At 58.2% G+C, this 115,343-nt stretch carries 92 protein-coding genes, 2 tRNA genes, 1 pseudogene and 2 riboswitches (2 of these 97 cut by a window edge); of the genes and pseudogenes, 36 read left to right on the forward strand and 59 right to left on the reverse strand.

Annotated elements, in window-relative coordinates; translation table 11 throughout:
- The 9 genes from thiC to EU556_RS16040 form a co-directional block, all read right to left on the reverse strand.
- Nucleotides 1-708: the 5' portion of a phosphomethylpyrimidine synthase ThiC gene (gene thiC, locus EU556_RS16000; protein WP_135435148.1), read on the reverse strand. It extends 1,164 nt beyond the left edge of the window; 708 of the gene's 1,872 nt are visible here — the first part of the coding sequence; its start codon is at nucleotides 706-708; the stop codon falls past the left edge of the window.
- A gap of 117 nt (nucleotides 709-825) precedes the next feature.
- Nucleotides 826-1,029 (reverse strand): sulfur carrier protein ThiS, encoded by a 204-nt coding sequence (gene thiS / locus EU556_RS16005; protein ID WP_135435149.1) that lies wholly within the window; start codon nucleotides 1,027-1,029, stop codon nucleotides 826-828.
- A 77-nt stretch (nucleotides 1,030-1,106) separates the two neighbouring features.
- Nucleotides 1,107-1,203, reverse strand: a riboswitch (TPP riboswitch).
- Between the two features lie 356 nt (nucleotides 1,204-1,559).
- Complete coding sequence (gene asnA, locus EU556_RS16010) at nucleotides 1,560-2,567, reverse strand: aspartate--ammonia ligase (RefSeq protein WP_135435150.1); 1,008 nt, start codon at nucleotides 2,565-2,567, stop codon at nucleotides 1,560-1,562.
- Between the two features lie 498 nt (nucleotides 2,568-3,065).
- Nucleotides 3,066-3,794, reverse strand: coding sequence for a PD-(D/E)XK nuclease-like domain-containing protein (locus tag EU556_RS16015; protein WP_135435151.1), 729 nt, complete (start codon nucleotides 3,792-3,794; stop codon nucleotides 3,066-3,068).
- A gap of 365 nt (nucleotides 3,795-4,159) precedes the next feature.
- Nucleotides 4,160-7,360, reverse strand: a complete 3,201-nt coding sequence (locus EU556_RS16020; RefSeq protein ID WP_135435152.1) for a T9SS type A sorting domain-containing protein — start codon at nucleotides 7,358-7,360, stop codon at nucleotides 4,160-4,162.
- A 1,253-nt stretch (nucleotides 7,361-8,613) separates the two neighbouring features.
- Nucleotides 8,614-9,432 (reverse strand): SDR family oxidoreductase, encoded by an 819-nt coding sequence (locus EU556_RS16025; protein ID WP_135435153.1) that lies wholly within the window; start codon nucleotides 9,430-9,432, stop codon nucleotides 8,614-8,616.
- Between the two features lie 206 nt (nucleotides 9,433-9,638).
- Nucleotides 9,639-9,711: transfer RNA gene (locus EU556_RS16030), tRNA-Lys, on the reverse strand.
- 276 nt (nucleotides 9,712-9,987) lie between these two features.
- Nucleotides 9,988-10,401, reverse strand: coding sequence for a hypothetical protein (locus tag EU556_RS16035; protein WP_135435154.1), 414 nt, complete (start codon nucleotides 10,399-10,401; stop codon nucleotides 9,988-9,990).
- A gap of 273 nt (nucleotides 10,402-10,674) precedes the next feature.
- Nucleotides 10,675-10,747, reverse strand: a tRNA-Lys gene (locus EU556_RS16040).
- Between the two features lie 110 nt (nucleotides 10,748-10,857).
- Between EU556_RS16040 and EU556_RS16045 the strand changes: the two genes are divergently transcribed.
- Nucleotides 10,858-11,553: an SH3 domain-containing protein gene (locus EU556_RS16045; protein WP_135435155.1), complete on the forward strand. Its 696-nt coding sequence runs from the start codon at nucleotides 10,858-10,860 to the stop codon at nucleotides 11,551-11,553.
- Between the two features lie 96 nt (nucleotides 11,554-11,649).
- Here the strand turns inward: EU556_RS16045 and EU556_RS16050 are convergent, their stop codons facing one another.
- The gene (locus EU556_RS16050) at nucleotides 11,650-12,456 is read right to left on the reverse strand and encodes an SDR family oxidoreductase (protein WP_135435156.1); all 807 of its coding nucleotides are present in this window, start codon (nucleotides 12,454-12,456) and stop codon (nucleotides 11,650-11,652) included.
- A 376-nt stretch (nucleotides 12,457-12,832) separates the two neighbouring features.
- On the opposite strand from EU556_RS16050, the gene EU556_RS26765 reads away from it, so the two are divergent.
- From EU556_RS26765 to EU556_RS16080, 6 genes are all read left to right on the forward strand, one after another.
- Entirely contained in the window at nucleotides 12,833-14,905 is a 2,073-nt protein-coding gene (locus EU556_RS26765) for a GEVED domain-containing protein (RefSeq protein WP_167855603.1), read from the forward strand.
- A 192-nt stretch (nucleotides 14,906-15,097) separates the two neighbouring features.
- Nucleotides 15,098-19,126 carry a T9SS type B sorting domain-containing protein gene (locus EU556_RS16060; RefSeq protein WP_167855604.1) on the forward strand — a complete coding sequence of 1,343 codons (4,029 nt, stop codon included), beginning with the start codon at nucleotides 15,098-15,100 and terminating at the stop codon, nucleotides 19,124-19,126.
- 80 nt (nucleotides 19,127-19,206) lie between these two features.
- Entirely contained in the window at nucleotides 19,207-21,546 is a 2,340-nt protein-coding gene (locus tag EU556_RS16065; RefSeq protein ID WP_135435159.1) for an erythromycin esterase family protein, read from the forward strand.
- 92 nt (nucleotides 21,547-21,638) lie between these two features.
- A complete protein-coding gene (gene rlmD, locus EU556_RS16070; RefSeq protein ID WP_245327715.1) occupies nucleotides 21,639-23,048 on the forward strand; it encodes a 23S rRNA (uracil(1939)-C(5))-methyltransferase RlmD in 1,410 nt (469 codons plus the stop codon).
- A gap of 392 nt (nucleotides 23,049-23,440) precedes the next feature.
- A complete protein-coding gene (locus EU556_RS16075) occupies nucleotides 23,441-24,550 on the forward strand; it encodes an acyltransferase family protein (protein WP_135435160.1) in 1,110 nt (369 codons plus the stop codon).
- 12 nt (nucleotides 24,551-24,562) lie between these two features.
- A complete protein-coding gene (locus EU556_RS16080) occupies nucleotides 24,563-24,937 on the forward strand; it encodes a hypothetical protein (RefSeq protein WP_135435161.1) in 375 nt (124 codons plus the stop codon).
- 141 nt (nucleotides 24,938-25,078) lie between these two features.
- Here the strand turns inward: EU556_RS16080 and thiL are convergent, their stop codons facing one another.
- The gene (thiL, locus tag EU556_RS16085; RefSeq protein WP_135435162.1) at nucleotides 25,079-26,107 is read right to left on the reverse strand and encodes a thiamine-phosphate kinase; all 1,029 of its coding nucleotides are present in this window, start codon (nucleotides 26,105-26,107) and stop codon (nucleotides 25,079-25,081) included.
- Nucleotides 26,108-26,398: 291 nt separating this feature from the next.
- Here thiL and EU556_RS16090 point away from each other — a divergent pair, with 291 nt between their 5' ends.
- Nucleotides 26,399-26,980, forward strand: a complete 582-nt coding sequence (locus EU556_RS16090) for a hypothetical protein (RefSeq protein ID WP_135435163.1) — start codon at nucleotides 26,399-26,401, stop codon at nucleotides 26,978-26,980.
- Nucleotides 26,981-27,248: 268 nt separating this feature from the next.
- On the opposite strand, the gene EU556_RS16095 is transcribed toward EU556_RS16090, so the two are convergent.
- On the reverse strand, nucleotides 27,249-28,994 hold the full coding sequence (locus EU556_RS16095; protein WP_135435164.1) for a M3 family oligoendopeptidase: 1,746 nt from the start codon (nucleotides 28,992-28,994) through the stop codon (nucleotides 27,249-27,251).
- Between the two features lie 69 nt (nucleotides 28,995-29,063).
- Complete coding sequence (locus EU556_RS16100) at nucleotides 29,064-30,173, reverse strand: ferredoxin--NADP reductase (protein ID WP_135435165.1); 1,110 nt, start codon at nucleotides 30,171-30,173, stop codon at nucleotides 29,064-29,066.
- A 215-nt stretch (nucleotides 30,174-30,388) separates the two neighbouring features.
- On the opposite strand from EU556_RS16100, the gene EU556_RS16105 reads away from it, so the two are divergent.
- Nucleotides 30,389-31,078, forward strand: a complete 690-nt coding sequence (locus EU556_RS16105; protein ID WP_135435166.1) for a peptidoglycan DD-metalloendopeptidase family protein — start codon at nucleotides 30,389-30,391, stop codon at nucleotides 31,076-31,078.
- A 125-nt stretch (nucleotides 31,079-31,203) separates the two neighbouring features.
- Here EU556_RS16105 and EU556_RS16110 read toward each other — a convergent pair whose 3' ends face one another.
- Nucleotides 31,204-34,257, reverse strand: coding sequence for a T9SS-dependent choice-of-anchor J family protein (locus EU556_RS16110; protein WP_135435167.1), 3,054 nt, complete (start codon nucleotides 34,255-34,257; stop codon nucleotides 31,204-31,206).
- A 183-nt stretch (nucleotides 34,258-34,440) separates the two neighbouring features.
- The gene (locus EU556_RS16115; protein ID WP_135435168.1) at nucleotides 34,441-35,652 is read right to left on the reverse strand and encodes an ABC transporter permease; all 1,212 of its coding nucleotides are present in this window, start codon (nucleotides 35,650-35,652) and stop codon (nucleotides 34,441-34,443) included.
- A 51-nt stretch (nucleotides 35,653-35,703) separates the two neighbouring features.
- Between EU556_RS16115 and EU556_RS16120 the strand changes: the two genes are divergently transcribed.
- The 3 genes from EU556_RS16120 to EU556_RS16130 all read left to right on the forward strand — a co-directional run bounded on the left by EU556_RS16120 (nucleotide 35,704) and on the right by EU556_RS16130 (nucleotide 38,579).
- The gene (locus EU556_RS16120) at nucleotides 35,704-36,948 is read left to right on the forward strand and encodes an exo-beta-N-acetylmuramidase NamZ family protein (RefSeq protein ID WP_135435169.1); all 1,245 of its coding nucleotides are present in this window, start codon (nucleotides 35,704-35,706) and stop codon (nucleotides 36,946-36,948) included.
- A 128-nt stretch (nucleotides 36,949-37,076) separates the two neighbouring features.
- Nucleotides 37,077-38,051 carry a methionyl-tRNA formyltransferase gene (gene fmt / locus EU556_RS16125; protein WP_135435170.1) on the forward strand — a complete coding sequence of 325 codons (975 nt, stop codon included), beginning with the start codon at nucleotides 37,077-37,079 and terminating at the stop codon, nucleotides 38,049-38,051.
- A 42-nt stretch (nucleotides 38,052-38,093) separates the two neighbouring features.
- Nucleotides 38,094-38,579: a dihydrofolate reductase gene (locus EU556_RS16130; RefSeq protein ID WP_135435171.1), complete on the forward strand. Its 486-nt coding sequence runs from the start codon at nucleotides 38,094-38,096 to the stop codon at nucleotides 38,577-38,579.
- A gap of 124 nt (nucleotides 38,580-38,703) precedes the next feature.
- Here the strand turns inward: EU556_RS16130 and porU2 are convergent, their stop codons facing one another.
- Both porU2 and EU556_RS16140 read right to left on the reverse strand, forming a co-directional pair.
- Nucleotides 38,704-43,266 (reverse strand): putative type IX secretion system sortase PorU2, encoded by a 4,563-nt coding sequence (gene porU2, locus EU556_RS16135; protein ID WP_135435172.1) that lies wholly within the window; start codon nucleotides 43,264-43,266, stop codon nucleotides 38,704-38,706.
- 69 nt (nucleotides 43,267-43,335) lie between these two features.
- On the reverse strand, nucleotides 43,336-44,433 hold the full coding sequence (locus EU556_RS16140; protein WP_135435173.1) for a putative type IX sorting system protein PorV2: 1,098 nt from the start codon (nucleotides 44,431-44,433) through the stop codon (nucleotides 43,336-43,338).
- Nucleotides 44,434-44,848: 415 nt separating this feature from the next.
- Here EU556_RS16140 and EU556_RS16145 point away from each other — a divergent pair, with 415 nt between their 5' ends.
- Together EU556_RS16145 and EU556_RS16150 are read left to right on the forward strand one after the other, a co-directional pair.
- On the forward strand, nucleotides 44,849-45,214 hold the full coding sequence (locus EU556_RS16145; RefSeq protein ID WP_135435174.1) for a PadR family transcriptional regulator: 366 nt from the start codon (nucleotides 44,849-44,851) through the stop codon (nucleotides 45,212-45,214).
- A gap of 49 nt (nucleotides 45,215-45,263) precedes the next feature.
- On the forward strand, nucleotides 45,264-47,912 hold the full coding sequence (locus EU556_RS16150) for a PspC domain-containing protein (RefSeq protein WP_135435175.1): 2,649 nt from the start codon (nucleotides 45,264-45,266) through the stop codon (nucleotides 47,910-47,912).
- Nucleotides 47,913-48,593: 681 nt separating this feature from the next.
- Here the strand turns inward: EU556_RS16150 and EU556_RS16155 are convergent.
- The 4 genes from EU556_RS16155 to mce form a co-directional block, all read right to left on the reverse strand.
- On the reverse strand, nucleotides 48,594-50,963 hold the full coding sequence (locus EU556_RS16155; protein ID WP_135435176.1) for a glycoside hydrolase family 127 protein: 2,370 nt from the start codon (nucleotides 50,961-50,963) through the stop codon (nucleotides 48,594-48,596).
- A gap of 389 nt (nucleotides 50,964-51,352) precedes the next feature.
- Nucleotides 51,353-52,771, reverse strand: coding sequence for a CCA tRNA nucleotidyltransferase (locus EU556_RS16160; RefSeq protein WP_135435177.1), 1,419 nt, complete (start codon nucleotides 52,769-52,771; stop codon nucleotides 51,353-51,355).
- A 155-nt stretch (nucleotides 52,772-52,926) separates the two neighbouring features.
- Complete coding sequence (locus EU556_RS16165) at nucleotides 52,927-53,508, reverse strand: L-threonylcarbamoyladenylate synthase (protein ID WP_135435178.1); 582 nt, start codon at nucleotides 53,506-53,508, stop codon at nucleotides 52,927-52,929.
- Nucleotides 53,509-53,635: 127 nt separating this feature from the next.
- The gene (gene mce / locus EU556_RS16170) at nucleotides 53,636-54,055 is read right to left on the reverse strand and encodes a methylmalonyl-CoA epimerase (protein ID WP_135435179.1); all 420 of its coding nucleotides are present in this window, start codon (nucleotides 54,053-54,055) and stop codon (nucleotides 53,636-53,638) included.
- A gap of 140 nt (nucleotides 54,056-54,195) precedes the next feature.
- Between mce and EU556_RS16175 the strand changes: the two genes are divergently transcribed.
- The 4 genes from EU556_RS16175 (at nucleotide 54,196) to EU556_RS16190 (ending at nucleotide 56,832) form a co-directional block, all read left to right on the forward strand.
- A complete protein-coding gene (locus EU556_RS16175; protein WP_135435180.1) occupies nucleotides 54,196-55,410 on the forward strand; it encodes an IscS subfamily cysteine desulfurase in 1,215 nt (404 codons plus the stop codon).
- A gap of 88 nt (nucleotides 55,411-55,498) precedes the next feature.
- On the forward strand, nucleotides 55,499-55,915 hold the full coding sequence (gene iscU / locus EU556_RS16180; RefSeq protein WP_135435181.1) for a Fe-S cluster assembly scaffold IscU: 417 nt from the start codon (nucleotides 55,499-55,501) through the stop codon (nucleotides 55,913-55,915).
- A gap of 96 nt (nucleotides 55,916-56,011) precedes the next feature.
- A complete protein-coding gene (locus EU556_RS16185; RefSeq protein WP_135435182.1) occupies nucleotides 56,012-56,422 on the forward strand; it encodes a hypothetical protein in 411 nt (136 codons plus the stop codon).
- Between the two features lie 83 nt (nucleotides 56,423-56,505).
- A complete protein-coding gene (locus EU556_RS16190; RefSeq protein WP_135435183.1) occupies nucleotides 56,506-56,832 on the forward strand; it encodes a HesB/IscA family protein in 327 nt (108 codons plus the stop codon).
- Between the two features lie 147 nt (nucleotides 56,833-56,979).
- Here EU556_RS16190 and EU556_RS16195 read toward each other — a convergent pair whose 3' ends face one another.
- The 5 genes from EU556_RS16195 to murI form a co-directional block, all read right to left on the reverse strand.
- The gene (locus tag EU556_RS16195; protein WP_135435184.1) at nucleotides 56,980-57,246 is read right to left on the reverse strand and encodes a hypothetical protein; all 267 of its coding nucleotides are present in this window, start codon (nucleotides 57,244-57,246) and stop codon (nucleotides 56,980-56,982) included.
- A 186-nt stretch (nucleotides 57,247-57,432) separates the two neighbouring features.
- Nucleotides 57,433-60,561, reverse strand: a complete 3,129-nt coding sequence (locus EU556_RS16200; RefSeq protein ID WP_135435185.1) for a T9SS type A sorting domain-containing protein — start codon at nucleotides 60,559-60,561, stop codon at nucleotides 57,433-57,435.
- Nucleotides 60,562-61,129: 568 nt separating this feature from the next.
- Entirely contained in the window at nucleotides 61,130-62,320 is a 1,191-nt protein-coding gene (locus EU556_RS16205) for a glutathionylspermidine synthase family protein (RefSeq protein ID WP_245327716.1), read from the reverse strand.
- A gap of 30 nt (nucleotides 62,321-62,350) precedes the next feature.
- Nucleotides 62,351-63,040 (reverse strand): hypothetical protein, encoded by a 690-nt coding sequence (locus EU556_RS16210; RefSeq protein ID WP_135435186.1) that lies wholly within the window; start codon nucleotides 63,038-63,040, stop codon nucleotides 62,351-62,353.
- Between the two features lie 115 nt (nucleotides 63,041-63,155).
- Complete coding sequence (gene murI / locus EU556_RS16215; protein WP_135435187.1) at nucleotides 63,156-63,986, reverse strand: glutamate racemase; 831 nt, start codon at nucleotides 63,984-63,986, stop codon at nucleotides 63,156-63,158.
- A 107-nt stretch (nucleotides 63,987-64,093) separates the two neighbouring features.
- On the opposite strand from murI, the gene EU556_RS16220 reads away from it, so the two are divergent.
- The 3 genes from EU556_RS16220 to EU556_RS16230 all read left to right on the forward strand — a co-directional run bounded on the left by EU556_RS16220 (nucleotide 64,094) and on the right by EU556_RS16230 (nucleotide 67,869).
- Nucleotides 64,094-64,327 (forward strand): hypothetical protein, encoded by a 234-nt coding sequence (locus EU556_RS16220; RefSeq protein WP_135435188.1) that lies wholly within the window; start codon nucleotides 64,094-64,096, stop codon nucleotides 64,325-64,327.
- 7 nt (nucleotides 64,328-64,334) lie between these two features.
- Nucleotides 64,335-65,870 (forward strand): hypothetical protein, encoded by a 1,536-nt coding sequence (locus EU556_RS16225; protein ID WP_167855605.1) that lies wholly within the window; start codon nucleotides 64,335-64,337, stop codon nucleotides 65,868-65,870.
- 103 nt (nucleotides 65,871-65,973) lie between these two features.
- The gene (locus EU556_RS16230; protein WP_135435190.1) at nucleotides 65,974-67,869 is read left to right on the forward strand and encodes an ABC-F family ATP-binding cassette domain-containing protein; all 1,896 of its coding nucleotides are present in this window, start codon (nucleotides 65,974-65,976) and stop codon (nucleotides 67,867-67,869) included.
- Nucleotides 67,870-67,936: 67 nt separating this feature from the next.
- On the opposite strand, the gene EU556_RS16235 is transcribed toward EU556_RS16230, so the two are convergent.
- On the reverse strand, nucleotides 67,937-68,293 hold the full coding sequence (locus EU556_RS16235) for a DUF952 domain-containing protein (RefSeq protein WP_167855606.1): 357 nt from the start codon (nucleotides 68,291-68,293) through the stop codon (nucleotides 67,937-67,939).
- A 146-nt stretch (nucleotides 68,294-68,439) separates the two neighbouring features.
- Nucleotides 68,440-68,856: a hypothetical protein gene (locus EU556_RS16240; protein ID WP_317128718.1), complete on the reverse strand. Its 417-nt coding sequence runs from the start codon at nucleotides 68,854-68,856 to the stop codon at nucleotides 68,440-68,442.
- A 133-nt stretch (nucleotides 68,857-68,989) separates the two neighbouring features.
- Between EU556_RS16240 and hppD the strand changes: the two genes are divergently transcribed.
- Nucleotides 68,990-70,123: a 4-hydroxyphenylpyruvate dioxygenase gene (gene hppD / locus EU556_RS16245; RefSeq protein ID WP_210116309.1), complete on the forward strand. Its 1,134-nt coding sequence runs from the start codon at nucleotides 68,990-68,992 to the stop codon at nucleotides 70,121-70,123.
- Between the two features lie 83 nt (nucleotides 70,124-70,206).
- Here the strand turns inward: hppD and EU556_RS16250 are convergent.
- Nucleotides 70,207-70,952: pseudogene (locus EU556_RS16250) on the reverse strand (IS5 family transposase).
- A 109-nt stretch (nucleotides 70,953-71,061) separates the two neighbouring features.
- On the opposite strand from EU556_RS16250, the gene EU556_RS16255 reads away from it, so the two are divergent.
- Nucleotides 71,062-73,128: a PIN domain-containing protein gene (locus EU556_RS16255; protein ID WP_135435193.1), complete on the forward strand. Its 2,067-nt coding sequence runs from the start codon at nucleotides 71,062-71,064 to the stop codon at nucleotides 73,126-73,128.
- 77 nt (nucleotides 73,129-73,205) lie between these two features.
- Here EU556_RS16255 and EU556_RS16260 read toward each other — a convergent pair whose 3' ends face one another.
- Nucleotides 73,206-74,213 carry a site-specific integrase gene (locus EU556_RS16260; protein WP_135435194.1) on the reverse strand — a complete coding sequence of 336 codons (1,008 nt, stop codon included), beginning with the start codon at nucleotides 74,211-74,213 and terminating at the stop codon, nucleotides 73,206-73,208.
- 496 nt (nucleotides 74,214-74,709) lie between these two features.
- Between EU556_RS16260 and EU556_RS16265 the strand changes: the two genes are divergently transcribed.
- Nucleotides 74,710-76,179 (forward strand): Fic family protein, encoded by a 1,470-nt coding sequence (locus EU556_RS16265; RefSeq protein ID WP_135435195.1) that lies wholly within the window; start codon nucleotides 74,710-74,712, stop codon nucleotides 76,177-76,179.
- 144 nt (nucleotides 76,180-76,323) lie between these two features.
- A complete protein-coding gene (locus EU556_RS16270) occupies nucleotides 76,324-77,403 on the forward strand; it encodes a ComEC/Rec2 family competence protein (protein ID WP_135435196.1) in 1,080 nt (359 codons plus the stop codon).
- Nucleotides 77,404-77,497: 94 nt separating this feature from the next.
- Here the strand turns inward: EU556_RS16270 and EU556_RS16275 are convergent, their stop codons facing one another.
- The 14 genes from EU556_RS16275 to EU556_RS16340 form a co-directional block, all read right to left on the reverse strand.
- The gene (locus EU556_RS16275) at nucleotides 77,498-77,680 is read right to left on the reverse strand and encodes a hypothetical protein (protein ID WP_135435197.1); all 183 of its coding nucleotides are present in this window, start codon (nucleotides 77,678-77,680) and stop codon (nucleotides 77,498-77,500) included.
- Nucleotides 77,665-78,414: a type IV toxin-antitoxin system AbiEi family antitoxin domain-containing protein gene (locus tag EU556_RS16280; protein WP_135435198.1), complete on the reverse strand. Its 750-nt coding sequence runs from the start codon at nucleotides 78,412-78,414 to the stop codon at nucleotides 77,665-77,667. The genes EU556_RS16275 and EU556_RS16280 overlap by 16 nt, the downstream gene beginning before the upstream one ends.
- A 185-nt stretch (nucleotides 78,415-78,599) precedes the next feature.
- On the reverse strand, nucleotides 78,600-78,788 hold the full coding sequence (locus tag EU556_RS16285) for a hypothetical protein (protein ID WP_125433076.1): 189 nt from the start codon (nucleotides 78,786-78,788) through the stop codon (nucleotides 78,600-78,602).
- Between the two features lie 127 nt (nucleotides 78,789-78,915).
- Nucleotides 78,916-80,073: a conjugative transposon protein TraN gene (gene traN, locus EU556_RS16290; protein WP_135435199.1), complete on the reverse strand. Its 1,158-nt coding sequence runs from the start codon at nucleotides 80,071-80,073 to the stop codon at nucleotides 78,916-78,918.
- Nucleotides 80,074-80,082: 9 nt separating this feature from the next.
- Nucleotides 80,083-81,282, reverse strand: coding sequence for a conjugative transposon protein TraM (traM, locus tag EU556_RS16295; protein ID WP_135435200.1), 1,200 nt, complete (start codon nucleotides 81,280-81,282; stop codon nucleotides 80,083-80,085).
- 10 nt (nucleotides 81,283-81,292) lie between these two features.
- Entirely contained in the window at nucleotides 81,293-81,907 is a 615-nt protein-coding gene (traK, locus tag EU556_RS16300) for a conjugative transposon protein TraK (protein ID WP_125433079.1), read from the reverse strand.
- A 38-nt stretch (nucleotides 81,908-81,945) separates the two neighbouring features.
- A complete protein-coding gene (locus tag EU556_RS26110; RefSeq protein WP_167855608.1) occupies nucleotides 81,946-83,049 on the reverse strand; it encodes a hypothetical protein in 1,104 nt (367 codons plus the stop codon).
- 44 nt (nucleotides 83,050-83,093) lie between these two features.
- Entirely contained in the window at nucleotides 83,094-83,750 is a 657-nt protein-coding gene (locus EU556_RS16310) for a hypothetical protein (RefSeq protein ID WP_135435201.1), read from the reverse strand.
- A 15-nt stretch (nucleotides 83,751-83,765) separates the two neighbouring features.
- The gene (locus tag EU556_RS16315) at nucleotides 83,766-84,419 is read right to left on the reverse strand and encodes a hypothetical protein (RefSeq protein ID WP_135435202.1); all 654 of its coding nucleotides are present in this window, start codon (nucleotides 84,417-84,419) and stop codon (nucleotides 83,766-83,768) included.
- Between the two features lie 27 nt (nucleotides 84,420-84,446).
- On the reverse strand, nucleotides 84,447-85,007 hold the full coding sequence (locus EU556_RS16320; protein ID WP_135435203.1) for a hypothetical protein: 561 nt from the start codon (nucleotides 85,005-85,007) through the stop codon (nucleotides 84,447-84,449).
- Between the two features lie 35 nt (nucleotides 85,008-85,042).
- Nucleotides 85,043-87,529: a TraG family conjugative transposon ATPase gene (locus EU556_RS16325; RefSeq protein WP_135435204.1), complete on the reverse strand. Its 2,487-nt coding sequence runs from the start codon at nucleotides 87,527-87,529 to the stop codon at nucleotides 85,043-85,045.
- Nucleotides 87,530-87,556: 27 nt separating this feature from the next.
- Nucleotides 87,557-87,889 (reverse strand): DUF4133 domain-containing protein, encoded by a 333-nt coding sequence (locus tag EU556_RS16330; RefSeq protein ID WP_125423216.1) that lies wholly within the window; start codon nucleotides 87,887-87,889, stop codon nucleotides 87,557-87,559.
- 10 nt (nucleotides 87,890-87,899) lie between these two features.
- Nucleotides 87,900-88,217, reverse strand: coding sequence for a DUF4134 domain-containing protein (locus EU556_RS16335; protein ID WP_135435205.1), 318 nt, complete (start codon nucleotides 88,215-88,217; stop codon nucleotides 87,900-87,902).
- 43 nt (nucleotides 88,218-88,260) lie between these two features.
- Entirely contained in the window at nucleotides 88,261-89,070 is an 810-nt protein-coding gene (locus tag EU556_RS16340; RefSeq protein ID WP_135435206.1) for a hypothetical protein, read from the reverse strand.
- A gap of 475 nt (nucleotides 89,071-89,545) precedes the next feature.
- On the opposite strand from EU556_RS16340, the gene EU556_RS16345 reads away from it, so the two are divergent.
- Complete coding sequence (locus EU556_RS16345; RefSeq protein ID WP_210116310.1) at nucleotides 89,546-90,247, forward strand: phosphatase PAP2 family protein; 702 nt, start codon at nucleotides 89,546-89,548, stop codon at nucleotides 90,245-90,247.
- A 63-nt stretch (nucleotides 90,248-90,310) separates the two neighbouring features.
- Nucleotides 90,311-91,057: a COG4705 family protein gene (locus EU556_RS16350; RefSeq protein ID WP_135435207.1), complete on the forward strand. Its 747-nt coding sequence runs from the start codon at nucleotides 90,311-90,313 to the stop codon at nucleotides 91,055-91,057.
- Nucleotides 91,058-91,555: 498 nt separating this feature from the next.
- Here EU556_RS16350 and EU556_RS16355 read toward each other — a convergent pair whose 3' ends face one another.
- The 10 genes from EU556_RS16355 to EU556_RS16400 all read right to left on the reverse strand — a co-directional run bounded on the left by EU556_RS16355 (nucleotide 91,556) and on the right by EU556_RS16400 (nucleotide 99,326).
- Nucleotides 91,556-91,831, reverse strand: a complete 276-nt coding sequence (locus EU556_RS16355; RefSeq protein ID WP_135435208.1) for a DUF202 domain-containing protein — start codon at nucleotides 91,829-91,831, stop codon at nucleotides 91,556-91,558.
- 24 nt (nucleotides 91,832-91,855) lie between these two features.
- Nucleotides 91,856-92,515: an MBL fold metallo-hydrolase gene (locus tag EU556_RS16360; protein WP_135435209.1), complete on the reverse strand. Its 660-nt coding sequence runs from the start codon at nucleotides 92,513-92,515 to the stop codon at nucleotides 91,856-91,858.
- A 62-nt stretch (nucleotides 92,516-92,577) separates the two neighbouring features.
- The gene (locus tag EU556_RS16365) at nucleotides 92,578-93,216 is read right to left on the reverse strand and encodes a TMEM175 family protein (protein WP_135435210.1); all 639 of its coding nucleotides are present in this window, start codon (nucleotides 93,214-93,216) and stop codon (nucleotides 92,578-92,580) included.
- Nucleotides 93,217-93,240: 24 nt separating this feature from the next.
- Nucleotides 93,241-94,005, reverse strand: a complete 765-nt coding sequence (locus EU556_RS16370; protein ID WP_135435211.1) for a substrate-binding domain-containing protein — start codon at nucleotides 94,003-94,005, stop codon at nucleotides 93,241-93,243.
- A 13-nt stretch (nucleotides 94,006-94,018) separates the two neighbouring features.
- Nucleotides 94,019-94,975: a molybdate ABC transporter substrate-binding protein gene (locus tag EU556_RS16375; protein WP_135435212.1), complete on the reverse strand. Its 957-nt coding sequence runs from the start codon at nucleotides 94,973-94,975 to the stop codon at nucleotides 94,019-94,021.
- Nucleotides 94,976-95,008: 33 nt separating this feature from the next.
- Entirely contained in the window at nucleotides 95,009-95,488 is a 480-nt protein-coding gene (locus EU556_RS16380) for a DsrE family protein (RefSeq protein ID WP_135435213.1), read from the reverse strand.
- A gap of 35 nt (nucleotides 95,489-95,523) precedes the next feature.
- Entirely contained in the window at nucleotides 95,524-96,618 is a 1,095-nt protein-coding gene (locus EU556_RS16385; RefSeq protein ID WP_135435214.1) for a c-type cytochrome, read from the reverse strand.
- A gap of 129 nt (nucleotides 96,619-96,747) precedes the next feature.
- A complete protein-coding gene (locus EU556_RS16390; protein WP_135435215.1) occupies nucleotides 96,748-97,803 on the reverse strand; it encodes a YeiH family protein in 1,056 nt (351 codons plus the stop codon).
- Between the two features lie 125 nt (nucleotides 97,804-97,928).
- Entirely contained in the window at nucleotides 97,929-98,324 is a 396-nt protein-coding gene (locus EU556_RS16395; protein ID WP_135435216.1) for a hypothetical protein, read from the reverse strand.
- A 90-nt stretch (nucleotides 98,325-98,414) separates the two neighbouring features.
- Complete coding sequence (locus tag EU556_RS16400) at nucleotides 98,415-99,326, reverse strand: LysR substrate-binding domain-containing protein (protein ID WP_135435486.1); 912 nt, start codon at nucleotides 99,324-99,326, stop codon at nucleotides 98,415-98,417.
- Between the two features lie 240 nt (nucleotides 99,327-99,566).
- Between EU556_RS16400 and EU556_RS16405 the strand changes: the two genes are divergently transcribed.
- The 9 genes from EU556_RS16405 to EU556_RS16445 all read left to right on the forward strand — a co-directional run bounded on the left by EU556_RS16405 (nucleotide 99,567) and on the right by EU556_RS16445 (nucleotide 109,227).
- Nucleotides 99,567-100,376 carry a phosphatase PAP2 family protein gene (locus tag EU556_RS16405; RefSeq protein ID WP_135435217.1) on the forward strand — a complete coding sequence of 270 codons (810 nt, stop codon included), beginning with the start codon at nucleotides 99,567-99,569 and terminating at the stop codon, nucleotides 100,374-100,376.
- 115 nt (nucleotides 100,377-100,491) lie between these two features.
- On the forward strand, nucleotides 100,492-100,932 hold the full coding sequence (locus EU556_RS16410; RefSeq protein WP_135435218.1) for a PepSY-like domain-containing protein: 441 nt from the start codon (nucleotides 100,492-100,494) through the stop codon (nucleotides 100,930-100,932).
- 138 nt (nucleotides 100,933-101,070) lie between these two features.
- On the forward strand, nucleotides 101,071-101,400 hold the full coding sequence (locus EU556_RS16415; protein WP_135435219.1) for a YnfA family protein: 330 nt from the start codon (nucleotides 101,071-101,073) through the stop codon (nucleotides 101,398-101,400).
- Nucleotides 101,401-101,494: 94 nt separating this feature from the next.
- Nucleotides 101,495-102,178 carry a response regulator transcription factor gene (locus EU556_RS16420; RefSeq protein WP_135435220.1) on the forward strand — a complete coding sequence of 228 codons (684 nt, stop codon included), beginning with the start codon at nucleotides 101,495-101,497 and terminating at the stop codon, nucleotides 102,176-102,178.
- Complete coding sequence (locus EU556_RS16425; protein ID WP_135435221.1) at nucleotides 102,175-103,470, forward strand: sensor histidine kinase; 1,296 nt, start codon at nucleotides 102,175-102,177, stop codon at nucleotides 103,468-103,470. The genes EU556_RS16420 and EU556_RS16425 overlap by 4 nt, the downstream gene beginning before the upstream one ends.
- Nucleotides 103,471-103,549: 79 nt before the next feature.
- A complete protein-coding gene (locus EU556_RS16430; RefSeq protein WP_135435222.1) occupies nucleotides 103,550-103,771 on the forward strand; it encodes a hypothetical protein in 222 nt (73 codons plus the stop codon).
- A gap of 10 nt (nucleotides 103,772-103,781) precedes the next feature.
- Complete coding sequence (locus EU556_RS16435) at nucleotides 103,782-105,113, forward strand: TolC family protein (RefSeq protein ID WP_135435223.1); 1,332 nt, start codon at nucleotides 103,782-103,784, stop codon at nucleotides 105,111-105,113.
- A gap of 14 nt (nucleotides 105,114-105,127) precedes the next feature.
- The gene (locus tag EU556_RS16440) at nucleotides 105,128-106,051 is read left to right on the forward strand and encodes an efflux RND transporter periplasmic adaptor subunit (protein WP_135435224.1); all 924 of its coding nucleotides are present in this window, start codon (nucleotides 105,128-105,130) and stop codon (nucleotides 106,049-106,051) included.
- Nucleotides 106,048-109,227 carry an efflux RND transporter permease subunit gene (locus EU556_RS16445; protein ID WP_135435225.1) on the forward strand — a complete coding sequence of 1,060 codons (3,180 nt, stop codon included), beginning with the start codon at nucleotides 106,048-106,050 and terminating at the stop codon, nucleotides 109,225-109,227. The genes EU556_RS16440 and EU556_RS16445 overlap by 4 nt, the downstream gene beginning before the upstream one ends.
- An 80-nt stretch (nucleotides 109,228-109,307) precedes the next feature.
- Here the strand turns inward: EU556_RS16445 and EU556_RS16450 are convergent, their stop codons facing one another.
- The 5 genes from EU556_RS16450 to EU556_RS16470 all read right to left on the reverse strand — a co-directional run.
- Nucleotides 109,308-110,366: a PD-(D/E)XK nuclease family protein gene (locus EU556_RS16450; protein WP_135435226.1), complete on the reverse strand. Its 1,059-nt coding sequence runs from the start codon at nucleotides 110,364-110,366 to the stop codon at nucleotides 109,308-109,310.
- A gap of 353 nt (nucleotides 110,367-110,719) precedes the next feature.
- Nucleotides 110,720-111,319: a phosphatase PAP2 family protein gene (locus EU556_RS16455; protein WP_210116311.1), complete on the reverse strand. Its 600-nt coding sequence runs from the start codon at nucleotides 111,317-111,319 to the stop codon at nucleotides 110,720-110,722.
- Nucleotides 111,320-111,368: 49 nt separating this feature from the next.
- Entirely contained in the window at nucleotides 111,369-112,679 is a 1,311-nt protein-coding gene (locus EU556_RS16460) for a chloride channel protein (protein WP_135435227.1), read from the reverse strand.
- Between the two features lie 49 nt (nucleotides 112,680-112,728).
- Nucleotides 112,729-112,802: riboswitch (Fluoride riboswitch) on the reverse strand.
- 35 nt (nucleotides 112,803-112,837) lie between these two features.
- The gene (locus EU556_RS16465; RefSeq protein WP_135435228.1) at nucleotides 112,838-113,599 is read right to left on the reverse strand and encodes a LytR/AlgR family response regulator transcription factor; all 762 of its coding nucleotides are present in this window, start codon (nucleotides 113,597-113,599) and stop codon (nucleotides 112,838-112,840) included.
- A gap of 34 nt (nucleotides 113,600-113,633) precedes the next feature.
- A protein-coding gene (locus EU556_RS16470) for a sensor histidine kinase (RefSeq protein WP_135435229.1) crosses the window boundary here: on the reverse strand, nucleotides 113,634-115,343 show its 3' portion. It continues 141 nt past the right edge of the window; only the last 1,710 of its 1,851 coding nucleotides appear in the window; the start codon falls outside the window, past its right edge; its stop codon occupies nucleotides 113,634-113,636.

Consider the following 115,343-nt stretch of genomic DNA (forward strand, 5'->3'; position numbering starts at 1 on the left):
CACAGCCGAGTTACCAATGTTGGTGTTGATCTTCACCAGGAAGTTCCGCCCAATAATCATGGGCTCACTTTCCGGGTGGTTGATGTTGGAAGGAATAACAGCCCTGCCGGCTGCTACTTCCTCCCGCACAAACTCCGGTGTGATGTGGCCCTGTGGCGTATTGGCCCCGAAGCTGTGCCCCTGGTGCTGCACTTTCAGCGCATCATCGGCCGCCAGAGCATCAATCCGCTGGTTTTCCCGGATGGCAATGTATTCCATTTCCGGCGTGATAATGCCCTGCTTGGCGTAGTGCAGCTGACTAACGTTTCGGCCTTCTTTGGCCCGGTAAGGCCGCCGGATGTGCTCAAAGCGCAGGTGATCCAACGAGGCATCGGCGGCCCGCTGCCGTCCATATTCTGACGTGGTGCCAGGCAATTCTTCCACGTCGCCGCGCTCCAGAATCCAGGGCTCCCGCAGGCGGGGTAAGCCTTTCTTCAGGTCAATTTGAATGTTGGGGTCGGTGTAGGGGCCGCTGGTGTCGTAGACCGTTACGGGTGGGTTTCGCTCAGTGGGGTTCGTGAAATCGAACTTGCGCTGGGTGTCGCTGAGGGTGATTTCGCGCATGGCCACCTGAATATTGTGCAGCTGGCCGGGCACATAAATCTTGCGTGAGCCGGTTAGGGGCGCACGTTCCACCAACGTTTGCTGGGGGGCATGGTCTTTTTTCATCAGAAAAAATGTGGGATGAGTGTGACAGCGGCCACTTGGCCTGTCGTTTGGGCGTAGCAAGCCATCTGGCTTGGCTCTAGTCTTCAGTAACCGTCCTGCCGACTTTCTAGAGGACTGTTATCCGCCTTGCGTAGCTCGGATAATCGTGACGCGGTCGTTGGATTGCAGGGCATAGCTGGCCCATTCGGGCTGGGCCACCACCGTATCGTTCACGGCCACGGCTAGGCCACGCTTGCCGGCCAGTTGCAGGTCGGTCATTACCTCCGCCACGGTGCGCACTTCCGCGGCCTCCTGCGGCATATTGTTGACATAGTAGATCATTCAACTATCCGTTAGTTGACAGAAAATCAGACTATAAACAATAGGCAGCGAGGCCCACGACCACACCTGTGGCCGCAATGCACTCTGGTACTTTTCCCTTCGCAGGTATCAGCCTGATCAGGTTCAAAGGGTATCATCTCAGTCCTGGCTAGCAGGACACCCCTAAAGTTTACGGCGCTAACATAGGCGGTCATTCGACAACCGCCAAATAAATAATTCCGGCTTGCGAGAGACTAACTTATCCAACCACCCCGAAAAACAACCTAGCACAATCTGTCTGCGAAGCTTCTAGGCCACTATTTAACCGCATAACTCAAACATTAAAAGCCCCGCCTTCATGTAAGGTGGGGCTTTTTTTGCCTGTTGTTCTACTGGCCTAGCGCCAACAGCTTGTGCGGTAACTTCCTGTTTGGCATCCATCTTAGGCTTAGGAACCTGAGCTCTCAGCCTAGGCCACAAAAAAGGGCGGGGAAGCTACGGCCGCCAAACCTGCTCCCCCACCCATGCTGCTCTAGGCAGCTATTTTCGGCTTACAACAGGCCTACGCCGGTGCCAGCCAATTTTTCGCGCACTGCTTCGGGCCAGATGCTTACTTGCACTTCGCCAATGTGCCCCTTGCGCAACATGAACATGCACACCCGGCTCTGCCCGATACCGCCACCGATGCTCTGAGGCAGCTCATCCTTCAGCAGGCGCGAGTGGAACGACAGCTCCTGCCGATCCTCGCAGCCACGTAAAGCCAGCTGGCGCACTAAGGCGTGCTTATCAACCCGAATACCCATCGAGGAAACCTCAAATGAGGTTTGCAGCACTGGGTGCCAGAGCAGGATGTCGCCGTTCAGACCGCGGTAGCCAGCCGCCGTTTCGGTGCTCCAGTCGTCGTAGTCGGGGGCACGACCATCATGGGGCTCGCCGTGGCTCAGCTCTCCTCCAATGCCCATCAGGAATACAGCGCCGTACTGTTTCACTGCCTCGTGCTCCCGCTCCTTAGGCGTGAGCGTGGGGTACTGCTTGAGTAGGTCCTCAGCGTGCAGGAACGTGATGCGCTCCGGCAACACGGGTGTAATCTCTGGATACTCGGCAGCAATGCGAGCCTCCGTGGTGCGTAGGGCCTGGTAAATGCGCTCCACTGTGGCTTGCAGAAACTCTACGGTGCGCTGCTCCGGCTGTATGTGCTTTTCCCAGTCCCACTGATCTACGTAGATAGAATGAATGGGCGAGTAATCTTCATCGGGGCGCAGGGCGCGCATATCGGTCAGTAAGCCGCGGCCGGCTTCAATACCCAGTTCTTGCAGGCGTACCCGCTTCCACTTTGCCAGAGAATGTACCACCACTGCGCGGCGCTCACCCAGGGCCTTGATCGGGAAGCCAACCGGGCGCTCAATACCGTTCAGGTCGTCGTTGATGCCGGTACCGTCAAGCACGGCAATCGGCGACGACACTTTGCTGAGTTGCAATTGCGAAGACAATTCCTTAGCGAATGTCTCTTTCACAAAGCTGATGGCTTCCTCGGTTTTCAATAATTCCTGCGCAGTCATGGCAATTATTTTTTATGGTTTTTTGCAAAAAATGTTTTTCAAAAAGGCACACGAATTCCACTCTCCCCGATGGGAGCTTTTTAGAAATTCGATACGTATTTGTGCGCGGCAAAACTTATGTTGTTCTGGCAACGCATGAGGTTATCCAGAGCAGTAGGCACAAAAAAAGCCTTCCATGGGTGGAAGGCTTAAAAAGAAAATCAATTACTGATTTTTCATTTCTCCAAAGGAGCAATAGCCTTCCAGTCTCGAATAAAATTATTATTCGAGTTATTATTCTGAAGATTATTGCGGAAATGACGCATTCGTGAAGTGTTATTTTCGTCGGATGTATGCAAGTATAAACGGAGCTGATTATTTATCCTAATTTATTTTCAAAATATTTTTTATTGACACAACATGCTTTACGTATAAATCAGCCTCTAGGCCACCAGGAGGCTACAGTTTTCGCTCTCAGCCTTATTTAGCAGCTTGCACCTGCAAGCATCAAGGCTCCTGCTACTCTTCTGCTGGTTCACCTCCGGTCAGGGAGTCCCGCACCTCCCGCACGGCCCCAGCCACGGCGGTGGGCACCACTACATCAGGCTGCAACAAGCGCAGCAACCGTTGGTATTTGGCCCGGCCTTCCGCCAACATGTGCGGGGGCACTTCAAACACAAACAACTCGAAGGGCTCTACCTTTTGCACGCCCACTAGCAGGAAGCGGTCGGCGTGCAGTGCATCAGAGTAAAAAGCAGCCTGCCGGTCGTAGTCATAGCCGCTGCACTGGGCCACAAAGTGACTGTAGTCGCGGGCCAAGGTAGTCTTGAAGTCGATGATGGTATACGGTTCGCCCGGCCGGTCGATAACTAGGTCGGCCCGGAGTTTACAGAGCGTACCCGTTACTGGCTCGGTGAAGATGCAGCTTGGCTCCGGAGTCCCTACTTCCAGCAAGTGATTTACTTCTGCATTCAGCTTTACCCCATCTACCATCCACCAGATCAGGGTGTCGTTGATGCCAGGCAAGCCGGGCTCGTACAGCTCGGGCTCAAGAAGCGCCGTATGGAAGGCTGTACCCAGGCCTAGCGCCCCCGAGGTAGATGTAACCGGACGGGGTGGCCGCCCATATAAGGCATCCCGCAGTCGGGAAAGATCTGAGTTGGCAATAGCGGGCAAGGCCCGGTAATCGTCGTATGGAATGCGCAGCAGATCAGGCCGCGGCGTGGCAGTAGCAGGAGAATCAATCACGAAACTAGAACAGCAGAGCCCACAAAAAGGCTCCGAAAAACAAGAAAGGCAGGCTTTGAATTAGGAGTATACGGATTTTCTGGGGAAGCACCGCACAAGGCATCCATACTGCTTCTCTACCCGTCGCAAGAACTGGCCTAACAAGCTCCGTTAACTGCAGCTACCCATTCTTTCTACTGCCAGCTGCCACCACAGTGCTACACTACGTTGCTACTGCGGTATCACTACTGGTGCTATTGTCTAGGCCACTTGCCTTGCCCAAGTAACTGCCTTGGTTTTTACCACGCAAAAGCCCCCACTCTGTCCTCCTATGTATCGGAGTCCGGAGTGGGGGCTCTTGTTGGAGCGCTGAAGCGCGAGCAGGATTACTTAGCTACCACAATGCGCTGGTTAAGCACTTCGTTTTCAGTGGTCAGACGCAAAATATAGGTTCCCGTTGGCAGGCTTGAAGCCTTAAGGAGTGCCTGGCGGCTTGCGCCAGCTGCCATTGCCCCAGCGTACACCTGCTGCAAGCGACGACCCTGCATGTCGAAGATTTCAACGGTAGCATTGCCTGCTTTCGCCAGGGTGAACTCGATGACACTCTCATTGGTCACTGGCATCGGATACGCTACCAGCTCGGTTTTAGCGGCACCCATGCTTACCTTCTGCTCGGGGCTGCTGGTTACAGTAGCGTTGGCTGCACTTGTGGTTGAAAGCGCCGCACCCGGATCGAAAGGCGACAGGTAGCGACCGGGAATTGGGCCTTCCATTGCACCGCTGGGCAGCTGCCATGCTACCGATACATAGTCGTCGCCAACCTGCTCTTTGTGCAGGGCTTCCACATAATACCGGCGGCCCGCTACTAACGCTATCGGAGCCGACTGCTGCGAGGCATACTTATTCCATACTCGCCAGCCTGTGCTGCTGCCTGAGCTAGCAATGCGCTTCTTGTTGGCTGGGTTGTCATCCGAGCTAACATATAGTTCGGTAGCCTCATCACCCGCAATCCAGAAGATGTAGTTTCCAGTCTGCGGAGCGCAGATGTAGCCACGAATACGGGCGCCGTAGTTGTTACCGATGTTGCGGCCACTCTCGAAGATGGTGAGCTGGCTGGTGCTCGACGGCGCGTTCTGCACTGGGATGTTGCTGATATTTTTGCCGTTCACGTTATTCCACTGCTCCCGCTGAATCGTACCCGTAGCAGAGCAAATGGAGGGTACCGGTGTAGGCTCAGGCGTCGGAGTCGGGGTTGGCGTGGGAGTAGGCGTTGGAGTCGGGGCCGGCGCGGTGGTGCCGGCAGCAACTACAAACATCGGCGTTTCGGTTACCTGCAACGTCAGCTGGCCATTTTGCAGGGTCACACGCTGGGGCGTCATCGACTGGGCACCGCTGGTTGGGCGGTATACATCGGCATAGGTAGCTGTTCCCAAGTTGAGGGTATACTGCGCCGTCCGGCCTTTCTCATCGGGCACTACTAAGGCGTAGGCAGAGTTGCCATTGAGCTCATAGCGGTCCACAATCGGATCGGCATTCAGGGTTTGCTTGAACACGTACTCCCCCAGAAGCTGGTTGGTCTGGCTGAGGTACTGCGTAGCCAAGCGAGGAGTACGGTCAGCGTTAGTCAAACCCATCGTCGCAAATTGCTGGGAGCTGCCGGGGTTATCGTCGTAGAGCTGATAGAAGAAGTTGCGCTCAATACCCAATCGAGCATACATCAGGGAAGTACGTAGGGTCCAGTCGGCCTGAGTTTCTACAACAGAGCGGTTACCGATGGCAATGGCTTTCAGTGGGCTGCCTTGGTTGGTATCGAAGCCCGTTTCGGTTACCCACACGGGCATGCTGCCAGCATAGTCACGGGCCATTTGCATGAAGCTCTGGCCAATTATGGCAGCGCCCGAAATTTCGGGAGCCTGACCACGAGTTGAGGTGCCCGTCTGCGAGCAATTATCGTTGTTGGAGTACACATGGTAGTTAATCACGTCCCAGCAAAGGTTCACGCTACCATCGGCCTTATAGCCACGGTTCTGCTTGCACCACTCAATCATGCCCTTCACGTAGTTGGGGTCGGGAGCGGCTAGGCCAGCCATTACCACTTGCATGTTGGGGTCGGCATTCTTCACCCCTACGCCGGGGCCCATGGTGTTCTTATGGCCATCGTAGTAGGCCGAGAGGTTAGCAGCATACTGGGCAGGGCTCTGGTAAGCTTTGGCACCTTTCCACCACTTGTCGCGCTCGTTGTCGCACTCCATGTACTGAATAAGGTTCAGACCAATTTTTACTGTGTTTACCCCATCACCCGTCCACCGCGGCGTGCTATTTACGCTCAGCAGGCTTGGGTTTACATTTGGATTGCTACCATAGCGAGCAGCAAACTGGAAGGCCAGTTTAGCTTGCTCGATATAAGAACTAGGTTTCCCGAAGTCGTTACCATACCGCACGGGCACGTTCTCACTGTCACGCTCCGACTCAGGCCACGAAGCCAGCAACCAGCTCGGCACCGTCTTGATGCACGCCAGTACTTCTACTCCCTCGGCCTTCAGGCGAGCATACATTTCGTCGTAGCCCCAGCCCCCGTTGTAGCTTGGGTTGAAGGTATAGCTTCCCTCCTTTGCTTCCAGACGCTCCCAGTCGAGATAATGGCGGATGCCATTAAACTTCTTCACGGCTGGCAAACGCGTGGCATCAACCTCCCACGGACGGTTTGGATCTTCCAGATCCCATTCAAAAGCGTTTACGGCAAACTGCTGCTTGAGCTTACGCTCGCGAGCAATGCCATTGGTGTGGGTTGGCAGCGGCGCCACCGTAGGCACTGGCTGCACAGTAATAGGCTGAACCACATTGGTAGCAGCCGTGAAAGAGCCGCTCGCCGCCTGTGATGCTGTTATAGTTGCCGTTCCAACGGCTACTACGCTTGCCATCCACTGGCCGGAGCTGTTCGAAACAGATACCACTCCTGGGTTACTAGATGTAAACGTAATAGGAGAACCGGTATTGTTACTGGTTGCCGAAAAGGCGAAAGGTGCCGCGCCGATAGTCTTTGTACCAAGAACCCCAAAGTTGATGACAGACTGCACCAAGGTAGGGTTAGTGGAAGTTGGCGTAATGCTGGCGGTAGCGGCGCCATACACTTGTACCTTTTGCGGGATGTTGTTTCCGATTTTGTGCACGATGATGGCATCAGCCGGAACCGCTGGGCTAACCGTAATATCTACCCATTGCAGATATTGCTCACCCGTGAATTTTCCCAACAACACCTTTTGACTTCCGTACAGGGCGTATATCGTCGCCGGATTATCCGAAAAAACGCCCTGATGATCATACAGCCGTATATGTGTAACGTTCGTCTGCTGAGCTAGCTTTAGCGTTACATCGATGTATTGCGAGTTAATGGGCATCCATACCTCCTGCACCAAACTACTCAGGTCGTCGTTCAGCCACGGAGAATAGTCTTGTCCAGTAAAAACACTCGGGCTAATTGTAGTTACCGAAACGCGAGAAGCTGTTTGCTGACCATAAGTAGTAACAGCCCAAAAGAAGCTTACCAAATAAGCAAGCAAAGAAATCGGCTTGGAAGAGTTTGCCATTAGTAACTGGTTAGGTGTTTGGACACGGAGTCGCGGCAGCTCCAGCTTGTGGGGTTGCGGACCGCTGATCCGAGCGTAGGTTGTGTGGATGGTGGTGGCTAGGCCTAGCAGAAAAATGCAATACCTTTTAAGTCAGTATGTTGCATACTGTAATAGCAGCGCGACTTAAGGCAACAGCCAGTAACTTGGCTTCTTACAATTCCGGCTAACCTTCTGTTAGTCAGACAGCTTTTAATGTTGGCTGCTTACCGAGCTATATACTCGGTCATCAATCTCAATCCCTCCCCTTTTTTCTGCCCCAGCTGAGGCGATGTAGAACTTTTTGCGCACTAAAGCTCTGCATCTTGAAGCGCAGTATTCTCAATATAGGGTGCCCTTACCTTGAAGAGGTAAGTAACCGCAAGCCATTACGACTCACCCCTATTCATTTTAATGAAATGAGGCAAAATTTGCATTATTTCATTACATGTAAGTCAACAGCTTGTTACCAACTATTGAACTTTTAATACAGACTGGTCTCTGCACAAAGATATATAAAAGTACTTAGCCAAGTACTGCACTGTTGAAAAATATTTAAAATAGCTTAATAACAGCCGTTTACAGTGTTTAAATACAGTAAATGAAACCTTTTTCTATCATTATTCCGCAAGAGACAAAGCCTAGATAATATGATTTTATTTATAATGTCTATACTTATTAATTTTTATTGATATTGAATTTAGAATATAGCTCTATGCAAACAGCTATCATTTATTGTGCATCAACGGTATATTCTTACTCAGCCTCGAAACGCCAAGACGCAGCGCTTTATCAGCAGATAATTGTTAATGAACATTCATGTATGTACTTATAACAGCGACTCACTTAAAATATTATTTATTTGATTATCAATCATTTACGTATATACTCAATCAAATATACTTGTAAAATGAGGGTGGCATCTTTTTATAATGCGGAGGAGGCTTGTGGGAAATATGCAAATTCTATATCCGCGCTTAGACCTTAACCTCCTGCACTGCAAGTGGAAAGATTCTTTTATAATTCTAATTGCTCTTTGGCTCTAGCCTTCGTTGACTACCTGCGTAAGTAATAGCTGCTACTACTCAAAATATATGACCCATCTTAGAGATGAGGCATAAGCTAGCCTTCACACACCATTCTGTCAGCAACACTTGCCAATCATACTAATACAAAAAGGCTACGGAATGTCCGCAGCCTTTTTGTATTAGTCTATTAATGTGAAACTTACAAGATCAGCCATTAGAGGCAAAGCCTGGATAAAGTGTCATGCCCCCATCGGCAAACAGCGTGATACCTGTAACATAATCTGACTCATCAGAGGCTAGCCATACTGCGGCTTTGCCTATGTCTTCCGGCTCACCAATTCGTCCGTATGGTATTAGGGTTAGAAGCTTTTCAGCCGCTTCAGGAGTATCCCAGGCCTCTTTGTTGATAGGAGTCTTGATAGCGCCGGGGCCTATGCTATTTACTCGAATTTTATGAGGAGCCAATTCCTGCGCAATACTCTTCATTAAGAGCATAATGCCTCCTTTGCTAGTGGCATAGTTTACGTGGCCTGCCCACGGAATCACCTCATGCACAGAGCTCATGCAAATGATTTTGCCAGTAGCTACTGAAATCTCAGGTTGCGGTCCGCGGCGAATAAATTCACGGGCAGCTTCCCGGGTACAGAGAAATTGTCCTGTCAGATTCACGGCTAACACCTTTTCCCACTGCTCCAAGGTCATGTCGAGGAAGGGAGCGTCTTCTTGAATGCCTGAATTGCTCACCAGAATGTGCAGCGTCCCAAATTGCTCCCGAATCTGAGAAAACATGCGCTGTACCTCCTCTTCTTGGCTTACATCGCACTTAATAGCTACTGCCTTGCCACCGGCTTTCTCTATAGTTTCTACTACCTCTTCGGCGCCTTCGGGGCTGTGAGAGTAGTTCACTGCTACAGTAGCTCCTTCTGCTGCCAAAGCGAGACAAACTCCCGCTCCAATACCAGAGCTACCGCCCGTAACGAGGGCTATTTGATTGCGAAGTCGTTGGGTTGAAGCAGATGCAGTCATAGTTCAGGGCAACATGAATGATTGCTCTTTAGACTTGCAGATAGACTTCTGGGTTACAAAAAGCCGACATAAATCTGTCAGATGCTGACCTAGTGGCCTAGAGTTCCCACCTTCACCACGCAGCCTGTTCATGTAGGCTAGTAGATTGCTGCTTGTGCCAGAGGAAATAAAAAACCCTCACTACGAGTTGCAGTGAGGGTTTTTAGTGATTCCGCTGGGATTCGAACCCAGGACCCATACATTAAAAGTGTATTGCTCTACCAGCTGAGCTACAGAATCATTTCCCTTTGTCCGGCGGTGTTCTCCGTGGAAGGGATGGCAAAAGTAGAAGGTCAAATCGGCTTCTGCAAGCCCTGCTGCACATTTTACGGAGGAGCCGCCCACTCAGCAGCGCATTTCAGACCTTAAAAAGCTCAAAAACAGAAAGTAGGGCAATGCGAAAAATTTGAAAAAATTTTCGCTTTAGTATTTCCGCTGCACACTACCGCTTCGCAAACCTCTCATGCGCTACTGTACGGATTCACACAATGGCCTTGTGCACACTACGCACTTTGCTTATATCCGACGCAGCCACGTGGCCGCTTCTTGCTCATTGCCGAAGATATGATAAACAAGCATGCCCTCTTGAGTTTCATTCATTACCAACTTCATCGATAAGCGCGCGAATACATCTTCGGGAAGCAGAACAGCGGCCAGCACTTTGTGGCTTACGGCTTGGGGACCAGTTAGCCACGTGTCCCGAATCCACAGCCGCTCCTCTTGCGTGAATTGCGCCATCTGCCGCTGATCGGTCAGCATCTTATACCAGGCGCGCCGCTGTAGCAACTGAGCCAACTGGGTGAGGAAAACCTGTAAATCTGGCAATGCGCGTTTGCCGGGTTTATATTGTACGTAGGCATACTTGTCAGCCTGTTCGTACAATTTCCCTACTGCATTCTCAAAGTACAGGGCACTCGTCAGGAAAGGCATGGAAACAACATTGAAATCAGGCCCAGCCACGTAACCTTCTACCGGACTTATATCCTAAGGTACTTACTCCCCCTCGCCAGTACAAGCCGAACAATACCCGTTGGCTGCCATATATACCGGTATTTCGCGAATGCTAGAGGCCTAGCTCCTGCTTTTCGATATTACAATATTAGCATAGTTTGACTTCCACAGCTTGCATGACGCTATATGCGAGGGAAACCACAGGAGTAGAAAATAAAAAAAGCCTCTAACGCATGTTAGAGGCTTTTGAAGTGATTCCGCTGGGATTCGAACCCAGGACCCATACATTAAAAGTGTATTGCTCTACCAGCTGAGCTACAGAATCGTTTTCTTTGCAATGGCGAACGTTTTTCGCTGATTGTGGCACAAAAGTAGTGGGCTACTCTATATACTCCAAACGTTTTGCAAAAAACACGCGCTATTTTTTTCTGCTTTTTGGCCTTTTTTTGGGTGATCTGCAGTCAATACATTCAGGCCCAACCGGTTAATCATGCCTTAAAAAAAGCAGATTCTTTGTTCGAGGCGGGCCAGGTAACCCCGGCATACAAGCAATACCGCTTGGTTCGGGAACAACAAGAGCAACAATCGACCCGACAGTTGTTGCGAATGGCCTACGTGCAGGAAAGTCTAGGCCATTACCCGGCCGCGCTGTATTACCTAAGTGTCGCACATGCCGGGTATCCACGGCATGACACGTGGCGAAAAATGGTGGCATTGGCACAAGCTAACCGCCTTACCGGCTACCCAGACACGTGGCGTCAGAGCCTAGCCATTACGTTTCAGCGGTATTACAACCGGCTTCTTCAGGTGCTCTTGGTTGTGGCAGTGGTGGCCGGCACGCTTCTGCTCGTGCGCCGGAAAACTGCCAACAGAGTATGGTGGTCGATGTATGGCGTGTACCTATTGGGGGTTACCGTTTTCCTTAATTTGCTCGCTCCGGCCCGGGTAGGGTTGGTTGCGCGGACCCACGCAGCGCTTATGGCAGGGCCTTCAGCAGGAGCAGCCTGGCTCACTACTGCCGCGGCCGGCGACCGGTTTGAAGTGCAGGGCCAGCAGGATATTTGGTACCGCGTGAAGTGGCAAGGCCAAGACGCGTACATCCGCAGGCCAGATCTACTGCTCGTTCAGTAAAGAAGCAGCCCCCACCGAATAGGCCTAGGCTTATTCGGTGGGGGCTGTTAGTTGTGTACCGGTTTCGTGCAGTGGCCTAGCCTGACTGTGCCAGACTTACAGCGTGAAGTCGGGCTCTTCCTTGCGAAAATGATTGAGGACGAGCTTATCAGTGAGGCCTGGCAGCCATTTATTCAGGAACACCGTTAGCTTACCCTGGCTGGTAAGCACTAAGTCGCGGCGGCGATGCTGAACGGCATCTACTAAATAGCCAGCTACTTCTTCGCTGCTCATCATTTTCTGCTCGTCGCGCGGAGATTCGCCCTGCTGCGAGCCATCGGCCGCGAGGGCCGTGTTACGGATATTCGACGCTGTGAAGCCTGGGCACGCTAACAGCACGTGTACTCCCTGCGGCAGCAACTCTGTGCGAAGTGCTTCCAGAAAGCCATGCATGGCAAATTTTGAAGCAGAGTACCCGGTGCGGCCTGGCAAGCCTCGGTACCCTGCAATACTACTGATGCCCACGATAGAACCTTTTGCTTTGGTGATATGCGGCAAGGCAAACTTGGTAGTATAAACGGTACCAAAGAAGTTGGTTTGCATTAAGCGCTCAATTACTTCCAAGTCAGCGTCCCGGAAAAGTGCCCGCATGCTGATGCCAGCGTTGTTGATGAGTACATCTAAGCGGCCAAAGGCCGCTACAGTTTCTTCCACGGCGCGTTGGGCATCGGCCTGCACACCAACATCGGCGCGCACGGTGCGGTAACTGATGTTGAGGCGTGCCAGCTCCTGGGCCGTTTCCTGCAGGCGAGCTTCGTCGCGGCCGGTCACAACTACGTGGGCGCCAGTTCGACCGAAGGCCAAGGCTGTGGCCCGGCCGATACCCGAAGTACCACCCGTGATAAGGATTACTTTATTTTTCATGAGGGAAGCAATGCTGCGCATATGGCAGCCAATGGAGGAGCAAAACTACGGTAAATATCCGCAGTACGTCGGGCCAGAAGCCTTGCTGGTCTATCAACTATACTGCGCAAAAGAACTACTCTATACATTGAATTGAAGCGCGAGAAGATTGTATTTTGCACAAGCTTACCTCCACATTCAATTCACCTGTATTCAGCAACTCTACCGCCTTTCTATGACCCAACCTCTACGTGCTCACTGGGGCATAGTAAGCCGCTGGCTACCCCTTTTTTTTCTCCTCACGGCTCTGACTTCTCGTAGCGCAACCGCGCAGTGCCCCCCCGCCGCCAGCGCTTGCACACCGGGCGCCGCACCTGTAGCCAACGCGACATTTGCCATGGGTATCTACACTGTTACCCTGGCGGGCACCACTATTACCACGGCGGGTAGCACCGATGGATACAAGGACTATTCCTGCACCCAAACGGCCTCGTTAGTAGTTGGCACTGATGTTCCGATTAGCATTAAAACCAACCCTAATGCTGATGAAAATGTGCGTGTCTGGGCAGACCTCAACAATGATGGAGCATTCAACGCCACAACGGAACTGGTTTTCAGTTCTAACGCACTTCGCACCCATACGGGCAGCATTCGGCTTCCGCTCGGCACCGTTACGGGGGTCCGCTTACGTCTGCGCATAGCCGCCGATTATGCTAACTCCCCCATCCCAACGCCTTGCTCAACGCCCCAGTACTCGCAGACGGAAGACTACTCCGTACTAGCAAGCACAAGCGCGCTGGCACCTGTTGCTGAATTTGTGGCCGCCCCCGTACAGACCTGCTCTGGCACCGTGCAATTCACAGATCAGAGCCAGAACGCGCCCGTGAGTTGGTTGTGGAATTTTGGCGACGGCACGACCAGCTCCTTGCAGAACCCCAGCCATACCTATGCTACTGGCGGCACCTACACCGTAGCGCTGACAGCTACTAATGGCAACGGCAGCAACACCCGAACCCGCACCAACTACATTACTTTCGACAGCGCGGTGCCCGTAGCGGCGGCCTGCTCTCCGCAGACCCAGGCCTACTGCTGCAACTACGGAATTACGCAATTCACCCTAGGCCCCCTCACAAAGGCCTCGGCTACCGGCCAGGCCGGATACGAAGATTTTACCTGCGCCAATAAGGCCACGCTCACCGTGGGCAACCGCTACCCCATCAGCATTGCCACCAATCCAACCTCGGCCCAAGACACCCGGGTGTGGCTGGACCTGAACAATGACGGCGTTTTTGCCGCATCAGAGCTGCTTTACCAAGCTCTGAACACTATTAACCCAAGTGGCACCGTCCTCATTCCCAGCACTACGGCATTAAACCGCCCCCTGCGGCTGCGGGTAATTTCCGACTACGTAGGCTCGCCGTTCACAGCTTGCGCAGGCATACAGTACGGGCAAGCCGAAGACTATACCATCACGCTGCAGGCAAACACCAGCGCCCCCACCCCCGATTTTACCTCTAATTATGTGGCTGGCACTTGCCAGAACACCGTGCAATTCACAGATCAGAGCCAGAACGCGCCCGTGAGCTGGCTGTGGAATTTTGGCGATGGCACGATTAGCACCTCGCAGAACCCTAGCCACACGTATGCTACCGCTGGCAGTTTTACTGTATCTCTGACGGCCACGAATGCCTTCGGCACCCAAACCAAAAGCGTAGCCGACTACGTGCTTGTGCAGCAGCCCTGCCAGCAGTACTGCTCCTCCACCGGGCAAAACCAAAACTTCTGGATTACGAGTGTTGTGCTGAGCAACTCCAGCGGTAACCTCTTCAGCAACACTTCTGGCGCCGACGCCAACGGGTATGGCAACTATGTAGGCCAGCGCCTGCCCATGAAGCTTGGTCAAACGTTCACCCTTAGCGTTTCGTGCAACACTACTGCGCAGCGGTATACCACCATCTGGATCGACTGGAACCAGGATGGGTTTTTCGCGACGAATGAGCTAGTGGTGGGCACTGTTGGCGTCAACCCTTCTTCGGTTACATTTTATATTCCTAATCAAGCTGCTCTGGTTGGTATCACCCGCATGCGCGTCGTGGCCCGCTTGAATGTTAATCAGGCTAACGCCTGCGTATTGAGTCAGGCTAACTCTGAAACCGAAGACTACAGCGTGGCAATAACGGCTCCTGTAACAGCCACCACCAACGCACAAGAGCTGACTGGCCTAGAGGTGTTCCCTAACCCCGTGAGTGCCGACCAAGCGCATATTCGCCTGCTGGATGTAGCAGCGGCCGGGCAGTACACCGTGCAAGTAGAAACCCTGCTTGGGGCTCGGGTACTGGAAACAACCGTACGATTGCAGGCCACACAGGATGCGTCTCTTGATGTGCAAAGCCTCCCGGCAGGCATTTATCTGCTTCGTCTGCAAGGCCCTAATGGGCATACGGCCGTGCGGCGGCTGGTTCGAAAGTAAGCAACCAGGGCTTTCCCGGCATTTCTAGGCCTCTCCTAACCCAAATACAATCAGCAGGCAGCTCGGCTTGTCCTTCACTTCGATTTTCCCTTTTCTATGCGAACAGCTTTACTCCGTAGCTGCCTTATGGTAGTGTTCTGCTTACTTATGGGAGCGTTACCAGCGGCAGCGACTCACCTGCTAGGCGGGGAAATGAGCTACCGATATCTGGATGCAAGAGGGCCTAGCAGCGCGCCTTTTCGGTATCGGGTGACCGTGCTTATTTACGTGAATGCCGACCCTGCAACCTCGCAGGTGCCAAACGGACGCCAATCAATTGATGTAGGCTTCTACAATAAGTCGCAGAATGGCAATTTGATTTCGCGTGTCACCTTGCCCCTGATAACCGGTAGCATCATTACGCCGGCGCAACCTGGGGGCTGTACTACCTCAACTCCTCAGTCGCTGCTAGTGCGCCTGTGCCGCTACGAAACCACGGTAAACCTTCCGGTGTCGTTTGATGGCTATTACGCCGTCTATAGCGACGGTAACCGTAACGTGGGAATTACCAATCTGTTCAACTCGGGCCAATATGCACAGCAGATTTATGTAGAAATGGCTCCGCCCCTGCTGCCTAACTCGTCTCCTACGTTCTCCGATACGGCCGTTGCCGTCATCTGCCAGGGCGACACCACTGTTCTGGTAAATAATGCCGTTGACCCAGATGGCGACCGGCTCATTTATTCGTTTAGCCGTCCTTACGGGGGTACCCAGGCCGGCGGCGGAGCTGTGCTACCCACATTTTTTCAAGGTAACCCACCCACCGTGCCCTACACTACCGGCTACAGCCAGACCAACCCTTTTGGGCCTGGGCCGGGCAGCTATGCCTACCTCAACGCCAGTAATGGGCTAAGCCGTTACGCAGTTCCGCGGCTGGGGGCCTACGTGGTGGCAGTGGAAGTAAAAGAGTACCGTACTATCAATGGTACGGAGGTACTAATTGGCTCTACCCGCCGAGAAATCCAGCTAGTGGTCAGGACCTGCCCACCCAATAATGCCCCATCGTTTACGACGGCCTCGCAAACTACGCACGTCTACACGGTGGAGGAAGGTCAGCCCGTAAACTTCACGCTGGCGGCCACCGACCCTGATGGTAACCCTATCAATCTGAAAGCGAATAGTGTGCTGCTCGATGGCGCGGGGGGCTATGATGCTGCGCTGGGAGGCAACCAGGGAACGGTTGTGCCGGGCAACCCTACGGGCAGCGCCACTATTCAGGGCGCAGGAGGGCGCGTGAATACGCAGTTTGTCTATAACACTCGTTGCGGAGATGCCCGGTCGACTCCGTATGATGTGGTGGTAACGGCCACCGATGTAGCCTGCGGGGCCAAGAGCGTAGCCGATATCTTTCAGATTTACGTCACGAAAGCGGCTGGGCCTACCAGCATCACAGGGGAGACGGTAATATGTGACCGTAGTCAGGCACAAACTTACACGGCGGCGGGCCCACAGGCCAGCAGCTACCGCTGGACGGTAAGCGGGGGCACTATTCAGGGTACTAATACTGGCAACTCGGTGCAGGTACTATGGGGCAGTAGTGGAGCTGGCCGGGTGGTTTTGCGCGGAGTTTCGGCCTTCGGTTGCGCTACTGACTCGGTGGTGCGCACCATTGATGTACGACCTGCTGGTGCCTTGGCGGTATCTGCCAGCGTGAGTATATGCCCGGGTAGTAGCACAACCCTCACGGCCACGGGAGGCACCACGTATACCTGGACGGGCGGCGGCCAAACGCTTACCGGACCGAGCATCACCGTTTCGCCTGCCCAGACTACCACCTACACCGTAACCACCACCGACGGAGTGTGCACCACTTCGCGCCAGACCACTGTTACAGTAAGCCCTGCTGCCGTTGCCAATGCGGGCATCAACCAAGCGGCTTGCCCAGGTGAGACAGTTACGTTGGGAACCGCGGCGCTTTCCGGCTATACCTACCAGTGGAGCCCGGCGCTAGGCCTCAGCAGCACTACGGTTGCCCAGCCTGTCTTTACTATCCCTACTACGGCGGCTGCCGGACAGGCCTACACGTTTACACTTACGGCAACTACCGCCTCGGGCTGCACTGCTACTGGTACTGTGCGTGTTACCGTAAATCAGCCCGCAGTGGTGAATGCGGGGCCCAATGTGACGCTCTGCGATGGGCAGCGCATAACGCTGGGTACACCGGCTCTGGCCGGGTATACATATCAGTGGACTTCAGCCCCGGGCCTCAGCAGTACGACAGTTGCGCAACCAGTGCTTACGGCCACTAATTCTACGCAGGCTCCTGTAACGCTGACCTTCGTACTCACGGCCAATGCCCCACAAAGCTGCCCCGCCACCAGCACCGTGACAGTGACTGTGAACCCACGCCCGGCGGCGGATAGTATTCAGGGGAGTGTTTCGGTGTGCCCTACTATTCAGGGAGTGGCCTACGCCATCAAAAATCCGCGCGCCACGGCGTATCAGTGGCTCGTGACGGGCGGGACTATTGACAGTGGGCAAGGCACCAACGCCATCGTAGTTAACTGGGGCGCTGCCACTACCACTGGCTCCGTGAAGGCGTTTCGGTTGAATGCCCTGGGCTGTTCTTCTGACACTGTAACGCTACCAGTGCGCGTAAATCAGCAACTAGCCACCCAAAAGCCCACCGGTCCGCTCCAGGTGTGCCTCTCCGATGGGCCTTTCACATACCAAACCACCTACACCACCGGCTCAACCTATGCCTGGCAAATCATTGGCGGTACTCAGGTAAGCACCAGCCAAGCCTCGGTGCAGGTGAACTGGACCCGCACTGGCCTAGTGAAACTAGTGGTTACCGAGTCGAGCAATCCTGCTGGGGGCCGCTGCTTTGGGCAGAGCGATACGCTCTACGTGAACGTACTGCCCTCACCGGCTGCCAATTTGGCCGTTGCGGGCCCGAGCCGCATTTGCGCGGGTAGTGGCAACATTAGCTTCTCGCTCCCAGGGGCCGCTACCTCTACCTATGCGTTTACGTTGAATGGGGCCTCAGTTACAGGCACCGGCAACTCCATTACCCTGCCCGTTCCTGCCGCCAGCACCACGCCCTATACCCTTACCATTCGGGAAACGAATGCGAATGGGTGCGTAGGCCAGCCGTACACCAAAACCTTCTTGGTAGTGCCCCCTCTGGCCATTACTGGTCCGGCCAGCTACTGCCCCGAGGTGCGCACCGGACTGGCCTACGCGGCTACTGCGGTAATAGGCGGTGCATACAATTGGACCATCACGGGCGGGACTATTACCAGCGGGCAGGGCACCAACGCCGTACGGGTTGACATTCCGGCCGGCAGCACCAACGCCACGCTTTCCGTGACGGAAACTACCAGCGCCAGCTGCGCCGCCACGCTCACCATTCGGCCCGATAACGCTTCGGTGGCATTAAACACAGCATCCGTAGAAGTGGGTGATGACCGTAAGATTACGTTGGCGCTGGTTGTCCCAAACAACACCGGCAACAGTAACCGAGTGCAGATTCTACGCCGCGACGCGGGAAGCACCGGGGCCTATGCCACTGTGGGCAACGCAGCTAATAGCGCCACCACGTTTATCGACAACGCCGTGGATGCTGATGCCAAAGCCTACCAGTACCGGATTGAGTTGGTAAATGCGTGCGGCACGGTGCTCAACAGCCAGGAACACACTACCATCCTGACCAAAGCCACTGCCACCCAAAGCACCGGTGGCCGCAACGTAGGCCAGGCCCAGGTTACCTGGACGGCCTACCAGGGTTTCTCCGTGAAAGAATACCGCGTGCTGCGGGTGGCAGACAACGGCGCGGCCGAGTTGGTGGGAACTGTACCGGCTGGCACTCTGCAACTCGCGCTGCCCACGAGTAGTGTCGGGTTCAATCAGTGCTTCCGAGTGCAGGCTATCAGCACAGATGGCACGGCCCGCATTTCCAACTCGAATGATGCCTGCGTGAACTTCAACAATCCGCTGGCCTTCTATAACATCATCACCCCGAACGGCGACGGCAAAAACGATGTACTGACCATCGATAACGTGGCGCTGTATCCGAACAATACCCTCACCATCTTCAACCGCTGGGGCAAGGAGGTGTATTCTGCGGTCAACTACCGCAACACGTATGGTGGCCTAGAGCAGGGCGCCGGCATGTACTATTATCTGTTTAAGCTTCAGGATGGCACTACCTTCAAGGGCTGGTTTGAAATAGCCAAGTAGGAGCCGCAATATCCTCCTAACGGGCGCCGTTCGGCTTAGGCTGGTGGCGCCCGTTGTCTTTATTATCAACTAGTTACTTTATGCGTCTGTATCTACTGGTTATAGCTCTGCTACCCTTTTCTGCGCTGGCGCAGGCACGCCTCAACTTAAACTTTGAACCAGAAGCCAACCGGCATCAGCCGTTGCTGCTATGGGTTAGCCGCTACCAAGGCTCGGGTACTCAAGAATCTCAACTGTTGAGAGTAGATACGCTGACCAATGCCGCTAGTGGGCGCGGCAGCCTGCTGCTAGATGCCAGCCGGCTCGACGAACCCGTGAGCGGTGCCCTCTACACCAGTATTGCCCCCGTCGATTCTATGCGAGGCCACACGGTGACCATCAGTGCCCGCATGCGCACCGAGGGGTATAGTGGTAAAGCATTTCTCTACGCGCATGCCCAAACCGAACGGGCGAGAGAAAATCTGGCTAGTAACGACAACTTTAACACTCCGGCGCCGCCTAATACTGCTGGCTGGCACCGGGTGCAGATACAGCTGCCGGTACCCAGTGCCGCTACAAGCCTGCTGTTTGGCCTCCGATTCGCGGGCCAGGGCAAGGTATGGCTTGATGATATTCAGGTGGAATGGGACAAGGGGCAGCGCTACCACGATCAGTTGCTACCGGGAACGGAACCCCTGGTGCTGAGCGCCGCTGCCCGGCGCCCAAACTGGGATTTTGAGAGGCCTAGGCCACTGTTACCCGACCCGCGCTACCTAGCTCAGCCCGATTCAACAGTACCGGCACATCGGGGTCGGCGGAGCCTGCGCCTACGCCCTAGCGCGGGTTCGGCAGCCCCCTTCGCCTACTTAGGCCAGGTACCGGTTGATACTACGTTGCGCGGCAAAACGCTGGTGGTACAGGGATATATACGCGGAGCAACTTCCCCGGCCGCTTCTGTTTACTACACTCTGCTAAACGAAGATAATAGCAGTAGCAGGCGCCGAGGTGCGCGGAGTGGCCTACGGGAATTGCCGCTTACCTTAGCTTCTGCTGCAGACTGGCAGCCGTTTAGTGTGTCACTCCCTATCACCTGGAACGACTACTTTACGCAGGTAGCAATAGGAATGCGCTTGGGCAACTCCGGCGAGCTGTGGGTAGATGATATGCGTCTACTCGTTGATGGCAAGCCCTACGTCCCGCCCGCCGACCCCGCTGCTATTGCGGCGCCTACTGCAGCTGAACTGGCTTGGTTGCGGCAGGCCGCGTTGCCGCTGCGCACTGTGGTGACCGATGGCGGAGACGGAAAAGATCTGGCTGCTTTTGGGGCGCTTACAAGCAAAGCCCAACTAATTGCGCTGGGTGAAGTAACGTATGGCTCGCGAGAAGTAGCTCAGCTGCGGCACCGGCTTGCACGCTACTTAGTTGAGCAACGGGGCGTCAGGGCGTTGGCGCTGGAAGCAGATATGGGCGCTTGCCTAGCCCTGAACGCGTATTTGCAAACCGGCCAAGGCGACCCACGCCAGCTCCTAGGCCAGTTGGGCACGTACAACTCGGCCGAGACGCTGGCCTTAGTGCAGTGGCTGCGAACCTTCAATGAGCGGGCTACCAACAAAGTGCAGGTGTGGGGCCTGGAATGCCAGCACCCAACCGAGGCAATAGCCGGATTGCGGCAGTTGCTGCCCCCGCGTTGGGTAGAGCTGCAGACCCAACTAGATCAGCTGACTGCGCAACTGCGGGAACTGCCCACGGCGGGTATCCGCCTGAACCCATTCACCGCTCCCAGCACCACAGAACCGCGCCTGGTGGCCATCCAGAACACACTCCGTAATATTCGCTACAGCGTTGAGGAACATAACCGCCTGCGGGCCGGCTCGGAGCTGACGCTGGGCGATGCTACCCTCCTGCGCCAGTTAATACAGGAACTGGAGCAATATACCACCTTCCTCACTCTCGACCCTGACTTAGCCCAAGCCTACCGCGCCGCCAGCTTAGCCGAAAACATTTACTGGTGCCGAAGCCAGCAGCCGGGCAGTAAGCTGCTACTCCTGGCTCATAACAATGTGGTGGCCGCCACGGGTACCACGGGCCAACTATTGCGGGCCACGTACGGACCGGAGTTCGTGACGCTTGGCACGGCCTTCGGCATCGGTAGCTTCCGGACGGATGATGGCCTAGGCGGGAAATTTGCCGTTGCACAAGCTCCTGCGCCTGCCCTGGGCAGCTACGAGCACTATTTCCAAACCGCCAAGCTGCCTCTCTCCTACCTCGATCTGCGGACCCCACCTCTTTCACCTAGCACCCAGTGGCTGTATCAGAACCTGCTGCTGCGCGACGTTGGCCACGCGGCTCCCGCCACGCCTTTCCTGCGCCACGATCTGCGGCGAGAATTTGATGTCCTGGTGTTTATTCCAGCTTCTACACCATTACAAGCCGTTCGCTAGTTCTGCCACCTGGCCTAGCCACCCACCAGCAACAGATACAAATCAGGGCAACTCAGGAGAATCCGTCTGAATCCGTGATTACCTTTGCGCTTGTGAGGAAATCAGTAAAAAACATTCCGGCGGAGCTGCTCCGCGAAGTTGAAATCACCGACATGGTGGCCGAGGGTAAATGCCTGGTGCGCCGCGAAAATCTGGTCATCTTCGTGACCCAGGTAGCGCCCGGCGACGTAGTAGACCTGCGCGTGACGAAGGCCAAGAAGAACTTTCTGGAGGCCGTGCCTACCAAGTTTCATAAGTACTCTGACCTGCGCGTAACCCCGTTCTGCGAGCATTTTGGTACCTGCGGCGGCTGCAAGTGGCAGCACCTAGCCTACGAAACCCAACTTAAGTTCAAGCATCAGCAAGTAGCCGATACGCTGCAGCGCATTGGCAAAGTGGCCCTGCCCGAAATCCTTCCAATTCAGGCCTCGCCCGACCAGACCTACTACCGCAATAAGCTCGAGTACACCTTCAGCCACAACGGCTGGCTCACGAATGAGCAGATTGCTAGCGGCCACAACTACGAGCGGCGTGTGCTGGGCTTCCACACCCCTGCCCGTTTTGATAAGATTCTGGACATCAACCACTGCTGGCTGCAGCCCGACCCCAGCAACCAGATTCGCCTGGCCATTCGGGACTATGCCCTGGAGCACGACCTACCCTTCAACAACCTAGTAACTCAGGAGGGCTTCCTGCGCAACCTCATCATCCGAACGGCTAATAGTGGCGACCTGATGGTGATCCTGCAATGCTACTACGCCCACGATGCGCTGTTTCCGCTGCTGGATTACATCTACGAGCGGTTCCCGCAGATCACGTCGCTCAACTACGTGCTCAACGACAAGGGCAACGAAACCTTCCATGACCTGGAGGTGGTGTGCTACAAAGGAGAGCCCTACATTCATGAGGAGATGGAAGGCCTGCGGTTCCGGGTGGGGCCCAAGTCGTTCTACCAAACCAACTCCGAAGGGGCTTACAACCTCTATAAAATTACGCGCGAGTTTGCCCAGCTGACCGGCTCAGAACTGGTTTATGACCTCTACACGGGCGCTGGCACCATTGCTAACTTCGTGGCCCGGCAGGCCAAGCACGTGGTGGGCGTCGAGTATGTAGAATCGGCAGTAAAGGATGCCTACGTTAACTCCGAAATCAACGGCACCACGAACACGGAGTTCTACGCCGGCGACATGAAGGACGTGCTCAACGCCGAGTTCATCGAGAAGCACGGCCGCCCCGACGTCATTATCACCGACCCGCCCCGCGCCGGCATGCACCCCGACGTAATAGCCCGTCTGCTGGAAATGCGCGCTCCGCGCATCGTGTACGTAAGCTGCAACCCCGGCACCCAAGCCCGCGACTTAGAACTGCTGGATGAGGCCTACCGGGTAGTGAAAGTGCAGCCTGTAGATATGTTCCCGCACACCCACCACGTGGAGAACGTGGTGCTGTTGGAGCTGAAGTAAGTTTAGAACATATACCTATGGTAAGCGCATTCTCCATCTTCTGGAATTCACAAGCTGTTGGAAGCTTTGCGAATCCAGTTACTGATATGTGGTATATGGAGGGAGAATGGCTTTCGAATACATCTCCAGCGGCCGTAACTTTTGAAAGGCTTTGTGCAGCTTTAATCGTTAAAGATGTATTTCAAGATTGGTCAAGAGGCATTGAAATAAGCCTTATTGATGATGAGCATAGGCAAACCAGGGCAGTTGTTCTAGGTCTCGATGGTACTCATCTATTGCTTAGAAGACTTACAGGATAAGCTCAATAATGTGCATCTCACTGGCAACCCTGAACTGAACGGTGGTCTTTATTAAGTCAACCTATCTCGCCCGGCTTTTACCCATCTTGCTTTATGCGCAGAATTGAGTACCTCGATAGTGTCCGCGGGCTGGCCGCTTTTGCGGTGGTTATCTATCATTTTACGGGGTGGCGCTGGGCCGAGACAATGGAGTTTAAGCTGGGCGCCATTCTCTTCAACGGCAGCGACGCGGTATCTCTGTTCTTCGTACTGAGTGGCCTAGTGCTTTCCTGGAAGTACTTCCACCCCGATGAGTCGCTGGCCATTGATGGTGCGCACTACCGGCCTTACGTCATCAACCGAGTGATGCGGTTGTACGTGCCCTTTCTGGCGGCTCTGGCTGTGTACTACTTCTATGGGCACCGCCACGACCCACTGCGCCAACTGGTAGTTGAGTTTGTTAAAAACACCTACCACTGGTTTGAGGAAGCCTTATTGGTGCGTGGCAAGCATGATATCTATGGCCCAGGTTGGACGCTGGAAGTAGAAATGGCGGCCTCGCTGTTCGTACCGTTTTTGGCCTTGCTTCTGCGCCGTAGCCGGCAGCTGTTCGTGGGCTTTATGCTGGCGGTGCTCTTCATCGGCTCGGGTCTGATTTTCTGGGGTATTCAGCACTTTTGCCTAGGGATGCTGCTGGCGTATTTTTTCCGGCAAATTGAGGCCTACGACATGCGGCAAGCCTCGTGGTATCGGTACCGGTATTTCCTGTACATCGGGGTATTTGCGCTGTTTTCTATTCGGCACATTTCGCGCATCTATCCGTTGGGCGAGAATGTGAACTACTGGCTTGGCATCTTCCGGCTTGATTTGTTTCACTTTACTGGCCTAGCCTCCGCCCTAATTCTGGCCTTCATCATTAATCGGCCGCGGGTGCAGAGCTGGCTGACCACTAAACCGCTGCTGTTTCTGGGCCGCATTTCCTACAGCGTGTATCTGGTACACTGGCTTTTTGTGGCCTACGTAATGGACCATTGGGATAAACTCACTACCCATCTTACTACCCCAGTGCAATCTTTCTGGGGCATGCTGGCACTAACAGTTGGAGCCACGTTGCTCACCGCAACGGTATTTAACATGTTGGTGGAGCGGCCGGCCATCCGCCTGGGCCGTAAACTATCCGACCGGCTCACACCCCGCACCCAGCGCGTCCAGCACGCTTCTTAACCCTGCATTCTCATGGACTACACCAACGACCCTGAACTGAACGGTAAATACCTCGGTACCATCACCAAGGACTTTGCGGCCGTTTCCGATACGCTGAGCGAGGCCTCCTCCCAGATTCGCAAGCGAGATATTTCCAAGTACCCCATTTTCGTCTTTGCCCGCCAAGAGGTTCCGCTGGGTGGCCTACTGATCAACGCCGACGAGGCAAACCTGGAATGGCACGTTTTCGCCAGTTACCTAGAGCTATTCGTGCAGCAAGGCATTGTGGGCCAGGAAGGCATTGAAGCGTTTCAGAATACCTACCGCGACGCCGACGAATACTGCTGCCTTTTCGTGCTAGATGAGGAGTTTACCAACTTCGTGTACATCCCCTACCCCGAAGACTAACTCACGCATACGGTCGGATAACTCTGAGTGCCAGTGGGCGTTTACCCACAGATAGCATTAACAAAAAGGCTTGCCTTTCGGCAAGCCTTTTTGTTGTCTAAAGAAGTCCGTGCAATCCGAAACAGCCGGTTACACCCGTGATTAGAAATGCTGAAAGCCTTGGGCGCGGAGGGGTACGGGCTGCCCGGCTTTCGTAATCAGGTTGGCACCTTCGCTCTTGTCTACCATATGCCCGATGATGGTGATATCGGGGTGGTTTTTGATTTTGTCGTGAGCAGTGAGAGGCACCGTGAAGAGCAGTTCGTAATCCTCGCCCCCGTTGAGCATGCACATGATGGGGTCGAGGTTAAACTCCTCTGCTACTTCGAGGGTAGGGTTGGCAATGGGCAGGTTCTCGGAGAAGATGCGGGCCCCAGTACCGCTGGCCTGGCAGAGGTGCAGCACCTCCGAGGCCAGCCCATCCGACACGTCAATCATGCTGGTGGGCACTACGCCCAGGTCGCGCAACTCGTGCACTACATCCATGCGGGCCTCGGGGCGAAGCTGGCGCTGCAGTACGTAGGGGTACTTGGCCAGCTCCGGCTGGGTTTCGGGGTCGGCTTGCCAAGCTTGCTTTTCGCGCTCCAGTACTTGCAGACCCAAGAAAGCGCCACCCAGGTCACCGGTTACGCAAATCAGGTCGTTGTTCTGGGCTCCGCTGCGGCGCACAGCTTTACCAGCTTCTACTTGGCCTAGGGCCGTGATGCCGATAGTAAGCCCCCCGCGGCTGGCGGTGGTGTCGCCACCTACTAGGTCTACGTTATACGCCTCGCAGGCCAAGCGCATGCCCTCGTACAATTCCTCTACCGCTTCCACCGAAAACCGGGCTCCTATGCTTAGTGCTACCACGATTTGCGTAGGCAGCGCATTCATAGCGGCAATGTCAGACACATTCACGGCCACAGCTTTGTAGCCCAAATGCTTGAGTGGGCAGAACGTAAGGTCGAAGTGCACGCCTTCTACCAGCAGGTCAGTACTGATGACGACTTCGTGCCCGGCGGGGGGCGCCAGAATAGCGGCGTCGTCGCCGATGCCGAGGACGGTGCTGGGTTGGTGGAGGGTAACTGTATTCTGAATTCGACGAATCAGGCCGAACTCACCGACTTTATCGAGAGGGGTGATATCACTCATGCTGTAAAACTAAGGCGTGGGGTGCGGATTCCGGTGGGCAAGCTGTAGGCCACCCGGCGGGCAGCAAAGGTACAACGGCAGCTTGGTAGGCCGGTACTACGTAGCCTAGGCAAGTCTGGCCAGTCAGTTTTGCCTCTCCGCTTTAGGCTTCTTAACTGTTAGGCCGTCGTTCTGGTTTACGCCTGCCCGCTGCTAGGCTTTCAGTTCAGACCTGAATTCTGGTCGTTTGATTTATTGATTGTTTTTCCCAAGATTTTCGTTGGCATCTTGCCGCATCTTATTTCCCCGTATATGAAGAATATTATTTGGCTTCTGGTAGTACTAGCAGTAGCAACCACTAGCTGTAACCGGAGGCCCAAAGCAATTGACCCAGCCTCGAAGGAAGCTGTTAAAACCCAAGTCAATATTCTGCGCGACTCAGTGCAGGCCCGCTGGTCGGAAATGGTAGCCAGCGACGACGACAAACTGCGTAATACTCAGCAAGTACTGACGGCCCTGAAAAGTCAGCCGGGCACCGACCCCGCCCAGTTGGAAGGGTTGCAGCGTGCCACGGCTCGACTCAAAACCATCCGCTACAATCAGCAAACTATGGCCGAGTCGGCGCGGATTGACGCCTACGACACAGCTCAGGATTCGGTGCTGCAGATTGTGTACCGTATAGCGCTACCCACCGACCGGGAGCCGGCGGACGCCATCAAGATTCTCACCACTAAAATTCAGGATGCCGACGCCGAACTGGTGGGGTTCCGGGTGCGCTACGATCAGGCTGCTACTCGCCTCAACAATTACTTGCAGGTGCACCCTACTGAGCTGAGCCAGCTAGGTGGCCAATACAGCAAGTTGAAACCTCTTCCTCTGTTCACCTTGCAATAGCACAGGCCTAGTAGCCCTTAGTTATAACTCCAGCGCGTTTGCGTTGGAGTTATTTTTTCACTCTGATAATCAAGTAGTAGCAAATTTATTTTAGAGGTATACAACCTTCTGCCCCACTTGCTGCTCATGCCTATAGAACTCCACAATTCTACTCCTTTCATTCATCCCTATTCAGCTGTCCTTATTTAACGCAATTGCTACGTTATAAGAAAAGGCGACCGGTAACCCGGTCGCCTTTTGCTTTATAGACTGCTTGGTGCCACTTGGCCTAGAGGCGCGTCATTTCGTCGTGCACAAAGTCGGCTAGCGTACGCAGGTAGTTAGTTGAGAAGTCGAAGCGAATCCCGGCGGCGGCATAGATTTCGCCAATTGGGGCTGTGTAACCCAGCGCCAATGCTCGTTTGTAGGCCTCAAGACCCTCCTGCGGGTTTTGGCGGTAGTTGCGCCATACGGCAATGGCCCCTAGCTGAGCCATGGCGTACTCAATGTAATAGAAGGGCACTTCGTAGAGGTGAAGCTGCTTCTGCCAGAGATACGGCTTGAAGTTCTCTAGGCCCTTCCAGCTAACAGTGCGCTGGTTGAACTCATCGAAAATCTCCGTCCAGCGCTGGTGGCGCTCCTCCTCGGTGTGCTGCGGGTGCTCGTACACCCAGTGCTGAAACTTGTCGATGGTAGCCACCCAGGGGAAGGTTTCCAGCACACTTTCCAAATGGTTTTTCTTGGCTCGGCGCAACTCATCGGGGTCAGTGAAGAACACGTCCCACTGGTCCATGCTCATCAGCTCCATGCTCATCGAAGCCAGCTCAGCTACTTCAGATGGTGGGTGCTTGTCGGCAGAAAGTGGCAAGCGGCGCGTCAGGAAGCTGTGCACAGCGTGGCCTCCTTCGTGCAGCATGGTCACCACATCACGCAGGGAGCTGGTTGCATTCATGAAAATGAACGGCACGCCGGTTTCATCGAGGGGGTAGTTGTAGCCGCCCGGCGCCTTGCCCTTGCGCGATTCCAGGTCGAGGTGGCCCATTTGGCGCATGGTGCGCAGGCAGTCACCTAAGAAAGGGTCGAGGTTTTGGAAGACCGTAATGGTTTTCTCCAGTAGCTCGGCTCCCGTTTCGAAGGGTCGTAGCGGAGCCTTTCCTGATACGTCCACATCCAAGTCCCAGGGCCGGAGCTCCGGCAGGTTCAGGTCTTGACGGCGCTCCAGGTCAAGATCGTCAATCAGGGGCACTACAGTTTCCCGAATGGCCTGATGAAAATCGAAGCAGTCTTGCGGCGTATAGTCGAACCGGCCTAGCGCCGCGAACATATAGTCGCGGAAGTTTGGGAAGCCGGCATTCAGCGCCATTTGATGACGCAAGCCGATAAGCTCCGTAAAGAGGGCATCAAGCGGTTTGGCGTCTTGCAGCCGCCGCGCCTGAATGGCGCGCCAAGCCTCTTCCCGCACGGCCCGGTCGGGGCTCTTCAGGCGGTCAGCAGCACGAGGCAGCGTAATCTCTTCGCCATCCAGGGTAACCGTCATGGCACCTACCGTGGCGGCGTACTGTTGCTGCTTGGTGCTGGTTTCCGTTTTGAGCGGAATGTTCTCGGCCCTGTAGATGTCCAACGCTTGCCGTACCGAGCGAATGAACACCCGGTATTGAGCCGGGTCGAGATCGGGCAGGTAGGGCGAGGCAATCAGTTTCTCATTGAGAGCGTGGTCGTAAGGCGCCACGTGCGGCTCAATCTCACTTACGAAGTAATGAAAGGCCTCAGCTCGCGCCTGCTCCTGCGTGTCGCAGGTCATGCGAATGTAGCGCCAAGCCAAGTCCTCACTCAGCACTGACTCTAGCTCGGAGCGGTTCAGCAGCCAGCGCTCCAGCTCCTGCCCCGACCCAATAGCTCGGTCGCGCAACTCAATAAAATACGGTTCAATTGCGGCCCAGTCGGTCACGGCAAACGACTCGGGCAGGTACTGCCGGGGCGGACGCTGCGTATCGGTAGCCAAGTCGGCAGCAGTAGTGGCGGAAGTTGGTATCATAGAAAGGTTCTGTACGCGAAAACCCACGGTGCGGGTTGAAAAAATCAGGCGAAGAAGGCCGACTTCTTCCTAATCAATTTCGATGACTACGTCGCTCGTCAAGGGGTGGCCTACGCAAGTGAGTATGTAGCCTTGGCTGATCTCCCGATCCGACAGACCTTCGCGCTCATCCAAGTGTACTTTACCCGAGAGGCACTTGCCCCGGCACGCCGTGCATAAGCCCGCCTGACAGGAGTAGGGCAGGTCAATATCCAGATCTAGGGCAGCTTCCAAGATGGTTTGGTTCGGTGCTACTTCAATCTGATATTCCGACCCTTCGTAGTTGATGGTGACTATACGAGTTACGATTTTTCCATCATCTTCGGCCGTCGATACGTCGCCGTGGCCGTTGGGCTGAGTAGCCGTAGCTTCGGCCGTATCGGCAGCGGCCACAAAACTTTCGCGCCGGATGCGGCCAGCCGGTACTCCAAGCAGCTCCAGGGCCGCCTTGGCTTCGGTCATCAAGCCTTCGGGGCCGCACAGATAATACTCCGCCTGCTCAGCCGGAAACTGGTGGCGCTGCTCGAGAATACGCAGGAGCATAGTGCGGTTTAGGCGCCCCGTGTGCTGGTGGCCAGCCATCGGCCCGGTGGGCTGGCTATACACGTGCTCAACCTGCAACCGGTTAGAATATTGCTGCTCAAGCTGGCGCAACTGCTCCCGGAAAATTACCGATTCCTCGTTGCGGTTGCCATAAATCAGCAGAACATGACTTTTCGGCTCTTCCCGCAGCACGGCCTTCAGCATGCTCATAAGGGGGGTAATGCCGGAACCGGCTCCCACCAGCACAAATGAGCGCGCCGAGTTAGGCGCAGGAGTTAGAGTGAAGTTACCAATGGGGGCCATCACTTCCATCTGCTGGCCTACGCGCACCGTGTCGAGCAAATAGTTACTCATGAGTCCGCCCGGCACCCGCTTTACCGTAACGGCTAAGCGCGGCGCCTCACCGGGGGTGCTGCACAACGAATAGGCGCGGCGCTCCTTTTTTCCACCCGGTCCGCAGGGCAGAATTAACGTCAGAAACTGGCCAGGCTCGCTAGGTACAGTCTGGCGGTCAGGGCGTTCAAAGTGAATGGTAACGGCGTCGGAGGTCTCCTGGGTAAGCTCGACTACGTTGAGCGTTAGATACTGACTGCTCATAGGGCGGTGCGGGGTACTGGAAATCGGGAAATGAGGAATTGAATAACAACCAAAGTGGCCTAGAGTTGGCCGGGCTTGCAAAGTACGGGATTCTGTAGCGGATGGCTTAGCTTGCGCCCCTCTCCAACGGAGTATAAAATCTTGCGTTGGAAGAGTGGCTCCGGATGCTTATTCCCTAAGCCACTCCTGCCCTTGTCTCCCTTCTTAACTTCCCTATGCTAGCTCAACTTCTGGAAACCCATCAGCACGAATTTGCGGCCGTGCTGCCCGTTGACCTCAATGCCCCCGATGTAGCCCGCCTAGATTTCTCGGCTACCAACCCCTTACTCCAGGATGCTGACCTGCGCGACACGCCAGCATTTGAAGCCCTGGTGGCCCGCCTCTTAGAAGCAAAGAATGCTCACATTGGCGTGGGCGGCTACCTCGAAAACCGCGTTATTTACCGGCGCAGCAACTTGTTTAGCACACCCGATACCGCTGCTCCCTCTCGCTCCCTGCACTTGGGTGTAGATGTATGGCTTCGGGCCGGTACGCCCGTTATGGCTCCGCTAGATGCCGTAGTGCACAGCGTGCAAGACAATGATAACTTCGGCGACTATGGCCCTACCGTTATTCTGCAGCACCAACTCGAGGACACGGTTTTCTATACGCTCTACGGCCACCTCACCCGCCGCGAAACCTTGCTATTGCGCCCCGGCATGGCCGTTGAAAAAGGCGAGGTGTTTACTGAAGTGGGCCCCGCCCCCGAAAATGGCGACTGGCCCCCTCACCTGCATTTTCAGGTTATCAGTGACATGCTAGGCCTAGAGGGTGACTTCCCCGGTGTAGCACTGCCAGCCGAGCGCGAGAAGTGGGCTGCCCTCTGCCCAGACCCCAACCTGATACTTCAGAGCCAGTGGCTCTAGGCCACTCCGGCACCTGGCCTAGCCTGAGCTAAGCACTTGCTTAGGCCTGTTATACAGACTAAGTGCTCATAAAAAAGGCCCCGCACAGTTGTGCGGGGCCTTTTGCTTAGGCTGGTTAGGTAAGCTTATTGCTTCACAAAACGACCGAAGTACGTCTGCTGGGCGCTGGTAGCCTGTACCATATACAGACCCGCTTTCAAGCCGCCTACTTTCTGGCTGAGCTGCTGGCTGAGCTGCTCGGCGCGGCCGGTGCCAGTGAATACCACGTGGCCATCGGTAGCGGTAACGCTCAGGGTCAACTCCCCTACCTGGGTGGGCAGCTGCACGCTGAGCGTGTTGTGGGCAGGGTTCGGGCTGATGGTCAGTTGCTGAGCCAGGCGCACTGGCTTGGTGCTGGTCACAGTGCCGAACACGTAGCGCGTTTGCACGGGGTAGTGGTCGGAGGTGGTGTTGGCGTAGTTCGGAATCTGAGCGGCTAGGCCAGTCTGAATTTCGGCTGAGCCCGCCAGGTAGTTCGTCACCAGCTCGTTGGAAGCCACTGCGTGGTCAATCACGTCGTTGTAGCCTACCGTCGACTTCTTTTTGGCCAAGCTCAGGGGCAGAGTCAAGGCCTGATAGTTGGTGGCATCATCCAGAATTACCTTGTACGAAGAAGCCGAAGTTGGCGTACCAGCGGTAATGGTTTCGTCGAGGTCGTCGTTGAAGTCACCTACAATTACAAACTTGGTGGTTGGATAGTCGGCGTCGAGCTTGGCCTTCAAAGAAGTGGCGGCCGCGGCCCGGCGGTTGTACGAGTCAACTACGGGGTTGGTGTTGGCTTTGGCATGAATGAGCACCACCATCATGCGGTTAGTGGTACCGTTCATTTCCACGTCAGCCTCCATGGCGTAGGGGTAGCGGCCCGAAGACCAATCGGAATACGCCGCGCAGTTGGTTGCTTGGTTTTCGCACTCCAGCAGCACTTTGAACGTAGGGTTCTTGATAACGCTGGTGCGATACACGAATACCAGCTTCTGTGCCGTAGCATAGTTGCTGTTGGCGGTGGTGCTTCCGCCCGATGCCGCCGGCGACACCATGTAGCGGTAGCCGCCCAGCTGCCGCACTACCGTACCCAGCCGCACAGTATCTACCACCTCAGCCAGCGCAAACACGTCGGCATTCAGGTTGGTGAGCATGGTTTTCACGTTTTCCTGCTGCAGGGCTTTGTCTTGGGGGCCTAGGCCTGCCTGCGCCGAGCCAAACCACTCAATGTTCCAGCTTACCACTTCCAGCGTGTTATTCACGTTGTAGGTATTGCCGGTAGCATCAATCGTCAGCGAGGTAACTCCTGTGCTAGCTACCGTCAGGGTGCTGTTGTAAGAAGTGTTGGTTTGCGTGGGGCTGTATCGAACGGTAATGGTTTTGGGAGTGCTGCTAGCCTCCGTAGCATCAAAGCTGATGGAGTTGCTGAAGGCCGTACCATCTTTCGATACCTGGAACACCGGGTTGGAAGAGGTGATAGTAGCTGGGCCCGTTAGGTCGCGCAGGGTTACGTTTAGGGTTTGGGTAGTGGTAGAGCCCGGAGCGCGGTAGCCGAAAGCCAGCGTGGAGTTGCTAGCGGCCAGGGATGGCGGAGGCGGCGTGCTGGAGTTGCGCAACCGCACATCATCCAGGGTCCAGCGGGCGGCTTCATCGGTGGTGGAGTTGTATACGAAGGCCACGTAAAGCGTAGCCGACTTAAAGGCCGTCAGGTCAACGTTGTCCGTAAGCGTCCAAGTATCGGAGCCGATTGCCGGGAAAGCGGCGTCCACGTTGGTCCAAGTTACCCCAGCGGCGTTAGGGCTGCCGGTACCAGAGTAGTTAGTGGAAACTTTTAACTGTAACGGAGCGCCCGAGAAAGCCACGCGGCTGTAGAAAGAGAGCAGCGGATAGGCAAAGGAAGAAGCATTCAGGGCCGGCGAAATCAACCAGTCTTCGTTCAGAATGCTGGTAGTAGCGAAGCCATTCATTTGCAGCGCATTGCCTTTAGAAGCTTTACCGGTAGCATCGGCAGCATCGCGCCCGAAGGTGGTGCAGCCCCAGGTTTGAGCCCCCGTCACGCTAAACTGCGTCCAGCCCTCCGAGAGGTTTGTAGCACCTACGCAGTTTTCAAAGTTGAAAACTAAGTTGTTGGGGTCGAAGGAGCTACCCGATACGGCTACAGTTTCCTCAATACCACCGGGAGTGTTGTGGGTAATGTTGCCAGCAGCTACTCCCAGCGTTGTGGGCGTATAGCGTACATACACTTGCTTAGCCGCGGCCAGCTCAGTTGGGGTGAAGGAGATGGTAGAAGCAAAAGCCGCGTTATCCTTCGAAACGGTGAAGCTGGCCGGTGCATTTACAGTTACATCGCCGGTCAAATTCACCGCGCTCAGCTGATAGCTCTGCGAGGCCGAAGCCGTGTTGATGAGTTGGCTGGCAAACGTGAGGGGCGTACTTGGCACCGTAATAGCCGGATCGGTGGGCAATATGTTCGTCCAGGTCAGGGCAAAGTCGTCGATGGCCGTAGTGGGGCGGTTGCCGGTACCCGAAGAGTTAGCCAGCGCTACAATCCGAATCCACACTTTCTCGCTCTTGTTGTTGAGCGCGTTGCCGAAGTTTACGGTTACGGGCGTGTTGCTAAACGCACTTCCGCCACTGGTGGTGCCGCTACCAATGGTCTGGAAGTTGGTTGGCGCATCACCCGTGGCGTAATCTACCCGCCACGTGGTGGTGCGGGGCGAGGTATTATCGAGCGACTGCAGCTTGAAGGCTAGTGAAAAGGCAGCCCGCTTAGTGGTGTTAGTGGCCTGAAAAACAAAAGCAGCGCCGGGTTCTCCGTAGCTGCCTGTCTGTCGTACCCCAAGGGCACGGTCGGTAGAAGCATTTTGCGTTGCCTCGTCTGCGGTGGCCGTCAGGCCGTCAGCGGAAGCGTAGTTGCTAAAGCGGCCGGTAAAGTTCGCCCAGGGTGTTTTAGTGGTAGTAAGTGCTACCTCGGTGCCGGGGGCGGTGGCCGAAGCGCCCGTACGAATAGTAAAGCCAGCGGGCAGCCCACCACCAATACCGTCGAAGTCTTCGGTGTAGGAGCTGTTTTGGAGCGTTACCTGCGCCATAGCTCCCGTGCTGAGGCCTAGGCCCAGCAGCACCGAAAGTAAACGCCTGAAACTGTAGCTGTTTTTCATGGAGTAAATTGAAGGGTGATGAATGGGGGATTTGAAGGATGGAAAGTACAAAAGTACCCGTGGTTCTTGGGCACAATGTTACCTCAGTGTTAACAAATAGGCAGAGAAAAAGCCCATACCTTACAAGTGCTGTAAGGCATGGGCTTTTGCAGGGGCAATCTTAAAAGCTCGCAGCAGCTACGGTTAATCAAATTTGATTGCTGTAACGGGCTTGATGCGAGAAATCAGGTAGGTAGGAATCAGCACTGCCAGCAGAGAGGTAAGGAAGGTAGCGGCGTTGAGCACCACAATTATGAAGGGGTCCCAATACACGGGTACCCGGTCCATATAGTAGTTTTCGGGGTCGAGCGGAATAGGGTGGAAAAAGTACTGGATAGCACAAAATCCTAGGCCTACAAGGTTGCCATACAGCATACCTCGCAGCGTTAGGCTCAGCCCCCGAAAGAAGAACATGCTCCTGATCTGGTTATCGGTGGCGCCAATGGCCTTGAGCACCCCAATCATGTTAGTGCGCTCCAAGATCATGATGAAAATGGTGGCTACCATATTGAAAGTGGCCACGAAAATGATCAGAATCAGGAAGATGACTACGTTCCGGTTTAGGAGCTGCAGCCAATCGAAGAGCTGGGCGTACTGGTCCGTAATCTTGTCCAGCTTTAGGTCGTAGCGCAGGTTCTCGTAGAGCGTATCCGCCACGGGGTCGAGACGGTTGAAATCCTTCAAGACCACTTCTACCCCACCCACCAACGTATCGGGCCAGGAATACAGCTCTTGCACTTGGCGCAGGTCGCCGATAACGTACACCTCGTCAAACTCGTCTAGGCCAGTCTGGTAGATGCCGCTCACCGTAAAGCGACGGACCCGGGGCGGGTTCTGAATAAAGTAGAACAGGGCTTCGTCGCCGGGTTTTAGGCGCAGCTTGTCGGCTACCTTGCGCGAGAGCAGGATATCATTGCTGGCCGAATCGGGGAACGTCAGAAACTTACCAGCTACCAGGTTCTGGCGCATAGGCGAGGGGCCCGACTTTTCATCGATACCCTTCAGTACTACGCCCAGCACTTCATCCTTGGTTTTGATGATAGCTGCCTTGCGAGCAAAGGGCTGCAAGGATTTCACCTGGGGGTTGCTCTTCAGCTCCTGCAGCAGCTGGGGCGTGGCAATGGGGGCAACCTGCAAGGAGTTATTGGTATCGTACTTGCTAATCTGCAGGTGGGCCCCGAAGGAGAAGATTTTGCTTTGAATCTCGTTGCGGAAACCTTCCAAAATGGCAAACGATACCACCATCACCGCTAGCCCCATGGCAATGCTGATGATGGCTATCTTTGTCACCGACGAGGTGAAAGAACCGGAGTCGGCCCCGTCAATCTTACTAGATATGTACTTCGATACGTTCACTGGCGTAAAGCTACGTGAACCCGACCAGTTTTCCAGCCTCGTTTCCTGCCCATGTTTCCAGCCCTTTCCACCGGCCTGCTAGGCCTGTCGCTCCTGCTCACCGACTGTGGCCGCCCCGCCGCGACAGCCAACGCTACTATCGGCTCTGCCGCCTCTTCCGCTACGGGTACCTCCCTGCCCAGCTCCGCCCCGACCACCGACCAAACTTTGCGCGTGGGTGCTGAGCAGTTTGAGCGCTACCTTCCACTACTGAAAGGCAAGCGCGTAGGCCTAGTTGTCAACCAAACTGCTCGCGTAGGCAAGGCGTTTTTGGTGGATACCCTGCTGGCCAAAGGTGTGGGCGTAAAGGTAATTTTTGGGCCAGAGCACGGTTTCCGGGGCGAGGCGGCTGACGGAGCTACCATCAAGAATGGCAAGGATGACCGGAGTGGCCTACCAGCCCTCAGCCTTTATGGAGCCACCAAGAAGCCTACTCCCGAGATGCTCAAGGATGTGGATGTGCTAGTGTTTGACATTCAGGATGTAGGTACGCGTTTCTACACCTTCATCAGTACTATGCATTACGTGATGGAAGCGTCGGCGGAGCAAGGCAAGGAGGTTATCATTCTGGACCGGCCTAACCCCAACGGCTGGTATGTAGATGGCCCTGTGATGGAACCGCAGCACAAGTCATTTGTGGGCATGCACCCTATTCCGGTGGTACACGGCCTCACGGTGGGCGAACTGGCCCAGATGATTAATGGCGAAAAGTGGCTGGCCGGGGGCCGGCAGTGCAAGCTTACTGTAGTGCCCGTGCAAGGCTATACCCACGCCACACGCTACGAGTTGCCCGTGCGTCCTTCGCCCAACCTGCCTAACGCCCACTCAGTGGCCTTGTACCCCAGCATCTGCCTGTTTGAGGGCACCGATGTAAGCGTAGGCCGTGGCACCGACTCACCATTTGAAGTGATTGGGGCACCCACTCAACCATCCTCCCGCCCCTACCGCTTCACTCCCAAGCCTAACCCCGGCTCGCCCACGCCGCCCCAGAATGGCAAAGTCTGCTACGGCCAAGATTTGCGCCAAACCGGCAACAACGTGGGGTTCAGCCTGAAATATCTGCTAGACTTCTACCAGCAAAGCACTGACAAGGAGCACTTCTTTGGGAAGTACTTCGAGCAGCTCACGGGCACGCGCACGTTGCGCGAGCAGGTTATTGCCGGTAAATCGGAGCAGGAAATCCGGAAATCGTGGGAGCCGGCGCTAGGCCAGTATAAGGCCATGCGCAAGAAATATTTGCTTTACCCCGAAGCTTAACCCGCGGCTTCTATGCCTTGGGAAGTAAGGACCTAGCCTTGGCTGAACGCGCACTACGCAAACAGTAGGTTCAGCAGGAGCTAGGTCTTTTCTGCGTTCGGGGCCGTTGTTTACATACTTTTGCTGCCATGACCACATCACCTGCCGCTCCGCTTCGTATTATTTTCATGGGCACCCCCGAGTTTGCCGTGCCCACGCTCAATGCTCTGCTGTCGTGGCCTGGTTGCCAGGTTGTAGCCGTCATTACGGCCCCGGATAAGCCCGCTGGTCGCGGACGGCAATTGGCCGAGTCGGCGGTGAAGCAGGCCGCAGTGCTGCATGGCTTACCCGTGCTGCAGCCTACCAACCTGAAAGACCCTGAATTTCAGGCGGAGCTACTGGCCTACGCCGCCGACCTGCAGGTGGTAGTGGCCTTCCGGATGCTGCCAGAGGCCGTCTGGAACATGCCGCGCTTAGGGTCTATTAATATCCATGCCTCGCTGCTGCCCCAGTACCGTGGGGCCGCGCCCATCAACTGGGCACTTATCCATGGCGATACGCAATCAGGCGTTACCTCCTTTTTCCTGCGCCACGAGATTGATACCGGCGACCTGATCTACCAAGATGTGGTAGACATTGCTCCCGAGGACAACTTTGGTACTCTGTATGAGAAGCTGAAGACAGCGGGGGCGGCGTTGGCCCTTCGCTCGGTGCAGGCTATTGCGGCGGGCACGGCTCCCAGCATGCCCCAGCCAGAACTACCGGATCTGCGCCCAGCTCCTAAGCTCCAGAAAGAGCTGGGCCGCCTCGATTTCACGCAGTCGGCCCCTGCCCTAGCCAACTTGGTGCGCGGCCTCTCCCCCATCCCTACGGCCTTTACTCAACTCCCCGACGGCCGGACGCTGAAGGTCTTCAAAGCGCAGCCACTCGATGATGAGGAAGCCAGCGGCCCCGACGCGGGGGTACCCGGCACTTGGTTTACGGATGGTCGTACCTACCTGCGCGTGCAAACCGCCAACGGCATTCTGGACCTGCTGGATGTGCAGCTGGAGGGAAAAAAACGCCTCAGTGTTCCAGACTTTCTGCGCGGCTTCAACGCCGATTTACTCAAGGCAAGCTCCTAGTCTGCTAGCCCAGGGCGTTGCTCACCTTGTACCATCTGTAGTATGACCGCATTAGTAGTAGCCGTAGCCCAAAACGGCGTAATTGGGGGCGACAACCGCCTGCTGTGGCATCTGCCTCTTGATCTGAAGCATTTCAAGCAGCTCACCTTGGGGCATCCCGTCATCATGGGGCGGCGTACGTTTGAAAGCATTGGCCGGCCTCTCCCCAACCGCACCAACATCATCGTCACTCGCCAACCCGACTGGCACGCCGAGGGGTGCGAAGTGGCCTATTCCGTACCTCAGGCCCTCGAAATGGCGCGGGCACTAGATGAGCAAGTCATGGTAATTGGGGGTGGTGAAATTTATCGCCAAGCCCTGCCCGGTGCAGATGTTGTGTACCTAACCGAAGTTCACCATGATATTGTCGGCGACGTAACCTTCCCCGAGCTTTCTCCCGTGGAGTGGCGGGAAGAAACCCGCGAGAGGCACGAGCCCGATGAGAAACATGCCTACGCGTTTAGCTTCGTGACACTGCGGCGGCGGTAAGCCCGTTGCTCAGGCAGGTAATACAGGGTGTTACTTGCTGCTTTGCCACTCTTCAAGTAGGCACTACAAACAAAAGCGGCAGCCCAATGGGCTGCCGCTTTTGTTTGTAGTGCCTATCTGCTGCTTAGCGTAGCAACACAAGCTTACCCCAGCCTTGTTTGAAGGCTTTATCTGCCGAGGTTGCGCGATGCTCGAAAGTATTCTGCGGATCATCCAGCACCACTCGGTACAGATATGTGCCATTGGCCAGACGGTCACCAAACTCATCCGTGCCGTCCCAAGCGTAATCGGTCATGTTATTACCAATGCGCAGCGCACCCATTTCGCTCATCATAATTTCGCGCACAACGCGCCCAGTCAGGCTCATGATTTGAATCTTCATGTTGCGCGGTACTTCGCTGCCCGTGATGGTAAATACGAACTTCGCTTTGCTGGTAATGGGATTCGGATACGGAAATACATTAGAGATGCCCGAGGTGGTAATAACCTCAAACGTGATGCGGTAAGGCTCGGAGCCAGCCAGCTTGCCAGCGCCATCTTTGCCTTGCACTTCCAGCGTATAGATGCCATCCTTGAGGGGAGTATTTTTCCCGAGCTGTACTTCCAACCGCGCCAGTCCCTGGCTGGAGTCAGCGGCGAAAACTACGTTGGCAGCGTTCAGATCTAACGGCACTGAATTGGCCCCACCAGGGCTAGTAAGAAACAGGCTAAACGCCGTCCGGTCTTTGACGGGCCGTAAGCGGTCCTGGTCGCGAAGCTGCACTGTAATCAGCGGCTTAGCCGACACAATGTCGCCGTTCAGTAAGTGACGACCATCAAAGGCAACATCGAGCACAGGAGGCGTATCGCGGTCTTCTACTTGGAAAGCCGGAATTCCCTGCTCGTTGTTGAAGTAATAGAGCTCCGGCTGCCGGTTGGGGCTTGGGGCTTGGTTAGGATTGAGCACCACTTGGCCCGACAGCTTGCCAATCAGGTCCCGCACATCCAGCTCAACCTGATAGGTCCGTTGCGTGTGAGCCGTAAGAGCTGCGCCGGGCAACTTGATGTACTTCTCACGTACGCCGTTGTTGTCGTTGCGCACAAGAATGTAGGCCACTAGTGGTGCAGTGAAATCGAAGTCGGCAACGTTTTGGAATGTCACCGGCACCGTAACTTTTCCTTGCTGTGTTGCCTGCTGGGTTAGGTTAACGGCTGTTAGCGGTACCGCCTGCGGCCGCACTACGCCTTCCGGCACCCCTTGGTACGTCACGAGCCACTGCTTTAGCTGCGGCGCCGGTCCGTTACCAGTCACCACTGCCTGCAGCTGCAGATACGGGTACGTAGCCGCTGAGATACCACTCAGGTCGAGGGTGCGGCTGGTTACGTTGGAGTTGAGCACTACGGGGTTGTTGGAGGCGTCAATCCCGATCAGGCGGAGCGTGTATTTTCCACCAGCGCTGGTCCGAATGGTATGGGATAGTGTCTCCCATTGACGAGCCGGACCGATGCGAGTAGAGGTGATAGTGGCTTGCTGGCTACCCGCCGCAAACGCCCATTGCCCACTCGGTGCCGCTACTGTAATTCCGGTGCTTTCATCGCGCAGGAACTGGCCTACGTGGCTCTGCGACCATCCTCCGGCGGTGCGGCCATTAATGATGCGGAAAGAGCTGGTGGCCCAGGCGGCGTCTTCGCCCTGCTGGGGAGCATGGAAGCGTAAGCGCCAGTACCACACCACACTATCACGGCTGGCTTGCGTTGGCACCGTTACGTTCCACTCGGGCACCATCACGGCCCCAAACGTGGTACGCTGTACCAGCGGGCTGTTAAAGGTCTGCACCGTGTCCATCTCCATATCATATTCGCGGCTCACGATGGTAGCCAAATTGCTTTGGCCTACGAGGCGTACCGTGCGTGAACCTACAATGCCAAACTCCGGTGGGCTGAGCGTCGTTACTCCACCCGTCAGGAAGGTGTAAGTAGCCGTGCCGCTATTGTTGTCCTCGCGCAGCTCATCAATCAGATTGCGTGGGTCTATTTCGGCTAAGAAGGTGTTCTGCCCCGAAATGTCACCAAGATTAGTATTCGGGATGGTGAGGCTGTAAGTGGTGTCCTGGCGAGCCTGCGGCACCACGAACACGGGCAGTGGCAGCGTAGTTGTGCCAAACGTGCGAGTAACCTTTATTTCGAGCGGGCCTGTCAGGAAGCGACCGGGGTTAGCCACCCGTACCTGCAACTGAAACTCAGCCGAATTAATAGGAATGATAGCGGGAGCTACCTGCACGTTGGCCACCTGGAAGTCGGGCTTGAGCGGAGCGAACAGCTTCAGGGCGGGGTCGCCGTGCCAGATGGTGTTCATCAGCATAGCCGTGGTAGAATTCGGCGCGGTATTGGTTCCCTGCAACCGGCGAACCGCCTCCTGCTGCACTTCCGCAATAGGCTTACCGTACCACTGCTGATCAGCAAACAGGAGCTTCATCATCTGGACATGTAGCTCTTGTAAATCGTACGCAAAGCCCAAATCCGATTCTGCCATGAACCCAATGAAGCCTTTGTCAGCAGCTAGCAAATATCTTTCGCCGCCAAAGGAAATATTGGCCGTGTAGGCATTGCCAGCAGAACAGCCGCTAACATACATTACGGGATACTTCCCTTTATTCATAATACCGGAGGTATTGATGTCCGGAATATCCCAGTTTAGGTTGCCCGGGGAGCCATGTCCGTAGTAGTTGATAAAGGCAAGGCCAGCATTCAGGTCCGGAGCCCATGGAATTGGTACACCACCCGGCGATACACCCGGGAAATCAGCCCGCAGATAGTGCTTAACTATACGGCCAGCAAATGGCGGTTTGCGCACGTACTCGGCGTACTGCTCCACGAAGCTGGCAAACAGCTTTCTCTCTCCATCATCATCGCCGCCCGACATATGCAGTACGTTCTTACGCCAGTCAGCATACACCGGTGCTTCGTGCTCCTTTAGCTTATTCAGGTAGTTAAGCACCTGCTGCGAAGTTTGAGCAGCAACTCGCCCCGTAGCCATGCGGGCAACGTACTCATTGTTTTGCCAGTTGGCCGTAAAAAACGCATCGGAAATTGCGCGGGTACTTGCTGGAACTAAGTCTAGAATCGGGTTATTGCCAGAACAGTCGCCATAGAGCAATGGATACTGCCGATGATATGCTCCTCCTCCGGGCACCGATCCGCAGCCAATTGCTTCGGTTATTCCCAGTCCTTTACCCAGCAGTAACAACGACATTGGTCGGGTACTGCGGGCCAGCATCCATTGCGTAAACTGCCGAATGGCCAAGGACGATTTTTCACCATAGTGGAATTGGTCGTAGAGCTGATCTGAAGTGACCAACAGGGTATCGTAGCTACCACCAGCAGTTGAAGCCCGGTAGTCAGCGTAGGCGCGTACCGGATTAGTTACGCCACTGGCAGGACGCATTAATAGCTGATGACTAATAATCAGAAAATTGTGAGCGGCGGGCGTAATCTGCCGGAACTGTACCCGCTTACCGGCTAGTGGTACCAACGCAGCATCTACATCGGCCAGCAGCAATGAACGGGTCCGCCCATCGGCACTTGGGAATACGTACCCTCGCCGATCGGTCCCGATGGCCTGTCCCTCAATGCGCTGCACATTAAAAGGGTCCGTAACATCGTAGCCTCGCACGGAGCTCCGGATAGAGTCGAGCGCGTAATATGCGGGGCCACTTAGCGTCGAGTCGCTAGCAAACAGCACTTGAGTGCGCTTGGAAGGCCAGCGGCTACTCTGGGAGAAGGTCAGGCGTGAATAGGCCACTCGGGCTACATCTCCACGAGGGCTGCCCGTAGCAGTTTGCTTTACCTGGATTTGCACCCGGCCACTAGCACTCCGGTCGGAAGGCAAGAGATTAAACGACTGTCGTTTAAAATCAAAGTCCGTGAAGCTAATTGAGCCAAGCAAGCGAGCCCCGCCAGGAGCCAGAACGTATACTTCTGAGCGGTGTGCACCAGTCGTTTTGCCTACTACCTGTATATCTACGCGGGGCAGCTGACCGGTAGCAGCTACCGACCAAACAGAATCAAATGTAATGGTGAGGCCGCCGCCCCCAAACTCATTACTAAAGAACCCTTCGCCTCGCTCAGCCCAGGGCTGGTACACGTTGGTTTCGTCGTTTACGGTGTTGGCTCGGAACGATTCGACTCGCAAGTGCTGCTGCAGCCGCGAAGAGTGCGGCGCAGTACCCGCTACATTCGACTCCGCCATGCGTTTGCCGGGGGCAGCACTGCTCCAGGTAAGGAAATAGGCTGCTGTATCGGTAAACAAGCTGTAATACGGCTGGGCTTGGTCGGCGGCACTGCGAAACATTCCCCGGTCCAGGGCCGCATCGTTACGCTGCCCAAAGAACTCCACATAGGTGGTAGGGTCGAGGGCCGTTTGATTGCCGCCCACGTAAATGGCTACTTCCTTGCCGCGGCGCCACAGCTGCAGCCGCTGCGGGTTTACCCCACTGGCACCCGCTTGCGTGAGGTACTGATAATTGAGGCGGTACAGGCCCGTGCGCGCCACTTTTATTTTGTAGTACTGCTGGCCGGGCACAATCCACTCGTTGCCGAACGGCCCCGACTGCGCCTTCGCTGCTGTGGCTCCCCACAGCAAGAGCGCCACCACAAAAGCCACCCATCTTGCCAACGTAGTTGTCTGTAAATGGTAAGGTTGTTTCATATAGTATACTGTAGTGTGCTTATCCTGCTCAGTGAAGTGGCCTATGCCTCCTCTACTCAGGCGTGCTTCTTATTTAAACCCGTACCCCAAGGAGACGATGATAGAATTAGCCTGCGAGCGTTGTCCTAGTTTTTCGACTGCCAGTCGCGAAAGGGCCATGTCGAGCCGTAGGCCACTTAGGGCCACTCCTACCCCCAGGCTGGGCTGCGCCTTCCACTCTTCCTTACCCGAGAAGCTCTTGATCTGCTGAAAATTGCCGACGCCACCCCGCAGGAATACCAGGTTGTTGTAGCCTACTTCTAGGCCAGCACGGGGGTCAACACTCACGGCGCTGGTAGAAATAAGCGTGTTACGCTTGCCATCGGTAGTGGCTTCCAGATCTACGGCGGCCAGGGCCGTAAACTGCCCCGGTAGCTTCACGGTGCGACCCACTCCCAGCACTAGGCGCGGCAATGTGATTTCCGTGCTGTTTCGTGGGATTTCATCGATAGTATTTGCCGAACCCTTAAACTTATCAGCATCTACCGACCACGAGTTGAACGTGGTGGTAATGTCACGGGCCATGAGGCCTAGGCGCCAGTTGCCGTGATTGTATTGCACACCGGCATCTACCCCAAAGCCCCAAGCATTGGCAAACTCGCCCACATTGCGGTAGATAACCTTCGCGTTGGCGCCCACTTGTAGGCCCTCTACATTGGCCACTTTATAGGCATACGACAACAGCACAGCATAATCAGCCACCGAGAAGTACCGAATCCGGTCGTACTGGATGTAGCCGTACTCATTCACTAGGTCGCGGGTATCGGCAATGTCATCTACGCCGAGCCGGATGAGGCTCACGCCAACGGCGCTTTTCTCATCAAGGGGCATGGAGAAGGCAGCGTAGTCATTTTTCACGATACCAGAGAACAACTCAGAGTGCATGAGCACTGCATCGTACTTGCTCTTCTGGCCTAGCAGGCCCGCTGGGTTCCAGTAGCCGGCAGTAGCATCCTCAGCCAAGCTTGCTTGCACCTTGCCCATGCCGAGGGCCCGACCGCCAACCCCAATGTTCAAAAATTCATTACTGTATTTGGGCGTCTTGGTTTGCGCCAACGTCGGAAAACATACTCCCAGACTAAGGCCCGCACCCACGAACAGGGCGGCACTTCGGGTAAAGTGAGGCATAAAGGTTAAAACAAATATTCTGATAGGTAGGTGAAGCCGCAGCAGCAACGCAAGATACTCATTAATAGTGCGTGGCGCCTGTTGTCGCTGCAAATTGCTTGCTTTTATACAAAGCAAAAAACCTGATATAGTGCTAGTTGAGCTCGTCAGGGGGCCTGCGAAAAACTTGGTGCGGCCCAGCCGGCACCTCCACTGCCAGTGGGTATATGTGCGCTAGGCCTCATTCAATTCTCCTTCTGCTTCTAGCCCTTACCTCCCGCTCGGGTAAGTACGCTTGGCAGCTCACTGACAAACACTGGCCTAGCGCGAAACCTCGATAAATAGCGCAACCAAAATTTATTTTTGACAGTACCTTGTGTTACATAGTACCTTTTCATATCTTTGACTCATTCTTCACCGATATCTGCCTCAGCCCATGAAAGTCGAGAACACCCAAGTGCAGATGCGGAAGGGCATCCTGGAATTCTGCATTCTGGAAATCATTGCCCGCGGAGAGGTATATGCGTCAGACATGCTGGAGGAGCTCACCTCCGCCCGCATGATCGTGGTCGAGGGGACGCTCTACCCACTGCTGACGCGCCTCAAAAACGCGGGCTTATTAGATTACACCTGGAAAGAATCTACCAGTGGTCCGCCCCGCAAGTACTACACCCTCACCGAAGCTGGCCTAGAGTTCCTACATCAGCTTCGTCTCACCTGGGAGGAAGTACAGGATTCCATCCGCATTATCCGCCAGAAGCCTCACTCCAACGGTAGCGCCTCCGCGGAAGTCCTGCTCTAAGCAGGCCCGCTCGCTCCCTAGTTTTTTCCCGAATAGTTGCAGCACTGAGATGAAAAAGAACATCAGCATCAACCTTCAGGGCATGATCTTCCACATAGAGGAAGATGGCTACGAAGTGCTCGGCCGTTACCTGGCGGAAGTGAAAGCCCACTTTAGCGGCTACCGCGGCCACGAGGAAATCGTTGCCGACATCGAGAGCCGCATTGCCGAGCTCTTCGCCGCCCGCCTCTCCGGCGTGAAGCAAGTCATCACCCTCGAGGACGTGGAGGCCATGACGGCTAAAATGGGCCGAGTGAGCGACTTCCAGAGCGCTGACGAAGCCGACGAGGACGAAGAAATCCTCGCCGAAGCCGTAGCCAGCGGCACTGCCCAGGGCACGTACACCGGCTCTACTGGCAGCACCACCGGTGGCTACTCTACGGGCTCCCGACGCGGCAGCGCGGGTACTACACCTCCTCCGGTTGAGGAGGAAACCGGTACCAAGCGCCTGTACCGCGACATGGCCCACCGCAAGGTAGCCGGCGTAGCCGCTGGCCTAGGCAACTACTTTGCCGTGAACCCCATCTGGATTCGACTGGGTTTCCTGACCTTGTTTATTATCCTGCCTATTGCCCTCGACAACTCACGCTTAGACAACATATCTGGAAACTTTGCAGGGTTTGCGTTTCTGAGCTACATCGTCCTGTGGATAGTGCTTCCCAAGCGCTACGACGCGACTCTCGTGGAAGAGGACTCCGTGTTCAAGAAGCTTTACCGCGACACCGACAACGGTAAAGTGGGTGGGGTTTCGGCCGGTCTGGCCGCCTACTTCCGGGTTGACGTAGTACTCATCCGGATTCTGTTCATCGTAGGCCTGTTTGCCGGGGGCTTTGCCCTCCCGCTCTACATTGTGCTGTGGATACTCTTGCCGGAGGCGAAAACCGCCTCCGACAAACTCCGCATGCGCGGCGACGCCGTTACGCTCTCGGCCCTGGATAATAACATTCGTAACAACCCTTATGCTGCGGGCTCCGAAGCTGGCGCCGTAAATAACCGCCCAGTAGGCACTTTTCTGGAGGATTCGTTCAACAACGTTCGTCCCTTAATCAACTCGCTGGGCTCCCTGATTCGCATTTTTGCCGGTGGTATTCTGGCCATAACGGGCTTCAGCATGCTCCTAGCCGTAACTATTGGGCTGGGCCTAGGACTAGGTGTAATTTCCGCTTCCGATGGGCTTGACTACGGTCCCTTGCAGCCCTTCCTGCTCTTCAATGACATTTCGCCCCTGGCCGTCCTCTCTTTCTTCCTGGCTACCGGCATCCCCGCGCTGGCCCTGATGCTGTCTGGTATTGGCTTGCTGCTACACCGCTCAATACTCTCCCGCACGGCGTGGCTGTCGTTGCTAGGCCTGTGGTTGCTAGGTGTAGTAGGTAGCTCAGTAGCAGGCATCCGGTTGGGCCGCGAGTTCCAGCGCGAATCGGAAATAACCCAAACTACTACGCTGGGTGGCCTCACCCGCCCCCGGTTGGTACTGGAGCGCCGCCAGCTCGACGACGACAAGTGGGTTGACCTCGACATCGTGGGTATTGACAGTGCGCAGGCTCCCCGCCTAGAGCGCATCATCTCAGCCAAGGGTTCTACCGACTCGTTGGCACGGCGCACGGCGGCTACTTCCGTTATGCACAACCTGCGAGTGCTCAACGACTCGACACTGAGCGTTGACGACCACTTCACGTATCAGCCGAACGCCCGCTACCGCGACCAGCATATGCAACTGCGCCTGCTGATGCCCCGCGACCGGACCTTCCGCATGACGCAGGAGTTTGCTGACTGGCTGCGCGAAGAGGATTACCTGAATGGACGGGACCCCTACCACCCCGAGAAGTACCTCTACCGGATGAATGGCAACAAGGTAGAATGTCTGAACTGCACGGAAGCAGACCTCCGCTCAGGCCGCGACTCTGACGACGAAAGCAGTGATGACTACGACCAGGGCCGTGAGGACCGCGACAACGACGAGGAAATAAACTTGAGCTTCGGCAGCGTGGAGCCCATCAACACGGACGAAAACTCCTACGGCTCCGGCCGCCAGCGCTTCGACGAAATTGATTTTGACCGCGTGAGTGTGGTAGGTGGCTACCACGTAGTGGTACGCCAAGGCAGCAGCTACAATGTGCGGGCAGCCGGCGACGACCGGGCCCTACGTGATATCAAAGTAGAGCGTGATGGTCGGGAACTAACCATCAGCCCCCGCAACCGGGACCTCTTCGACTCACGCCGCGGCGACGAAGATGACGTACTGCTCATCATCGAAACTCCCGAACTTAAGGAGTTAAGTCTGGTGGGTGGTACCCGAGCTGAAGTTAACGGCTTCAACTCCGGCGACCTGCGCGTGCAGCAAGCTGGCGGCAGCCAGCTGCGCTTCCGCGGCGACATTAGGGAGCTGAAACTAGAGTTGGCGGGCGGCTGCCAAGTGGCTATGCAAGGCAGCTCCGACAACCTAAAAATCAGCGGTACGGGTGCCTGCGAAGTAGCCGGTGCCGATTTTACCGCCCGCCAGGCGGAGGTTGATGCCATTGGAGCCAGTAAAGTGCGGGTGCGGGTAACGGACGAGCTTAATGCCAATGCCGTTGGGGCCAGCCTGATTGAGTACAGTGGCCGCCCCAGCAATGTGAAGCGGGAAGCCGTTGGAGCAGCCTCCATCCGCGCCATAGATTAGCGTTGGTTAGTGGCTTAGCGCAGTGCATATTTTCGCCCATGCTCAGTTAGCGGTGTCAACTGGAAGCCTGCTATTTAGCTGGCACAGCCCTAGGCCCCTAGCACCTCCTTGGTGTAACCCTCGGCGCCTTCATGCGTTTCACATCTACGAACTCAGATATTTCTTTCGCATTACCATAAAGTCGGAAGCAACGGTTCGCCCACGGGCAGCATCTGTACTTCAAAGACGAACATTTAGGGGTCCAACTAGTGAGTGAAAGGTGAGACCCGGAGGAAGCTATCAGCCTACCCCCTGCTGCAACAGGATGGCTATAGCTTCCTCCATTTGTTTTGTGAGCACCCTACCAGAAGGTTTGCCTGACTTCGGATTAGCTTCATCCCCGTTACTACCATCAGTCACGCGGCCGTTCAAAGCAAGGCAGCCGATAATATCGTTCAGATGACCTCTCTGGCCTACTGGCCTAGATGTAGCATATCGCGTCTTCCTAGGCCACTGCCTATTAGTCTCGTGCAGCTCAAGGCTAGTTTTGATTACTAGACTACGGCCCCAATAGACAAAGTATGCTGCCTATTCGCTGACTTTGTTACTCGGTAATGGGCATAACTACAGCAGTCCGGAAAAGCCATTCAAAAGAGTGGCTTTTCCGGACTGCTGTAGTTACCGGAGTAGAAGCTGCGCCGGCTATTTCAGCAAGCGTACGTCAAATACCCCTCCGGCCGTTGAGCCTGGCTCGGCGGCAAACTTAACGGTGAGCGTGCGACTAGCGGGGCCACTGCGCAAGGCCTGAGGCAAAGGGTACTCGACGTCGAAGAACGAGCTACCCTTGCTTGTATCGGAGGTGACCTTTTGCAAGAGCTGCCCGTTGATGAATATTGAAAATGTCCGGCCCCGGTCGCCCCCGAAATAGGTGACGCGCAGTGCTCGGGCTTCGGCCTTTGGGTTGCGCAGGTTGTAGCTAAACCAACCAGTAGCGTGGCGGTAGTGCCGGTCCTGAAACACACCTGCTTCCGTGCGCTCACTCGCGAAACCATGGTCCGACTCGGGCTGCTGCTCACCGGGTGCTACCCGGTCAACGGTACGGGCGTCCAGCGCCAACTTTTCGGCATCCCGCTGGCGGATAGCGGCTTTGCGCGCTTCTAGGCCCTCGGGAGTTGCCACGGGCCAGTACACCATGTAGCGCGTATCGTGCAGCTGGTAGAATGGCTGTAGCTTGATATTGCGGTAGGTAGCGTTGTCAATCAAGCCGGCGGCCGTGAAGGTCAAGGGCTCCCCGGCAACGGGTCGTAGGCCACTCACCAGATCGGCCTCTTGGCGGCTTACCAGCACGGGGGCATCATCAATTGGGTACAGCCGTCCGTTGGCCACGTGCCCCATCCGGCTGCCGTTGGCCCGCAGGCCCGGCTGGTCGGCGGTGTCGGTGGCGGCGGCTAGCACAATGGGGCCGTGCACAAACGACACCCAGGGCGAATGGTCGGGCAGGTACTCCGCTTCGGTATGCATGGGCAGCGCTACCGTTACCACGTCCCCCGACTTCCACTTCCGCTCAATGGTGGTGTAGCCAGGAGTAGTGGTGCTGCTAACTGCCGGCTGACCATTGACCAACACCTGCAGTTGGCCGGCGGGTACCCAGGCTGGCTGCCGAACACTCAACGCGAACTTGCGGGACTTCTTCAGCTTCAGGGCCAGCTCCGTTGACTCGGCGAAGGGGAAGCGGGTGTTTTGCGTAAGCGTTACACCGGCCTGTTGCCACTCCAGGCGCGAAGGCATAAACAGATTAACTAGCAACTGCTCCGTACCCCGATGAGCATACACTAACTCGCCGTACTTCCCGTGGTTTTCAAGCCCCGAGCCTACGCAGCACCAAAAGCTCTCCTGCGGCTCTGAGTATACCCGGTAGTGGCGGGGGCGCATAGAGGTGAAATAGACAAACCCACCCTGCCCGGGATGCTGCGAGGAAAGGATATGATTATAGGTTGCCCGCTCGTAGTAGTCGAGGTATTTTGTGGCCCCGCTGGCCAAGTACAGCTCCTTGCTGAGCTTGAGCATGTTATACGTATTGCACGTTTCCGGGCCCTCCTTGCTTTCCAGCATCGAGGTAAAGTCGGTTGCGGGCTGAAAATGCTCACTCACACTGTTGCCTCCAATCGACACGGTACGATGCTCTACCACGGTTTGCCAGAAAAAGTCGGCGGCCTTGTGCCAGGCGGGGTTACCCCCCACTTTCGCCACGCGCTCATACCCAATTACTTTCGGAATCTGGGTATTGGCATGCATTCCATTCAACTGGTCTTTACCTTGTAATAGGGGCTGCAACAGGGTCTGCTGCGAAAACCGCTGGGCCAGCTTCAAATACTTAGCATCACCGGTGATGTCGGCAACGTCGGCAAACACTTCATTTAGGCCCCCGTGCTCGGCGCGCAGCATGTCCTGAATCTGGGCGTCGGTGAGGTTGGCGGTCAGGTCAAGGCACCAATCGGTCAGCTTAATCAGCATCGATTTTGCCTTGGTGTTGCCAGCTAACAGGTAGGCGTCGCGCAGGCCAGCATACGTCTTGTGCAGATTGTACCAAGGCACCCACTTCTGGTTGAGGCCAAACCCGTTGGCTTCAATTTTACCTGCTTTCACTTGCCGCCACATATCCGGCCCGCCAGGTACTCCTCCCAAATACCCATTGCCACTTTTCTGTTGGCAGACCTCTAGCTCGTCAATCATATAAGACAAGCGGCGCTGCACTTCCTGGTCACCCGTAGCGGCGTACATCAGGGCCAGTGCCGAGAGATAGTGCCCGCCAATGTGCCCATCTAGGCCTGTGTTCTCCCAATTGCCGTAACGCTCGGCCTTAGGCGTTATACCGACCGCCAGTTGAAACGGTGCCAGCAGCCGGTCGGGGTCCAGCGCCATGATATAGGCCCGGTCAGTTTGCTGAGCTTTCTGAAATGGGCTCTCTAGCAGCGTTACCGACGATAATGGGAAACTCTCTAGCTTCGCTTGCTGGCCAAAGCTCAGCACGGGCAACGCCACTAGAGCGGCAGAAAGAAGTATATGCTTCATAAAAAACTTGATTTCACAGGAGCTTAACCCACAGCATAATTAGCTTAGGTCACGCCCAGTACATTTCGTTCGCAGTACCACATTCCCCACAAGCACCAGGGTTTACATGGTTCCGTTGAAGCCCATTCCTCTCTACAACCCGCTGGTTTAGCTAATGGGCTCTAAAGGTCACTATATCAACCAAAAACAGGTTACTTAAACGATTGTGCAAATAGTGAGAAATGTTCAGGTCTTGTAAACCTAACCAATGTGCACATATCACACAAACGATTGATATTAGAATACAGCTGATTACAAGCACTTTTTACCTGATGCTAGGCATCATAAGCCAATAATTTCATTGACCAAGAACTTACTCAGGTATAATCAGCAGAGTCAGTCTAGGCCACCTATCCTTGCACTGGAGTCAGGCCCTTGCGCTGGCCTAGCTCCAGCAGTAGGGCAAAGGCCTCATCGTATTCATTCCGGACTTTACCATCTAAGATGGCCTCCAACAAGGCTTCTTTCAGCTCACCTACCGCCCGTGAAGGCTGCAGATTAAACGTTGACATGATGATTTCCCCGGTGATGACGGGCTTGAAGTTGCGTAGGTGGTCCTTTTCTTCTACTTCTTTAAGCTTCTGCTCTACCACATCGAAGTTGCGCAGATACCGGGCCACGCGCTGATGGTCCTTGCTGGTAATATCTGCTCGGCACAGAAGCATAAGGCGGTCAATGTCTTCACCAGCTTCAAACAACAAGCGGCGCACGGCAGAGTCAGTCACAATTTCCTTGACCAGCGCAATGGGTCGCAGGTGTAGGCGCACTAGCTTCTGAACCTGGCGCATCTCTTCCCCTAAGGGCAGCTTCAGATCCGTGAAAATATTGGGAACCCAACGGGCCCCCTTGTCCTCGTGGCCATGGAACGTCCAGCCCACGCGCTTGTCGTAGCGCTTGGTGGCTGGCTTGGCAATATCATGCAGAATGGCCGCCCACCGCAACCACAGGTCGCCGCCGGCAGCCACCACGTTATCCAGCACCTGCAAGGTGTGGTAGAAGTTATCCTTGTGCGCATGCTGCCCAACTTTCTCTACCCCGTACAGCTGCGCCATTTTTGGGAAGATGAGCTGCAGTAGGCCACTCTGGAATAAGAGCTTAAACCCGTAGCTAGGCTTCGGAGCCATAATGATCTTGTTTAGCTCCACAGTAATTCGCTCCTGCGACACTATTTTGATGCGTTCCTTATTACGGGCAATGGCATCGTACGTATCCGGCTCAATATCAAAGTTGAGCTGGGTAGCGAACCGCACGGCCCGCATCATCCGCAGCGGGTCATCTGAGAATGTGATGTCGGGGTCGAGGGGTGTCCGGATGATGCGGCGCTGCAGGTCACCCATCCCATCGTAGCGGTCTACGAGGGCGCCAAAGTCTTTGGGGTTCAAGCTCAGGCCAAGCGCATTAATGGTAAAGTCGCGCCGGGCTAGGTCCTCTTCCAGGGTACCCGGCTCCACTTCCGGCTTCCGACTTTCGGCACGGTAGCTTTCTTTTCGGGCACCCACAAACTCCAGTTCAATTTCGGGTGTGGGCAGCATGGCCGTCCCGAAGTTTTTAAATACCGTGACCCTAGGCCTGTTCGGTAACTTTTTGCCCACTGCTTGGGCCAACTGAATTCCATCCCCTACGCATACCACGTCCACATCCTTGCTCTGGCGCTCTAGCGCTAAGTCCCGCACGTAGCCGCCAATTACATACGCCGGGTAGTGCAACTCACCGGCAGCTTCGGCAATAGTTCGGAACAAGGGCAAATCGGGCAGCTGTGGGGTTTTCATGCGTATTAGATTAAGCCACAAAGGTAGCTACTGGCACGCAGCAGTGCCCTAATGCATGCGGCAGCCAATACGTATTCTGCAATAAGCTGCCCGCGGGTGGCCTAGCGCCACTGTAAGTAAAGCTCACTAGTCTCTGAATTTCTACGCTTTTCCTCCTAACCTCGTAGCACCTCTAGGCCACCGTCTGGCAGTAGCCTAACCACGCGCGAGGGCTGCGACCGTGTGGTGTCGTCTTGCCGCCAGCGCACCACGTAATCCACCCCGCGCACTATTCTGGGGTCTACCTCTGCATAAACTGCCGGCGAAGGCTCCCCACTTAAGTTGGCCGATGTTGAGACCAGACCGTGCCCCAGCCGCCGCAATACCATTTGGCAGAACTCATCCTGCTGCACAATGCGTAGGCCTATGGTACCATCGGGGGCCAGCAAGTTGGGCGCAACCCGGTGGCTGGCGGGCACTACGTAGGTAGTAGGCCGCTGCTGCGCCGCCAGCAGTTCTGGTAGATTATCAGGGACGGAGGCCGCGTACCGAGCAAACATCTGCGCATCGGCTACCAGCACAATGGCGGCCTTCTCCGCGGGGCGGTTCTTTAGCTCGTATATCTTCTGCACCGCTTGCGGCACTTCCGCGTCGCAGCCCAGTCCCCAAACGGTGTCGGTGGGGTACAGCAGCACTTGTTGCATCAGCAACGCATCTACTGCCGATTCTACCTCTTCCCGGAAGAATTTCGTGGTCATAAGCTTAAGTTATTGTAGTAGGGGAAGTATGCCGCCGTTTTGCTCCTGGGCTCACATCAGAAGTCAAATCAGGGCCGCTCTTGCGCTCTAGGTTTGCCGGCAGCGTTGCTATACGGCTAACACTGACCTAGGCCACTCCGGGTTCTTTTATTGATTGGCACAGCTCCACTAGTACGCCGTTGGCACTCTTAGGATGGACAAAGCAAACCAACTTATTATCAGCCCCCTGCTTTGGCTCCTCGTTCAGGAGGGTAAATCCTTCAGCGCGCAGCCGTTGCATTTCCGCCCGGATGTCATCTACCTCAAACGCCACATGATGGATGCCCGCCGGTTTCTTTTCCAGATAACGCGTGATGGCACTTTCAGGAGAGGTACCGGCTAGCAGCTCAATCTTAGAACCCCCTACCTGAAAAAATACCGTATCCACTGCTTCGCTGGCTACGTGCTCGCGCTTATAAGGCTCTTGGCCTAGCAGGCTTGTGTACAGTGAAGTGGCGGCTTCTAGGTCTTTTACGGCTAGGCCTAGGTGTTCGAGATTGACGAGCATAGCAGGGGGAAAAACCAGCGGCGCTCCATAGCGCGGCTTGTTTGGATTTGTTCTACTTTTGTGCAGGCAAAGTAAAACCAGTTTCCTGGTTTTCGTGTTCTACCTGCGAATGATTCTCCGCTGAAACTGACCCCCGAGCCATGCTCAAGCTACCTATTTACCTCGACAACAACGCAACCACTCCCCTCGACCCACGGGTCCTGGAGGCTATGATGCCGTACCTGACCGAGGTGTTCGGCAATGCCGCCTCTCGTAACCACCCCTTTGGCTGGGCAGCCGAAGAGGCCGTGGATTACGCTCGTGAGCAAATTGCCGGCCTGATCAACTGTGATCCTAAAGAAATCATCTTCACCTCGGGTGCCACCGAGTCGGACAACCTGGGTATCAAAGGGGTGTTCGAGATGTATTCGCAGAAAGGCAACCATATTATTACGGCTACCACCGAGCACAAAGCCGTGCTTGACACCTGCAAGCATATTGAGAAGCTGGGTGGCCGCGTAACCTATCTGCCCGTTGACGCCGAAGGCCTTATCAGCCTCGCTGATCTGGAAGCTGCTATGACTCCCGAGACTATTCTCGTAACCATCATGTATGGCAACAACGAGACGGGTACCATTCAGCCCATTCGTGAAATTGCTGCCATTGCCCACAAGCACGGCGCCTTGTTCATGACCGACGGCACGCAGGCCGTTGGTAAAATCCCAGTAGACGTTATTGCCGACGGCATCGACCTGATGGCCTTCACGGCGCACAAAATGTATGGCCCTAAAGGTGTAGGTGCTCTGTACGTGCGCCGGAAGAACCCCCGGGTTAAAGTAACTGCCCAGATGGACGGCGGCGGCCATGAACGTGGCATGCGCTCGGGTACCCTCAACGTACCTGGCATCGTAGGCTTGGGCAAAGCCTGTGAGCTTTGCAAGCAGGAAATGGAAGCCGACACCCAGCGCCTATCGGCAATGCGCGACCGTTTGGAGCGGGAGCTGCTGACTTTGGAAGAAAGCTACGTAAACGGTTCGCGTGAGCACCGCCTGCCCCACGTGGCCAACATCTCTTTCAAATATGTGGAAGGTGAAGGCCTGATGATGGGCGTAAAAGACCTGGCCGTATCTTCCGGCTCGGCTTGTACCTCTGCTTCCTTGGAGCCTTCCTACGTACTGAAAGCCCTGGGCCTTAGCGATGACCTAGCTCACAGCTCTCTCCGCTTCGGCTTGTCGCGCTTCACTACGGATGAGCAAATCGATTATGCCATCAACCACGTAAAAGAAGCCGTGACCAAGCTCCGCGAAATGTCGCCGCTGTGGGAGATGTTTAAAGAAGGTATCGACCTCAACTCTATTGAGTGGGCTGAACACTAAAATTTAGTTGTCAGATGCCAGTTGCCAGACTCAGTTCTGGCGCTGGCATTGTCAACTCACAACTGCAAACACACAACGCATAAAAGCCATGGCTTACTCCGATAAAGTTATCGACCATTACAGCAACCCCCGCAACGTGGGCACGCTGGATAAAAGCAAAAAGAACGTTGGTACTGGCCTAGTGGGCGCTCCTGAGTGCGGTGACGTAATGCGCCTGCAGATTGAGGTAGATGAAGCTACGAACACCATCACCGACGCTAAATTCAAGACCTTTGGTTGCGGTTCGGCAATTGCTTCTTCGTCGCTCGCTACCGAGTGGTTGAAAGGCAAAACTGTTGACGAAGCACTAGCCATCGACAACATGGAGATTGTGGAGGAGCTGGCCCTGCCGCCCGTTAAAATCCACTGCTCAGTACTAGCTGAAGATGCCATCAAATCGGCTATCAGCGACTACCGCGTGAAGAATGGCCTTCCTGCCCTGGAAGAGTCTAAGTCGCACCACTAAGCTAGGTAGAATTGAGGACTAAGAAGTGAGAAGAAAGCTCCTATCAAGTGGCTTCTCTTCTCACTTCTTAGTTCTGTTTTCTCTTTTCTATACTCCATGGACGTTACTCCTTCTGACGTACACGTCGAGAGTGCCCGGATTCAGCAGCAGATCGAGAAGCATTTGGGCATGGGCTCTGGCAATCTGTTGTTTGAGTTTCGTCAGCTTGATGGACAAGTGCGGCTCGATCTGATAACGGTGAACCCGCGCCACCAGCAAAGCTTCCTGTTTCGCTACGAAACCGGCTATGATAAGCTAGATTGCCTGCGCAAGATGCTGGCTTACGTAACCAGCTACCGCGACACTGAAAGCTCTTACACCATCCAGTGGCGTACCCACGGCGACCGAGAGTTGCAGACGTCCTACTTCAGGGCTCGCAATGCCTATGAGGCACTAGACAAGCTTTACTTCGGCCGCGACCTGAATACCATTACTGTGTTCAGCGTAGTTCTGAATCCTTCTTCCTAGTTGTTTGTTATATATCAGTAAAGCCACTGTTGCTCTAGCAGCCGCTGTAGGCGTACACAAGCAACCCAAATTGCCTTTTACTCATGATTACCGTTTCTGACAAAGCGAAAGAAAAAGTTGAGAAGCTTATGCATGATGCTGAGCTGGATGCAACTTATCGGCTCCGGGCTTCAGTGGCCGGGGGTGGCTGCTCCGGTTTGAGCTATAAGCTCGACTTCGACAATGAGGTAAAACCTATGGATCAGGAGTTCGAGGACAAGGGTATTCGGGTAGTGGTTGATATGAAGAGCTTCCTGTATTTGGCAGGCACGCAACTTGACTTTTCAGATGGACTGAACGGCAAGGGGTTTTACTTCGACAACCCCAATGCTTCGCGTACATGTGGATGTGGAGAAAGCTTCTCTGTTTAGCATAGTAAGACGCAGGTATTACTTGGCATAGCAGTGGCCTAGAATGTATAGATCTAGGCCACTATACTCCTCCAATACACAAGAAAGCCCCAACTGCTATATAGCAACTGGGGCTTTCTTGTGTGGGCTACTAGAAACTTCTAGCTGTTATTGCTTAGGAGTCTCCTCCACCAGTTTATCAGCTTCCTTGTTTTGCACAACGGCGGTATCACCTTTTTCGGGTGCCATATCCGCCTCTACGTTATCAGCGGCGTTGCTGGTAGCATCTGCAGCGTTGTCGGCAGCGTTGCTGGCATCACTGGCTGCACTCTCAGCAGTAGCTTCAGCGTTGTCCTGAGTTTTCTGCGAGCAGGATGAAGTAGCGAAGGTGGCGAAAGCGGCCACGGCGAGCAAAGTTTTGAAAGTCGTTTTCATAGGGAGTTTACCTAGGTGGTTGTTGAGTGGGATTGTACGACAAATCACCCCTTGAGGTTAAGCGGTTGTTTACTCTTCACTAGAAGCCCTATCAATTAACCTCCTGGCGTTACTGAGCAATAAAAAAAGCCCTTCCATGTGGAAGGGCTTTTTCGTTATCTCAAGCGCGAGGGGCGCTCATGCAGTTTACTTCTTCACGATACGCTGCGTGATCTTAGCGCTGCCTTCGCCTACCGATACTAGGTAAGTTCCGCTATGCAAGTCACGTACGCTCATCTGACCATCTGCCCGGAGCACTTGCGTGCGGATAACACGGCCCGACAGGTCGGTGATGGTTGCCCGAACACCTTCAGTAGAGCCAGGGAGCTGAATATTCAGCACATCTTCGGCAGGATTAGGGTACATAGCTACTTCAACCGAACCAGCATTCGACACAACTACGGGTGAGCTGTAAGAAGTGGTGCCGTCGAAGTCAACCTGCTTCAGGCGATAGTAAGAAGTTCCAGCCAGCGGGGTTGCGTCAACTGCGCTGTATACGGTTTCCTTCTCGCTGTTGCCTTGTCCTTTCCGCGACAGAATCGAGGTGAAGGTCCGGCCATCCTGGCTACGCTCTACATAGAACATACCGTTGTTTTTCTCGGTAGCCGTTTTCCAGTCGAGAGCAACCTGCTTGTTGCGCAGCTTAGCCGTGAAGGAAACCAGGGTAACGGGCAGCGGAGTACCTGGAGCAACAATACCTGGAATTTCGTTAGGCACTGGAGGCTGCAGGTAGTTTTCAGCTCCAACTACGGCTAGGTTGATGCTCGATTCAATGTTATTGAACTCAAAGGTGTAGATATAGTAAGTAACTGTAGGATCTAAGCCACCAACTGTTACTGTAGATTCATCACCCGAGTAAACTACGAAGTACCCAGGTGCTACTTGTGGACCGCTACCATAAGTTTGGTTACCAGTTCCATAAGGAGTACCATCTACCGGCTGGTTAGATGACGGTAGAGTTGGATTAGTGCTAGCTACAATCAAGCGGTTTTCACCGTAACCCAAACCAGCATAGTTTGCAGGCAAGTTAAATCTAACGGTGGCAGTGCTACCGCTGCGAGTTACACTTGCAGTAGAACGCAATGTTGGTTCAGTATCAATTGAACGTGCTGAAAGTTGCCCGTTTACAGAGAACGGCTGGGCTGCTGGGTTAGCAAAGTCACTGCTCTGATACTGCAAAGTTGACTGAGCAGCGCCTAAATAAGTTGGTCGGTAACGAATGTAAATTTTCGCAGCAACACTATAAGCTGGTGCCGAAGGAGTGATGGTTACCGAGCTTGAGAAGTTAATATTATCAAGAGACAAGTCAAACTGAGCAGTATTGCTTGGGTTAGCCGAGTTAGCAATCACATTACGCGTAATGACGATTGGCTGACGCACCCGTACTGCGCTAACATTAATCTCTTGGGTTGGCGAGGTCTGATAGATAACAATGTTACGTACCTCTGTGAAAGCATTTTGGATCTGTATAGATGGCAAGCTAGTACCAGCTACAGGTAAACCTTGAGCGGTAGCTGGATTACTGCTATTAACAACTAAGTCAGAAGTAGTGGTAGCGATGGGCGGTATAAAACGCACATATACTCTTACTGCTGGAAAGATGTCATTGCCATTGTTGCGTGCTACAACAAGGCTGTTACCAGTCTGTGTTAGCGACAGACCATTGAAGTTCTCGGACAGAGAAACTTGGAAATACTGTGGAGCAGTTACCGTCAGATCTTGTAACAGGTTGCTTGCACCGACCAAGTACGACTGAACAGCAGAAGGCACACCAGGCACAGTGGAGAATTGTTGCAGCTCACCAGTAGTATTAATTGTAGAGCTAGCACCAGTAGAGTTTGCTGTAACATTCACTACTCTGCTGGTAGCACCAGTGCTAGAAGCCGTGATATTACCAGAAAAAGCACCGTTGGCAATAACAGCAACCAGTCTTACTTCAATGGTTCGGATAGTTACAGTGCCTTCAACTGGGTTAATAGTCAAAGGTCCTGCAGTGAAGCTACCACCCACTGAGGCATCACGGAAAGAGATATTAGCGTTGGAGGCGGTCAGCACCAATGGAGCATTGAGACTAGTGGCACCTATTTCAAACGTCAGCACTTGCGCCGAGCCGCTACCGGATACTGTTCCGAAATCCAGGTCAAGAGGATTAGCCGTAATAGTAGGAGTGTTATTAGGCTGATTACCTTGACCACTCACCCTTACAGTAGCGGTTTCTACACCGGAAGAAGACACCGTGATGTTGCTCGTCTTATCTCCAAGGCTAGTGGGCTGAAAACGCGCTTCAATTACTTGATTGATTGACGTTCCCGTGAAAGGCAGGACGATGCTAGCCGTGCTGAAGGAACCACCGGGCAGCCGGATCTGAAAGTTGGTAGGAGGGGTTACAACTGCATTACCATTGAGGTAGCTGGCGGTAACCGTGAAGGATTGAGGAGCAGAAGCTAAACCTACATCTACACCCCCGAAGGCAAGTGAAGTAGGATTAACACTTAAAGTGGCCGGTGCATCGCCAGTACCGAACAGATCTACTTCGCGATCCGCAGCTCCTGCGCTGGTAAGCGTTAGAAAGCCAGTATAAGGCTGCTTCTCGGTCGGAGCGAAACGTACGTAGACAGTAGCGTTTACGGCTCCACTTGAAGGTGACAAGGTAGCTATCGACGTAAATGTGCTATTGTCTAAGCTTATTTCATAGCCAGTTGAAGGTGTAAGCGTAATAGGCTCTGTAAGGGCAGTAGCCGTTACATTAACAGCCTTAGAAGCCGACTTAGTGTTTACTAACTGGACGCCATAGGATAAAGCCTCTGGGTTTACGTTGATCGTGGGCACTCCTGCTGTTCCAGTTCCCCGAACAAATATGGTTCTTCCGACAATCGTGCCATCTGCATCCTCACCCGAAAGAGAAATACGGTTATTAACTGTTCCGACGGTGGTAGGACGGAAGCGGATGTACAGAGTTCCGCCTTGCTCTGGAAGAACAGGTGACTTGGAGAAAGTAACATTGTCCGTGCTACCTTCAAAAGCAGCTGCATTAGCGAAGCCGACAGTAATATTACCTGATATACCCGATGTGGTTACAGCGTACTGCTTAGCAGGGGAAGAAATTAAACCTACCTCTACAGATCCGTAATCATCAGGTGAAGCGGAACTTGTAACTGGGCTTACAGTGATAGACTGAGCTAACCCTGTAAAGGGCAAAGCCAACAGTATCAACAGCAGTAACCGCAGGTGCGGCCTAAGTACCTGCTGTATGGTACTCATGTAAGAGTTTTTCATATATAAGTGAAGGAAATGGTTACAAAAAAAAGGGGCTTACCAGCCCAGAGAGAGAACAAAAGGCTTTATCGATTACATGACGTGCTTACGTAAGAAGCCGACGGATAGATTGTAATTAATCTCATTTTATATAAGAAATTTTTGATAACGCTGACTCTGTGAAAATTGCAAGTTCTGCTTAGCGTCACATTTCATGCCAGAAAAGGTATATAGACCTTTCCAGACGCCTAATACATGTTTTAAAAAGGTTAAGAAGCCATTTTGGCTAGTAATGCTTATACAAATGTGGGAGATTATCTCCACAGTTCTAGAGTACTAGCAGAAATAAAATGCAGTAAGACCACAATACTCCTATTAAGAACTTTCATATAACAATATTAGACAACACTTTATGTTAAAACCTTGAACCTCAGACTATAACTATTAAACAGATTCTATATAGTGCTGCTCAGTACTCGCTAGGCCATTTCACTATACTGGCAATGGAGTAAAGAGTATAGGTTAAAGAGCCTATTAAGCATCTATACTGTCAGTGGCGTGGCTGAAAGACATCACGCTATGTAGCCGATCAGCTGATAATATGAGGGAGAAATTCTGACAGATTATTAATGAAACCAGCCTCACGCCGGAAGCCGATACCACAGGCCTGCCCTGCCCAGAATACTCCGGCTTGGTATAAGCGTTTTTGGGTATCGGAGGGCAACTGAGCGTATTGCTGATACACAACAGCTTGGTGGGCATAATTGCCTTCTAGGGCAGTAAGGGAGGTTCCATTCTGTACTTCTGTAACATCTTGCCCTTCGCGCCCGAACACTGGTTTGCTAACGTAATGCCCAGCGCGAGGATCCTGCAGGCTGGCTTCCAGCAACAAAGGGTGCTGTGGGTAGCATTGCCACAGCCAAGCAAGCATGGCTTTACTCTGGAACAGTAAAGTATAGGCCGGGTTAGCAATGATGAGGTCTCGGCTTAGCAGCAGCTGGCTCAGATCAGCCGTAAGTTCTGGCTCCTCCTCGGCTAATACCTCCCAAGGCACTAGTTTAAATAAGAAGTTGAAGCGCTGCCATTGGTCGTCAGTTACTTGCACCCAGGCTCCTCTCTCCTCCCCTTCCACCGACACTTGCATCTCATCAACGGAACAGATGTGCGTGTGCTCGAAGCCAGCTGCCAGTGCGGCTTCTGCCACTACGGCGCAGTTGGCGACGTCTTCGGCGCTATCGGGCAAATGCACCAGCAGCAGGTTGGATTCCAGATCAGGGTTTAGCTCTAGCCACTGGCCTAGCTGCGCTTGCAAGCCCTCAAACAACCCATTGGCTTGGCGGTCGTCTTGGCCTAGCCCAGCGGCTACTAGGCTGGCCCATTGCACCACGGCCACTTCCGGAATGCTGGTGGCCGTATCGGCATTAAATTCTAGGAGCTTGGGCCCCTCTGGAGTCTGGGCAATATCAAACCGTCCGTATAGGTGCCAATGCCGGTCGTCGTTCCAGGAGTGGCGCACGGCGGCCCACAGGTTTGGGGGAATGGATAGCAGCTGTAGCAAGTCATCCGGAATTGGATCCGGGATGCTTTGCACCAGCAGATCATATAGCGTGTCGGCCGCTGCTAGCAGAGCCTGGGCTTCAGGTTCGGGCAGCTCTACGGCCTCCCGCGCCACGTAGTTCTGGCAGGCATCTTCCATCGCCCACTCCCAACCCAAGCCTTGCAGGGCGGGCGCCACCTCACCAGATAGTGCCCGCAAACGAATCACAGAAGAGAAAGGCATTTGCCGTACTAATTGTATGGTTGTACCAGATTAGCCCCCGAAGCCACGCCCACCAAAGCCCCGGCTTCCGAAACCTGAGCTTCGGCTTGAGCGCGGAGCACTGCTACGAATGGAGCTGCGGCCGTAGCCGGTGCTACGGGTAACGGAAGTGCTGGGCCGGATACCGCTGGAAGATGAAGCGGAGCGACTTCCGGCAAAACCACGCCCATAAAAGCCTCGCCCTTGGTCACGTTCCTCGGCTACGCGGCCACGCCAGCCCATGTTCTGCTGCATGATTCCTGGGTTAGCGTAGTACGCGGGCTGAGGCGTCAGGAACCGGCCAGCCATATAGCCTAGGCCACTCCACATCAGCACGTCCATCATGCTTGTGCCTCCTACCCGGTTTTCGGGGTTTTGGCGGCTGTAGTTCTGCATTTGCTGCTGTAAGGCTTGGCCCTGCAGCGTATCTACTTTGCCATCGAAGTGCTTTAGAATGGCCGCTACTTCCTCCTTACCGGCGGGTTTCTCGGCGGTAATCTTCCATTCTCCTGGTTTCACTTCTGTCATCTCCGTGATGACACCTTCTGAGTATGAGTCTCCCGCACCCCAATCGCCTTCTGCTGAATTCTCCGATTCGGAGCTGGGAGAGCAAGCCGGCAGGCCTAGGCCTAAACTGGCCGCCGCCGTAATGAGCAATACATTGCGGCGCCAGTCGCCGAGGGAGAAAAACGGTTTGTTCATAAGGGTAGTAATATCAGGCGGGCACTCCGTTTAGCTTCTGGTTGTCTCGTGATACGTACTGCGTAGCCAACAGCGGCAGGTTGCAGTCAGGTAGGCCACTCTTAGTAGCGGAAAATTACTCCCACAACGGATAATGCTCTAGGTGCACCTCCTGGCCAAAGAATATACGGGTACTTTCCTCGAAAGAACGCGTGAAATCGGACACGTAAAAATGGTGCACTGGGGGCGTTGGCTGGGGCTGGGCGGCTAGGCCAGTCTCCTGCAGGTACTGCTTCACGTGGGCCGCTACTACGTCAGAGGCATCCAGCACCTCAACCCGTCCGCGGTAAAACTCGGCAATCTGTTCTTTGATGAGGGGATAATGCGTGCAGCCCAGCACAAGGGCCTCTACCCCATCTAGCGCCGGATTCGTCAGGTAGGCCTGAATGATGTTGTCGCTGATATTATTCTCGAAGAAGCCTTCCTCAATCATGGGTACCAGCAGCGGGGTGGCCAACGACTGCAGTTGTACACCGGCATCGAGGTCGTCGATTTTCTTGCGATAGACGTTGCTGTTTACCGTTTGCTTGGTGCCAATAAGACCCACATTGCGCCCTGCATATGTGTGGCCTACGTGCGCCACTATGGGGTCAATAACGTTGAGGACCCGGGCTTTCGAGCCCACATACTCGCGGACCAACTCATAAGCGGCCGCCGAGGCAGAGTTACAGGCAATCAGAATCAGCTTGCACTGCTGCTTGAGCAGCAAGTCGCAGATTTTCACGGAGTAAGCCTGAATAGCGGCCGTACTTTTATCGCCATAGGGCAGGTGGGCCGTGTCGCCGAAGTAGATCAGGCGCTCGTGGGGCAGTACGCGGTTTACAGCGCGTGCCACCGTCAGGCCGCCAATGCCGCTGTCGAATACGCCGATGGGGCGCGTGGAAAGGTCGGGTGCAGATGATGCCATAACGAGGGCGAAGGTACAGGGATCTGGGCGATGCGCGAGCTTCTGGGGCGGAGCGTTGCACACTGTCGGGGCCTTTGCGCATCCATTCCTTTTCCTATATTGGCCCCATGAGTAAGATTCTGGAGGAAATAGATCAGGCCCTGGCCAGGTTCGATTCCAGTCGAGGCCGTCCCGTCGCCATTGAGTTGGGCGAGCGGAAGTATACCCAGCTGGTGCTGGACGTAGCCCACCTGCACGCCGATGGCGGTGAGCTGACGCATAACACCGGCCGCCCCCTGGCCTACCGGGGCCTGGAAATTCTGCGCGACGACCTGCACGTAGACCGAGTGCGGGTACTCTAGGGCCTGCGTGAAATTTTTACCCAATCTGTTTCCTTCTTCCCGCCAAGCGCCCACTGTCACTACGTGGCGGTTTTGGGGTTTGCTAGGCCTGCTCGGGCTAATCTTACTGTCACGCTTGTGGCTTTTGTCAACCGGGGGCGCCCTATCCTTCCCCGACGAAGACCGCTACCTAGAATCTATTAAGGCAGCGCACCTGCTGCTAACGGGCGACCTAGAACTTGCCGCGCTCCACCTCGCCAATACGCAAGGCCGCCCCAGCGATGCGCTCCTACGACTGCCCGTGGCCTTGGCGCAAGTGGCTTGGCAACACTTCGGTGGCCCTCCTCCAGAGACCCCTGCCTCTTTGCTACTGCCCCAGCTCATGAATTATATGGTGCTGCTGGGTAATACCCTCCTGCTTTGCAAGCTAGGTCGGAGCTGGCTCTCCAGCAGTGCTGCCCTGCTAGCAGGCCTCGTATATGCCGCGTTAGGCAATTCCAACATATACCTGCGCCACGTACTACCCTACGATTTGGCGCTGCTGATACTGCTAGGTACGCTGGTACTGTTAACCCAGCCTTATCGGCCTATCGGTAATGTACGCCGGATCGGCCTGTTGACTGGCCTACTGGCCTGGGGTGTAGTGGCTGTGTACCCCGGCTACTACTTTGCCCCCTTGCTGATAGGTAGTGTGCTGCTCATGCAGCTTCCTCGCGCTAGTTGGCACCGCGGCCTATTCTGGATGTTGAGTGGGGCATCTTTGCTCATTCTCACCCTCGAACTTATCACCCGGTACGGCCATATCTCCTACCTCCGCTCCTTGCAGACTCTAGGCCCCAGCATCATCCAAGGAGATTTTGCTGAAGGCTTTACTTTTACGGGGAGGTACTTGTGGGAGATTGAAGGGACATTAGGCGTGCTGCTACTTCTGCTGGCGCTACCGGGTATAGCCGTACTGGTTCGGAGTGGGGTGCAAAATAGGAAGCTTCTACCTCTTGCCTTGGCGCCGCTGGGGTTGTGGCTGCTCCATGCTTGCCTGGTGTACTTCGGCCACAAGTTTGTGTTCTATGGGCGCATTCTGCATTTCTTCATTCCCTTCCTGGTCCTGCACGCGGTAACGGCCCTAACTGCCCTTCCACCAATGCTACGCCGCTTGGGCCAGGGGGTACTCGTAGGCTTGGCGCTATGGGGGTTTGTTCGCTTCATAAGTCAGTACGAAAGACTGGCTTATCCGCGCGACGTACTGGCCCGCTTGGGAGTTTCCGCTCAAGATCAGCTTACGTATCTGAATGAGCATGGCCTTGCTCATGCCTGGGATTACAGCGCGCCGCCAGCGGGTAAGCTGGTTAATAGCGGCGGGCGGTCATTGCTACTCATCAACTTTACGTATCCGTATCCGCTTTCCCCTGATAGGTGTGTTTCCGTACCGGCTCAGGCTGCTCCTCTACTATTTAGTGGGCCGCACTTTCTCACCTTCCCGGCGTATGGGTTTGAAGGCTTCACGCCACCCGAGCGGCACTTTTTGCGGAGCTGCCCTTTCCAGTGTCGGGTGTATCAAAAATAAGCTCGGGTGTAGGGTACGGCTTAGTATTGGGACGTAACGCCTTTGGGGTAGCCAGAGCATAATTTCCCCGGTTCTCAATTGCTCCCCTCGTACCTTTGCAGGTATGAATTTGCTTTCTGCCGAGAACCTCTCTAAAAATTACGCCGACCGGTGGCTGTTCCGGGAATTGAACTTTGGGCTGCAGCAAGGCCAGCGCGTGGCGCTGGTGGGCATCAACGGCTCGGGTAAGACCACGCTGCTGCGCATTCTGGCAGGCCTAGAGCCGCCCGACTCGGGTGAAGTGAGCGTGCGTAAAGATATTCGGGTGTCCTTCCTGGGGCAGCAACCCGTGTTCGACGAGTCGCTGAACGTAGAGCAAACCATCTTCGCCAGCCAGAACGATACCCTCGCGGCTATCCGTGACTACGAGCACGTGGTAAACGACCCCAACCATTCCTCCGCCGATTTACAGCGGGTAATGGAGCTAATGGACACCTATAACGCCTGGGACTACGATGCGCAGGTGAAGCAGATCCTTGGCCGCTTGGGTATTCTGGGTGACTTGTTGGAGCGCCCGGTCAATAAGCTCTCCGGTGGGCAGCGTAAGCGCGTGGCCCTGGCTCGGGTGCTGATTGAGGAACCCGATGTGCTGATTCTGGACGAGCCCACCAACCACCTTGACCTGGCCACTATTGAGTGGCTGGAAAACCGCTTGGCTTCGCCCTCTCTCACCCTGCTGATGGTTACCCACGACCGGTACTTCCTGGATAAGGTAGCTAACGAGATTGTGGAGTTGGACCAGGGCCGCGTGCACCGCTACCAGGGCAACTACTCCTATTTCGTGGAGAAGAAGGCCGAGCGCGAGCAAATGGAAACTGTGGAAGTGGAGAAGGCCCGCAACCTGCTTCGTAAGGAGCTGGAGTGGATGCGCCGCCAGCCTCAGGCTCGTGGTACCAAGCAGAAAGCCCGCATCGATGCCTTCTACGAAACCCAGGAGAAAGCCAAGGGCCGCATCAAGGGGCCTGAGATGGAGCTGTCGGTAAAGACCACGCGCCAGGGGGGTAAGATCATCGAGGTAGAGCACCTGCATAAGCAGTTTGGCGGCAAGGTGGTGCTCGATGACTTCAGCTATGTGTTTAAGAAAAAGGACCGCATTGGTTTGATTGGGCCAAATGGAGCCGGCAAGTCGACGCTGCTGAACATGCTCACGGGTAAGCTCACGCCCGACTCGGGCGTGGTAGATGCGGGGCAAACCACCGTATTTGGCTACTACACCCAAACGGAGCTAGAGTTCGACCCCAACCAGCGCGTGATTGACATTGTGAAGGAGGTGGCTGAAGTAGTAGAAATGGCCGATGGCAGCCAAGTGACGGCCTCGCAGTTTCTGCAGCACTTCCAGTTTCCGCCAGCCCAGCAGTACACGCTGGTGAGTAAATTGAGCGGGGGCGAAAAGCGCCGTTTACAGTTGCTGCGCGTACTCATCAAGAACCCCAACTTCCTGATTCTTGACGAGCCTACCAACGACCTCGACATCATCACGCTGAATATCCTAGAGGATTTCTTGCTCAACTTCCAGGGCTGCCTGATCATCGTATCGCACGACCGGTACTTTATGGATGCGCTGGTGGAACAGGTGTTTGCCCTGGAGCCCGGCGGAAAAATCCGGCAGTTCCCCGGCAACTACACCGACTACCGCGAGTGGCAGAAAGACCAGGATGCCGAAACTGCCGCTAGGCCACCCAAGGCCACTGTTTCGGCGGCGCCCGTGGCCGTACCCCCTACTCCGGTGGCCGCGCCAGCTACCAAGCGGAAAGCCACGTTTGCGGAAAAGAAGGAATACGAAAACCTGGAAAAGGAAATCGAGCAACTTGAAAACCTGAAGCAGGAGCTGATTGAAAAGCTTAACTCCGGCACTGGCTCGCACCAGGAGCTAGCCGACTGGGCTGCCCAACTCAAGCGCACCGACCACGACCTTGACACCAAAGGTGAGCGGTGGTTGGAGCTAGCCGAGTTCGTGTAACTGGCCTAGTGCTTCCGCGTTACATTAAAAGCCCCGCTACACCAATTGTAGCGGGGCTTTGTTGATTCTAGGGCATTCTTACTATGTCAGCTGGCAACATAGATGACCCATCTGCGGCCACGGCAAATGGCCAAGTTCGGCGTACAGCCGCTAAAGGCATCGGCGCAAATACGTGCGCAAAGTATTGCTGGCGACTTTCTACCCACTCCCGCTCCACGCGTATGCCCGCACTCGTCAGCGTTGCCTCGTCCCACTCCAGCAATATCAGCTCCGACTGGCCTAGATAGTAACGGCGGGCCGTTTCCAGAACCTGGTGCAGCTCCGAGCAGTGAATAAAACCTTCTTCCACTAGGTCAGCACTAGCAAAATACCCAGTCTCTTGGGCTTGCTGCCAATCAGAGAGGCTAGCAATTCGATATAGCATCTGTGAAGAGTTTGGATAAACCTGCATAGGCGCAAAAAGGCCTTGCCACCCCGAAACGACAGCCGCATTCACGACTCGTTTCGATCTGACAAGGCCCTTCCGGTTGCGACTAACGCCAGAATTTTATACGCGTTCTGACTAGTGGCCTAGGCGGTCCAGAGGTCTTGCTGCACTGCTTTGCCCACCGTCAGCACAATACGCGTGGGGTTGGGAACCAGGGTAAGCCGGGCCTCTTTGCCGGGGTACTTCTCCGAGTCAACCCACACGCCTTCTTTGGGCGTGGGCTTGCCGCTGGTGCTGGTGGGCAGGTAAGCCGTGGGCAGCAGCACGTCGGTATCCGAGTTCAAATCGTTGTGTACTTTCTCCAGGGCCTCTTCCAGGAAAGGGCCATATTCATCGTTGAAATCGTCTTCCAGGTCGTGCAGCTCTTCCTCTACATCGTCGTAGCGGGCATCATCGTACGTCAGCTGTTGTAGCGCCTGTTTCTTCTCAATGAGCGCAACCAGAGCGCGGTTGAGTTCTTCCTTGTTCATATCCACGGGCAATAGGATGGTTTGGCGCAAAGGTGCGTAGGTTTCGGGAAAATCCCATGACGGGGAAGTCCGTTTACGTAGCACAGCGGAAGGAGGTGCGTATCCGGGTATTCGTGTATTTTTACCCGGCTTTATCCTCCACCCCACCCAACCGCGAGTACCCATGGAAACGATGACCTCCCCGGCCGTACAGGCTCACCCCGCTCACGACTTCCTGCCCCTCAACGGCACCGACTACATTGAGTTTTACGTGGGCAACGCCAAGCAGTCGGCGTACTACTATCAGGCGGCTTTCGGCTTCGAGCTAGTGGCCTATGCCGGCCCCGAAACCGGTGTGCGCGACCGGGCTAGCTACGTGCTACAGCAGAACAAAATCCGCTTCGTACTGACGACCTCTCTGCTGCCTGACTCCGACATTACGCACCACGTGGCCCAACACGGCGACGGGGTGAAGGTAATGGCCCTGTGGGTAGACGACGCCCGTAAATCGTACGAGGAGACTACCAAGCGTGGCGCCAAGTCGGCCTTTGAGCCTTACACTATTTCTGATGAGCACGGTGAGGTGACCATGGCCGGCATCTATACTTATGGCGAAACCATCCACACGTTTGTGGAGCGCTCTAAGTACAACGGTCCCTTCCTGCCCGGTTTCCAGGCTAAAACCAGCCTTGTACCGCAGGGTGCGCCCGTAGGCCTGCAATACGTTGATCATTGCGTGGGTAATGTGGGCTGGGGCGAGATGAACCAGTGGGTGAAGTTCTACGAGGACGTAATGGGCTTCAAGCTGCTCATCACCTTCGACGACGACGACATCAGCACCGAGTACTCAGCCCTCATGAGCAAGGTGGTTTCCAATGGCAACGGCTTCGTGAAGTTTCCCATCAACGAGCCCGCCGAGGGCAAGAAGAAGTCACAAATTGAGGAGTACCTCGACTTCTACCACTCGCCCGGCGTGCAGCATATGGCACTTATTACCCACGATATCCGCACAACAGTAACAGAGCTGCGCCGCCGCGGCATGGAATTCCTGACCGTGCCTGGCACGTATTATGAAGACCTGCTCGACCGCGTAGGCCACATCGACGAAGACCTTGAGAGCATCAAGGAACTCAACTTGCTAGTAGACCGCGACGAGGAAGGCTATCTGCTGCAAATTTTCACGAAGCCTGTGGAAGACCGCCCGACGGTGTTCTATGAAATCATTCAGCGTAAAGGCGCCAAGAGCTTCGGCAAGGGCAACTTTAAAGCCCTGTTTGAAGCCATTGAGCGCGAGCAGGCTCTGCGCGGCAACCTCTAGGCCACTTCCTGAACTTAACTCTAGCACAGCCCCGGCGCCGTAAGGTGTCGGGGCTGTTTCGTTAGCCTAGGCTGTGTGGACATCTAGCGCATCCAGTCGAGTGCGGCGAGCAGGTGGGCCACGGCTAAAAAGGAGGAGGCGGTTTTCTCGTAGCGGGTGGCAAAACCTCGGGCTTCTTTGAGCCGGCCAAAGAACCGTTCGACCTTGTTGCGGTCGGCGTAGAGGTTGTCGTCGTAGCCGCGTTGGTCCAGCCGGGTCGCTTTGGGGGGGATGACGGCTTCTGCCTGCTGCTGGGCCAGCGTGTCCAACACGGCGTTGGTGTCGTAGGCTTTGTCGGCCACTACCGCGCCGGGCGACTCGGGCAGCGCGGCCAGCAAGACAGGCAGTTGGGGGCTGTCGGCCGCTTGGCCCGGCGTCAGGACCAGGTGCAGGCCGTTACCCAGCGCGTCCACCACCGCGTGCACTTTGGTGCAGAAGCCGCCGCGTGAGCGGCCTAGCGCTTCGGCTGCGGGCGTGCTTTTTTTTGGCCGGCCGCCGCTTTGTGGGCCTTGGCCGTGGTCGAATCGATGAGCACCCAGGCGTAATCCGGCTCCTGCACGGCCTGAAACAGGGCCTCCCACACGCCCGCCTGCGCCCAGCGGCGGAAGCGCCGCGCCGCCGTGTTCCACGGCCCAAATCGTTCTGGCAAGTCGCGCCAAGCCACCCCGGTACGTACTCTGTACAGCACGGCGTTGACAAACAGGCGGTTGTCGCGACCCGTACCCAGACGCCCCAACGTGTGGGGCTCGACTACTTTCCATTCGCGTTCGGTTAATTCGTGACGGCGCATGGGGCAAAACTACGGCCCACGCTGTCCACAGACTCTAATTTGGCAAAGGGCGTTTAACCTTTGTACTAAACTTTTAACCAAGGCCCAACTGGTCGACGAAGCCAACGACTTGCTGCGTGCTGATACCGACACGGTGTACCGACAAGCCTTGGCTAATCTGTATCACGAACTCAAAGACTACGAGGCGACGGCGGCTGTGCTGGAAGGGTGGCCAGGCTATCCGCAGAGCCTAGACAAAGGGGCGGCATGGCTCCGGCTCACCAATCAGTATTACCGGCGGAGTGACAGCGCCGCATTACGCGAAGAGTTACGCGCGTGGCGGTTGCGCTACGGCATCTTCACCGAGTTCTGTATTTGGGAAATACAACTGGCCGAGATGCTTCACGACTGGGAGCGTATCCTTGAAGTCGTGGAGGCCGCTACGGGGCATGTTACCGATGCCTCAGGCCTGCGGTGGGCCAAGCTGTTGGCGCTGTACAAATCGAAGCGCAGCCACGAGTTGCAGGCCGAGCTGGAAGACATCCTGCAAAATCCCGGGATGCTGCGCCGGCATCATTTATTTAACGTAGCATCGATGGCCGCTCACACCGGTCACCTGGAATGTGCGCAGCAACTGCTATACCCGCACGCCAGTCGGCGCGACGATATGGTGGCGCGCGGTAAATACATCCAACTCGCGCTAAACCAGCCCCGCAACAGTCCCCCGCCGCCCGAGTACGACCGAGCGGTCCTCCATACGGTCGTGCATTACACAGTCAATGGTAAGCCCCAGCGGCGCATTGCCCTAACGCCCGAAACGATGGACGGCGGCTTGAGTGTTTGGGCAAAAAAGCTGATAGACAAGGAAAAAGGCAAAAAATACGTAATGTCGCACCCCACTACTGGCCGCGACCTTACCATTGAGCTGCTGGAAATTACCGACCTCTACACGGGGCTTGCCAGAGATATTCTGGACGATGTAAAGGCCGGTGACCCCGAGTTACCCTTCGAGCAAATCGAATTTGGCGATGGCGAGGTAGAACAACTGCACGCCGCCTTGAGCACTGCCATGGGAGCCGAGGGCGCCGCCCAGCAGGTGCAAAACCGGCAGCTTTTTGCTGAGTATGCGAGTGGCCAAACCACGTTTTCGGCTCTGGCAATGGCCGTATTCCGTGGTAATCCCCTCGAAGCCTACCAGGTGCTGACCGAGCAGAGCCAGCCCGATGTGCCAGGCCTAGTAGTTTCCCCGCGCAGCCTGTTCGCGGGCCTGGAAATCAATCCTAACAACTTGTTCATTTTGGATTGGACTTCCCTGCCACTCTTACATCGGCTGAGCAAGCAGCTAGGTATCATGCCCCGGACAAAGCTTGGCATTTCCCTGCACGTGGTAGAGTTTCTGGAGCAAAAGCTGCAAGAAATGCGCCGCTCGCAGCCAATTGAGATGACGGTGGAAATCATCGGCGACATCGTGCGGCCGCACTTCTATCCACCCGAGATGCACGAGCGCTATATCACCTACCTCACGGAGCTATTGGCCTGGATTGAGACCCACTGCACCACGCGTATTGTAGCGGAGAAACTTGATGCTCTCCGGCAAGCTTTTTTACGTGAGGGCGCGCACGAAGAGCATACACAGTACATGGTCGATACGTCCTTCCTGGCCGCTGCGCCCGACGCTATGCTGGTATCGGATGATTCGACTTTCCTGCAGCTGTCTTTGCGGCCCGGCAATACCATCAGTACCGAAGCCTTTCTGCTGGCTCTCTACCCCGATGAGTTTGAGGCTAGCATTCAACCCAAGCTACTTGATTTCCACTACCTCGGCCTCACGATTAGCTCAACGCTGCTGCTACAGGAATTCAAAACGGCAGGTGGGCAGTTTACTGGCCGGGCATTGCAGTGCCTAAAGAGCCTTCCCCGACAGATGCTGAGCGAGCCAGGCTCGATGGCCGATATGATAGTCGTGCTACGGGAAATCTACATGATGGGCAGTTTATTGCCTGCGCAAAAAAGCTGGGCGGCAACAACTATTCTAACCGCTTGCTTCACCCACCTGCCGCTCAACCTGAGCATCCGGACGCTACTTAAACAGTTCATAAGCCTCAAGTTCATGCTATTGCCAGAGCCTATGCGAGCTGTATTGAAAGATTTGGAGCAAGCTTGGCAAATTGTGGCAGCGTCACGGCTCGAAGAATAAGCTTGAGATAGGCCTATAAGCGAATTATTTTTTAGGCGGGGCAATAAGCATGATATAGGTACGAGGAAAAGGCGAAGCTACAAACCCAGTGAATGTGCGGCATTGTAGGCGATGATGTCTTCGAGCCGGGAATAGCGGCTAATCATGGCGTCGGTTTTCTGCTTGGTCTGGTTCTTAATGAATTCGTTGGATTGACCGTTGAGCTTGGCGGTGGTGATAAAGGACGCACGTAACGAGTGGGCAGAATATTTGGCTCCTAGGTGCTCCTTCACCAGTAGGTTTACCCGGCGGTCCGACAGTCGCCGACGCGACGGTGTACCCGCTTCTCCGGTTTTGCCCCGCGCGAGCGACACGAACACGGGGCCCTCGGTGCGGCCGCCCAGTAGTTCTACCCAGGCCTTGTAGGCCCGGATGGGACAATGCAGTGGATTGGAAGCATAGAACACCGCTTTCTGTTCCAGCTCGCCCGTTTGGTTGGTTTTGCTTTTGGGCAGCGTCAGCACGAGGGCCGCGTCCGTTAATTCGATGTCTTCCAGATTTAGCGCTACCAACTCAGAGCGGCGGAAGGCACCGGTGAAGCCTATTAATAGGAGTGCGCGCGCGCGTACACCCTCGGGCCGGGTCAAGTCAAGCGCGCTGATGCATTTTTTCAGGTGAGCCACCGAAAAGGCCGGCGCCTGCTTTTGCTTTTTGCCCACAGCCCGAGCCACGCCCTTGCGCAGCACGTCCAGGGCCGGCGCGCTGATGGCCGAGGGAAGCCCCAGCAGCTGGTGGTTTTTCTCGATGGCCGCCAGGTGCCGGTTGATAGTGGCCAGCTTGCGCGGGATGTCGGCCAAGTAGGCGACGTAGCTGGCCAGCGTGGCCACGTCGGCCGGCCAGGGCGTGAACCCGTGCGCGGTGCAGAAGCTCTCGTAGCTGCGCAGGTCGGCCGAGTACGCTAGTCTTGTATTGTCTGCACCTTCGAGGCCCATGGTCAGGTAGCGTCCGACATTCGGGGCTACCTGGCCGGCCAGGTCATTGGCCAGCGCCAGCGCCGGCAGCTCACCGGCCACGGCTGGTAGATTCTTCTTGCCCTTTGTTGTCATCTTGCCTTGTCGCGCGTGCTCAAATCCGGTAGTAAGCGCGCCTCAAATGTACACAAAACTTAGGTCCGATAATGAACGATTATGGAACCTAAGATAGAGAATTGAAGCCAAGGCAATTTTCCATCTTCATAAGAACCGAGATTGCAGATAACATCAAAGAGTGGCTGGTGAGGTGAGTTCTAACAGATGGGCTATGTCACACGCTCCTGCTATGGGTTACCAAGTATGATTCATAATCAAAAAAGCACCTTACAGCGGTAAGTAACTTGATGTAGTAGAGCTTTTCAAAGTATTTGTTTGAAGCGGTGCCAGTACACCGGCAGTTTAACGGATTTCAGATATGGCTTAATATCACACGCTCTATTCTAGCTTGGCTTTCTGCGATAGGTTGTTTTGCCTTACATTTCGTGCCAATTTGATTTTAATCAAAAAAAATGTCTAAAATTTATGTGTTAATCGAATAAAATTAACTCTTGGACCCATACTGCCCCTCTTAATGGAAAAAAATACACACTGGCCGCTGCTGGTATTCGGGACTTCGGAGCCGGCAGAGAATAGGCGGATTCGGGCTGCTCGACAGCGGGGAGAACTGCGGGAGGTGGCGTCCCGCATCTACTCCCCGGACTTAGTTACTCCTCCAGAGGTGCTGATTCGGAAGAACTGGCTGCCGGTGGTGCAGCATTTGTTCCCGGGAGCACTCATCAGCCACCGCTCGCAACTGGAAGGTGGGCCTTCAACTGACGCCCACTTGTTCCTAACTTATAAATACACCCGCAATGTGGAGCTGCCCGGCTTGACCGTCCACTTGCTGGAAGGGCCGGATGCCTTGTCTAGTGATACGCCATTTGGGGACGGCAATCTGCTCTTTGCTTCAGAAGCCCGCGGGCTGCTTGAGAACCTGCAGCCTGCCCGCGTCCGCAAGGGGGGCGTCAGCAAAAACCTGCCCATCGAAACCGTCGAGGAGCGGCTGGAAATGGTGCTCAGCGTCCGGGGAGAAGACGGCCTAAACGCCTTGCGGGACCGAGCCCGCGAAGTGGCCGCGGCCCTAAATTGGCCAACGGAGTTGGCCTTGCTGCAGCGTATTGTTGGGGCGCTGCTGGCCACTCAGTCCAGCAAAGTATTGAATTCTCCCGTAGCTCGGGCCCGGGCGCTAGGCATTCCCTTCGACGCGGGCCGGGTATCCTTGTTCACGGCGCTGCTCAGTGCTTTGCGCCAAACAGCACTCCCAGAGCGGCCCGACCCAGGGCCGGCGGCCCCAGCATTTTACACGGTGGCTTTCTTTGAGGCGTACTTCTCCAACTTCATTGAAGGTACGGTCTTCCAAGTTGACGAAGCCCATCGCATGGTGGAATCCGGCCGGGCAATAGGCGGCCGACATGCGGACTCCCACGACGTGTTGAGTACGTACCAGCTCTGCAGTAACGTCGCGGAAATGAGAGTGGTACCCCAAACGGCGGAGGAACTGCTCGCCATCCTGCAGCGGCGGCATGCGCAACTGATGCGGGCGCGGCCGGACAAACGCCCGGGTCAGTGGAAAGAATATGCTAACAAAGCTGGCCTGACCAACTTTGTGGACCCTGCTCTGGTGCGTGGCACCCTGCACGAAGGATTCAAGCTCTACCGGAACCTGACGGAGCCACTAGCCCGGGCAATGTTCATGATGTTTCTAATCAGCGAAGTCCATCCCTTCGATGACGGCAATGGCCGGGTGGCCCGGCTCATGATGAATGCCGAGCTGGTGAGTGCTGGTCAGTGCCGCATTATCATCACCACCCACGCCCGAGAAGGCTATTTGGATGCGTTGCGGCGCTTAAGCCGGCAAGGGGAGCCCGACCTGTATATCCGCATGCTGAGCAGTGCGCAACAGTTTGTGTCTAGCTTGCGGCCCGAGTCCTATGAGTCGGTGAAGCAGCAGCTGGAAGCCCAACAAGCCTTCACGGAGGTTTCCTCGCAGTTACGCTGGTAACCAGCCAACGTCGACGGATAGGGCCCTGACGACCGGTCACTGGTTAGCAGGGCTACGTCTTAGCGAACACAGAGCAAAAGCGTAATGGTCAGTACCAGACATATTTGCTACAAACAACCACCTACACCTTAATAACCATAACCTATGAATGTTAAAATCAACATTTTAAACGTCAAAGACGGCGATGCCATTATTGTCGAGCTGGTCAAAAGCGGCCAGTCGCTGGTTATGGTCATTGATGGTGGAGAACCGGCGTACTACAAAAAGAAAATGAAGCCGGTCTTAGAGGTAGTGCTGAAGGCCCACGGGAAAAAAGCGCCCGACATCGTCGTGTGCACCCACTGCGACAGTGACCACATCGGGGGCTTGATTCCCTTGCTGATTGATTACGGAGCCGATGTGGGCGAGGTGTGGGTGCACAAGATTCCAGCCGCGTTAAAAGAGTACATCACCCAGGCCCAGCTGCTACTTGGGAATGCTGGCTTGAAGCATACACAGTCTTGGGATAACCGTCGGCTCAGCCTCTTGCTGGAGTCATACCCGGCGGACCGACAGGTTTTGGCTGAACAGAAGATTGGCTTGCTCTTGGAATCGCTGCCCCAATTGCAGCAGTTGATGGACGTGATTCCCCCGCAAAAGTTGGTGGAGGCATTTACGAATGCCCGGCCCCTCGCTGCTTGGCCCGAAGTATCCATTTTAGGTCCTACACGAGCCTATTTTAATACCCTTTTTCCGCCAAACAAATCATTTGAATCATTCATTGCAGAAGAGGTGCCGGCGGGCCTGTTCCTAACAGAGCAAGAGTCGTTTCTGCGAAAACAGGCTAAGCTGGCGGGAATAAAACCGTGCGACCGGTTAAAAACGCAGGAGGAAGCCAAATTGACCAATACCAACAAAGCCAGCATCATCATTGCCATTGACGCGCAGGAAGGCCGTTACCTGTTTACGGGGGACGCTGGGATTGACTCTTTAAAAAACATCTCCGATTGGCAGAACGCATTGAAAGACTTGTACTTTCTGAAAGTGCCACACCATGCTAGCAATAACAACCTTTCAAAGGAACTCTGCGAAGTAATGCAGCCGGTGTATGCATTCAGTTCCGGCGATACCTATCAGGATGATGAGGTATTGGACTGTTTAAAATCCAAAGCCCGAAATAAACAGACCAGGACAACCAAAACGGACGGGAACTTGACTTTCGATAGTGCAGCCCCGGGGAAGTAAAAGGCAAAATGACAATCAGGCCGACCTCAGATGCCAGTTCTGCTTGAACGACTAGGTCTTTAATTTAAGCGGGTTTAAGTTGTTGCGCAGGAGCTTAACGTGAGTAGTTGAATACGACGTGGTCGGCCACGGCCGAGTCGGCCATGTTGCGCAGCACCCAGGTTACCCAGTAGTCTTTCTTGATAAAGCTTTGATGCAGCCCCCGGGCCGTCGCGGTGATGGTAATCAGGTTTCGAAAGTCCTGCTCATGGGTGTGCAGAGTCATCGGATTCGCCATTGCGCGCGGTTTGGTAAGGCCTGCTCGGAGAGGCCAAGCTTATAAGTGGATAAGGGATTCAGGCTGGCTTTCAGCGTAGTGGCTAGCTTGACTTCACCCAGCCCTTCCAGCAGGGCCCCCAGCAGGGCGCGCGTGGCCGGATTGTAGTCCTGCGCCAAGCGAACCAGAGCGGCCTGCTCAGCCGGTGGTAGCTGCTTTACCTGCTCGCGCAGGCGCAGCAGAGCCGCGGCTGGCGAAGTGTCGGGCAGGCGCTTAATCTGCCGCAGGGCATCCAGCAGCTGGCAGAGCTTTACCTGCTCCGGCTTCACCTCTGCCCGGCTGCGCACGAAGCGCACACGCACGTTGCCGACTTTCTTCGGCCGCCCTGGCCGGGAAGTGGCGATCTGAATTTCCTGCGGTACCTGCGTGGTCAGGCCTAGCCGGTTGAAGGCCGCTATGCCGGTGGGGTAGCCCCGCAGTTTTTTGCTGGGCGTTTGCAGCAGTACCTGCAGCACCTGCTGCTCGGAAACCGGTACCGGGCCGAACCGGCTCTGCAGGGGGAGGCGGTAGGTGCCTTTGGTGACCTGCTGCACCACGCCTTCCTGGCGCAGCCGGCTCAGGTTCACGGCCACCGTGCCCGGCGCGATGTCCAGGTTGGCAAAGTCCTGGTAGCGCACGAGGGCGCCCGGCTCCAGCTTTTGCAGGCGGTTGAGGATTTTCTGGCGGGCGGTCGTGGATTTGGCTGCTTTTTCCATCTGCTTCGGCCAGTAAAGATACGCTAATTGTAAAGTTTTTTTACTGCAAAACATTACAAAGCACACGTTGTGTTCCGGTGAGTAACGGACTCAGATAATACCAGGCGGGAAACCTAAACACCCTCCTGCTACCTTGTTACAGGCAACAGGAGGGTGTTTGCGAAGTGCCACGCGGTGTAGTGCTGCTAGTGGTTGTACGGGTCGTAGCGGTCCTGGGGGCTGCGGGAAGCCCGGTGCATGACGGAGCTGGAAAGGCGAAAGAACTTGAAGCCGAAATAGAGGAGCAGGCCCCAGGTGGCCACCTGCGCCCCCCAACTCGGAGCCCAGGATGAGTAGAGAAAGATAACCAGCGCGATAAGCAGCGGAATACGCATAGCAATAGGGGTTGGAATGAGTGGTAAGCTGGTCGCTTGCCCTGCCTTCTTCTACCAGGTAAACAACCTGACGCTGATTTGGTGGATTTCAGTTGCTACGTAGCAAGGTGCAACGTATTGATAGGGGCTAGCGGAAGCCGCGGGCCCGGAGCAGGTCGCTGTTGGAAAGCCTGAGCTTGATATTGCGCCCCCCCCCTTTTTCGTACACCTCGACGACCAGGTTTTTCTGGTCGGGAATGGTGAACTTCTTAAACACAAACACCTGCTGGAGCTTGCCGGCGGCTTCAATCTTTTTCAGGTTGCCGTTGTAGACATAGGTGGGCGTGAGCTCAATGGCCTGCTCGGCCGTGCGCTTGGCTACCTTCTTGTCCTGGATGTAGAACTTGACGAAATCCACGTCATACGTCACATTGGAGCGGTTGCGCAGGTGCAGCGGGAAAAACAAAGTTTCCTGCTGGTAGCCCACGCTGCCCGCACGCACGCTGAGCTGGTTTTTCGTGTCGCTGGCCGCCGAGCCGCCGCGTGCCAATGACTGCTTAGAATAGGCATCCAGGTTGCCCCGCGGAATGGGCGTGTTCGACAGGATGGCCTCGCTGCCACTGCCGGCCTGGGCAGTGGAACTGGTCATCGTACTCAGGTCCAGGCTCAGCACCTTCGGGTCGTGCTGGTAGTTGACAACGAACATGTACAGCTTGCCCCCGGAGGTCAGCACGGTCATGTTGGTTTCGGTCAGGTGGTTGCTGGCCGCTTTCACGCGCACGATGTTGTCGGCACCCGTGGCCTTGGCGGCCAGAATGCCGGAGTTACCCAGGTCGACGTAGGTGACCGGGTAGGGAAACACAAGGTGGGTGGTTTTCTGGTCCGAGACGTAGAGCGTGAGCACGGGGAGCTTAGCCGGGCCCGCGCCGGGCGCGCCCAGGTCCAGGCCCAGCTGGCGCGGGTTGCGCTGGTAGCCTACCACGAAGGAGTAGAGCTTGCCGCTGGCCGTGAGCACGGTCATGTTGGTTTCGCTGAAGCCGCTGCCAGCCGCCTTGACCCGCACGATGTTTTCGGAGCCCGTAGCCTTAGCCGCAATCAGCCCGGCACTACCCAAATCGACGTAGGTGACCGGGGAGGGAAACACCAGGTGGGTGGTTTTTTGCTCCGACACGAACAGCGGATACGTCGCCAGCTTTGCGGCGGCTGGGGCCACGGGTCGGGTGCTGGCCAGCGTCGTGGATTGGGCCAGGGCGGGCGCAGCGGCCAGGCTGAGGGGCAGGGTGCAGAGGGCAAGGGCGATTCTCATAGGGGTAGCTTATTTATCAATCTTCAACATGACCTGGTAGCCGGCTTTCAGGCGCACCTTGACCAGGCGGATTTTCTTCTGGCCGAGCCCCTTGACGGCGGTAACTGCCACGCCGGCCGCGGCCAGGGTGGGGTCGGCGCTCATGGTCATGGCATCGGCGGCATTCAGGCCGTCGGCGCCAGCCTGCTTGGCCGCGTCCCGGGTAATGGCACCCGGGATGTGCAGGCCTTCCAGCCCGTCCACGTCGTAGACTTCGAGAGCCACCGGGAAGACCCGATTGCCGGTTTTCAGCGTCTCAATGCTGATGTTCAGCCGCTCCCCGGCCAGGCTGCACTTGCCGTAGATGAAGGTGTTGGCCGGCAGGGCGCGGCCGTTGACCACAGCCGATTCCGTCAGGCGCATTTTCACCAGCGAGCCGCTGACGACTTCCTGCGATCCGTGAATAACGGCCGGCAGGGTGTTGGCATCCTCATTCGCCGCCCGTCCGTCATCGAGGCCAGTAAACGAGGCCGTGCGCCGTGTGCCCGCGCCGTTAGAGCCCAGACGAGAAACGACGGCGTCGTCATCGACCACCTTGGCCCGGGTGCTGGCTTTTTTCTTGGGCTTGGCCACCACCGGCGCGGCCGGGCGGGCTACCCCTCCCCCGCCGCTGTTGCTCTGCGCCAGCAGCTGGGCCATCTGCAGCTGAGCGTCCTTCTCGGCCAGCTCCCGCTCATGCTGGCTGCGCATCAGCTCCAGCTGCTCCTGGGGCGTGAGGGCGCCGGGTGCTGCTGCAGTTGGAGTGGCTGCAGCGCCGGGCGCGGCCCCACCGTTCAGCTGCGCCTGCTGGGCGGCAATGAGCTGCTGCTGGGCTTCCACCACGGACTTGTCCACCGACCCATTGGGACCGGGCTTGCCATCGGCGCCGATGGAGTACGACAGACCCGAGCCGGCCGCCGTATCGAGACGGGCATCGACCAGCCCCCGGTTGCGTAGGGTATCTACCGGGCTGGCGTAGGCTTCGAGCTTGCTGGCGGTGATGGAGCCCTTTTCGGCCGTGGGCAGGGTAGTGTTAAAGCCGGACGGCACGTTCTGGGCCTCGGCAGGCGCGCCCTGCCCGCCGCCGCCCAGGTAAAACATGACGGCCAGGAAGGGGACGCCCACCACCGGCAGGAAGGTGGCCATCTTTCGGGTGCGCAGAAATTGCGCGTCGTGCGGTTTGGTTTCCATTGGGTGGGGCTTAGCGGGGCTGGGTGCTGAGGTCTTCGTTGCGCAGAACCCGCCAGTTCTCCATCAGGAAGCCGTGCGGGTTGTTCTCCGAGCGCGTCACGTCGCGCAGGGAGCATTCCGAGAGGAAGTTGCGGGTGGTCACCGAGGTGGCCCGAATCACCCGCTGGTGCCCGTAGCACCGCGCTACCAGGGGGCGCGCGTTGGTTATCACCACGCTGTCCACACTCATTTCCAGGCTGATGTTGGCGGCAATCAGGTCGTTGTAGAAGCCCTTCTCCTTGAAGTTCTCGTACTGCCGCTTCGCCGAGTTGTCGGCCAGGTACAGCGCCTTGTTCACATTGCTGTCAATGGCTTTCTGGTCGGGGTCCAGGGTGAAAAACAGCTCATGGAAGCGCGTAACGTGGGCGCGGGCCTCCACCGGCCGGTTGGCCCGCGCATCCCGGGCGCCGGCCGTGAGCAGCTGCCCGCCCTCCAGCACGTAGATGCGGTTGGCGGCCGCGGTGGTGGTCTGGAATGCGAAGTAGGCAATGGCGCCGGCCAGCACCAGCACCGCCACGATGAAGAGCAGAGCCAGCGTTTTGACCTGCTGAAAGGCGGAGTCGATGGTTTTCAGGGATGCGAACATGGCTAGGAAGGGCTAGTGAGGAATAAGTGGGCCCGGGCTTAGGCGGAGCGGCGGCCGAAGACTCGCTCCCGCAGGGCGGTGCCGGCGCGGTGGCCCAGCTGCTCGCCCCAGGACCGGTTGTCGGTAGCGGCTGCCCCCGTGGCGGCCGCCGCCGCAGCCGGGGCCGCGCCCAAGCGGGTGGCCGCCCCGGCCGCGGCGCCGGCCGTGGCGGCGGTGCCCACCAGCGCCCCCTGCATGGCGCGGGCCACGCCGCTCACGCCCGAGGCCGCCAGCATCATATCCGTGATGAAGGGGATGACCAGGTAGCCGGCAATGGCAATGCAGAGAAAGACCAGGTAGCCAAAATCGGCGGAGTCGACGCCAGCGCCGGTGTTGAGGCGGCCGATGTCGGCTTCCAGCATCATCACCTGAAACTGCCCCATGATGGCCCCGAAGATGTTGGCCACCGGCACCCACAAGCTGATGGTGACAAACTGCCCCAGCCACTTGGCAATGGAGCCGGTGAAGCCGGGAAAAATGGCAATGCCGAAGGTCAGAGGCCCCAGCACCGACAGCACGATGAGCAGGAAGGTGGCCAGCACGTTGACGAGCAGGCGGGCAGCGATGTGGAAGAGCTCCAGGGTGTTTTTCATCCATTCCCGGAAGTCCTGCTTGACTTCGTACTTGAGCTTATCAAATCCCAAGGCAGCCTGCTGGCCCATATTGCTCATGCCCGTAGTCCCGCCCAGCTCCTCCAGCCGCTTTTCGTAGGCCTCATCCGTGGCGAAGTACTCGTTGCCCGGCTGGCGGGCCAGCAATGCCTTTTTCTGCTGCTGCAGCTGGTCGATGCGGGCGGTCTGATCGGTGCGCACCGAATCGGTGCTGGTGGCCAGCGCGCCCGTGATGCCGCGCAGGCCGCCGAGCAGCTGCGGAAACAATAGAATGGCCAGGCCAATCAGAAAGGGGCGCAGCAGCGGATACAGGTCGATGGGCTCGGCCCGGGCGATGTGGCCCCACACCCGGGAGCTGATGAATATCAGGGCGGCAATACCGCCCACGGCGCGGCCCAGGGTCACGAACTGCGCGACCAGCGGCAGCATCGAATCGTAGAGTCGACCCAGCATCTGCTCCATCTGCAGCATCTGCATGGTAATTGAGTTCATGTCCATAGCGGCGGGAAATGCGGTGGGAGAAAAGCGGCGGGGCGCTAGCGGGCGGCGTCTGCGGCCCCAATCAGGGCCAGTACCGAGGCCCGGTCCTGCCGGGCCTGCTGCTGTTGGTAGGCCACGGCCCGGCACTTGTTGGTGTAGTAAGTCATCAGGTGCTGCTGTTGCTGCATGCGGTCGGCGATGCGGTTGATGAACTTGAGGCGCTGGGCGTCCGTCATCTGCGCCCGGTTGGTGGTCATGATGGTGGCCAGCTCGGTGATGAGCGACACGTTTTCCTGCAGCAGCACCTGGTACATGGTGGAAGCCTCGCTGACCTGCGCGGGCGTGAGGCCCCGGGTGCGCAGCTCGGTCACGCCGCTGGAAAACTGGGTAATCATGGCCGCCTGGGCGTCGTAGATTTCCCGCACCCGGCGGTAGTTGCGCACGCCGGCGCTGATTTGCAGCAGCGAGCTATACCACTGCGCGTGCAGGACCTGGGTTTGGTCGGTGATGCCCTTGATGGCCGTGCTGAGCTGTTTGATGTCGCCGGCCAGCACCTTGGCCCGGCCTTTCAGCGTGGTCGATACGCCTTGGTGGAGAATCTGCTTGCGCGAGATTTGCTCGGAGATGGGCGCCGATATCACCGTTTGGGCCCGCGCCGGCCGGGCCACCAGGCCCAGCAGCGCCAGCAGCACGAAGAAGGAGATAGTTTTCATCGGCAGCGGGTGGGGTTAGCGGGCACTGGCGCCCATGAAGGATAGAAGGGTCTGGCGGTCCTGCTCGATTTGTTGGGCCGCCCGCAGCTGCAGCATGTTGCGCCGGGTGAAGTAGCTGACCAAGCCCAGCTGGTCGGTGATTTTGGCGTCCAGCTGGTCGATGAATTCCATGCGCTCGGCGTCGGTCATCTTGAGCATGGCCGGGCTGACCACGGTGCGCAGGTCGGCCACGGTGTTGGCGCCCTCGGCCAGCAGCTGGGCGTACATGCTGGTCATCTGCGTGAGCTGCTGGGGGCTGATGTAGGGCGAGGTGCGCAGCACGTTGATGGCATCCGAGTACTGCTGGATAATCTGGGTTTGCTTGGCGTAGATGGAGCGCACCCGGCGGTAGTCGCGCACGGCGGCGCTGACCTTGAGCAGGCCGTCGTACCATTCTTTGTGCTGCTCCAGGTTCTTGCGGGCAAAGGTTTTGGTGAGCTCCTGCTCCTTCACCCCGAAGGCTACCAGCTTGTTGGCCGCGGCTTCCAGCCCCTTCATGGTCTTCTGCAGGCCGGTCTGCACGGCGCTTTGCCCTTCCAGCAGCGGGGCCGATACCACCAGCTGGGCCGAGGCCCGGGTAGCACTCAGGCCCAGCAGAGCCAGGCTGAGGAGGATGATTTTCTTCTGCATGGGCGGCACGTTTGCGTGGTGGTTGGCTTACTGATTCCGGGTTTGCGGGTGCAGCAGGTACTTCAGGTGCCGCTCGGCTGCGAAGCGGGCCTGGCCGGTACCGCCCTCAAAACCCAGCAGCGTGGGCAGGGCCTGCGTTGCCGTCATGTTGGGCTCCTTGGTCAGGGCCAGCAGCATCGTGGCCACCGTTTCGCAGCGGCCGGCCAGGCCGTTCCAGGTAGCCACGTCTTCGGGCTGCACCCGGGGCAGGCCCCGTGAGCGGGCTACCGTGCGCAGCACGTAGCGGTAGCGGGCCCAGCCGTTGCGTACCACCGGGTGCTCCTTCACTGAGGCGTCTAGGTCGCTGCCCTGCCAGGCCGCTACGAACTGGGCGTAGCGCCGGGCCGCCGCCTTGTCGGCCGGGTCTGCGGTGGGCAACGCCACTAGGCTGTCGGCCAGGGCCTGCGCGGCAGCTACCTCGGTGGACGCAGGTACCGTTGCATCTGCCGCAGGGGTCGTCGTAGCCGGCGAGTCGGCTGGGGATTTATCGCTGCCGCAGCTGCTGAGCAGCGCCAGCGGCAGGGCCAGGTGAAACAATAGATTGCGCATCGTTTTTTCCCTTTTGTTGATGATGGTGTGCTCCCCTACCCTTCGCGCAGCTCGGCGGCGAAGAGCTTGATGGCCGTGGGCATGTCGCCGGTCTGGCGCAGCTTCTCGAACAGCCGCACTTTCTCGGTTTCCTCGGTGGTGTAGGTCACGTACTCTTCCTTCGACACCTCGATGGCGTACACCTTCGACACCACCCCGCCCAGCGAGATGAATACCTCGGTGTAGCGGCCCCGCGCGGGCTGGTTGTCGCGGTTGATGCTCAGCACTAGGTCCTTCTCCTTGGGCGTGAGCGAGAGCAGGGCCTGAATCTCCTCGAAGCGGTTGATGAACTTGCGCTGGTCGAGCAGAATCTTGCAGTCCGAGTTGTTGATGATGGCATCCTTGACAATCTCGTTGCCGATGATGTCGTCGATTTCCTGCGTGACCACAATGGCCTCGCCGAAGAACTTGCGCACCGTCTTAAATAGGTACTTGATGTAGGCGGCCATGCCGGGCGTGGTCAGCGCCTTCCAGGCCTCCTCAATCAGAATCATCTTCCGCACCCCCTTGAGCTTGCGCATCTTGGAGATGAAGGTTTCCATGATGATGAGTGTGACCACCGGAAACAGGATGGGATGGTCCTTGATGTTGTCCAGCTCGAAGACGATGAACGGGGCCTGCACCAGATCCAGCTCCTTATCGGAGTTGAGCAGGTAGTCGTATTCGCCGCCCCGGTAGTAGGGCCCGAGCACGTAGAGAAAGTTGTCGATATCAAAGTCCTTCTCGCGCACCTTTTCCTCCTCCAGCACTTTGCGGTAGGTGCCCTTCACAAACTCGTAGAACGTGTTGAAACTGGGCTGAATAGCCGGGTTGGCTTCGAGCATCACGTAATACAGGCTCACGGCTGTGGAGAGCGACACGTATTCCGACTGACTGACCGCTTCGTCGTCCTTTTTCCAGAGCGCCTGCAGCAGCGTTTTGATGCTCTCTTTCTTCTCCACGTCGAGCTTGCCCGAAATCAGGAAGGGATTGAAGGCAATGGGCGCATCCTCCTCGTAGGTGAAGTACACCCCGCCCACCAGCTCGCAGAGGCCCTTGTAGGAGTTGCCCGTATCGACCAGCAGCACGTGGGCGCCCTGCTCGTAGTACTGGCGCACCATGTGGTTGGTGAAAAATGATTTGCCCGAGCCCGAGGGACCGAGCACGAACTTGTTGCGGTTGAAGATGACCTGCCGCTTCATCGGCTCGTCGGAGATGTCCACGAGCACGGGCTTGCCGGTGAGGCGGTCAGAAAGTTTGATGCCCTTGGTGGCGCCAGTGGAGCGGTAGTTGGTTTCCGAGGCCCAGAAGCACACGGCTTGCTCAATGAAGGTGTAGAAGGTCTCCTCCGCGGGAAAGTCGCCGGCGTTGCCCGGAATACCGCCCCAGTAGAGCGCGGCAATGTCCACGGTGTTCTGCCGGGGCTTGCAGTTCATCTGGTTAAAGGCGGCATTCACCAGCTTGCGCACCTCCGTCAGCTCCTCCTCGCTCCTGCCCCAGGTCAGCACGTTGCAGTGCACCCGCACCGGCCGGCGCTTGTGGGTTAGCAGCTCGTTGAGAAAGGCGTGGTAGTACTCCACGTTGATGGCGTTCTGCCGGGAGTAGAGCGAGAGGGAGGTGAGCCGGTCCTTCTTCTGCTCGAAGGTTTTTACCGTTTTCTGGGTGTTGTCCAGAAACACGTACTGGTTCAGGATGTGGCTGGTGCCTAGCAGCAGCCCCAGCGGGGCAGCAAACGAGATGGGGAAGTCCGAGTACTCGGTGCTGTAGGCCTCGTAGCGGATGTCGGTTTCCACTGCGGTGGGTAGGTCATCGAGGTTGGCCACCGAGAACATCTGGCAGAACTCCTGGCCCACCTTCAGCCCGCCCGTCAAATCCAGGTCCACCTGCAGGGCCTGGTCGGAGAGGTCCAGCGAGAGGTACTTTTCCAGCAGCCCGGCCTTTTCCTGGGTGCCGGCCAGCTCATCGGAGGTAAGCCGGTGCGAGCGGATAAAGGGGGCGTTGGTAGGCCCCACCCCTTCCAGCGTGCGCACAAACTGACCCACGCTGTCGAAGAAGCTTTCCAGCACCTTCGTGTCGAGCATGTCCTTGGGCACGATGTGGCGGCGGGCCAGCAGCCCCGAGGTGCTGCCCCAGTTGGGGCGCTCCGACGAGGTTTTGGTGATGTAGAGGTAGCAGAAGTGGTTCAGGAACGGACGCTCGTTGAAGTGCCGCTCGTAGGCGGCGGAGAGCAGCGTACGCTCAGCCTCGAAGCCCGGCGCGTACTTGTCCTCCACGTACCAGTCCTGCTTGTGCACCACGCAGTGGTCGGGCAGCAGGCGCACGGCCTTCACGAAGGCGGCCTGCAGCTGGGCGTAATCCTCCCGCGAGAGGGTGAAGATTTCCGGCAGCTCCAGGCGAAACGCCACCGTCACGTCCGCGTTTTTCGAGACGAGGCAATCCTTCTCCACCTTGTAGATGGGCTGCTTGGATTCCAGGGAAACAGAGGGCAGAACCTTGTTGCTCATAGGCAGGGAAAGCACCCGCTCCGGCCGCTACGCGCGGCCGGGCGGGTCCTGGTTGAGGCGTTGGAAAAGGCGGCTGTGCCGGTTGGTGATGTAGCGGGGCGAGGAGCGGCGGGCGGCGGCTTTCATCAGCCCATGCTCGCCAAAGCGGCGGTTCAGGGCGAAGACCCCGGCCCACATGCCGCCCCCGGCCAGGAAAGTGAGGAGCACGGTCAGCACTAAGGGCACGCCCGCCAGGTAACAGGTCACGAACAGGGCAAACACCAGCCCGATGCCGGCCACCAGAAAGTAGATGTTGCTGCCCACCAGCCCCTTGAATTCGACGGGCTTGTTGATGCCCCGGTTCAAGTCGTAGACAGGCATGGCGCCGGTATTACAGGAAGAACGAGCGCACCACCGTGGCCACGATAACCAGGAAAATCATCGAGCCAAACCAGGACACGGCCGTTTTCTGGGTGTCCTGGTCGCCGGAGTTCCACTTGCTGTACACCTTGATGGCACCCACCAGGCCCAGCACCGCCCCGATGGCGTACATGAGCTTGGTGAGCGGGTCGAAGTAGCTGGTGACCTGCGTGGTGGCATCCTGAATGCCGGCCGTGCCGTTGCCACTCCCGGTCTGGGCGTAGAGCAGGTGCGAACTAAGGAGCAGGGCTAGGATAGCCAACGAGGTACTAAAACGCTTCTGGTTCATACGAATGGGAAAGAATGAGACGTGGGTATGGGTGGGCCGGACTCTACAGCTCGTCGGCCCCGAACAGGGCCGCTAGCTCGGCTTGGTATTCTTCCAGGTGCTGGGCCATTTGCTCGGCCAGGCAGCTGCCCTGCAGGCCGGCCGGGGCAGGCGGGTTCTGGCCCGCTTGCAGCAGGGCGATGTACTCGCTGACCGACTCGGCGGCCACCAGCTGCGGCGCTGGCCCGGCGGTGATGATGTCCAGCGAGGAAGCGACCGGCTCCTCGAATGAAGCCAGAGGCTCGTAGCCCTCCGGCAGCAGTTGCTGAAGCGCGGGCTCGGCGTCGAGGAGTTCGGTGGAATGGTCGACGGCGGCCGGCGGGTCAGCCCCCGCATGGGCTTCGCGCCGCACCAGTTCGGCTAGGCGCTCATCGGCCTGGTCGGCGGCTTCGGTGCGGGTTTGGTCTTGGGCTGCGGCCTGCTCCTCGGCCGAGGTCGAAGCGGCGTCCATCGGCGCGCTGTCGTCGGCGCTCTGGTCCTGGCCGGTAGCCGTAGCGGTGGAGGCGGGCAACTGGCCTCCTACTACTGATTCAGTGGCCGGGGGCAGGTTCTCGGCGGCTCCCTCCTCTTCTACTCTAGCTGCTGGTGCTGCCTCCGCGGCAGCGGGTTGCGGCGCCGCAAAGGCTGAGGTCGGGCGTACTAGGGCGGGCGGAGCCGTGGTGGGGGACGGAGTGCTGCCCGCGCCGCGCTTACCGAGTGCGAGCAGCGGGGCGAGTTCGGCGCGGTAGTAGAGTAACCCGACTACCAGGTAGTAGAGCAGAACCACGACCAGCATAAACAGGCCAAACTGGCTCCAGGAATAAGCACTGAGCATCGACAGGAATCAAGCGTGGCACCTCGGGTCGGCCGACCTGAGCGTGAACGTGCCAAACCCTCAGGTTTGACTTGTGCAAACCTATCCGGCCCCGAAACCCGATTAGTAGAAAGTTGACGAACGGTTAAAATCGGGTGGTGAGATGCGTGGGCCGTACACGAACGGAGGGGCAGGACTACCGAAATGCGTGATAGCGGGCCGGAGTGCCGAAGAGAGCTGCTGGGAGCCATAGGAGGGTTTCCACGACATCGAGATGGGCTTACAGCAATAGCAAATAACTGTTCTCTATACCACCGGCAGGCTGTAGGTGCAGGCTTGAACCTCCTGCCCATCGACGGTGGCTTTCCGATGGCGGATAAAGAAGATGGCAATCTTTTTCCGTCCAATAGCACCCTCAGCTTTTCCTCAGAATACCCGCGTAGCCTTGTCCTCGGCCGCCCTGCCCAGCAGCGGGTGGATCGTTTAGCGGCTCGGTATGATGTTCTGGATTTCTGCCATTTCCAAGTCCTTGTTGCAGCAGCACCGCCGGCTGATGGTGCTGCTGCTTATCGGCGTAGTACTACCCTGGGGTATTTTTCTGAAAGCCTCATCAGAAATCCGCGAAGGTGAAGGTTTTCCGGGCGACCAATGGACGCTGCAGTGGCTGCACACCCGTGCCACCCCGGCGCTCGACCAGCTGTTTTTGCTGCTCACCCGGCTGGGCGGGCCGCCGGTGATGGCCACGCTGGCCGGGCTGATTGCCAGCCTGCTGATCTGGCGGCGGCAGCGGCGTCACGCCTGGTTTTTCAGTGTGGCCGTGGGCGGGGCCGCGGCCTTAAACATCGTCGCCAAGCTGCTGCTGGGCCGGGTACGACCGGCGCTGTGGGTGTCGCTGGCCCCGGAAACCACGCCGAGCTTTCCCAGTGGGCACGCCATGGGTTCGGCCGCGTTGGTGCTCACGCTGGGCTTGCTGCTGGCTCGGTCGCGCTGGCGCGGGCTGCTCTGGGGACTGGGGGCGCTGTTTGTGCTGGGGGTAGGCGTTTCCCGTCTGTACCTGGGCGTGCATTATCCCAGTGACGTGCTGGCCGGCTGGATAGCCTCCGTGGGCTGGGTATCGGGCGTGCACCTGCTCTTCTCGCCCTATCTGCGCGAATTGGAACAGCTCATCCACCCGCGTCATCATTCCCTTCGGCCTTAGCCGCCGCGCTCAACCTCCACCCCGCCGCTATAACTACCCCAGCCTCAACTCCTCCCCTGCCTTATGAAAAAGATTCCCGAAGTCACGCTGCTGTTCTGGGTGATGAAAATCTGCGCAACCACGCTGGGCGAAACCGCCGGCGACCTGCTGTCGATGACCCTCAACGTGGGCTACGCCCTCAGCTCGGCGCTGCTGCTGGGGCTGTTTCTGGTGGTGCTCGGCGGGCAGCTGCTGGCCCGGCGCTACCTGCCGGCGCTGTACTGGGCCGTGATTCTGGCCACCAGCACGGCCGGCACCACCCTCTCCGACTACCTGGACCGCACCCTGGGCCTGGGCTACGCCACCGGCGCGGGGCTGCTGGTGGCCCTGCTGCTGGCGGTGCTGGGGGTGTGGTACTGGAGCGAACTGTCGCTGTCGGTCAGCAACATCCGCACCCGACGCGGCGAGCTGTTTTACTGGCTGGCCATCCTGGTGTCCAACACCCTGGGCACGGCCCTGGGTGACTACCTGGCCGACGATTCCGGCCTGGGCTTTGGCGGCGGGGCCTTGCTCATCGGCAGCCTGCTGGCCGTGGTGGTGCTGGCCTATTATTTCACCCGACTGTCGCACGTGTTCCTGTTTTGGGTGGCCTTTGTGCTCACGCGCCCCTTCGGCGCCACGTTCGGCGACTTGCTCACCAAGACCCCGGAGCAGCACGGCCTGGGCTTCGGCACCCAGGGCGCGTCGCTGATTCTGTTTGGGCTGCTCGTTGGGCTGGTGCTTTACGACTCGCTGCGGCAGCCCCGGCCCGACGAGGCGCAGGTCGGTTAGGATGTGTTCTCATTGTACGTTCGTATCGGAGTTATTTTCAGCCATGAACGCAGACTGGACGTTGTTGAGGAATGGACAATGGGCGTTGCTGGCGTCGTTGCTGCTGGTACGCGCTGGTTTATGTGATGTGGAGGCCGTCAATAACCGTCGTTTGTGTAGGCGGTACTATGGGTAGACCGTACGAGCCAACCTTGGCACAATTGGTTCAGGCACCTGAGTCAGTGGCACCACGTGTTCGTGCCCTTTGCCTGGCGGCGGTGGGAATTTCGCTGAACGCCGCCCGCCGCGCCGGCACACGCTGCAAGCCCGCGCCACCGGCCGCGCCGGCCACACCCAGCCCACCGGGCACGACCCTGACCGCCGCCCCTACATGGTCAACGAAATCGGGGCCGTGGAAGTCTTCGCCCAGTAACCTTCTACCCGGACAGTTATGCTACGCTCCCGGCGGTCCTGCCGGGGGCTACCGGTATGGGACTCCCGCAAGTAGGTGAAAAGCCGTTAGCCCGTGGCCTGCTGGCAGGCCGCCAACTGGCGGCGGTGGGCGCGAAAGCGCAGCAGCCCCACCGCCAGCACCACGCCCGCCACGGCCAGGGCCGAGTAGCCCAGCCGCCCGCCCCGCTCGGGGTGAAACTGCAGCAGCGTGAGGCCAAAGCCCACCAGCGCCAGGCTGGTGCGCACGTAGGTGAGCAGGGTGCGCTCGTTGGCCAGGCGGGTGCGCTGCAGGGCCAACTGGTCGGACAGGGGAAGAGCAGGCGGTGGGGAAATGGGCGGCATTCGGTAGTAGGGCAGGCGGTGGGGTTAGAGTGTCACGCTGTCGCCGGGCGCGGCCAGGCGGTGAAACGCAATACTGTGCTTCTTGAAATACGGCTCGTAGGTGTCATAGCGCTGCTCGACGAAGAAGGGCTTGAGGTAGCCGTCGTGCACCGGCAGAATCTGCTTGGGGCGCATTTTCAGGACAAAGTCGGCCACAACCAGCTCCGTCAGGAAGGGCGCGGTAACGGGCAGCACCAGCAGCTCCACGCCCGCGAATTGGAGCAGGTTCTGGGCAAAGGAGTCGGCTGGGTTCAGCACCTGGCCATTTACCAGCCAGGCGGTCATTTGCGGCAAGGTGCTGTCGAGGATGGCCTCGTGCTGCACGGGGATGGCTTGCAACTGAAACGCGCCTACGTCCAGCGGTCCTTCCTCGTGAATCTGGACCGTCAGGCCGTGCGCGTGCAGCTTGGTGGCCACTTCGCGGTTGGTAATGATAATGGCCTGGCGCAGGGCCACGATTTTCTGCAGCGCTTCCACATCCAGGTGGTCGGGGTGGTCGTGGGTGATGACGATGACGGACACGTCCTTGAATACGTCCGGCTTGACCAGGCCTTCGTTGAAGGAGAACTTACCAGGGTCGAAGAGGAGCTGCTGGCCGTCCAGCTCAAACAGCAGGCAGGAGTGGATGTACTTGGTGATGCGCATAAGATAAAAAGCAGGGGTTGCAGCTAACTACGGGCTGCCAGCCGGCGCGTTCCTATTTGGGGTCAGTCGCCCAGCCAGCGGCTGGCCACCAGCCCCACGGCGTAGTTGAGCTGCACCAGCAGCAACAGACCTACCCCGGCGTATACGTGCACGAAGCACAGGGCCATGGCCGCCGCGTATTGCAGTTGCATCAGCCCGAGGCGGCGCACCAGGGCGCGGCTCACGGCGGCCTCGGCGGGGCGCAGCAGGCCCTGGCGCTGGGCGTAGCGGTAGCTGCCCAGCAGCGCCAACCCCGGCAGCAGCAAATTGGCCCAGTACACCAGCACGGCCCCGCGCAGGGGCAGGTGCGTGGTCAGAAAAGCAGTAGAAAACGGCAACAGCCCCACCACCAGCAAAAAGGCAATGTGCCACCAGGCCAGCCGCCGGTCGCTGCGTTCCAGGTAGGTGAACTGCGTGCTCTGGCACACCCAGAAGATGCCCAGCGACAGGAACCCCAGCACGTAGCCCCCCAGGTCGGGCAGCAGCCGCAGCAGGGCCGGCCCCACGTCGGCCTCGGTGCGCACGAGGGCGGCAGCCGGCACCCGCAGGTTGAGCACGAGCAGGGTCATGGCGATGGAAAACACCCCGTCGCTGAGCGACTCGATGCGGCGCAGATTTCGGGCCGCGACGTCGGTGTAGTGCGGGCTGGCAGGGACTGACACGGGAGAAGCGTTGCGGCTGGGACGTTATTCCCAGCCGTGGCGGCGGAAAATGGCGTGGCCCTCGGCCGACTGCAGAAAGGCCACGAACTGCCGGGCCAGGGCGGCCTGGCTGGTGCGCTGGGTAAGGGCAATGGGCGTGCCCCGGTACACACGCTGGGCGCGGGGCAGGCGCACCAGCTGCGAGCCGGGCAGGCGCTCCTGCCAGGAGGCGTAGGTAATCCAGGCGTCGTAGTCCTGGGGCTTTTGCTGCCAGAGGTCCACGGCTTCGGCGCTGGTTTTGACCGAGGTTTTGGTGTTGTGCTGCAGGTTGGCGATGAGGGCGCTGCTGCGGGCCATGTCCTCGGTCATACCCATCTGGCCGGCCCCGTTCACGTCGAGCAGGCGCACGCCGGGCCGGGCCAGGTCTTCGAGGCGCTTGACGTGCAAGGGGTTGCCGGGGCGCACCAGCACCGCCGACGTGCGGGCGTAGAGGCTGGCGCGGCTGGATTCGTCGAGGAAGCCGGGGTGGGCCAGCGCCGTCTGGGTGAGCATGTACTCGGCCCCGCCGTACACCAGGTCGGCATCCTGCCGGGCCTGCTCGAACCACTGGGGCTCGGGGCCGGCCGTGACTTCCACCGCCAGGCCGGTGCGCTGGGTGAAGGCGGCGGCGCACTCCTTCATGGCCGTGGCCGGGCCGCCGGGGCCGTACACGTGCAGGGTTTGGGCGGCGGCCGGCGCGGCGGCGAGCAAGGCAGGAGACATCAGCAATAGCGCGAAGCGGCGGAGCCGGGTGAGCGGGGATGTTTTCATGGGTAGCAAGGCGTTACTTCACGGGCGGCAAAAAGCCGTATTTCTGGTACACAGCCTGCCCGGCGGGGCTGTTGAGGAAGGCCACGAAGTCCTCGGCGGCCTGGGCGTGGGGAGCGGCTTTCATCACCCCGGCCACGTAGTTGGCCGTGATGTTTTCCTTGTCGGGGATGGCCACGGTCTCGGTCGGGTGGCCTAGCAGCTGCTGGTAGTAGGCCTCCGTGTACCACACCGGGGCGGCATCCGACTGGTCGTAGAGCACCCGCAGCGGCGACTGGCGGTGGTGAATCTGGGTCAGAAAGGTGGTGCCGGCTTTCACCTTGGTCGTCATCACGGCCGTGCGCAGGGCCGCGCCGCCGGCCTTCTCGTACGATTCCTCGATGCGCTTGCCGATGCCTTCCCACGCCGGGTTGGGCATGCTCACGCGCACCTCGGGCCGGCCCAGGTCGCGCAGGCTGGTCACTTTCTTGGGGTTGCCCTTGCGCACCAGAATGGTCAGCCGGTTCTGGGCGTAGCTGGTGGTGCGCGCAAACCACTCCGGGGTCTGGTCCATGCGGTTTTTGCCGGCCGCGTACACGTCAGGCTTCAGCGCGATGCGCAGGTTGCCCACCACCAGACTGCCCTGCTTTATTTGCTCGGCCAGAATGCCGGGCGGCAGCGTCTCCACGAAAATGCGCTGGTACTGCGGGTAGGCTTTGCGAAATTCCTTCAGCAGGTCATCGAGCACCATGAACTGGTTGCCGCCGAAGAATACCACTAGCTGCGGGTCGACGATGTCGCCGTAGAGGTCGGGCACGTTGTCGATGCCGGGCACGGTGAAGGGCACGCCCGCTTGCGAAGGCGCATTCCAGGGCGGGTCAAAGCGGTGGGCGGGTTCAACGGGGGCGGACTTGGGTGTGGGCATGGTCTGGGCCGAAAGGGCAGCCGGCGCGGCGAGCAGCAGCGCCAGCAGCGGGGTGAAAGCGGATTTCATAGGCAGCGGAAGTAGGGCGGGTGAAGGGTAGGACTACGGATGCACCAGCGACCAGCCCTGGGCCTGGCGGATAATCAGCTCCCCGTTGCCGCTGGGCACGTAGGCAATGAGCGGCAGCAGCTCGTCCTTGCTGATTTTCTTCTCTTTCAACGTGTTCAGACACTGGGCCAGAATGACGCCTTTCTGCTTGAGGGCCGTGAGCTGCGGCTCGTAGGACTGGTCTTTGCGAAAAACAGCTACCCCGGTGCCGAAGGCCACGAGCTCCACGGTGAGCTTACCTTTCAGCCGCGTATCCTCCAGCGCGTTGCCGATGTTGCGCAGCGTTTGCTGGATGAGCTTGGGGTCGTCGCTGTCAAGCTGGTAGATGACGTGGTACTGGGCCTGGTCGGCCGTGGCGCCGTGGAAAGTGCCTTGCTGAAAGGCTTGCTGGTCGGTCATGGCAGTGGAAGATTGGGCAAGGCCCGGTAGGGCGAGGCCGGCCGCGAGGGCGGCAGTTAGCACTAGATTTTTCATGGGATATGAGCAGTAGGGTGATAAAACGCGGGGAGCTACTCGCCGCCCTTCTGGCCCGTGGCCGCGTACGGCCCGAACTGGTGTTGGTGCTGGCTGAGCTGGTCGGCGTAGGGCGGGTAGGGGCAGTCGATGGGCTTCTTGGTGAGGTTAGGGTAATCCCGTTCCAGGTGGGCCATGTGCGGCCGTGGCATCGAGTTAATGTAGGCCGCCACGTCGTAGGCCTGCGCATCGGTGAGGACGGTGTGCGCCGCCGTCGCCCCGAAGGGCATGTTGGCCTTGAGGAAGCGGGCGGCCGTTTGCAGGCGGTGCATGCCGGCCCCGTCGTTGTAGCTGTCGGGGCCCCACAGCGGCGGGTACTGGTACGGCCCGCCCTGGCCGGCCCGCTGGCCCTGCCCGCCGGCCCCGTGGCAGCTGGCGCACTGCTGGGCAAAGACGAGCTTGCCCTGCCCCAGGTCGGCCTCCCGGTTGGGCATCGTGAACTTCACGAAGCCCTGGCCCTGCACCTTTTCCCCTACCGGCACCTGGCGGCCCAGCCACTTCATGTACGTTACCAGCGCCTTCATCTCCCGGCCGTCGAGCGGCAGCGGGCGGCCGTTGAGGCTGCGCGTCATGCAGCCATTGATGCGGTCTTCGAGGGTGCTGATGGCGTTTTCGCGGCCCTTGTAGGCGGGGTAGATGCCCCAGATGCCCACGTAGGGCGCGGCAAAGGCTTTCTGGCCAGCCTGCAGGTGGCAGTTCTGGCAGGCCAAGTGGTTGCCGGCCAGGCGCAGCAGCGGCTGCCGCGCCTGCGGCCCCAGGTAGTCGGGCGTGCGGGCAATCAGCTCGTGGCCGTAGCGCACCAGCGCGCCCTCGGGGGTTTGCGGCACGCTGTCGAGCAGGAAGCGGGCCGGGGCGAAGAAGTCGGGCGGGCTGCCCGGCTGCGACCGGGGCGGCTGAGTGCCGGGGTTGCCCGAAGCATCGGCCGACAGCCGGGCCACGGCCGGAGTGGGCGGCGGCGGGGCCAGCAGCCCGTAGGCCGTCACGGCCACCACCAGCGCCAGCAAGCCCGTGAGCCAGGTGAGCAGGCCGGTTACTTTCAGCAGTACCTGCTTGTCTTCGGGCTGCAGGCGGGGTGGTGGGGGCGTTTCCATTGGGGCGCTGGGATACAAAGGGTGGGCAAGGGCCAGCCAGGGCCACCGCCGCCGGGCGGTGCCAAAGCTTTAGAAATCAATAAGAATTTGCGGGGAAATGCCGGCCGCTGCCGGCCGGTCAGTTCGCCCTTAAGCCGCGTGCAGAATCACGTAGAGCGAGGCCGTCGAGATGACCACCCACAGCACAATGCCCAGCACGAAGGGCTTCACGCCCACCGCCTTCACCACCTTGGCCGACAGCCCTGCCCCGATGAAGAACAACGTCACCGTGAGGCCGATTTTGGCCAGGTGCGTCATCACCGGCCCCAGCTTCGCGGCGGCGGGCACGTAGGCCGGCACGAAGGTGTTGAAGAGCATGGCCAGGATAAAGCCCAGGATGAAGTAGGGAATCGTGATTTTCACGCCTTTCTGCTTGAACAGCATGGCCGTACCGATGGCCACCGGAATAATCCACAAGGCCCGCGCCAGCTTCACGGTGGTGGCCACTTCCAGGGCCTGGTTGCCATAGGCCGCCGCCGCGCCCACCACCGAGGAGGTGTCGTGAATGGCAATGGCGCACCACAGACCGAATTGATTCTGGGTCATGGCCAGGGCGTGGCCGATGGGCGGAAACAGGAACAGGGCCAGCGCATTGAGCACGAACACCGTGCCCAGGCCCACCGACATTTCCTCGTCCTTAGCCCGCAGCACCGGCCCGATGGCCGCAATGGCCGAGCCCCCGCAAATAGCGGTGCCGCACGAAATCAAATGCACCACGTGCCGCCCCAGCCCCATCCACTTGCCCACGAAGTAGCCCAAAATGAGCGTCCCGAAGATGGACACGACCGTGAACAGGATGCCCTCCTTGCCGGCCTGCACCGCCGCGTGGGCGTTCATGCCGAAGCCCAGGCCAATCACCGAGAATTGCAGCAGCTTGTGGGTGAATGCTTTGGTGTGGGTGGTGAAGGGGTTGCCCACCGTCTGGGCCAGCACCAGCCCCAGGGCCAGCGCCACCGGCGGCGAGGCCCAGGGCGTAAGGCAGAATACCAGAAACAGCGCAAACACCACCTGGCGCAACGTGATATCCTGCCCGAACACCACGCGGGGCGTGTGGAAGTGACGGAAGAAGCCGGTGGGCATTTCGTCGGTCGGGGTTGAGGTAGGCGCGGCCGGAGTGGCGGGGCGGTTCAGCGGTTCGGCAGTCATGACAACAAGTGAATTAAGGGGGGTGGGGCCACGGCTAGTGGCTGCTGGCGCGCCGGCGGCGCGAACAGGCCAGCTGGCATAACCGCAAGTGAGGAAAGAAGGGGGCAGTGCTACGCCCGGTAAGGCTACCAGCCGGTTTGTTCGTCGCGGAGGTCGAACACGTCGCCGCCGGCCATGCGCGGGTCGTCGAGGGCATAGGCGGCCTTTTGCTCGGCCGGGGTGCCGTCCTGGGCCGCTTGCACGGCGGCCACATTCTGGTTCATGTCCGCGTGGCCGCGCTGCCGGGCGGGGTCCGACTGCGCGCCGGGCATGCAGTACTGCTCGGTGCGCAACTGCGGGCCACGCAGCTCGCTGAACTCGTCGGGGTTGTCGTTCGAGCCGTCGGTGGACTCGGCGCAGTACGTAGGTTCGGCCGCGTCTTCGGGCGTGCCGAAGGTGCCGTAGTGCGGGGTGCCGTGGTCAGCGGCGGGTTCGGGCGTGGGGAACGTGGTCATGGCAGGCAGTACGTAGTAGTGAAACAATAGCCCGCTACCGAAGCGAGCGACTACACAAAAGTACGGCCTTCCTCTACGTCTTGTTTATACCGGTTTGCTATCTGAAATAACGTGGTGTTATACTGACACAGGAAGGTGCGCGTGCAGGTACGTCAGCAGCCGCTGGGCGGGCCGCCCCAGCGGCTGCCCCTGCACCCACACCGACTCAAACTGCCGGGGCAGGTGCAGCCCGTCGATGGGCACGATTTCGAGCAGGCCCGCCGCCAGCTCCCGCGCCAGGGCCCGGCGCGACACGAAGCCCAGTGCGGCTGAGTCGGCCAGCAGGTAGCCCTTGATGGCCTCGGTGTTGTCGAAATGAAAGGCCACGGGCAGGCTGGCGGGCTTCACGTGCCGCTCGCGCAGGGCGGCCTCCAGCACGTCGAGCGTGCCCGAGCCCCGCTCGCGCAGCACCAGCGGGTGGGTTAGCGCCTCGGCCAGGGGCAGCGGGGCCGGAGGCGGGCCCGCCGGCGTGGCCGCCCGCACGGCCACCAGCTCGTCGGGCAGCAGCAGCTCGTAATGCAGGTCGCGCGAGTGCGGGCCGCCCTCCACCAGGCCCAGGTCCAGCTCGTGGCGCAGCAGGGCCTCGCCAATCTGCTCGGTGTTGGCGTTGCGCAGCGTCAGCTCCACCTGCGGGTAGCGGCGGCGAAAGCCCGGCAGCAGGCCTGGCAGCACGTACTGGGCCAGGGTGGTGCTGGCCCCCAGCCGCAGGCGGCCGGCGGTGTCGGCCGGGTCGCGCAGGGCGTGCAGGCGGGCTTCCACGGCGTGCTCGGCTTCGGCTACGGCCTCGGCGTGGGCCAGCAACAGGTGGCCGGCCTCGGTGAGGGCCACGCGGTTGCCGCGCCGCTCCAGCAGGCGCTGGCCGTAGTGGGTTTCCAGCTCGCGGATGTGCCGCGTCACGGCCGGCTGGCTGATGAACAGCTCCTGGGCGGCTTTGGTGAAACTCAGGTGGCGGGCGGCGGCGGCAAACACGCGCAGGCGGAAGTCGGACATAGCGGCAAAGGTCGCATTGGGGGTGAGATGCGCTAGCCAATTTACACCCTCTCCTACGTCAGGAGTGCCGTGGCCAATGCCGGGCGCCATTGAATGCTGAACTTGCATATAGATGTAGACCAACCTGCCGTTGCGTGGGCTGGTATCTGCACCACAGTCCTGCTCCGATTGTGCTCAGAATCGTAGGCTAGACTCGCGGCGAAGGTCGGGCGCTACGGCCCTTCTTGTACCCGCCGCAACATGCTGCTTTCTGTTTCCTTATCCTGGCCCGCGCTGCTGCTGGGGCTTGGCCTGTGTACTACTCCCTCAGTCGTCCTGGCCCAGGCGGTAGCGGCCGACTCGGCCACTGCTTCCCGGCCAGTCGCAGCGGCTTCCTACCAGGCCGCGAACCCCTACCAGCCCACCCTGCGGCAGCTGGCCCTGCCGGCGTTGCTGCTGGGCGTGGCCGCACTGGGCACCGAAAAAGTAGACGTACTCGAAACCGACGAAGCGGTGCAGGCAGAAGTGCTGGAACACTTTCCGCGCTTCCAAACCTCGCTCGACGACTACCTGCGCCACGTACCGGCCGCAGCCACGCTGGGCTTGAGCCTGGCCGGGGTAAAGGGCCGGCACGGCACCCTGAACCAGGGTGTGATTTTCTTTCTGGCCTACACCATCAACAATACCCTCACCAGCAACCTCAAAAACCTGACGCGGGTGGAGCGGCCCTACGGCAACGATTTCAGCTCCTTTCCCAGTCAGCACACCAGCGCCGCGTTTGCCGCCGCCACCTTCATGCACCACGAGTACGGCGGGCGCAGCGTGTGGTACAGCGTGGGCGGCTACGCCGTGGCTACGGCGACGGGCGCCATCCGGGTGCTGGGCAACAAGCACTGGGCTTCCGATGTGCTGGCCGGGGCCGGGGTAGGCATTCTGTCCACGGAGCTGGCCTACTGGGCCTACCCGCTGGTGCATCGGCTGCTGCTGCGCGGCCTGCAGGAACGAGCCATGGTGGCCCCGCTTTACTCCAACGGCGCGCTCGGCCTGATGGTCAGCGTTCCGTTGCGCTGATGGAATTATCACGCCGGTCGAAAGAAAGTGAAGCCGTGTTGCCGTCCTCAACCAACGCTCAGAATCGGCCGGTAGCTTGGCGGTAACAGTTCACGCATACCCCCTCTTACCCATCATGAAAATCCCGCTCCAATTGCTAGCTGCTGCCCTTCTGCTGGCCAGCTCGGCCGCCGCCCAAACGCTTCCCGCCGCACAGGTGCCCGCCGCCGTCACGGCCACCTTCCGACACGCTTATCCGCAGGTAGTGCAGGTGACGTGGGAGAAGGAAGGCATCAATTACGAAGCCGGCTTCAAGCAGGGCGCGGCCGTGCTGTCGGTGCTCATCACCCCAGCCGGCAAGCTGGTGGAAACGGAAACCGGCCTGGCTCCCAGCCAGCTGCCCGCGCCCGTGCGTCAGGCCCTGGCCCGCCAGTACAACGCCTACCGCGTGACGGAGGCCGCCAAAATCGTTTCGGCCGGCACCGGCCGGGTGGTCTACGAAGCCGAAATCAGCCAGGGTCATCAGCACCGCGACGTGCTGTTCACGGCTGATGGCCGGGAAACCCAAAAGCCATAAGCGGAGGCGGGGCCGACAACCGCCCGCTGGCGGGTGCCGGCCCCGGTCAGGTGCCCCCGGAACCCGTGTAGATTCCTGCCTTCGCGCTACATACAGGTGGCGCTTGACTGGCAGGTGCGGCTTTAGCGGACATTCCCGATGAACTACTTTCAGCCGCTGGCATTGTTCTTTCTGGCTGGCCTTTGCGAAATTGGGGGCGGCTACCTGGTATGGCGGTGGCTGAAAGCTGACCAGCCGGTGTGGACGGGCCTGCTCGGGGTGCTGCTGCTGGCTGCCTACGGTTGGGTCGCCACGCTGCAGGCCACTTCTTTTGGTAAAACCTACGCCGTGTACGGCGGCGTATTCATCGTCATGTCCATTGCCTGGGCCTGGTATTTCGACGGTTTCCGGCCTGACCGGTTCGATGTAATCGGCGGGGTGGTGTGCTTCGTGGGCATCGGCATCATCCTGTTCTGGCCGCGAGCGTAGCCCGGCATAAGCTGGCGCGGGCAGGGTTGGCTTGCTCCGGGCTTGCTCAGAATTGTGGCGCACATTTGTTTCTCCATCCCGAACCCGTGCGCCCATGAAGCTCCTGATTGTTGAAGACGAAGCCGAGCTGGCAGCCAGCCTGGTCAGCCACCTGCAGGCCCAGCACTACGTGTGCGAGGTGGCCGCCACTTACGCTGCCGCCGAGGATAAGATGCTGCTCTACGACTACGACTGCATTCTGCTGGACCTGACGCTGCCCGGCGGCGACGGCCTGACGCTGCTGCGCCAGCTACAGGCCCAGCATAAGGCCGATGGCGTCATCATCACCTCGGCCCGCAACGAGCTGGACGACCGCATCACCGGCCTGCACCTGGGCGCCGACGACTACCTGCCCAAGCCCTTCCACCTTTCCGAGCTGAGCGCCCGCGTGGCCGCCCTGGTGCGGCGGCGGCGCTTCAACGGGGCCAACACGGTGGTGGCCGGCCCGCTGACGGCCGACGTGCTGGCGCGCACCGTGAGCGTGCACGGGCAGGCCCTGCCGCTCACCCGCAGCGAGTTTGACCTGCTGCTGCTGCTGCTTTCCAACCAGAACCGGGTGGTGATGAAGTCCACCATTGCCGAGCACGTGTCGGGCGACATGGCCGAGCACTTCGATTCGTTCGAGCCGGTGTACACCCACGTCAAGAACCTCAAGCGCAAGCTCACGGAGGCGGGCCTGGGCGATTGCATCCGCACGGTGTACGGGCTGGGCTACCGCTTCGAGCTGGCCGCCGTATGAGCGCGCCACGGCCCCTGAAGCTGCTCACGCGCACGCTGCGCACCCAGCTCGTGTACGCGGGGCTGGTGCTGCTGGCCGGCACGTTCGTGTTCTACTTCGTGCTCCAGCAGCTCTACTACGCCGACGTGGACGAGGCCCTGCTGCTGCGCCGCGACGAAGTGGTGGGCAAGCTGCCGCTGGTGGCCCGCCCCGCCGACCTGGCCCTGTGGATGCGCCTGGACCGCGACCTGGAAATCCGGCCCCTGCGCCCTGGCGAGGCGGCCGGCCCCGCGCGCATCGTGCCCGAAAAGCGCTACCTGGCCGCCGCCGATGAGTGGGAGCCCTACCGCACCCTCACCACCACCGTGCGCTACCAGGGCCGGCCCTACCGGCTGGTGCTGCGCAGCTCGCTGGTGGAGAGCGAAGACCTGCTGGCCGCCATCGGGCTGGCCCAGGCCGGGCTGCTGGTGGTGCTGCTGGGCGGGCTGGTGCTGGTGCAGCAGCGGGTGGCGCGGCGGCTGTGGCGGCCGTTCTACCAGACGCTAACCCAGCTCCGGCGCTTCCGTCTCGACCAGCGCGCCCCCATCGAGCTGGCGGCCTCGCCCACGGTGGAGTTTGTGGAGCTGAACGTGGCCCTCACCGAGCTGCTCACCCAGCACCGCCGCCTGTTTCACAGCCAGAAGGAATTCACCGAAAACGCCTCCCACGAGCTGCAAACGCCGCTGGCCGTGCTGCACACCAAGCTGGAGCTGCTGGCCCAAAGCCCCGAGCTGACCGAGGCGCAGGCCCAGCACCTAGACGCGCTGGTGGCCGTGACCCAGCGCCTGAGTCGCCTCAACCGCAGCCTGCTGCTGCTGGCCCGCCTGGACAACCAGCAGTTTGCCGCCACCGAAGCCGTGGACCTGCGCCAGGTGGTGCACAGCGTGGCCGGCCAGGTGCAGGAGCAGGCCGAAGCCGCCCACCTGACGCTGCGCGTGGCGGCGGCCGTTTCCGTGCTCCGGCAAGCCAACCAGACGCTGATAGAAATGCTGGTGAGCAATCTGCTGGTCAACGCCATCCGTCACAACGTGCCGGGCGGCTGGGTGCAGGTGCAGCTCACGGCCCGGCAGCTCACGGTAGCCAACACCGGCCGGCCCGCGCCGCTGCCCGCCGGCCGCGAGTTTGCCCGCTTCCGCAAAGATGCCCTGAGCGCCCCCGGCGGCGTGGGGCTGGGCCTGGCCATCAGCCAGCAGATTGTCAGCACCTGCGGCCTCACGCTGGCTTACCGGTTCACCGCGCCCAACCAGCACTGTTTCGAGGTAAGCTGGCCCTAGCGGCCCGTCGTTACCCGCTCCGAAGCTGCTCAGAATTGGCCACTAGCTTGCCGGCCTAACCGGCCCGCCGGGCCTCGCTATGGCAGCTACTCCCCCGTTTTTCCACCACGCCGCGCCCCCCGCCGGGGCGCTGGCCCCGGTTCCCGCGCCGGTGCGCTACCCCTTCCACGACAACGACGCCTGCCCCGTGGGGCAAGAGGTGAAGCGCAGCGGCCACTGGCAGTACTACGCGCCCCGCACCGTGGACGAAACCCGCGTGCGCTGTCCCGAGTGCGCCGCGCTCAGCCGCGCCGGCCTTTAGCTTTTTTGGTATGCGTGTATTCTCTTTTCCGGCAAATAGGTGGCGGCTGGGGCTGCTGCTGGTGGCGGGGCTGCTGGCCCACGCGGGCCGGGCGCAAAGCCCGGCCCCTACCCGCGACCTGGCCTATTACCTCGCCCAGGCCCGGCAAAACAGCCCGTTGAGCGCCGACGTGCATAACCAGGGCCAGGCCGCGCAGCTCGAAACCGAGCGCCTGCGGGCCTTTTATACCAAGGCCACCGGCACGCTGGTGGCCAACTACACCGCCGTGCCGGTGCTGGCCCACGACAACGGCCGCACCGTGCTGCGCTACTCGGCCGACAACAGCGCCCGCTACGTGGGCTACGACGTGGCGCTGAGTAACGGCGCGCTCTACCAGGGCTACGCCCAGCTCACGCAGCCGCTGTTTGCCCGCCCGCGCTTCGAGGCCTACGCCCAGCAGGCCCAGGGCCTGGCCCTGAGCCAGCAAAGCCTGGCGCGGCTCTCGCTGCACGACCTGGACAAGCTGGTGGGCGACCAGTACATCCTGTGCCGGCAGGACCTCGACCAGCTCGACTACGTGCGCGAGCTGTTGGGCATTCTCGACAAGCAGCGCCTGCTGGTGCGCAAGCTGGTGGAAGCCAGCCTGCTCAAGCAGTCGGACTACCTGCTGCTGCAAATTGAGACGGAAAGCCAGCAGGTGCTGTTCAACACCTACCGCACCGCCTACCACCGCGACCTGCTCGACCTGAACGTGCTCTGCGGCCTGGGCGACACCAGCGAGGTGGCCCTGGCCCCGCCCGACCTGCCGCTGCGCCCGGCCGGGCCACTGCCCGGCCTCTCGGGCTTCACCGAGCGCTACCGCCTCGACAGCCTCAACCTGGCCGCCACTCAGCGCGTGTTTGAGCTGCGCTACCGGCCGGTGGTGAATGCCTTCGCCACCGGCGGGCTCAACGCCGTCACGCTCGCCGACATTCCCCAGCGCTTCGGGGTGAGTGCGGGGCTGAGTTTCAGCCTCTACCTCTTCGACGGGCACCAGCGCCAGCTCAGCCGCGACCGGACCCGAGTGCTGCTGGCCACCACCCGCGCCTACCAGCAAAACTTTGCCACCGTGAACCCCGTGCGCCAGCAGCGCCTGCGCTACGAGCTGCGTCAGGTGGAGGAGCGCCAGCGCCTGGCCCGCCAACAGCTGGCCAACTACCGCCAGGTGCTCGACTCCTACAAGCGCGAAGCCATTGCCGGCCAGCTCTCCATCGTGGCCTACGTGCAGGTGCTCAAGAACTACGCCCTGGCCGCCCGCGACCTGGTGCTGCTGGAAAATAGCCGCCTGTTGCTCATCAACGCCTACAACTACTGGACCTGGTAGCGCCCCTTTTCCGCATGAAACGTCGCTTTTTTCTTTCCCCGCTGCCCCTGGCCCTGCTGCTGGCCGCCTGCCAGGGCAGCGCCCCGGCCGACGAGGCGGCCGGCCCACCGCCCCGCGCCCAGGTGCAGGTGGTGGCCCCGGCCACCCAACCCCTGACGCAGTACCGCACCTTTCCGGCCACCTCGCTCTACCCGCGCAAAAGCGCCGTGACGGCCCCCGTGGCCGCCTACGTCACCAGTGTGCGGGTGCGCCTCGGCGACCGGGTGCGGGCCGGGCAGGTGCTTTTCACGCTCGAAACCAAGGAGCGCCGCGCCCTGGGCGGCTCCATTCAGCGCATCGACCCCTCGCTCAAGGGCTTCGGGCGGGTGGCCGTGGCGGCTCCCTCGGCGGGCATCGTGAGCGTGCTCAACATCCAACAGGCCGGCGACTACCTGCTCGAAGGCGCGCCGCTGTGCACCGTGGCCGAAAGCAGCCAGCTGGTGTTTCAGCTCAACCTGCCCTACGAGTACCACTCCCTGGCCCAGGGCCAGCCCGCCTGCACCATTGTGCTGCCCGACAGCACCCGCCTCACGGGGCAGGTGCTGGCCCCGCTGGCCAGCGTGAGCCCCGGTCAGGCGGAGGTGTACCTGGTGCGGCCCCTCGACCCGCCGGGCGTGATTCCCGAAAACCTGCTCGCGCAGGTGCGCCTCACCCAAACCCGGCAGCCCCGCGCCCAGACGCTGCCCGCCAGCTGCGTGCTGGCCGACGAAACCCTGCACCACTTCTGGGTGATGCGGCTGCTGAACGACTCGACGGCCGTGAAGGTGCCTGTGACCCTGGGCGTGCAAAATCCCGAAACCATTGAAATCAAGCGCCCGGTTTTCCGGCCCACCGACCGGATTTTGCGCTCCGGCAACTACGGGCTGGCCGATACGGCCAAGGTGCAGGTAGTACAATGAGCGACCCGACCCCACTTCCCTCCTTAGCCCCTGCCGAGGCCGCCGCGCCCACGTTTTTCTACACCCTGCGCAAGCCCCTCGTGCTGGTGGGGCTGCTGCTGCTGGTGGCCGGGCTGTTTGCCTACGCGCGGATGCAGACGGCGCTGTTTCCGGAAGTTACCTTTCCCAAAATCACGCTCATTGCCGATGCCGGGCAGCAGCCCGTCGACCGGATGCTGATAACCGTGACCAAGCCGCTGGAGGCCGCCGTGAAGCGCGTGCGGGGCGTGACGGTGGTGAAGAGCAGCACCAGCCGGGGCGCGTGCGTGGTGCAGGTGTTTCTGAGCTGGGACGTGGACGTGTACGCGGCCAAGGCCCAGCTGGAAAGCCGCGTGAACGAGATAAAGCCGCTGCTGCCGCCGGGCGTCACCCTGGCCACTGAGGCCATGAACCAGTCGCTGTTTCCGGTGCTGGGCTACTCGCTGGAAAGCACCAGCCGCTCGCCCATTGCCCTGCGCGACGCGGGCAACCTGCTGGCCCGGCCGCTGTTTTCGCAGGTGCCGGGCGCCTCCAACGTGGTGGTGCGCGGCGGCAAGGCCAAGGAGTTCGTGGTGATTCCCGACCCCGCGCGGCTGGCCAGCCAGCGCCTCACGGCCGCCCAGCTGCAAGCCGCCTTCGCCACCACCAACTTCGTGCAGTCGGCCGGCAACCTGAGCAGCTTCCGCCGCCTCTACCTCACCCTCACCGACACCCGCCTGGGCACCGTGGACGACCTGCGGCAGGTGGTGGTGCGCGCCGACTCGGGCCGCGTGGTGCGGGTGCAGGACGTGGCCATCGTGGACGTGCAGGAGCAGCAGGAATTCACCATCCTCAACGCCAACGGCCACGACGCGGTGCTCATCGACCTGGTGAAGCAGCAGGGCGTGGACCTGGCCACCTTCGCCGCCGCTGCCCACCAGAAAGCCGCCGCGCTGCGCCGCCAGCTGCCGCCGGGCATGACGCTACGGCCCTACTACGATCAGTCGGTGTTCGTGACCGACAGCATCGACAGCGTGATTCACAGCATCGTGGAGGGGCTGGCGCTGGCCATCTTGGTGATGATTGTGTTTCTGCGCTCGTGGCGGGCCAGCCTGGCCGTACTGCTCACCATCCCGGTTACGGTGTGCTTCACGTTGCTGGTGCTCTACCTGCTGGGCATCACGCTGGATATCATGTCGCTGGGGGCCATTGCGGCCTCGGTGGGGCTGATTATTGATGATGCCATTGTCATCATCGAGCAGATTTACCGCACCCACGAGGAGCACCCCGACCAGCCGCCCGTGCGGGTGGTGCGGGTGGCCATTGCGGCCCTGCTGCCGGCCATGGTGGCCTCCTCGCTGAGCACCATCGTCATCCACTTTCCATTCCGGCTGATGAGCGGGCTGGCGGGCAGCTTCTTCCGCGAATTGTCGGACACGATGCAGATTACCATGGTCTGCTCGTTTCTGGTGACGTGGCTGCTGCTGCCGGTGCTGCACCTGTTCATCGGCTACCGGCCGGGCAAGCATGCCCACGCCCACAACGCCGCCCAGGAGCAGGCCGACCGGCTGGGCTGGCTCACGCGCCTCTTTGCCCGGCCGCTGCTGGCCCTGGGGCTGGTGCTGGGCCTGGGCGCGGGGGCCTGGCTGGCGGCGGGCCGCCTCGAAACCGGCTTTCTGCCCGACCTCGACGAGGGCAGCATTGTGCTCGACTACCACATGCCCGCGGGCACCGACCAGGCCGAAACCGACCGGGTGCTGCGCCGCGTCGAGCGCGACATCATCACCAGGCACCCCGACATTCAGAGCTACTCGCGCCGCACCGGCCTGGGCCTGGCCTTCGACACGCGCCAGCCCAACTATGGCGACTACCTCATCCAGCTCCGGCGCGACCACCGCCTGACCACGCCCGAGGTCATTGCCCAGCTGCGCCAGCGCATCGAGGCCACCGAGCCCGCCCTCACTGTGGACTTTGGCCAGCGCATCGCCGATTTGCTGGGCGACCTGATGAGCAGCGCGAAGCCCATCGAAGTCAAGGTCTTCGGCGACGACCAGGCCACCCTCGAACGCCTGGCCGCCCAGCTCGGCCAAGTGCTGGCGCAGGTGCCCGGCGTGGCCGACATCAACGACGGCCTGGTGGCGGCTGGCCCCAGCATCGTCTTCCGCCCCGACGTGGCCAAGCTGGCCCGCTTCGGCCTCACGCCCCTCGATTTTCAAGCCCAGCTCAGCAACCTGGTGGGCGGCCAGCCGCTGGGGCCGGCCGGGGCCACGCCGGTCAGCATCTCGCCGGCCCAGGCGGCCTCGCTCGGCGGCCTGCAGGTGGGCCAGGTGCAGGACGGCGAGCAGATGCGCCAGGTGCTGCTGCGCTACGTCGATTTCCGCCGCAACTCGCTGGCCCAGCTCGAAAAGCAGGTCATTGCCCTGCCCAACGGCAGCGTGCGCCCCCTGCCCTTCTTCGCCCGCGTGGAGGTGGTGCCCGGCGAGGTGGAGCAGCGCCGCGAAGACCTCAAGTCGGTGGCCCTCGTCACGGCCCGCCTCGACGGGCGCGACCTGGGCTCGGCCATCCAGGACATCCGCCAGCAGGTGAGCCGGCGGGTGGCCCTGCCGCCCGGCTACACCGTGGTCTACGGCGGGGCCTACGCCGAGCAGCAGGCCTCGTTTCGGGAGCTGACGCTGATTTTGCTCACGGCCTCGCTGCTGGTGTTCGCGGTGCTGCTGTTCCTGTTCCGCGAGTGGCTGATTTCGCTGCTGGTGCTCTTCATCTCCGTCATGGGCATCACCGGCTGCGTGCTGGGCCTGTTCGTGGCCGGCATTCCGCTGAACGTGAGCAGCTACACGGGCATCATCATGGTGGTGGGCATCATCGCCGAAAACGCCATCTTCACGGTCCACCAGTTCTACGAGTCGCGCCGCGAAACCGGCGACTTGGACCTGGCCATCCGCTACGCCATTGCCCTGCGCATCCGGCCCAAGCTGATGACGGCCATCGGGGCCATCCTGGCGCTGTCGCCGCTGGCGCTGGGCATCGGCCTGGGCGCCCAGATGCAGCAGCCGCTGGCCGTGGCCGTCATCGGGGGCTTCGTGGTGGCGCTGCCCATGCTGCTGTTCGTGCTGCCCACCGGCATGCGGCTGATTTATGGGGGTAGCGGGAGAAAGCAGGCAGCTGAGCGGGTAGCTTGAGAGGGTAGTAGTACAAAAGGCCCGGCAGTCGAAAGCTGATTTCGATTGTCGGGCCTTTTGATAGTGTGTTCTTTACTCGATTATTCTGGCTGAATTGCGGTTGGCACCGCATCGGGGTCTTCGACTAGAATAGATTGTTGGGCTTTGGCCCGCTCTGCTGTACTGTATTCATCGAGTACTAGTTGCAGCGCTTTTAATGTTGCCAAAAAGGCTCCTATATCCAACTCATCAGCTTCATTCACAAGGAATGGATTCTTCAACACAGCCAACGTAGAGGTAGGTCCTGCCCGATATTTTTGCGGCTTGTGCAGCGTGAGTCCTTGTGCCTTGGCGTATGGTTGAAGTCCGTTCAATACCGTGTAGAGCGTGTCCACGCTAGGTGTCCAATCACCAATTTTGACGACCACCTTAATACCGTTGGCAAAACCGTTTTCAATTTGGATGTACAAATCAAATTCTTCCGTTCCCTGCCAGTGATACCAAAAGCCTAGGAAACCACCGGTCTGGTTGGGCACGTAGCGCCAGTCACTCCATTCGCCGACTAGCTCCTGAAGACGAACAAAAAAGCCTTCTGCTGCTTTCCAATCGTCGGTGATGTTGCTAAAGGTTAGATACGAATTTGATTGAAGCTCAATATTCGACAAGTACTCCTTGAAATCGTTGAAAATATCGTTTTCAACCTGATGAGCTGCTAACACATCAACTACTAGCTTCCGGCTGACGATAGTATAACCTTTGGTGTTTATTTCGTTCAGCGTAGTAATGCTCTCGTTGCCAGTTTTCAGATAGATAAAGACAAGTTTAAAGCTGGTGTCTTTGTAATGTTCAGTTGCAATTTTATGGTAGCGTTCTAGTTGCTCAGAATGCTCACCGGTGTTAGTCTTGTCTTCAATAGCAATGAAATATTCTCCGTTCACTTCTGCCCAAACGTCAATACCCTGCCATTGCCGGCCCGCTTCCACCTGTTTGATTTCATAATCAGCAGGGCATTGCAGCAGGAGACGGATGAAATGTTGAGCGGCTTCATGTAGCGGGCCATCATATTGCTGACAATCCGTATTGCCCCACTGTAACAACCACGCGAAGAAACTATCCTGCGACAGCTCTTTGGTTGCCAACGAAAAGATATTGGGTTTCATAGCGTCTATAACTTTGTCCACTGGTGATGATTGCCAGCCGGGCAGTTAAAAGCGGCAGGCGTACTTTTGGATTTGACCAATGTCGCGCACTTCTTGCACTGGTAGTTGGTAGGCCCCACTTCGCCAAGGTCTGTCCATTGATGATGTCCTCCTCCGGGGCAGTTGAAAACAGCGGGTGTAGTATTGTTTGTGAGATGCGTCTTACACTTTTTGCACTGATAGTTTTTTATTTTCAATTGTTGGATTTTTTGGTTGGGATGAGAGCAAAGCTAATGCAAATTGCCCGTACGAGGCGTTTGAGAAAGAATGCAGTAACATGACCGCTGATAGCAAAACACGTCGCAGTTCAAGTATCAGGTTTCGACGGCAGAACGAGTGGGCAGAATGGGAAACCACCGCGCTACGGCCCCAGCGTAGAGCCGACTCGTGCCGTAGGCCAGCGGCAGGCTCAGCAACAGGGGCACCAGCACGTCGCTGGGATAATGCACGCCTAAGTACAGACGGCTGTAGGCTACCAGCGTGGCCCACGGCAGCAGCACCCACGCCAGCCAGGGCAGCCGGTGCCGGGCCGTGAACAGCAAGTAGAAAGCCAGCGCAAACGCATTGGCCGCGTGCGACGACACGAACCCATACAGCCCGCCCCGGTAGCCGTGCAGCAAGTGTAGCTGACTAGCTAGGCCGGGCTCGTGGCTGGGCCGCAGCCGCAACACCCAAGGCTTGAGCAGGCCCGACGCCAGCTGGTCACTGGCCAGGATGAGCACGGCAATCAGCGGCACCAACACCCAGGCCCGCCGGCCGAAGCTACGACCCAGCACCACCAGCAACGCGGCGTAGCTGGGCACCCAGGTAACCCGCTGGCTTGCCCACCACATCACCGCGTCCCAGAACGGCGTGTGGTGGCCATTGGCCAGCAGCAGCAGGCGTGTATCCAGAAGTTGAAGCTGTTCAAGCATCGAGATGGAAGCGACGCCAGGCGCGTTAGCCCGGCAAGTGACGGAACATCTAGCGGGGCGGTGGCAGCTGGTGCAGTGCGCCCAGGCGGCGGCCCTGTTGTCGCCCCAGCAGCGGGTGCTTGGCCTGCCCGATAACCTGCGCGGTATAGATGCCGCTGTGACCCGAAAACAGGTAGGCCACCACGCAGCTGATACCCAGGTAAATACCCGCGTGGGTGCCAAACAGCTCCAGGCCCATCAGCAGGCAGGCCAGCGGTGTATTCGCGGCCCCGCTGAACACGCCCACGAAGCCCATGCCCGCCAGCAGCGCCACCGGCAGCGGCAGCACCCCGGCCAGCGCTGAGCCCAGCGCCGCCCCGATGAAAAACAGCGGCGTGACTTCCCCGCCCTTGAAGCCCGCGCCCAGCGTGAGGGCCGTCAGGGCCAGCTTCAGGGCGAAGTCCTGGATGGGGAGCGGGTGCCCGAAGGCCTCCACGATGACCGGCACCCCCAGGCCCTCGTAGCGGCTGGTGCCCAGTGCCCACATGCTAGCCGCCACCAGCACCCCACCCAGCACCGGCCGCAGCGGCGCGTAGCCGATGCGCCCGAACTGTTTGCTCAGCCCGTGCGTGAGCGTGGCGAAGCCGCTGGCCGTGAGCCCGAACAGCGCCCCGGCCAGCAGCGCGCAGCCCAGCCCCAGAGCCGTGAGCGGCATCGAGGCCAACTCGGGGTAGGGCGTGTGCCCCACGCCCCAGGCCCGCGTCACGGCATCGGCCACCACGGCGGCCAGAAAGCTCGGTAGGATGGCCTCGTAGCGCATCGAGCCCAGCAAAAACACTTCCAGCCCGAACACGGCCCCGGCCAGCGGCGTGCCGAAGACCGAGGCAAAGCCCGCGCTCATGCCCGCGATGAGCAGCAGGCGCCGCTCGCGCCGGGGCAGCCAGCGGCTCAGCTGGTCGGCCAGGGCCCCGCCCATCTGCACGGCCGTGCCCTCGCGCCCGGCCGAGCCGCCGAAAAGATGCGTGACGAGCGTGCCGCCCAGCACCAGCGGCACCAGCCGCAGCGGAATAAGTTCTCCGGGGGCGTGGATTTCGTCCAGAATCAGGTTGTTGCCCTTCACCACCCGGTTGCCGAAATGGTGGTAGGCCAGGCCCACCAGCAGGCCGCCCACCGGCAGCAGCGCCAGCGCCCAGGGGTGCGCTTCGCGCCACGTAGTAACCGCCTCCAGCGCTACCAGAAAGCCCGCCGAGGCTGTACCCGCCAGCGCCCCTACGAGCGCGGCCAGCAGCAGCCAGCGCAGCACAAATAAGACCGTGAATGTAGTGGGGAGAGCCCGCAGCCGGGCAGGCAGCAGGCGAGGGAGGAAAGCAGGAGAAGCCATGAGCGCGAACGAAATGATGAGCTACCCGACGCGGCCACCAGGGCCAGTCGGTTTCGTAGGAATCATCAGCGCGGCGCGGGAAGCGCCGGCGGTTCGCGGTGGAAATCCATCACCGTTGAGTGGGCAAAGATATACGATGTGGAAATTATATGAAACGGTTACCCCACCAAGTGAATGCGGCGCTTCAGCTCATCCTTGCAGGAACGGCTTACCGGCACATACTCTTTTCCTAGCAGCACGCTGCTTTCCTCGTAGGCCTGCACGTGGTCCAGGTTTACGATGTGGGAGCGGTGGGTCTTGAAAAACTGGTCGGGCAGCTTCTGCTCCAATTCCTTAAGGGTGGAATCAAACACGAAGTTTTCCTTCACGGTGTGCAGGCGCACGTAGTTCTGCAGGGCTTCGAAATACAGGATGTCGCTAAGCAGTACTTTGACATGGCCTGAGCCTTTGCGCACGAACAAGTAGTCCTTGAACTTGGGGCAGCGCTCGGCCGCGCCCAGCACTTCCGAACCGGCGTCGGCCGTATCCAGCATCGGCCCCACCGGCCCGGCCTGGTAGGCATTGAAGAGAGCCAGCTCAATCTGCACCCGCAGCGAATCATCGGTGAAGGGCTTGATCAGAAAGCCGTAAGGCTGGGCCAGCTTGGCCCGGTTCAGAGTGGCCGAGTCGGAGCGGGCCGTGAGAAACACCACCGGCACGGCAAACTGCCGCCGCACGAGCAGCGCGGCCGCGATGCCGTCGCAGTCGCCGGCAATGTTGATGTCCATCAGTACCAGTTCCGCGGGCTGGGTGGCCAGCACGCTCAGCGCCTCGTCGCTGTTGTCCACGGGTGGCAGGGGCGTGTGGCCCAGCCGGACCAGGGCGCGTTCAATTTCGGCGGCAATCAGCAGTTCGTCTTCAACAATGAGGATGGTAGCCATAGGGTGGGATAAGGGACGAGGAGACGGGCCAGCGTTACGCGCTGGCCACGACTACCTGGGTGCCCGTGGGAAGAAGGGGAACGGTCGACACGCTGGCTTTTAGCTGTCGAGCAAGGGTAGTAACCAACTGCAAGCCCAACGAATGAGTTTCGGGCGCCGATTCTGCCACTGGTAATCCGGCCCCGTTATCCTGCACCGTCAGCTGAAAGCCGGCGGCGGTCTGTTCCAAGGCAACATGCAGCTGCCCGCGGTTTATGTCCCGGAAGGCATGCTTGTAGGCGTTGGTTACCAACTCATTGACCACAAGGCCCAAGGCACTGGCTTCTTTGGGGTCCATTACCAGCGGGGCCAGGCTGCTGGTCAGCTGGATGCGCTGCTGAGGCGTGGTGAGCGAGCGGTGCAGAGATTCCAGCAACTCGCCCAGGTACTCGTTCATGCGCACCTGCGAGAGGTTGTCAGCCCGGTACAGAAACTCGTGCACCAAGGCCATGCTCTGGATGCGGGCTTGCGAACTGGCCAGGGCCTGCTGCAGTACGGGGTCGGGCAGGGTGCTGCGCTGCCAGGCCAGCAGGCTGCTGACCAACTGCAGGTTGTTCTTGACGCGGTGGTGAATTTCCTGCAGCAACACTTCCTTCTCGGCCACAGCCCGGCAGTTGGCCTGGTTGGCCAGGGCCAACAGGGCTTTCTGCCGCCGCAGCCGCCAGTACAGGCCCCCACCCACGCCCACGGTCGTGGCAAGGCCGCCCAGCAGCAGCCAGAGTGAGTGCAGCTGGGCCTGCTGGCTGCGCTGTTCAAACTCAGCCGCCTTTTTTTGCTCGGTGAGCAGCTGCACGTCGTAGCGCACCTGCAGCTGGGCCAGGGCCTGCGCCTTGTTGCCGTTGAAGAGCGAATCGCACAGATCCTCAGCCCGGGCGTCGAGCTCATCCGCACGAGCGGGACGCTTCTGGTCGGCATAGGCCCAGGCAAGGCTGGAGAGGGCATCCGCTTCGTACTCGGGCATTTTCTCCGCGCGGGCCAGGGCCAGGGCCAGCTCCGCCGTGCGCTGGGCAGCCCGGGGCCGACCCTGCAGGCGATACACGCGCGCCAGCGAAAGCGCCGAGCTGGCTGCCTGCGGCTGGTAACGGTAGCGCTGCATGATGCGCAGGGCCCGCTGCATGTTCGTGGCCGCGGCCGCCAAGCTGGCCCGCGAGCGGGGCATCAGCTTGGCATAAACTTCGCCCCGAAACTGGTACACGTAACCCAGGCCCCGGGCGTCGGCCGCGCGCTGCATGTAAGGCAAAGCCCGCGTGGCGTAGTGAAGCACCGAATCGTAGCGCTGCAGCACCAGGAAGGTATTGGCCAGGTTCAGCAGCAGGCCACCCCGCTCGCGGGGCCCTACCGAGGGGGTAGCGGCCTGCTGCCGGTAGGCCTGGCGCAGGTAGCGCAGGCCACCGGCCGCATCCTTGGTATCCACGGCCACCAGGCCCAGGCACTGGGTGAAGCGCCACTGGTCGCGGGGCCGGTGCGCACGAGTGAGCTTCACGCCCTGCTGGCTGTAGTGCATGGCGGCCACGTAGTCGGCAGCCCGCTCACAGTTTACCACCAGCTGATACAAGGCGTCGGCTGCCCCTGACCAGTCAAGCCGGCGCCGGGCAAACGTTACTGCCTGCTCCCCTACCCGGCGACCTTCGGCCACATCCTGGGCAAATAGCATATCGCTTAAAGCCAACAGCGCCTGAAAGCGAGCAGAGTCTGGCAGCGTGGC

It is taken from the genome of Hymenobacter fodinae, assembly GCF_004745825.1.
GTDB lineage: Bacteria > Bacteroidota > Bacteroidia > Cytophagales > Hymenobacteraceae > Hymenobacter > Hymenobacter fodinae.

Bases quoted from the DNA above. Each gene is read 5' to 3' on its own strand.
- thiS (WP_135435149.1), bottom strand. From the start codon at position 1,029: ATGATCTACTATGTCAACAATATGCCGCAGGAGGCCGCGGAAGTGCGC.
- asnA (WP_135435150.1), bottom strand. From the start codon at position 2,567: ATGACTGCGCAGGAATTATTGAAAACCGAGGAAGCCATCAGCTTTGTG.
- EU556_RS16020 (WP_135435152.1), bottom strand. From the start codon at position 7,360: ATGGCAAACTCTTCCAAGCCGATTTCTTTGCTTGCTTATTTGGTAAGC.
- EU556_RS16025 (WP_135435153.1), bottom strand. From the start codon at position 9,432: ATGACTGCATCTGCTTCAACCCAACGACTTCGCAATCAAATAGCCCTC.
- EU556_RS16035 (WP_135435154.1), bottom strand. From the start codon at position 10,401: ATGCCTTTCCTGACGAGTGCCCTGTACTTTGAGAATGCAGTAGGGAAA.
- EU556_RS16050 (WP_135435156.1), bottom strand. From the start codon at position 12,456: ATGAAAAATAAAGTAATCCTTATCACGGGTGGTACTTCGGGTATCGGC.
- EU556_RS26765 (WP_167855603.1), top strand. From the start codon at position 12,833: ATGGGTATCTACACTGTTACCCTGGCGGGCACCACTATTACCACGGCG.
- EU556_RS16060 (WP_167855604.1), top strand. From the start codon at position 15,098: ATGAGCTACCGATATCTGGATGCAAGAGGGCCTAGCAGCGCGCCTTTT.
- EU556_RS16065 (WP_135435159.1), top strand. From the start codon at position 19,207: ATGCGTCTGTATCTACTGGTTATAGCTCTGCTACCCTTTTCTGCGCTG.
- EU556_RS16075 (WP_135435160.1), top strand. From the start codon at position 23,441: ATGCGCAGAATTGAGTACCTCGATAGTGTCCGCGGGCTGGCCGCTTTT.
- EU556_RS16080 (WP_135435161.1), top strand. From the start codon at position 24,563: ATGGACTACACCAACGACCCTGAACTGAACGGTAAATACCTCGGTACC.
- thiL (WP_135435162.1), bottom strand. From the start codon at position 26,107: ATGAGTGATATCACCCCTCTCGATAAAGTCGGTGAGTTCGGCCTGATT.
- EU556_RS16090 (WP_135435163.1), top strand. From the start codon at position 26,399: ATGAAGAATATTATTTGGCTTCTGGTAGTACTAGCAGTAGCAACCACT.
- EU556_RS16095 (WP_135435164.1), bottom strand. From the start codon at position 28,994: ATGATACCAACTTCCGCCACTACTGCTGCCGACTTGGCTACCGATACG.
- EU556_RS16100 (WP_135435165.1), bottom strand. From the start codon at position 30,173: ATGAGCAGTCAGTATCTAACGCTCAACGTAGTCGAGCTTACCCAGGAG.
- EU556_RS16105 (WP_135435166.1), top strand. From the start codon at position 30,389: ATGCTAGCTCAACTTCTGGAAACCCATCAGCACGAATTTGCGGCCGTG.
- EU556_RS16110 (WP_135435167.1), bottom strand. From the start codon at position 34,257: ATGAAAAACAGCTACAGTTTCAGGCGTTTACTTTCGGTGCTGCTGGGC.
- EU556_RS16120 (WP_135435169.1), top strand. From the start codon at position 35,704: ATGTTTCCAGCCCTTTCCACCGGCCTGCTAGGCCTGTCGCTCCTGCTC.
- fmt (WP_135435170.1), top strand. From the start codon at position 37,077: ATGACCACATCACCTGCCGCTCCGCTTCGTATTATTTTCATGGGCACC.
- EU556_RS16130 (WP_135435171.1), top strand. From the start codon at position 38,094: ATGACCGCATTAGTAGTAGCCGTAGCCCAAAACGGCGTAATTGGGGGC.
- porU2 (WP_135435172.1), bottom strand. From the start codon at position 43,266: ATGAAACAACCTTACCATTTACAGACAACTACGTTGGCAAGATGGGTG.
- EU556_RS16140 (WP_135435173.1), bottom strand. From the start codon at position 44,433: ATGCCTCACTTTACCCGAAGTGCCGCCCTGTTCGTGGGTGCGGGCCTT.
- EU556_RS16145 (WP_135435174.1), top strand. From the start codon at position 44,849: ATGAAAGTCGAGAACACCCAAGTGCAGATGCGGAAGGGCATCCTGGAA.
- EU556_RS16150 (WP_135435175.1), top strand. From the start codon at position 45,264: ATGAAAAAGAACATCAGCATCAACCTTCAGGGCATGATCTTCCACATA.
- EU556_RS16155 (WP_135435176.1), bottom strand. From the start codon at position 50,963: ATGAAGCATATACTTCTTTCTGCCGCTCTAGTGGCGTTGCCCGTGCTG.
- EU556_RS16160 (WP_135435177.1), bottom strand. From the start codon at position 52,771: ATGAAAACCCCACAGCTGCCCGATTTGCCCTTGTTCCGAACTATTGCC.
- EU556_RS16165 (WP_135435178.1), bottom strand. From the start codon at position 53,508: ATGACCACGAAATTCTTCCGGGAAGAGGTAGAATCGGCAGTAGATGCG.
- mce (WP_135435179.1), bottom strand. From the start codon at position 54,055: ATGCTCGTCAATCTCGAACACCTAGGCCTAGCCGTAAAAGACCTAGAA.
- EU556_RS16175 (WP_135435180.1), top strand. From the start codon at position 54,196: ATGCTCAAGCTACCTATTTACCTCGACAACAACGCAACCACTCCCCTC.
- iscU (WP_135435181.1), top strand. From the start codon at position 55,499: ATGGCTTACTCCGATAAAGTTATCGACCATTACAGCAACCCCCGCAAC.
- EU556_RS16185 (WP_135435182.1), top strand. From the start codon at position 56,012: ATGGACGTTACTCCTTCTGACGTACACGTCGAGAGTGCCCGGATTCAG.
- EU556_RS16190 (WP_135435183.1), top strand. From the start codon at position 56,506: ATGATTACCGTTTCTGACAAAGCGAAAGAAAAAGTTGAGAAGCTTATG.
- EU556_RS16195 (WP_135435184.1), bottom strand. From the start codon at position 57,246: ATGAAAACGACTTTCAAAACTTTGCTCGCCGTGGCCGCTTTCGCCACC.
- EU556_RS16200 (WP_135435185.1), bottom strand. From the start codon at position 60,561: ATGAAAAACTCTTACATGAGTACCATACAGCAGGTACTTAGGCCGCAC.
- EU556_RS16205 (WP_245327716.1), bottom strand. From the start codon at position 62,320: ATGCCTTTCTCTTCTGTGATTCGTTTGCGGGCACTATCTGGTGAGGTG.
- EU556_RS16210 (WP_135435186.1), bottom strand. From the start codon at position 63,040: ATGAACAAACCGTTTTTCTCCCTCGGCGACTGGCGCCGCAATGTATTG.
- murI (WP_135435187.1), bottom strand. From the start codon at position 63,986: ATGGCATCATCTGCACCCGACCTTTCCACGCGCCCCATCGGCGTATTC.
- EU556_RS16220 (WP_135435188.1), top strand. From the start codon at position 64,094: ATGAGTAAGATTCTGGAGGAAATAGATCAGGCCCTGGCCAGGTTCGAT.
- EU556_RS16230 (WP_135435190.1), top strand. From the start codon at position 65,974: ATGAATTTGCTTTCTGCCGAGAACCTCTCTAAAAATTACGCCGACCGG.
- EU556_RS16235 (WP_167855606.1), bottom strand. From the start codon at position 68,293: ATGCTATATCGAATTGCTAGCCTCTCTGATTGGCAGCAAGCCCAAGAG.
- hppD (WP_210116309.1), top strand. From the start codon at position 68,990: ATGGAAACGATGACCTCCCCGGCCGTACAGGCTCACCCCGCTCACGAC.
- EU556_RS16260 (WP_135435194.1), bottom strand. From the start codon at position 74,213: ATGACAACAAAGGGCAAGAAGAATCTACCAGCCGTGGCCGGTGAGCTG.
- EU556_RS16265 (WP_135435195.1), top strand. From the start codon at position 74,710: ATGGAAAAAAATACACACTGGCCGCTGCTGGTATTCGGGACTTCGGAG.
- EU556_RS16270 (WP_135435196.1), top strand. From the start codon at position 76,324: ATGAATGTTAAAATCAACATTTTAAACGTCAAAGACGGCGATGCCATT.
- EU556_RS16275 (WP_135435197.1), bottom strand. From the start codon at position 77,680: ATGGCGAATCCGATGACTCTGCACACCCATGAGCAGGACTTTCGAAAC.
- EU556_RS16280 (WP_135435198.1), bottom strand. From the start codon at position 78,414: ATGGAAAAAGCAGCCAAATCCACGACCGCCCGCCAGAAAATCCTCAAC.
- EU556_RS16285 (WP_125433076.1), bottom strand. From the start codon at position 78,788: ATGCGTATTCCGCTGCTTATCGCGCTGGTTATCTTTCTCTACTCATCC.
- traN (WP_135435199.1), bottom strand. From the start codon at position 80,073: ATGAGAATCGCCCTTGCCCTCTGCACCCTGCCCCTCAGCCTGGCCGCT.
- traM (WP_135435200.1), bottom strand. From the start codon at position 81,282: ATGGAAACCAAACCGCACGACGCGCAATTTCTGCGCACCCGAAAGATG.
- traK (WP_125433079.1), bottom strand. From the start codon at position 81,907: ATGTTCGCATCCCTGAAAACCATCGACTCCGCCTTTCAGCAGGTCAAA.
- EU556_RS26110 (WP_167855608.1), bottom strand. From the start codon at position 83,049: ATGAACTCAATTACCATGCAGATGCTGCAGATGGAGCAGATGCTGGGT.
- EU556_RS16310 (WP_135435201.1), bottom strand. From the start codon at position 83,750: ATGAAAACTATCTCCTTCTTCGTGCTGCTGGCGCTGCTGGGCCTGGTG.
- EU556_RS16315 (WP_135435202.1), bottom strand. From the start codon at position 84,419: ATGCAGAAGAAAATCATCCTCCTCAGCCTGGCTCTGCTGGGCCTGAGT.
- EU556_RS16320 (WP_135435203.1), bottom strand. From the start codon at position 85,007: ATGCGCAATCTATTGTTTCACCTGGCCCTGCCGCTGGCGCTGCTCAGC.
- EU556_RS16325 (WP_135435204.1), bottom strand. From the start codon at position 87,529: ATGAGCAACAAGGTTCTGCCCTCTGTTTCCCTGGAATCCAAGCAGCCC.
- EU556_RS16330 (WP_125423216.1), bottom strand. From the start codon at position 87,889: ATGCCTGTCTACGACTTGAACCGGGGCATCAACAAGCCCGTCGAATTC.
- EU556_RS16335 (WP_135435205.1), bottom strand. From the start codon at position 88,217: ATGAACCAGAAGCGTTTTAGTACCTCGTTGGCTATCCTAGCCCTGCTC.
- EU556_RS16340 (WP_135435206.1), bottom strand. From the start codon at position 89,070: ATGCTCAGTGCTTATTCCTGGAGCCAGTTTGGCCTGTTTATGCTGGTC.
- EU556_RS16345 (WP_210116310.1), top strand. From the start codon at position 89,546: ATGATGTTCTGGATTTCTGCCATTTCCAAGTCCTTGTTGCAGCAGCAC.
- EU556_RS16350 (WP_135435207.1), top strand. From the start codon at position 90,311: ATGAAAAAGATTCCCGAAGTCACGCTGCTGTTCTGGGTGATGAAAATC.
- EU556_RS16355 (WP_135435208.1), bottom strand. From the start codon at position 91,831: ATGCCGCCCATTTCCCCACCGCCTGCTCTTCCCCTGTCCGACCAGTTG.
- EU556_RS16360 (WP_135435209.1), bottom strand. From the start codon at position 92,515: ATGCGCATCACCAAGTACATCCACTCCTGCCTGCTGTTTGAGCTGGAC.
- EU556_RS16370 (WP_135435211.1), bottom strand. From the start codon at position 94,005: ATGAAAACATCCCCGCTCACCCGGCTCCGCCGCTTCGCGCTATTGCTG.
- EU556_RS16375 (WP_135435212.1), bottom strand. From the start codon at position 94,975: ATGAAATCCGCTTTCACCCCGCTGCTGGCGCTGCTGCTCGCCGCGCCG.
- EU556_RS16380 (WP_135435213.1), bottom strand. From the start codon at position 95,488: ATGAAAAATCTAGTGCTAACTGCCGCCCTCGCGGCCGGCCTCGCCCTA.
- EU556_RS16385 (WP_135435214.1), bottom strand. From the start codon at position 96,618: ATGGAAACGCCCCCACCACCCCGCCTGCAGCCCGAAGACAAGCAGGTA.
- EU556_RS16390 (WP_135435215.1), bottom strand. From the start codon at position 97,803: ATGACTGCCGAACCGCTGAACCGCCCCGCCACTCCGGCCGCGCCTACC.
- EU556_RS16400 (WP_135435486.1), bottom strand. From the start codon at position 99,326: ATGTCCGACTTCCGCCTGCGCGTGTTTGCCGCCGCCGCCCGCCACCTG.
- EU556_RS16405 (WP_135435217.1), top strand. From the start codon at position 99,567: ATGCTGCTTTCTGTTTCCTTATCCTGGCCCGCGCTGCTGCTGGGGCTT.
- EU556_RS16410 (WP_135435218.1), top strand. From the start codon at position 100,492: ATGAAAATCCCGCTCCAATTGCTAGCTGCTGCCCTTCTGCTGGCCAGC.
- EU556_RS16415 (WP_135435219.1), top strand. From the start codon at position 101,071: ATGAACTACTTTCAGCCGCTGGCATTGTTCTTTCTGGCTGGCCTTTGC.
- EU556_RS16420 (WP_135435220.1), top strand. From the start codon at position 101,495: ATGAAGCTCCTGATTGTTGAAGACGAAGCCGAGCTGGCAGCCAGCCTG.
- EU556_RS16425 (WP_135435221.1), top strand. From the start codon at position 102,175: ATGAGCGCGCCACGGCCCCTGAAGCTGCTCACGCGCACGCTGCGCACC.
- EU556_RS16430 (WP_135435222.1), top strand. From the start codon at position 103,550: ATGGCAGCTACTCCCCCGTTTTTCCACCACGCCGCGCCCCCCGCCGGG.
- EU556_RS16435 (WP_135435223.1), top strand. From the start codon at position 103,782: ATGCGTGTATTCTCTTTTCCGGCAAATAGGTGGCGGCTGGGGCTGCTG.
- EU556_RS16440 (WP_135435224.1), top strand. From the start codon at position 105,128: ATGAAACGTCGCTTTTTTCTTTCCCCGCTGCCCCTGGCCCTGCTGCTG.
- EU556_RS16445 (WP_135435225.1), top strand. From the start codon at position 106,048: ATGAGCGACCCGACCCCACTTCCCTCCTTAGCCCCTGCCGAGGCCGCC.
- EU556_RS16450 (WP_135435226.1), bottom strand. From the start codon at position 110,366: ATGAAACCCAATATCTTTTCGTTGGCAACCAAAGAGCTGTCGCAGGAT.
- EU556_RS16455 (WP_210116311.1), bottom strand. From the start codon at position 111,319: ATGCTTGAACAGCTTCAACTTCTGGATACACGCCTGCTGCTGCTGGCC.
- EU556_RS16460 (WP_135435227.1), bottom strand. From the start codon at position 112,679: ATGGCTTCTCCTGCTTTCCTCCCTCGCCTGCTGCCTGCCCGGCTGCGG.
- EU556_RS16465 (WP_135435228.1), bottom strand. From the start codon at position 113,599: ATGGCTACCATCCTCATTGTTGAAGACGAACTGCTGATTGCCGCCGAA.